General features: G+C 68.4%; 99 protein-coding genes, 2 tRNA genes and 2 riboswitches (1 of these 103 running past the window's edge). Of the genes, 55 read left to right on the top strand and 46 right to left on the bottom strand.

Annotation, left to right across the window (positions count from 1 at the left end; genetic code table 11):
* Positions 1-89 precede the first annotated feature (89 nt).
* Positions 90-1,337: a lipoprotein-releasing ABC transporter permease subunit gene (locus HL658_RS06625; RefSeq protein ID WP_180281123.1), complete on the top strand. Its 1,248-nt coding sequence runs from the start codon at positions 90-92 to the stop codon at positions 1,335-1,337.
* Between the two features lie 37 nt (positions 1,338-1,374).
* Positions 1,375-2,046, top strand: coding sequence for an ABC transporter ATP-binding protein (locus HL658_RS06620; protein WP_180281122.1), 672 nt, complete (start codon positions 1,375-1,377; stop codon positions 2,044-2,046).
* Positions 2,047-2,056: 10 nt separating this feature from the next.
* On the opposite strand, the gene HL658_RS06615 is transcribed toward HL658_RS06620, so the two are convergent.
* Entirely contained in the window at positions 2,057-5,275 is a 3,219-nt protein-coding gene (locus tag HL658_RS06615; RefSeq protein ID WP_180281121.1) for a clostripain-related cysteine peptidase, read from the bottom strand.
* Between the two features lie 187 nt (positions 5,276-5,462).
* On the opposite strand from HL658_RS06615, the gene HL658_RS06610 reads away from it, so the two are divergent.
* Positions 5,463-6,326 carry a dienelactone hydrolase family protein gene (locus HL658_RS06610; protein WP_180281120.1) on the top strand — a complete coding sequence of 288 codons (864 nt, stop codon included), beginning with the start codon at positions 5,463-5,465 and terminating at the stop codon, positions 6,324-6,326.
* Here HL658_RS06610 and HL658_RS06605 read toward each other — a convergent pair.
* Both HL658_RS06605 and HL658_RS06600 read right to left on the bottom strand, forming a co-directional pair.
* On the bottom strand, positions 6,304-7,197 hold the full coding sequence (locus HL658_RS06605) for an EamA family transporter (RefSeq protein ID WP_180281119.1): 894 nt from the start codon (positions 7,195-7,197) through the stop codon (positions 6,304-6,306). The genes HL658_RS06610 and HL658_RS06605 overlap by 23 nt on opposite strands.
* A 56-nt stretch (positions 7,198-7,253) precedes the next feature.
* Positions 7,254-7,811 carry a hypothetical protein gene (locus HL658_RS06600; RefSeq protein WP_180281118.1) on the bottom strand — a complete coding sequence of 186 codons (558 nt, stop codon included), beginning with the start codon at positions 7,809-7,811 and terminating at the stop codon, positions 7,254-7,256.
* 211 nt (positions 7,812-8,022) lie between these two features.
* Here HL658_RS06600 and dnaE point away from each other — a divergent pair, with 211 nt between their 5' ends.
* A complete protein-coding gene (gene dnaE, locus HL658_RS06595) occupies positions 8,023-11,502 on the top strand; it encodes a DNA polymerase III subunit alpha (protein ID WP_180281117.1) in 3,480 nt (1,159 codons plus the stop codon).
* 20 nt (positions 11,503-11,522) lie between these two features.
* On the opposite strand, the gene HL658_RS06590 is transcribed toward dnaE, so the two are convergent.
* Both HL658_RS06590 and HL658_RS06585 read right to left on the bottom strand, forming a co-directional pair.
* Positions 11,523-12,035, bottom strand: a complete 513-nt coding sequence (locus tag HL658_RS06590) for a response regulator (protein WP_343055026.1) — start codon at positions 12,033-12,035, stop codon at positions 11,523-11,525.
* Between the two features lie 153 nt (positions 12,036-12,188).
* Complete coding sequence (locus tag HL658_RS06585; RefSeq protein WP_180281116.1) at positions 12,189-12,896, bottom strand: hypothetical protein; 708 nt, start codon at positions 12,894-12,896, stop codon at positions 12,189-12,191.
* A 217-nt stretch (positions 12,897-13,113) separates the two neighbouring features.
* On the opposite strand from HL658_RS06585, the gene HL658_RS06580 reads away from it, so the two are divergent.
* Positions 13,114-14,610, top strand: coding sequence for a hypothetical protein (locus HL658_RS06580; RefSeq protein WP_180281115.1), 1,497 nt, complete (start codon positions 13,114-13,116; stop codon positions 14,608-14,610).
* A 54-nt stretch (positions 14,611-14,664) separates the two neighbouring features.
* Here the strand turns inward: HL658_RS06580 and HL658_RS06575 are convergent, their stop codons facing one another.
* Positions 14,665-15,444 (bottom strand): alpha/beta fold hydrolase, encoded by a 780-nt coding sequence (locus HL658_RS06575; protein ID WP_180281114.1) that lies wholly within the window; start codon positions 15,442-15,444, stop codon positions 14,665-14,667.
* A gap of 179 nt (positions 15,445-15,623) precedes the next feature.
* Between HL658_RS06575 and murJ the strand changes: the two genes are divergently transcribed.
* Entirely contained in the window at positions 15,624-17,219 is a 1,596-nt protein-coding gene (gene murJ, locus HL658_RS06570; protein ID WP_180281113.1) for a murein biosynthesis integral membrane protein MurJ, read from the top strand.
* Here murJ and HL658_RS06565 read toward each other — a convergent pair.
* Genes HL658_RS06565 through HL658_RS06555 form a run of 3 tightly spaced genes read right to left on the bottom strand, consistent with a single transcriptional unit; the run spans position 17,197 to position 19,312 of the window.
* Complete coding sequence (locus HL658_RS06565; protein WP_180281112.1) at positions 17,197-17,490, bottom strand: chorismate mutase; 294 nt, start codon at positions 17,488-17,490, stop codon at positions 17,197-17,199. The genes murJ and HL658_RS06565 overlap by 23 nt on opposite strands.
* Positions 17,491-17,531: 41 nt before the next feature.
* Positions 17,532-18,251: a protein tyrosine phosphatase family protein gene (locus tag HL658_RS06560; protein ID WP_246337351.1), complete on the bottom strand. Its 720-nt coding sequence runs from the start codon at positions 18,249-18,251 to the stop codon at positions 17,532-17,534.
* Between the two features lie 53 nt (positions 18,252-18,304).
* Positions 18,305-19,312 (bottom strand): hypothetical protein, encoded by a 1,008-nt coding sequence (locus HL658_RS06555; protein ID WP_180281111.1) that lies wholly within the window; start codon positions 19,310-19,312, stop codon positions 18,305-18,307.
* 179 nt (positions 19,313-19,491) lie between these two features.
* On the opposite strand from HL658_RS06555, the gene HL658_RS06550 reads away from it, so the two are divergent.
* Both HL658_RS06550 and HL658_RS06545 read left to right on the top strand, forming a co-directional pair.
* Positions 19,492-20,196 carry a type 1 glutamine amidotransferase gene (locus HL658_RS06550; protein WP_180281110.1) on the top strand — a complete coding sequence of 235 codons (705 nt, stop codon included), beginning with the start codon at positions 19,492-19,494 and terminating at the stop codon, positions 20,194-20,196.
* Between the two features lie 174 nt (positions 20,197-20,370).
* Positions 20,371-21,654, top strand: a complete 1,284-nt coding sequence (locus tag HL658_RS06545) for a DUF1835 domain-containing protein (RefSeq protein ID WP_180281109.1) — start codon at positions 20,371-20,373, stop codon at positions 21,652-21,654.
* A 6-nt stretch (positions 21,655-21,660) separates the two neighbouring features.
* Here the strand turns inward: HL658_RS06545 and HL658_RS06540 are convergent, their stop codons facing one another.
* From HL658_RS06540 to HL658_RS06505, 8 genes are all read right to left on the bottom strand, one after another.
* Positions 21,661-23,289, bottom strand: coding sequence for an NTP transferase domain-containing protein (locus HL658_RS06540; protein ID WP_180281108.1), 1,629 nt, complete (start codon positions 23,287-23,289; stop codon positions 21,661-21,663).
* A 4-nt stretch (positions 23,290-23,293) separates the two neighbouring features.
* Complete coding sequence (locus HL658_RS06535; protein WP_180281107.1) at positions 23,294-23,992, bottom strand: XdhC family protein; 699 nt, start codon at positions 23,990-23,992, stop codon at positions 23,294-23,296.
* Entirely contained in the window at positions 23,989-24,309 is a 321-nt protein-coding gene (locus tag HL658_RS06530) for an XdhC family protein (protein ID WP_180281106.1), read from the bottom strand. The genes HL658_RS06535 and HL658_RS06530 overlap by 4 nt, the downstream gene beginning before the upstream one ends.
* Positions 24,306-25,532, bottom strand: a complete 1,227-nt coding sequence (locus tag HL658_RS06525; RefSeq protein WP_180281105.1) for a vWA domain-containing protein — start codon at positions 25,530-25,532, stop codon at positions 24,306-24,308. The genes HL658_RS06530 and HL658_RS06525 overlap by 4 nt, the downstream gene beginning before the upstream one ends.
* Positions 25,529-26,452, bottom strand: coding sequence for an AAA family ATPase (locus HL658_RS06520; protein WP_180281104.1), 924 nt, complete (start codon positions 26,450-26,452; stop codon positions 25,529-25,531). The genes HL658_RS06525 and HL658_RS06520 overlap by 4 nt, the downstream gene beginning before the upstream one ends.
* A gap of 54 nt (positions 26,453-26,506) precedes the next feature.
* Positions 26,507-26,842, bottom strand: coding sequence for a DUF5615 family PIN-like protein (locus HL658_RS06515; RefSeq protein WP_180281103.1), 336 nt, complete (start codon positions 26,840-26,842; stop codon positions 26,507-26,509).
* Entirely contained in the window at positions 26,839-27,066 is a 228-nt protein-coding gene (locus HL658_RS06510) for a DUF433 domain-containing protein (RefSeq protein ID WP_180281102.1), read from the bottom strand. Before HL658_RS06510 ends, HL658_RS06515 begins: the two co-directional genes overlap by 4 nt.
* A gap of 76 nt (positions 27,067-27,142) precedes the next feature.
* Positions 27,143-28,330 carry an MFS transporter gene (locus HL658_RS06505; protein ID WP_180281101.1) on the bottom strand — a complete coding sequence of 396 codons (1,188 nt, stop codon included), beginning with the start codon at positions 28,328-28,330 and terminating at the stop codon, positions 27,143-27,145.
* 50 nt (positions 28,331-28,380) lie between these two features.
* Here HL658_RS06505 and HL658_RS06500 point away from each other — a divergent pair, with 50 nt between their 5' ends.
* On the top strand, positions 28,381-29,199 hold the full coding sequence (locus tag HL658_RS06500) for an AraC family transcriptional regulator (RefSeq protein ID WP_180281100.1): 819 nt from the start codon (positions 28,381-28,383) through the stop codon (positions 29,197-29,199).
* A gap of 6 nt (positions 29,200-29,205) precedes the next feature.
* Here the strand turns inward: HL658_RS06500 and HL658_RS06495 are convergent, their stop codons facing one another.
* The 4 genes from HL658_RS06495 to HL658_RS06480 form a co-directional block, all read right to left on the bottom strand.
* Complete coding sequence (locus HL658_RS06495) at positions 29,206-29,463, bottom strand: hypothetical protein (RefSeq protein ID WP_180281099.1); 258 nt, start codon at positions 29,461-29,463, stop codon at positions 29,206-29,208.
* Positions 29,464-29,597: 134 nt separating this feature from the next.
* Positions 29,598-30,392 (bottom strand): FAD binding domain-containing protein, encoded by a 795-nt coding sequence (locus HL658_RS06490; protein ID WP_180281098.1) that lies wholly within the window; start codon positions 30,390-30,392, stop codon positions 29,598-29,600.
* Between the two features lie 14 nt (positions 30,393-30,406).
* On the bottom strand, positions 30,407-32,797 hold the full coding sequence (locus HL658_RS06485; RefSeq protein WP_180281097.1) for a xanthine dehydrogenase family protein molybdopterin-binding subunit: 2,391 nt from the start codon (positions 32,795-32,797) through the stop codon (positions 30,407-30,409).
* Between the two features lie 34 nt (positions 32,798-32,831).
* Positions 32,832-33,332 carry a (2Fe-2S)-binding protein gene (locus HL658_RS06480; protein WP_180281096.1) on the bottom strand — a complete coding sequence of 167 codons (501 nt, stop codon included), beginning with the start codon at positions 33,330-33,332 and terminating at the stop codon, positions 32,832-32,834.
* 353 nt (positions 33,333-33,685) lie between these two features.
* Between HL658_RS06480 and HL658_RS06475 the strand changes: the two genes are divergently transcribed.
* The 4 genes from HL658_RS06475 to HL658_RS06460 all read left to right on the top strand — a co-directional run bounded on the left by HL658_RS06475 (position 33,686) and on the right by HL658_RS06460 (position 38,708).
* Positions 33,686-34,615, top strand: a complete 930-nt coding sequence (locus HL658_RS06475; protein WP_180281304.1) for a TAXI family TRAP transporter solute-binding subunit — start codon at positions 33,686-33,688, stop codon at positions 34,613-34,615.
* Positions 34,616-34,712: 97 nt separating this feature from the next.
* Positions 34,713-36,800 carry a TRAP transporter permease gene (locus HL658_RS06470; RefSeq protein ID WP_180281095.1) on the top strand — a complete coding sequence of 696 codons (2,088 nt, stop codon included), beginning with the start codon at positions 34,713-34,715 and terminating at the stop codon, positions 36,798-36,800.
* On the top strand, positions 36,797-37,174 hold the full coding sequence (locus HL658_RS06465; protein ID WP_180281094.1) for a DUF1850 domain-containing protein: 378 nt from the start codon (positions 36,797-36,799) through the stop codon (positions 37,172-37,174). Before HL658_RS06470 ends, HL658_RS06465 begins: the two co-directional genes overlap by 4 nt.
* A 70-nt stretch (positions 37,175-37,244) precedes the next feature.
* Complete coding sequence (locus HL658_RS06460) at positions 37,245-38,708, top strand: sodium:proton antiporter (RefSeq protein ID WP_180281093.1); 1,464 nt, start codon at positions 37,245-37,247, stop codon at positions 38,706-38,708.
* 50 nt (positions 38,709-38,758) lie between these two features.
* Here HL658_RS06460 and HL658_RS06455 read toward each other — a convergent pair whose 3' ends face one another.
* Positions 38,759-39,484 (bottom strand): hypothetical protein, encoded by a 726-nt coding sequence (locus HL658_RS06455; RefSeq protein WP_180281092.1) that lies wholly within the window; start codon positions 39,482-39,484, stop codon positions 38,759-38,761.
* Positions 39,485-39,599: 115 nt separating this feature from the next.
* Positions 39,600-41,903 carry an LPS-assembly protein LptD gene (locus tag HL658_RS06450; RefSeq protein WP_180281091.1) on the bottom strand — a complete coding sequence of 768 codons (2,304 nt, stop codon included), beginning with the start codon at positions 41,901-41,903 and terminating at the stop codon, positions 39,600-39,602.
* Positions 41,904-42,271: 368 nt separating this feature from the next.
* On the opposite strand from HL658_RS06450, the gene HL658_RS06445 reads away from it, so the two are divergent.
* On the top strand, positions 42,272-43,303 hold the full coding sequence (locus HL658_RS06445) for an aspartate-semialdehyde dehydrogenase (RefSeq protein ID WP_180281090.1): 1,032 nt from the start codon (positions 42,272-42,274) through the stop codon (positions 43,301-43,303).
* Positions 43,304-43,416: 113 nt separating this feature from the next.
* Here HL658_RS06445 and HL658_RS06440 read toward each other — a convergent pair whose 3' ends face one another.
* Positions 43,417-44,037 carry a hypothetical protein gene (locus HL658_RS06440; RefSeq protein ID WP_180281089.1) on the bottom strand — a complete coding sequence of 207 codons (621 nt, stop codon included), beginning with the start codon at positions 44,035-44,037 and terminating at the stop codon, positions 43,417-43,419.
* 781 nt (positions 44,038-44,818) lie between these two features.
* On the opposite strand from HL658_RS06440, the gene HL658_RS06435 reads away from it, so the two are divergent.
* The 3 genes from HL658_RS06435 to HL658_RS06425 all read left to right on the top strand — a co-directional run bounded on the left by HL658_RS06435 (position 44,819) and on the right by HL658_RS06425 (position 48,545).
* A complete protein-coding gene (locus HL658_RS06435; RefSeq protein WP_180281088.1) occupies positions 44,819-46,426 on the top strand; it encodes a peptide chain release factor 3 in 1,608 nt (535 codons plus the stop codon).
* A 174-nt stretch (positions 46,427-46,600) separates the two neighbouring features.
* A complete protein-coding gene (locus HL658_RS06430) occupies positions 46,601-48,175 on the top strand; it encodes a sensor histidine kinase (RefSeq protein ID WP_180281087.1) in 1,575 nt (524 codons plus the stop codon).
* The gene (locus HL658_RS06425) at positions 48,168-48,545 is read left to right on the top strand and encodes a response regulator transcription factor (protein WP_180281086.1); all 378 of its coding nucleotides are present in this window, start codon (positions 48,168-48,170) and stop codon (positions 48,543-48,545) included. The genes HL658_RS06430 and HL658_RS06425 overlap by 8 nt, the downstream gene beginning before the upstream one ends.
* Before the next feature lie 16 nt (positions 48,546-48,561).
* On the opposite strand, the gene HL658_RS06420 is transcribed toward HL658_RS06425, so the two are convergent.
* The 3 genes from HL658_RS06420 to HL658_RS06410 form a co-directional block, all read right to left on the bottom strand.
* A complete protein-coding gene (locus HL658_RS06420; protein ID WP_246337349.1) occupies positions 48,562-49,449 on the bottom strand; it encodes a transglutaminase family protein in 888 nt (295 codons plus the stop codon).
* Between the two features lie 28 nt (positions 49,450-49,477).
* A complete protein-coding gene (locus tag HL658_RS06415; protein ID WP_343055025.1) occupies positions 49,478-52,054 on the bottom strand; it encodes a circularly permuted type 2 ATP-grasp protein in 2,577 nt (858 codons plus the stop codon).
* 276 nt (positions 52,055-52,330) lie between these two features.
* Positions 52,331-55,669, bottom strand: coding sequence for a transglutaminase family protein (locus HL658_RS06410; RefSeq protein WP_180281084.1), 3,339 nt, complete (start codon positions 55,667-55,669; stop codon positions 52,331-52,333).
* A 203-nt stretch (positions 55,670-55,872) separates the two neighbouring features.
* On the opposite strand from HL658_RS06410, the gene HL658_RS06405 reads away from it, so the two are divergent.
* Both HL658_RS06405 and HL658_RS06400 read left to right on the top strand, forming a co-directional pair.
* Complete coding sequence (locus tag HL658_RS06405; RefSeq protein WP_246337348.1) at positions 55,873-56,835, top strand: hypothetical protein; 963 nt, start codon at positions 55,873-55,875, stop codon at positions 56,833-56,835.
* A 129-nt stretch (positions 56,836-56,964) separates the two neighbouring features.
* Positions 56,965-57,354, top strand: a complete 390-nt coding sequence (locus HL658_RS06400) for a response regulator (protein ID WP_180281083.1) — start codon at positions 56,965-56,967, stop codon at positions 57,352-57,354.
* Between the two features lie 27 nt (positions 57,355-57,381).
* On the opposite strand, the gene HL658_RS06395 is transcribed toward HL658_RS06400, so the two are convergent.
* Entirely contained in the window at positions 57,382-57,918 is a 537-nt protein-coding gene (locus tag HL658_RS06395) for a peroxiredoxin-like family protein (RefSeq protein ID WP_180281082.1), read from the bottom strand.
* A 112-nt stretch (positions 57,919-58,030) separates the two neighbouring features.
* On the opposite strand from HL658_RS06395, the gene HL658_RS06390 reads away from it, so the two are divergent.
* Entirely contained in the window at positions 58,031-58,918 is an 888-nt protein-coding gene (locus HL658_RS06390; protein WP_180281081.1) for a helix-turn-helix transcriptional regulator, read from the top strand.
* Here the strand turns inward: HL658_RS06390 and HL658_RS06385 are convergent.
* Together HL658_RS06385 and HL658_RS06380 are read right to left on the bottom strand one after the other, a co-directional pair.
* Positions 58,915-60,450, bottom strand: a complete 1,536-nt coding sequence (locus HL658_RS06385; protein WP_180281080.1) for an ATP-binding protein — start codon at positions 60,448-60,450, stop codon at positions 58,915-58,917. The two genes, HL658_RS06390 and HL658_RS06385, sit on opposite strands and share 4 nt — an antisense overlap.
* Before the next feature lie 85 nt (positions 60,451-60,535).
* Complete coding sequence (locus HL658_RS06380; RefSeq protein ID WP_180281079.1) at positions 60,536-61,453, bottom strand: aldose 1-epimerase; 918 nt, start codon at positions 61,451-61,453, stop codon at positions 60,536-60,538.
* A gap of 193 nt (positions 61,454-61,646) precedes the next feature.
* Between HL658_RS06380 and HL658_RS06375 the strand changes: the two genes are divergently transcribed.
* Positions 61,647-64,349 (top strand): serine/threonine-protein kinase, encoded by a 2,703-nt coding sequence (locus HL658_RS06375; protein WP_246337347.1) that lies wholly within the window; start codon positions 61,647-61,649, stop codon positions 64,347-64,349.
* Between the two features lie 60 nt (positions 64,350-64,409).
* Here the strand turns inward: HL658_RS06375 and HL658_RS06370 are convergent, their stop codons facing one another.
* On the bottom strand, positions 64,410-64,958 hold the full coding sequence (locus tag HL658_RS06370) for a peptidylprolyl isomerase (RefSeq protein ID WP_180281078.1): 549 nt from the start codon (positions 64,956-64,958) through the stop codon (positions 64,410-64,412).
* A gap of 202 nt (positions 64,959-65,160) precedes the next feature.
* Between HL658_RS06370 and HL658_RS06365 the strand changes: the two genes are divergently transcribed.
* The 8 genes from HL658_RS06365 (at position 65,161) to HL658_RS06330 (ending at position 73,623) form a co-directional block, all read left to right on the top strand.
* On the top strand, positions 65,161-67,125 hold the full coding sequence (locus tag HL658_RS06365; protein WP_246337346.1) for an intermembrane phospholipid transport YdbH family protein: 1,965 nt from the start codon (positions 65,161-65,163) through the stop codon (positions 67,123-67,125).
* Positions 67,122-67,340 (top strand): YnbE family lipoprotein, encoded by a 219-nt coding sequence (locus tag HL658_RS06360; protein WP_180281077.1) that lies wholly within the window; start codon positions 67,122-67,124, stop codon positions 67,338-67,340. Before HL658_RS06365 ends, HL658_RS06360 begins: the two co-directional genes overlap by 4 nt.
* A complete protein-coding gene (locus HL658_RS06355; RefSeq protein ID WP_180281076.1) occupies positions 67,337-67,678 on the top strand; it encodes a YdbL family probable chaperone protein in 342 nt (113 codons plus the stop codon). Before HL658_RS06360 ends, HL658_RS06355 begins: the two co-directional genes overlap by 4 nt.
* 3 nt (positions 67,679-67,681) lie before the next feature.
* The gene (locus tag HL658_RS06350) at positions 67,682-69,724 is read left to right on the top strand and encodes an O-linked N-acetylglucosamine transferase, SPINDLY family protein (RefSeq protein ID WP_343055024.1); all 2,043 of its coding nucleotides are present in this window, start codon (positions 67,682-67,684) and stop codon (positions 69,722-69,724) included.
* A 44-nt stretch (positions 69,725-69,768) separates the two neighbouring features.
* A complete protein-coding gene (locus tag HL658_RS06345; protein WP_180281075.1) occupies positions 69,769-70,233 on the top strand; it encodes a DUF192 domain-containing protein in 465 nt (154 codons plus the stop codon).
* A gap of 99 nt (positions 70,234-70,332) precedes the next feature.
* Positions 70,333-71,691, top strand: a complete 1,359-nt coding sequence (locus tag HL658_RS06340) for an efflux RND transporter periplasmic adaptor subunit (protein WP_180281074.1) — start codon at positions 70,333-70,335, stop codon at positions 71,689-71,691.
* Positions 71,681-72,394, top strand: coding sequence for an ABC transporter ATP-binding protein (locus tag HL658_RS06335; RefSeq protein WP_281378691.1), 714 nt, complete (start codon positions 71,681-71,683; stop codon positions 72,392-72,394). Before HL658_RS06340 ends, HL658_RS06335 begins: the two co-directional genes overlap by 11 nt.
* Positions 72,391-73,623, top strand: a complete 1,233-nt coding sequence (locus tag HL658_RS06330) for an ABC transporter permease (RefSeq protein ID WP_180281073.1) — start codon at positions 72,391-72,393, stop codon at positions 73,621-73,623. The genes HL658_RS06335 and HL658_RS06330 overlap by 4 nt, the downstream gene beginning before the upstream one ends.
* Positions 73,624-73,634: 11 nt before the next feature.
* On the opposite strand, the gene HL658_RS06325 is transcribed toward HL658_RS06330, so the two are convergent.
* Positions 73,635-74,303, bottom strand: a complete 669-nt coding sequence (locus HL658_RS06325) for an O-methyltransferase (protein ID WP_180281072.1) — start codon at positions 74,301-74,303, stop codon at positions 73,635-73,637.
* 127 nt (positions 74,304-74,430) lie between these two features.
* On the opposite strand from HL658_RS06325, the gene HL658_RS06320 reads away from it, so the two are divergent.
* The 3 genes from HL658_RS06320 (at position 74,431) to HL658_RS06310 (ending at position 74,968) form a co-directional block, all read left to right on the top strand.
* Positions 74,431-74,508: transfer RNA gene (locus HL658_RS06320), tRNA-Pro, on the top strand.
* A gap of 48 nt (positions 74,509-74,556) precedes the next feature.
* Positions 74,557-74,853, top strand: a complete 297-nt coding sequence (locus HL658_RS06315) for an ETC complex I subunit (protein WP_180281071.1) — start codon at positions 74,557-74,559, stop codon at positions 74,851-74,853.
* Positions 74,854-74,891: 38 nt separating this feature from the next.
* Positions 74,892-74,968: transfer RNA gene (locus HL658_RS06310), tRNA-Arg, on the top strand.
* A 23-nt stretch (positions 74,969-74,991) separates the two neighbouring features.
* Here the strand turns inward: HL658_RS06310 and HL658_RS06305 are convergent.
* On the bottom strand, positions 74,992-76,974 hold the full coding sequence (locus tag HL658_RS06305) for a hypothetical protein (RefSeq protein ID WP_180281070.1): 1,983 nt from the start codon (positions 76,972-76,974) through the stop codon (positions 74,992-74,994).
* Between the two features lie 212 nt (positions 76,975-77,186).
* Here HL658_RS06305 and HL658_RS06300 point away from each other — a divergent pair, with 212 nt between their 5' ends.
* Positions 77,187-77,816: a YjbE family putative metal transport protein gene (locus HL658_RS06300; protein ID WP_211109667.1), complete on the top strand. Its 630-nt coding sequence runs from the start codon at positions 77,187-77,189 to the stop codon at positions 77,814-77,816.
* A 327-nt stretch (positions 77,817-78,143) separates the two neighbouring features.
* Here HL658_RS06300 and HL658_RS06295 read toward each other — a convergent pair whose 3' ends face one another.
* Positions 78,144-78,356, bottom strand: a complete 213-nt coding sequence (locus HL658_RS06295; RefSeq protein ID WP_180281069.1) for a hypothetical protein — start codon at positions 78,354-78,356, stop codon at positions 78,144-78,146.
* A gap of 152 nt (positions 78,357-78,508) precedes the next feature.
* Here HL658_RS06295 and HL658_RS06290 point away from each other — a divergent pair, with 152 nt between their 5' ends.
* Entirely contained in the window at positions 78,509-78,745 is a 237-nt protein-coding gene (locus HL658_RS06290; RefSeq protein ID WP_246337345.1) for a hypothetical protein, read from the top strand.
* Between the two features lie 313 nt (positions 78,746-79,058).
* On the opposite strand, the gene hisI is transcribed toward HL658_RS06290, so the two are convergent.
* Together hisI and metC are read right to left on the bottom strand one after the other, a co-directional pair.
* Positions 79,059-79,499: a phosphoribosyl-AMP cyclohydrolase gene (gene hisI / locus HL658_RS06285; protein ID WP_180281296.1), complete on the bottom strand. Its 441-nt coding sequence runs from the start codon at positions 79,497-79,499 to the stop codon at positions 79,059-79,061.
* Positions 79,500-79,501: 2 nt separating this feature from the next.
* On the bottom strand, positions 79,502-80,677 hold the full coding sequence (metC, locus tag HL658_RS06280) for a cystathionine beta-lyase (protein WP_180281067.1): 1,176 nt from the start codon (positions 80,675-80,677) through the stop codon (positions 79,502-79,504).
* Positions 80,678-80,917: 240 nt separating this feature from the next.
* Here metC and HL658_RS06275 point away from each other — a divergent pair, with 240 nt between their 5' ends.
* The 6 genes from HL658_RS06275 to HL658_RS06250 all read left to right on the top strand — a co-directional run bounded on the left by HL658_RS06275 (position 80,918) and on the right by HL658_RS06250 (position 86,947).
* Complete coding sequence (locus HL658_RS06275) at positions 80,918-81,940, top strand: amino acid ABC transporter substrate-binding protein (RefSeq protein WP_180281066.1); 1,023 nt, start codon at positions 80,918-80,920, stop codon at positions 81,938-81,940.
* Between the two features lie 112 nt (positions 81,941-82,052).
* The gene (locus HL658_RS06270; RefSeq protein WP_343055023.1) at positions 82,053-83,249 is read left to right on the top strand and encodes an amino acid ABC transporter permease; all 1,197 of its coding nucleotides are present in this window, start codon (positions 82,053-82,055) and stop codon (positions 83,247-83,249) included.
* Between the two features lie 3 nt (positions 83,250-83,252).
* Positions 83,253-84,362: an amino acid ABC transporter permease gene (locus HL658_RS06265; protein WP_180281065.1), complete on the top strand. Its 1,110-nt coding sequence runs from the start codon at positions 83,253-83,255 to the stop codon at positions 84,360-84,362.
* 26 nt (positions 84,363-84,388) lie between these two features.
* Positions 84,389-85,168: an amino acid ABC transporter ATP-binding protein gene (locus tag HL658_RS06260; protein WP_180281064.1), complete on the top strand. Its 780-nt coding sequence runs from the start codon at positions 84,389-84,391 to the stop codon at positions 85,166-85,168.
* Between the two features lie 127 nt (positions 85,169-85,295).
* A complete protein-coding gene (hisC, locus tag HL658_RS06255) occupies positions 85,296-86,384 on the top strand; it encodes a histidinol-phosphate transaminase (RefSeq protein ID WP_180281063.1) in 1,089 nt (362 codons plus the stop codon).
* A gap of 116 nt (positions 86,385-86,500) precedes the next feature.
* The gene (locus HL658_RS06250; protein WP_246337344.1) at positions 86,501-86,947 is read left to right on the top strand and encodes a septal ring lytic transglycosylase RlpA family protein; all 447 of its coding nucleotides are present in this window, start codon (positions 86,501-86,503) and stop codon (positions 86,945-86,947) included.
* Between the two features lie 30 nt (positions 86,948-86,977).
* On the opposite strand, the gene HL658_RS06245 is transcribed toward HL658_RS06250, so the two are convergent.
* From HL658_RS06245 to HL658_RS06230, 4 genes are all read right to left on the bottom strand, one after another.
* Positions 86,978-88,498 (bottom strand): ATP-binding cassette domain-containing protein, encoded by a 1,521-nt coding sequence (locus HL658_RS06245; protein ID WP_180281061.1) that lies wholly within the window; start codon positions 88,496-88,498, stop codon positions 86,978-86,980.
* A complete protein-coding gene (locus HL658_RS06240; protein ID WP_180281060.1) occupies positions 88,498-89,634 on the bottom strand; it encodes a hypothetical protein in 1,137 nt (378 codons plus the stop codon). The genes HL658_RS06245 and HL658_RS06240 overlap by 1 nt, the downstream gene beginning before the upstream one ends.
* Positions 89,635-89,693: 59 nt before the next feature.
* Positions 89,694-89,996 carry a flagellar motor switch protein FliN gene (gene fliN, locus HL658_RS06235; protein ID WP_180281059.1) on the bottom strand — a complete coding sequence of 101 codons (303 nt, stop codon included), beginning with the start codon at positions 89,994-89,996 and terminating at the stop codon, positions 89,694-89,696.
* Between the two features lie 144 nt (positions 89,997-90,140).
* A complete protein-coding gene (locus HL658_RS06230) occupies positions 90,141-90,479 on the bottom strand; it encodes a PepSY domain-containing protein (protein WP_211109666.1) in 339 nt (112 codons plus the stop codon).
* A 74-nt stretch (positions 90,480-90,553) separates the two neighbouring features.
* Between HL658_RS06230 and HL658_RS06225 the strand changes: the two genes are divergently transcribed.
* Both HL658_RS06225 and HL658_RS06220 read left to right on the top strand, forming a co-directional pair.
* The gene (locus tag HL658_RS06225) at positions 90,554-90,910 is read left to right on the top strand and encodes a PepSY domain-containing protein (RefSeq protein ID WP_180281058.1); all 357 of its coding nucleotides are present in this window, start codon (positions 90,554-90,556) and stop codon (positions 90,908-90,910) included.
* Complete coding sequence (locus tag HL658_RS06220) at positions 90,907-91,572, top strand: response regulator transcription factor (protein ID WP_180281057.1); 666 nt, start codon at positions 90,907-90,909, stop codon at positions 91,570-91,572. The genes HL658_RS06225 and HL658_RS06220 overlap by 4 nt, the downstream gene beginning before the upstream one ends.
* 100 nt (positions 91,573-91,672) lie before the next feature.
* Here the strand turns inward: HL658_RS06220 and HL658_RS06215 are convergent, their stop codons facing one another.
* The 3 genes from HL658_RS06215 to HL658_RS06205 are packed head-to-tail and all read right to left on the bottom strand — an operon-like array spanning position 91,673 to position 95,897.
* Complete coding sequence (locus HL658_RS06215) at positions 91,673-93,997, bottom strand: FIST N-terminal domain-containing protein (RefSeq protein WP_180281056.1); 2,325 nt, start codon at positions 93,995-93,997, stop codon at positions 91,673-91,675.
* A 50-nt stretch (positions 93,998-94,047) separates the two neighbouring features.
* On the bottom strand, positions 94,048-95,490 hold the full coding sequence (locus HL658_RS06210) for a nucleotidyl cyclase domain-containing protein (RefSeq protein ID WP_180281055.1): 1,443 nt from the start codon (positions 95,488-95,490) through the stop codon (positions 94,048-94,050).
* Positions 95,491-95,501: 11 nt separating this feature from the next.
* Positions 95,502-95,897: a response regulator gene (locus HL658_RS06205; protein WP_180281054.1), complete on the bottom strand. Its 396-nt coding sequence runs from the start codon at positions 95,895-95,897 to the stop codon at positions 95,502-95,504.
* A 196-nt stretch (positions 95,898-96,093) separates the two neighbouring features.
* Here HL658_RS06205 and HL658_RS06200 point away from each other — a divergent pair, with 196 nt between their 5' ends.
* On the top strand, positions 96,094-97,488 hold the full coding sequence (locus tag HL658_RS06200; protein ID WP_180281293.1) for a sensor histidine kinase: 1,395 nt from the start codon (positions 96,094-96,096) through the stop codon (positions 97,486-97,488).
* A 24-nt stretch (positions 97,489-97,512) separates the two neighbouring features.
* On the opposite strand, the gene HL658_RS06195 is transcribed toward HL658_RS06200, so the two are convergent.
* Complete coding sequence (locus HL658_RS06195) at positions 97,513-98,319, bottom strand: alpha/beta hydrolase (RefSeq protein ID WP_180281053.1); 807 nt, start codon at positions 98,317-98,319, stop codon at positions 97,513-97,515.
* Positions 98,320-98,602: 283 nt separating this feature from the next.
* Here HL658_RS06195 and HL658_RS06190 point away from each other — a divergent pair, with 283 nt between their 5' ends.
* The 10 genes from HL658_RS06190 (at position 98,603) to HL658_RS06145 (ending at position 110,732) form a co-directional block, all read left to right on the top strand.
* Positions 98,603-100,957, top strand: a complete 2,355-nt coding sequence (locus tag HL658_RS06190; RefSeq protein ID WP_246337372.1) for a sensor histidine kinase — start codon at positions 98,603-98,605, stop codon at positions 100,955-100,957.
* 47 nt (positions 100,958-101,004) lie between these two features.
* Entirely contained in the window at positions 101,005-101,421 is a 417-nt protein-coding gene (locus HL658_RS06185) for a putative toxin-antitoxin system toxin component, PIN family (protein ID WP_180281051.1), read from the top strand.
* The gene (locus HL658_RS06180; protein ID WP_180281050.1) at positions 101,418-101,663 is read left to right on the top strand and encodes a toxin-antitoxin system HicB family antitoxin; all 246 of its coding nucleotides are present in this window, start codon (positions 101,418-101,420) and stop codon (positions 101,661-101,663) included. The genes HL658_RS06185 and HL658_RS06180 overlap by 4 nt, the downstream gene beginning before the upstream one ends.
* A 133-nt stretch (positions 101,664-101,796) precedes the next feature.
* Positions 101,797-102,894 (top strand): hypothetical protein, encoded by a 1,098-nt coding sequence (locus HL658_RS06175; protein ID WP_180281049.1) that lies wholly within the window; start codon positions 101,797-101,799, stop codon positions 102,892-102,894.
* A 226-nt stretch (positions 102,895-103,120) separates the two neighbouring features.
* Positions 103,121-103,316: riboswitch (cobalamin riboswitch) on the top strand.
* A 663-nt stretch (positions 103,317-103,979) separates the two neighbouring features.
* Positions 103,980-105,023: a cyclase family protein gene (locus tag HL658_RS06170; RefSeq protein ID WP_180281048.1), complete on the top strand. Its 1,044-nt coding sequence runs from the start codon at positions 103,980-103,982 to the stop codon at positions 105,021-105,023.
* Positions 105,024-105,108: 85 nt separating this feature from the next.
* Positions 105,109-105,300: riboswitch (cobalamin riboswitch) on the top strand.
* Between the two features lie 159 nt (positions 105,301-105,459).
* On the top strand, positions 105,460-107,337 hold the full coding sequence (locus HL658_RS06165; protein WP_180281047.1) for a TonB-dependent receptor plug domain-containing protein: 1,878 nt from the start codon (positions 105,460-105,462) through the stop codon (positions 107,335-107,337).
* Between the two features lie 10 nt (positions 107,338-107,347).
* A complete protein-coding gene (locus HL658_RS06160) occupies positions 107,348-108,121 on the top strand; it encodes an ABC transporter ATP-binding protein (protein ID WP_180281046.1) in 774 nt (257 codons plus the stop codon).
* Positions 108,118-108,633 carry a bifunctional adenosylcobinamide kinase/adenosylcobinamide-phosphate guanylyltransferase gene (gene cobU / locus HL658_RS06155; protein ID WP_180281045.1) on the top strand — a complete coding sequence of 172 codons (516 nt, stop codon included), beginning with the start codon at positions 108,118-108,120 and terminating at the stop codon, positions 108,631-108,633. Before HL658_RS06160 ends, cobU begins: the two co-directional genes overlap by 4 nt.
* A 12-nt stretch (positions 108,634-108,645) precedes the next feature.
* Complete coding sequence (gene cobO / locus HL658_RS06150) at positions 108,646-109,257, top strand: cob(I)yrinic acid a,c-diamide adenosyltransferase (protein ID WP_180281044.1); 612 nt, start codon at positions 108,646-108,648, stop codon at positions 109,255-109,257.
* Positions 109,257-110,732: a cobyric acid synthase gene (locus tag HL658_RS06145; protein WP_180281043.1), complete on the top strand. Its 1,476-nt coding sequence runs from the start codon at positions 109,257-109,259 to the stop codon at positions 110,730-110,732. The genes cobO and HL658_RS06145 overlap by 1 nt, the downstream gene beginning before the upstream one ends.
* 124 nt (positions 110,733-110,856) lie before the next feature.
* Here HL658_RS06145 and HL658_RS06140 read toward each other — a convergent pair whose 3' ends face one another.
* Together HL658_RS06140 and cbiB are read right to left on the bottom strand one after the other, a co-directional pair.
* The gene (locus HL658_RS06140) at positions 110,857-111,945 is read right to left on the bottom strand and encodes a hypothetical protein (protein WP_180281042.1); all 1,089 of its coding nucleotides are present in this window, start codon (positions 111,943-111,945) and stop codon (positions 110,857-110,859) included.
* A gap of 94 nt (positions 111,946-112,039) precedes the next feature.
* Positions 112,040-113,002, bottom strand: a complete 963-nt coding sequence (gene cbiB / locus HL658_RS06135) for an adenosylcobinamide-phosphate synthase CbiB (RefSeq protein WP_343055022.1) — start codon at positions 113,000-113,002, stop codon at positions 112,040-112,042.
* 28 nt (positions 113,003-113,030) lie between these two features.
* Between cbiB and cobD the strand changes: the two genes are divergently transcribed.
* Together cobD and HL658_RS06125 are read left to right on the top strand one after the other, a co-directional pair.
* Positions 113,031-114,074: a threonine-phosphate decarboxylase CobD gene (gene cobD / locus HL658_RS06130; RefSeq protein WP_211109665.1), complete on the top strand. Its 1,044-nt coding sequence runs from the start codon at positions 113,031-113,033 to the stop codon at positions 114,072-114,074.
* A gap of 168 nt (positions 114,075-114,242) precedes the next feature.
* On the top strand, positions 114,243-114,500 hold the start of the coding sequence (locus tag HL658_RS06125; RefSeq protein WP_246337343.1) for a sensor domain-containing diguanylate cyclase. It continues 1,308 nt past the right edge of the window; only the first 258 of its 1,566 coding nucleotides appear in the window; it begins with the start codon at positions 114,243-114,245; its stop codon lies off the right edge, out of view.

The raw sequence follows: 114,500 nt of genomic DNA, 5'->3' as shown, positions 1-114,500 counted from the left end.
TCGTTGAACGGGGCGCCACGCGCCCCATCTTCCGCCACGGTGGGCCGAATGGTCCACCGTCCTTTTGCGCGCACGATGCCGGGCATCCCATGATCTTCTCCGCGTTCGAACGCATGGTCGCGATGCGCTATCTCCGGGCGCGGCGGCAGGAAGGGTTCATTTCGGTCATCGCCGGATTCTCGCTGCTCGGCATCGCGCTGGGGGTGGCGACGCTGATCATCGTCATGGCGGTCATGAACGGCTTCCGGGCGGAGCTGCTGGGCCGGGTGCTGGGGCTGAACGGGCATTTGAACGTCTACGCCGCGCGCGGCGGGCCGCTGAACGGTTTCGACGGGCTCGCCGAGGCGCTGCGCCGGGTGCCCGGCGTGGTCGGGGTGACGCCGACGGTGGAGGGGCAGGCGCTGGTCAGCGTGCGCGGCACCGCGTCGGGCGCCCTGGTGCGCGGGGTGCGGCCGGAGGATTTCCGGCAGCGGCCGACCCTGTCCACCAACATCCTGCGCGGCTCGGTCGAGGCCTTCGGCGAGGATCGCGTCGCCATCGGCATCCGCATGGCGCAGCGGCTGGGGCTGTCGGTGGGCGACCAGCTCACCCTCATAGCACCCCAGGGCAATGTCAGCGCCTTCGGCACCGTGCCGCGCATGCGCGCCTACACCATCGCCGCGGTGTTCGACGTGGGCATGTTCGAGTACGACAACAGCTTCGTCTTCATGCCGCTGGAGCAGGCCCAGCTCTTCTTCCGGGTGCCGGAGGCCGTGACCTCGCTGGAGGTGTTCGTCAGCGACCCCACCCGCATCGCCGCGGCCCGCGACCGCATCGCGGCCGAGGTGGCGGGCGTCGGCCGCGTGGTCGACTGGCAGCAGTCGAACGCCAGCTTCTTCACCGCCTTGCAGGTCGAGCGGAACGTGATGTTCCTGATCCTGTCGCTGATCATCATGGTCGCGGCCTTCAACATCATCTCCAGCATGATCATGCTGGTGAAGGACAAGGGCCGAGACATCGCCATCCTGCGCACCATGGGCGCCACCCGCGGCATGATCATGCGGGTGTTCTTCCTGGCCGGCTCCACCGTCGGCGTGGTGGGGACTCTGGCCGGGCTGGTGCTGGGGGTGCTGTTCTGCGAGAACATCGAAGGCATCCGGCAGCTCATCCAGGGGCTGACCGGCACCAACCTGTTCAACGCCGAGATCTATTTCCTGTCGCAACTGCCGGCCAAGGTGGATTGGGGCGAGGTGGTGCAGGTGGTGGCGATGGCGCTGGCCCTGTCGGTCGGCGCGACGCTCTACCCGTCCTGGCGGGCTGCCCGGCTCGACCCGGTCGAAGCGCTGCGCTACGAGTGATGCCGCAGCGGGTGATGGCATGGACGGGAATGGACCGATGTTGGAGCTGAACGGGATCGTGCGCGTCTTCGAGCAGGCGGGCACGCGGCTGGAGATCCTGAGGGGTGCGGCGATGGCGGTGCGGCCAGGCGAGCTGGTCGGGCTGGTCGGGCCCTCGGGGGCTGGCAAATCCACGCTGCTGCACATCGCGGGTCTGCTGGAGCGACCGGGTGGCGGCTCGGTGCGGATCGGCGGTGTCGAGGCGTCGGGGCTCGACGACGGCAAGCGGACCGAGCTGCGCCGCCGCGCCATCGGCTTCGTCTACCAGTTCCACCATCTGTTGCCGGAATTCTCGGCGCTGGAGAACATCGTGCTGCCGCAGATGGTGGCTGGCGTGGCAAAGCCCAAAGCGGCGGAGCGGGCGCGCTCGCTGCTCGCCGCGGTGGGGTTGGAGAAGCGCGCCGACCACCGGCCGGCCCGCCTGTCGGGCGGCGAGCAGCAGCGCGTCGCCATCGCCCGCGCGCTCGCCAACCAGCCGGGGCTGCTGATCGCCGACGAGCCGACGGGCAACCTGGACCCGCACACGGCCGACGATGTCTTCGCGATGCTGACCGACCTCGTCCGCCGCTCGCGCGTGGCGGCGTTGATCGCCACCCACAACCACGAGCTGGCGGGCCGGATGGACCGGGTGCTGGAGCTGCGCGACGGGCTGCTGCACCCGCGGGGGTGAGACCGCCGCGTCAGGCGGAAGCCAGCATCCCGCCCGTCTGGCCCAGCAGATCGAAGCCGGTGTAGCGGTTCCCGCTGGCGGTGATGCCGCGGGCGCGTTCCTGCGCGTCCAGCTCCGCGACAAGCTCGGCACCGGCACCGCTACGCCCGTAGGTGCGCATCGCCGTCAGGAAATCATCCCAGTTCACCGACGACAGGAAGGACAGGTTGCCCTCCGAGTAGCCGGAATACAGGCTGCTGCTCGCCGACGGCAGATAGATGCTGAGGCCGGAGGAGCCGCTGATGCTGACCTGCTGGATCACCGAGTTGCTGACGGCCGACTGCACCGCGCTGGCGGCGCTGCGGATCGACGCGGTGGACGCGTTGCTTGCCACCGACCCCATGAAGCCGCCCAGGTCGCGGTAGGCGTCGACACCGCCATAGCTGCGCGCCGCCGTGCGCGCCCTGGTGATCGCGGTCCAGTCGGCGGAGGTGGCACTGCCGGTGACCGTCGACACGAAGTTGTTCAGGCTGGTGGTCAGCGCGTCGTAGGCGCTGACCCGCGTGGCCGCCAGGGTGGAGCTGCTGTCGTTGTAGAAGGCATCGTAGGCGCTGACCGCGGCGGCGCCGAGCTGGGTGGCGGTCGCCGAGGGGTTGGCGGCCAGCCGGTTGAGCCACCCCGTGTAGTCCCAGCCGTCGCCGGGTTCGTTCTCGGAGGAGGCGACCAGCACCTCCGTCATGTTGCGGACGTCGATCGCCTGCTCCGCCATGCCCTGCTGGCAGGTGTCGAAGCCCAGCATCGACACCCGCCCGATGTTGGAGTTGGCGATGGCGCGTGTGGTCTCGGAGATGGTCAGGTTCGAGTTGTTGGTGTCGTCCCAGCTCGTGCCGGTCAGGCCACCGCCGTGGTTCCAGATCACCAGCGCGTAGTTTGTCGCCTGGTAGGTGCCGGACGCCCAGTTGATGAAGCTGGTCAGCGTCTCCCCCGCGCCCATGTCGGCCTCGCCGATCGAGGTCAGGGTGCTGCCGATCAGGCCGGTGTTGGTGTCGCTGGTGATCCGCCCGCGCCGGGTGTCGGTCCAGTTGCCGTTGGAGGTGGCGTAGCCGCCGATGCGGTCCATCTGCACCACGACGTTGACGTTGGACGGCAGGCCGGCCGCCTCCATCTCGTTGATGTCCTCGATGCCGAAGGATTCCAGGTTGTTGTCCGCATCTACATAGACCATCACCGTCCAGGTCGACATGGAGGAAGCCGACGGCGTGGTGACGGTGAAGTCGGCGGAGGTGGATGCCCCCGCCGGATCGCGCGCCGTCAGGCGGACGGCCACGTCGGCGGTGCCCGACGGCGCGGTGCCGCTGAAGGTGCGCGTGCCGGCGTTGAAGCTGAGCCAGGAGGGCAGGGCCGATCCGTTGGTCTGGGTGGCGCTGTAAGTGAGCCCCTGGTTCTCCGGATCGACGAAGAGGGTGGACGGCACCTGGTAGGTGAAGGCGGCCCCCTCCGTGGCCGACTGTGTGCTGACGCTGCCGGTGAGGCGCGGCGCCTCGTTGACCGCCGTCGAGCCCGCCGCCTGCAGGGTCAGCGTGTAGTTGGTGCTTCCGGAGAACTGGTTGACCAGCACGTAGTAGGTGCCGGCAGCCAGGTTGTTGTAGCGGATGTTGTCGTCCAAATAGGACCAGTTCAGGCTCGACGCGATCTGCACGCCCGAACTGTTGTACAGGCGCAGGTCGGCGTCGGCCGACATACCGGTCAGGGTCGCCTGGAAGGTCGAGGTGGCCGTTGTGGTGACGCGGTAGTAGTCGAGTCGATCCGACGTGCCGACGAAATCCTGCACGGAAATGGCCGTGCCGCCGAGCGTGCCCAGGTTGCTGGCCGCCGTGAAGCTGTTGCCGCCAAGATCGGCCGAGCTTGCCCCCGTGACCGCGGTCGCGGAGAGATCGAGGCTGTAGCTGGTGCTGCCGGCGTAGGGGTAGACGCGGACGTAATAGGTTCCGGCATCCAGCCCGTTGTAATAGATCGCTTCCGCGTGGTTGCCGGCATAGGTGCTCGAGGCCAGCGCCAACCCGCTCGAATCGAGGAGTTGAACGTCGGCGTCCGCCGACAGGCCGCTCAGGCCCAGACGGAAGTTGGTCGTGCCGCCGGTGGTGAACTGGTAGTAATCGTTGGTGTCGCTGCCACCGATCGCGTCCTGGATCGTCGGGAGCGCGCCATTGAGCGTGCCGAGTTGGCGGGCCGTCGCCAGCGTGTCGCCGGCACTGTCGCTGCCGGTGCTGGCAGACACGGTGGTGTTCAACGCCAACCGGTAGCCGGTACCGCCGGACGTCGGCGCCTGCACCCGCACGTAATAGCTCCCGGCCGTCAGCGAGTAGGCGTTGATCGTCTCGTTCAGCGTGCCGGCGTTGGAGGAACTGCCCAGCACAGTCCCGGTCGAACTGAGGAGCTGGACGTCGGCGTTGGCGCTCAGCCGCTGCAGCGTCAGGTTCAGGTTGCTGGTCGCCGTGAGTGTGAAGCTGTAATAATCGTCGGTGTCGGTCGCCCCGACATAATCGTTGTAGGCGAGCGATGCTTCGTCCGCCACGCCGATCAGCCGAGCCGCCGCCGTCGAGTTTCCGGCATAGTCGGTCCCGGAGGTCGGCCGGTTCTCCGACGCGCCATGCTGGATGTAGTGGAGCACCGCCTGTGTCGTGTTCCCGGTGAAGGCCTGCTCCACGTCGGTGTTCATGGTCAGGTAGGCGGTGACGTCGAACCCGGTCGTCGGCCGACCCTCCAACCGGCCATGGGCGATGTAGTGCAGGTAGCCGAGGGTCGTGTTGGTTCCGAAGGCGCTGATCAGGTCACGGTTGGACGCGATGTATTGCAGGGCGTTGAAGCTGGCCGTCCGCCCCTCCAAACGCCCATTGGTGATGTAGTGGGCGTAGGCGGCGGTCTCGTTGGCACCGAAAGCGGACGCCAGATCGCCGTAACTGGCGAGGTACTGCAGCGCGTCGAAGCCCGACGCGCTCCGCCCCTCGAGCCGGCCGGCGGTCAGGTAATGGAGCAGGCCCGCCGTGCTGTTGGTGCCGAACGCCGCCGCGAGGTCGCCATAGGACGCGATGTAGCGCAGCGGATCGAAGCTGGTGAGGCTGCGACCCTCGGCCCGGCCGTGGTGGATCCAATGGGCGTAGGCCGCCTCCACATCGACTCCGAAGGCGTTCACGAGGTCGGGGTTGCTGGCGAGATAGCGCAACGCATCGAAATCGGCGGGCACGGCCATGGCGTTCAACCGCTTGCAGGAGGGCGTTACCCCGATCGTTCGAGGTATGAGGCGACCCTATCAGTGCAACCTTTCATACGCCAGCGCCCTGGTGTCGCGGCCGGCCGGCGTCATAGACCGAAGCGCAGAGTTGGAGCCGCGCGGACCGCGCGCGATCTCTCTGGCAAACACCGGGAAGGACAGGGACATGGACCAGCGGATCATCGACCTCTACGACGAATACACCCACGCCCCGCTGGAACGCCGCGTGTTCCTGGAACGCCTCACGGCCATGCTCGGCGGTGCGGCGCTGGTACCGGCCGTGTTGGGTGCTCTGGAACCGAACCCGGCCGCCGCCGCGGCGGTGGCCGCCGACGACTCGCGGCTCGACGCGCGCTGGGAGGAGTATCAGGGCGGCACCGGTCCGGTGCGGGGCTATCTCGTCCGGCCAAAGCAGAGCGAGGCGGTGCTGCCCGGCGTGATCGTGATCCACGAGAACCGCGGGCTGAACCCGCACATCCAGGACGTCGCCCGGCGGCTGGCATTGGAAGGCTTCGTGGTGCTGGCGCCCGACCTGCTGTCGCCGCTGGGCGGCACGCCGGAGGATGCCGACCGTGCCCGCAGCATGATCGGCCAGCTCGAAAGCAGCAAAGTGGTGCTGGATCTGGTGGGTGCCATGTCCTTCCTGATGGCCCGCGACCGGACCAATGGCAAGGTGGGTGCCGTGGGCTTCTGCTGGGGCGGCGGCATGGTCAACCAGCTCGCCGTGAAGTCGCCCGACCTCGGCGCCGGCGTCGTCTATTACGGCCGCTCGCCGGACCCGGCCATGGCCGGCATCATCAAGGCGCCGCTGCTGCTGCATTACGCCGGGCTCGACCAGGGCATCAACCAGGGCGTTCCAGCCTACGAGGAGGCGCTGAAGACAGCCGGCGTCCGCTACGAGAAGCACATGTACGAGGGCGTGAACCACGCCTTCAACAACGACACCTCGGCCGAGCGCTACAACGAACCGGCGGCGCGGCTGGCCTGGGACCGGACGGTGAAATTCCTCAAGGCGTCGCTCGGCGGGTGAGGAGGCGCGGCGGGCGCAGCACGGTCACCGCCAGCCCCAGCATGATCAGCGCCGCACCCGCCATCTTGGTCGCCGACACCGTCTCCCCCAGCAGCAGCGCCCCCGAGCTCATCCCGAACACCGGCACCAGCAGGGTGAAGGGCGCCACGAGGCTGGCCGGGTGGTGCCGCAGCAGGAAGCCCCAGGCGGCGAAGCCGAACAACGTCGCCAGCACGGCGATGTAGGCGAGACAGCCGAGGCCCAGCCAGGACAGTCCCGCCAGCGCGTCGCCCACCCGCTGCGGCCCCTCCACCGTCAGCGACAGGGCCAGCAGCGGCAGCGGCGGCACGAGGCTGACCCACAGCATCAGCCGCAGCAGGTCCGGTGCCGCCGCCCGCTTCATCATGATGTTGGACACGCCCCACGCCGCGGCGGCGGCGATCACCAGCGCCAGAGCGGCCAGCGAGCCGGTGCCGGCACCGGTCAGGTCGGTCCCGATCACCGCGATCCCGCCGAAGGCCAGCGCCATGCCGGAAAGCTGCCGCGGTCCCGGCCGGTCGCCCATCGCGACAGCGGCGAACAGCACGGTGAAGAAGGCCTGCGCCTGGAGCAGCAGGGACGACAGCCCGGCCGGCATCCCCATGTCCATGCCGACGAAGAGCAGCGAGAATTTCACCACCCCCAGCATCATCCCGATTCCCAGCACATAGCGCCACGCCACCGGTGGCCCGCCCGCGAAACCAAGCACCAGCAGCGGAGTCGCCGCCAGCGCGAAGCGCAGGCAGGAGAACAGGATCGGCGGGAAATCCCGCAGCCCCACCTTGATGACGACGAAGTTGAAGCCCCAGACGGCGGCGACCAGCAGGGCGAGGGCGATGTGACGGATCGGCATGGGCCGACCCTAGAGAGGGCAACCCACCGCGCACAAGCGCGGTTGGCGCATGGCCGTCACGGCAACACGTGCATCCGCCGGCACTCGTCGGTCGCGTTGATGGTCCAGGAGGAGCCGTCGAGATCCACCGACCCGATCAGGCCGAGCCGCTGGGATTCGAAGGTGACGGTGCGGGCGCGGCCGAAATGGTCGAGGATGCCGTCATACTGGATGGTGGGGAAGGTGACCTCCAGCGACCCGTCGGGCAGCGCGCGCGCGTCGAAGGTGCGCCGTTCGCGATCGCGCCCGTCGTCGAAGCGGACGGCCAACCGCTCGCTGGCGCCGGGCGGCGGCGTGGTGGGCAGCCCGGAGAGGCGGAAGGAGGAGTTGGGGTCGCCCGCGATGAAGGTGACGGCGAGCCCCGCGGGCACCGCGCGCTGCCCCACGCAGTGGGCGCGGTTGGACCCGCTGGCCGGAACGATGGTGACCACCCAGCCGCGGCGGTCGCGGAACGGCTTCGGCTCCGCCGCCGGCCGGGCCGCGGTGGCGTCGGGCAGCGGCGGCGGCATCGGCTGGCAGGCGGCCAGCGCGGTCAGCAGCAGCACGGCCCCGGCGGCATGGCGGAGCGGTCGCATGGGCATCTCCCGAACGGTCCCTGTTCCGGCCGGCCCCGTCGCGCTTGTTCCCCTCGCGTCTGGCACCGGCTGCCCCAGCGGGATACCATGAATCGCCGCCGGGGCGAACCATTCGCATAGCCTTGAATCGCGGTGCCGGTTGCGGCATGACGACATCCCCCGCGTCGGCGCCGCCATGCCGGTGCCCACGGAGCGCCCGGAAGGGAACAGCATGCCCAACGCCGATTTCATCCACCTGCGCGTCCATTCCGCCTATTCGCTCTCCGAAGGGGCGATCAAGCTGAAGGAGCTGGTGAAGCTGTGCGTCAAGCAGCGCATGCCGGCGGTGGCTGTGACCGACACCGGCAACCTGTTCGGCGCGCTGGAATTCGCGCTGGCGGCCATGGATGTGGGGGTGCAGCCGGTCATCGGTACGGTGCTGGGCATCACCCGCGTGGTTCCCGCCGACGCCAAGCCCGGCCTGCCCGGCAAGCCGCCGGCACCGGACCAGCTCGTGCTGCTCTGCCAGAACGAGACCGGTTACCGGAACCTGATGGCGCTGGTCTCCAAGGCTTTCCTGGAGTCGGACCCTATGGCCGGCCCGCAGGTGACGATGGACGCGCTGGAGGGCCGCAGCGACGGGCTGATCGCCCTGACCGGCGGCCCCGGCGGTTCCGTCGGTCGGCTGCTGGGCGAGGGGCAGAAGGATCTGGCGGTGGAGACGCTGGGCACGCTGAAGCGCCTGTTCCCCGGTCGTCTGTACGTGGAGTTGCAGCGGCACAGCGGCGCCTTCGCGGCGATCGAGGACGCCATCGAGCCCGCGCTGATCGACCTCGCCTACGCCCACGATCTGCCGCTGGTCGCCACCAACGACTGCTACTTCGCCGACGAGGGCATGTACGCCGCTCACGACGCGCTGCTCTGCATTGCCGAGGGCGCCTATCTCAGCCAGGACGAGCGGCGGCGGCTGACGCCGGACCACCGCTTCAAGTCGGCGGAGGAGATGCGGCTGCTGTTCGCCGACCTGCCGGAGGCGGTGGACAACACCGTCGTCATCGCCCGGCGCTGCTCCTTCCTGCTCAAGCCCATCAAGCCGATCCTGCCCGCCTTCCCGACCGAGGCCGGCCGCAGCGAGGCCGAGGAGCTGCGCGCCCAGGCGCGGGACGGGCTGGCCTACCGGCTGGAGAAGAGCGTCTTCACCCCGGCCATGACCGATGCCGAGAAGGACGAGGCGCGCAAGACCTACGGCGAGCGGCTGGAGTTCGAGCTGGACGTCATCGAGCGGATGAAGTTCCCCGGCTACTTCCTGATCGTGTCGGACTTCATCAAGTGGGCCAAGCAGCAGGGCATTCCGGTGGGGCCGGGGCGCGGCTCGGGTGCCGGCTCCGTGGTGGCGTGGTCGCTGCTGATCACCGACCTGGACCCGCTGCGCTTCGGTCTGCTGTTCGAGCGCTTCCTGAACCCCGAGCGTGTGTCGATGCCCGACTTCGACATCGATTTCTGCCAGGACCGCCGCGAAGAGGTGATCCGCTACGTCCAGGACAAGTACGGCTACGACCGCGTCGCCCAGATCATCACCTTCGGAAAGCTCCAGGCGCGCGCGGTGCTGCGCGACGTCGGCCGCGTGCTGCAGATGCCCTACGGGCAGGTCGACAAGATCTGCAAGATGGTGCCGAACAACCCGGCCAACCCCGTCACGCTCCAGCAGGCCATCGACAGCGAGCCGATGCTCCAGGCCGCGCGGGACGGCGACGAGACGGTCAAGCGGCTGATCGACGTCGCGTTGAAGCTGGAGGGCCTGTACCGCCACGCCTCGACCCACGCGGCGGGCGTGGTGATCGGCGACCGGCCGTTGGACCAACTCGTGCCGCTCTACCGCGATCCGCGCTCGGACATGCCGGTCACGCAGTTCAACATGAAGTATGTGGAGCAGGCCGGGCTGGTGAAGTTCGACTTTCTCGGTCTGAAGACCCTGACCGTGCTGCAGACCGCGGTCAACCTGATCCCGGACCCTCCGGACTTGACCAACCTGCCGCTGGAGGACGAACGCAGCTACGCGATCCTGGGACGGGCCGAGTCGACCGGGGTGTTCCAGCTCGAAAGTTCGGGCATGCGCGACGTGCTGAAGCGCCTGAAGCCCAACCGGCTGGAGGACATCATCGCGCTGGTCTCGCTCTACCGACCCGGCCCGATGGACAACATCCCCAAATACATCAAGGTCAAGAACGGCGAGGAAAAGCCGGACTACATGCACGACAGCCTGGAGCCGATCCTGAAGGAGACCTTCGGGATCATGATCTACCAGGAGCAGGTGATGCAGATCGCGCAGGTGCTGTCCGGCTATTCGTTGGGCGGCGCGGACCTGCTGCGTCGCGCGATGGGCAAGAAGATCAAGGAGGAGATGGACGCCCAGCGGAAGATCTTCGTGGACGGGGCCACCGGCCGCGGGGTCGATGGTGACCAGGCCAGCCTGATTTTCGATCAGGTGATGAAGTTCGCCGGCTACGGCTTCAACAAGAGCCACGCCGCCGCCTACGCGCTGGTCGCCTTCCAGACCGCCTATCTGAAGGCCAACCATCCCGTGGAGTTCATGGCGGCGTCGATGACGCTCGACCTCGGCAACACGGACAAGCTGAACGTCTTCCGGCAGGAGCTGACCCGCCTGAAAATCCGGCTGCTGACGCCGGACATCAACCGCTCCGAGTCCATCTTCGCGGTCGAGGCCGTCGGCGACGGGGAGAAGGCGATCCGCTACGCGCTGGCCGCAGTCAAGGGCGTGGGCCTTGCCGCGATGAAGACGCTGGTCGAGGAGCGGCGGAAGAACGGCCCCTTCCGCAGTCTGTTCGACTTCGCCCGCCGCATGGACCTGAAGACCATCAACAAGCGGCAGTTGGAGAATCTGGCCTGCGCCGGTGCCTTCGACGGCATCAACCCCAACCGGGCGCAGGTGCACGCGGCGCTGGAGACGCTGATCCGCTACGCCCAGGCGGCGGCGGCCGAGCGCGACAGCGGCATGGGCAACCTGTTCGGCGGATCGGGCGAAGGGCTGAAGGAGCCCAAGCTGCCGCAGATCGCCGACTGGGAGCCGCTGGTCAAGCTGAAGCACGAGTTCGGGGCCATCGGCTTCTACCTGTCCGCCCACCCGCTGGACGCCTTCTCCGGCCCGCTGTCGCGCATGAAGGTGCTGCGCTCGGCCGAGCTTCAGACGGCCATGGCGCGCGGCGGCTCCACCCGCTACCGCATGGCCGGCATCGTCATCAACCGGCAGGAGCGCACGGCCAAGTCCGGGAACCGCTTCGCTTTCGTGGCGCTGTCCGACGCGTCCGGCGTCTATGAGGTGACCTGCTTCGCGGAGACGCTGGCCTCCTCCCGCGAGCTGCTGGAGGCGGGGCGGGCGGTGCTGCTGAGCGTCGACGCCCAGTTGAACGGCGAGGAGGTGCGGCTGACCTGCAACGAGGTGAAGCCGCTGGACGAGGCCGTCGCCTCGGTGTCGGAGGGGCTGCGGGTGGTGGTGCGCGACGCCGCGCCGCTGCCACACCTGAAGGCCATGCTCGACCGCTTCGGCCGCGGCAAGGGACGCATCCATCTTCTGGTGGAGATGGACGCGCTGCGGGAGGCTGAAATCCAGCTTCCCGGCGGCTACAGCTTCACGGCCCAGAGCCGCGCCGCGTTGAAAAGCGTGTCGGGGGTGATCGAGGTGGCGGAGCTGTAAAGCGGACGCGGCGCCGCGGTTCAGGCGCCCGCCGGAACCGCGGCGGGCAGCCGCAGGCGGCGGGACGCGAGGTCCAAGGCAACCTTGAGCTGCGCGCTCGAAAAAGGCTTGTGGACGACACCCAGCGGGTAGCTGGCGGTCAGACGGGCGAGCGTGGCGTGGTCGGCGCAGCCGGACAGGAACAGCGAGCGGATGCCGAGGTCGGCCCTCAAGCGCCGCGCGGCCTCCACCCCGTCCACCGGGCCGGCGAGCTGCACGTCCATCAGCGCGATGTCGGGCCTGTGCGCATCGGCGATGCGCAGCGCCTCGGCCTCGCTGCGCGCCACGCCGCAAACCTCGTGCCCCAGATCCTCCACCGTCTCCTTGATGGCAAGGGCGACGATCACCTCATCCTCGACCACAAGGAGACGCAGGCGCCGCGGCGTGCGCGGCTGCATCGCCGCACCGCAGCGTGGTGGTACCGGGTCGATCGTGAAGACACGTCGCGCCGCCGACCGGCCGATCGTATGGGTAGGCTCTCCTTCCTGGGACACGACCACCTCCTCGCCGCCGCTCATTCGGTGACCCGACATTTACTATTGGGTAACTAATACCCCCAACGATCGGAGACAAGGTGGATTTGACCGGAATTTGTTCGATTCCCCCTCAGCGGTACCGAGTCGACACAGGTGGCCCCCCCAAAGGGGTCAGCGCCGCGCCGGGCGGAGCCAGTCGACGAAACCCGGCGGCGCCTCGCGCCGCGGTTCGGCCGGGCGGCGCGGTGCTGTTCCCGATGGCAACATCCAGCCTCCGGCGGGCGGCTGCGGTGCCGGATCCGGGGCTGGCGGCGTCGGCGGTGACGGTGCCTCGGCCCGCAACGGCAGCGGCACCGGTCCTGGCGCGACAGGCTCCGTCCGGAGAGGGAGCGGCATCGGCCTTGGTGCCGGTTCCGGCCGCAGCGTCAGCGGCGGCGGTGCGGCCGGTCGGGGCGGCGGGTTCGGCGGCGTGGGACTTGGCTCCGGCTCCGGCTCCGGAGCGGCCGCGCGGGGGGAGGTGACCAGGGAAGGCCGCAGCGGCGCGTAGGCCGCCGCCCAGGACGGGCGTGCCTCGTCCGGCCGCGGGCCGCTCTCCAGCCGCAGGGCTCGGGCCTGGTCGCGGATGGTGATGAGCTGGGCGACCGCGAATTGCAGCAGCGGGGCCATGGCGGCGGAATCCGCCAGCTCCTCCGGAGTGAGTGCTGCGAAGCGCGAGCGGACCTGCTCCACCGAATCCTCGATGCGACCGCGCAGGTCGCCGGTTTCGGCCAGCACCCGCTCCAAATCCTCGCGCAGTGCCGAAATCTCGCAGGCCTGCCGCAGCTCGTGAAATCCGATGCCTTCCGCCGGAGGGCGCTGCGGCCGGAAATCCTGGGGCATCTTCGGCAACCTCGGTCCTTCAATCCCTAAGACGCGGCGGGTTCGTTGTCGATCACAGCTTTGTTGTCGATCACAGGTTTAACGGTGTTTAGCGGGGGTGGAATCCGTTTGCACCCCGCTGTCGCTTGTACTATTTTTCGCGGGCCGGGGGAATCGAATCCTTCGGTGGTGCGGGGCGCCTCATCATCTTTCACCATCAATTCTCCGAGTTATCACGGTGTCGATTGATCGCACGGAACTCGAGCGGCTCCTGGCCGATCGCCCCGCGGGCAATCGCAGCGCGATGCAGGCGGTGCGCGACAGCTACGCCGACATTGGCCTGATGCGGGAGCGGGGGCTGTCCTGGGCCGACATTTCGGACGTGCTCGCACGACTCGGGGTGACCACGCGCGACAGCCAGCCGATCGCCGCGGTCACCCTGCGCTCCGCCTTCTTCCTCGTCGGGAACGAGATGCGGGGCGGGGCCGAACCGCCGCCCGGCACGGCCGAGGCGTCCCCGGAGATCGTCGAGGCGGTGCGCCGCGCGGCTCTGGAAGCCGTGGCGGGCCGCAAGGCGGGAGACACGGGCGCACCGGTGGCGGCACCGGGGGCACCGGGACCCGAGACTGTGGTCGAAGCGCCGGAACCGGAACTGCTGCCGGAAGCATCGGAACCCGACGTGGCACCGGCGGACCCGGCACCGGTGGACCCGGATCCGGTCGAAACGCCGGAACCGGCCCTTGGTCGGTCGGCTGTGACGGTCGAGGAACCACCGCCGCAACCGGCACCCCCCCACGCCGCTGTCCCGCCCGCGGCCGTCCAGCCGGCCCCCGCGGCACCGGCGATGACCGCCCAGCGCCCCGCTCCGTCACCATCGCCCTCAAGCCCTGAAGCAACGAACCGACCTTGGAAAGGCGATCGCATGTTGGGAACCATCTTCGTCCTCAATGACCGCGGCGGTGTCGGCAAGACTCTGCTGTCCCACCACCTGATCGCCACCGCCATGCTGGAAGGGCTGCCCCTGCGGGTGGTCGAATACGAAGTCAACGAGCGCCTTGCCCGCCTGTTCGGCCCGGAGATGGTCGAGCACCGCAAGATCTCGCAGGACTTCATGAACCTGATGGGTTCCGGCGACGGCTTCTATGAATTCTGGGATACCATCGGCCCGGAGCTTCAGCGTGGCGGCCGGCTGTTCGATTTCGGCGGCAACATCAGCCAGTGGTTCTTCAACTGGGCCGAGGTGTCGGGCTTCGACTATTATGTGGGTGCCGGCGAGCGGCTGACCTTCATGGTGCCGATCACCGTCGATCTCGCCTCGCTGCAGACCGGCATGGCGACGCTGGAGCGCATCGCCACCATCGCGCCGAAGGCCAAGCGGGTGCTGGTGGAGAACGGCGTGTCCGGCCCCTTCAGCCAGCTCGACGACAGCGAGTACGGCCGCCGCAAGGCCGAGATGCAGGAGCGCGAGGGGCTGCACGTCATCTCCATGCCGCCCTGCACGGCGCCGGCCTGGGCCCGCCTGACCGGCCACCGCATCGATCAGGTCGCGGCGATGACCCGCGAGGATCTGGTGAAGCTGGGCATGACCCCGCCGGTGGCGTCGCGCTCGCTGATCGTCATCCACGAGTGGCTGCGCACCATGCGCCAGACGCTTGCCCCGTACCTGACCGACGCCTTCCGTCAGACGCCGGGGACGGTCGGCGGCAAGCCCGGGGCCAAGCTGGGCGCGGATTGACGCAAGCGTGACGTTGGGTCCCGGTTGCGCCGAGGACCCAACATCACCCGCGTCTCACACGAAGGCTTCCACCAGTTCCGCGAAGCGGTCGGGTTTTTCCGCGTGCACCCAATGGCCGGCGCCGGGGATGCGCTCGACGCGGGCGGTGGGGAAGTGGCGGTCGATGCTGCCCATATGTTCCGGCGCGGTGTAGTTCGACTCCGCCCCGCCGATGAACAGGGCCGGCCCCTCGTAGCGGCGGTCGCCGAGGTCGGGGAAGCCGATCAGGTCCGGCATGTTGGCCTCAATGGCGTCGAGGTTGATGCGCCAGCGGAAGGCACCGTTCTCCAGCACCAGATTCTGCAGCAGGAAGGAGCGCAGCGGCGCCTCCGGCACCGCGTCGGCGAGCTGCGCCTCGATGTCGGAGCGGCGGTTGCTGACGGTCAGGTCGGCGCGCTTCATCGCCTGCACGAAGGGCTGGAAGGTGTGGGTGTAGGCGACGGGGGCGATGTCCACCACCACCAGCCGCTCCACCCGCTCGGGGTGGTTGAGGGCCAGGGTCATGGCGGCCTTGCCACCCATGCTGTGCCCGACCACCACGGCGCGGCGGAAGCCGCGGTCGTCGAGGAAGCGCAGCACGTCGTCGGCCATCTCCGGGTAGCTCATGGTCGGCGCCCAGGGGGAGGAGCCGTGGTTGCGCAGGTCCAGCGCGTAGACCCTTTGCCGCTCGCCGAACCGGCGGGCGAGGGTGGCCCAGTTGCGGGCCGAACCGAACAGGCCGTGGATCACCAGCAGCGGCGTCCCGCCGAGCGCCTCGCCGGCTTCGAGGTAGGTGAGGGGAAGGGGCTGTGCCATGTCCGGGGGCTCCCGCTTGCGTTGGGCGGCGATGCTAGCAGAGGCGGCGGGATGCCGCGCCCGCGAAATCACACGGCCTGGATCGTGGCGGCGGCGGGGCCGCTCGCTGTAGGATGCCGGCCGCCCGACCCTTGAGCCCCGACCCTAGAGCCCCGACCCTTGAGCCGAGACCGCCACCGTTGATCCGCAACATCCTGTCCGTCGGCGGGCTGACGCTCGTCAGCCGCGCGCTGGGCTTCCTGCGCGACATCCTGACCGCGGCGCTGCTGGGGGCGGGGCCGGTGGCCGACGCCTTCTTCGTCGCCTTCCGCCTGCCCAACCATTTCCGCGCCCTGTTCGCGGAGGGGGCCTTCAACGCCGCCTTCGTGCCGCTCTTCTCCGGCACGCTGGTGCAGGAGGGGCACGCGGCGGCCAAGCGATTCGCCGAGGATGTGATGGCGCTGCTGGTGGTGGCGCAGGGGGTGCTGCTGGTGGCGGTCATGGCGGCGATGCCGGGTTTCATCACCGTCTTCGCCCCCGGCTTCTCCGACGAGCCGGAGAAGTTCGAGCTGGCGGTGCTGTTCACCCGGATCACCTTCCCCTACCTGCTCCTCATCTCGCTGGTGTCGCTGTATGGCGGGGTGCTGAACAGCCTGGGGCGGTTCGGGGCGGCGGCGGCGGCCCCGGTGCTGCTGAACCTCTGCCTGATCGCGTCGCTGCTCGCCGCGGCACCGTTGGCCCCGACGGTGGGGCACGCGCTGAGCTGGGGCGTGTTCGCGGCCGGTGTGGCGCAGTTCCTGTTTCTGGCCGGGGCGGTGCGGCGCGCCGGCATGGGGCTGCGGCTGCGGCTGCCGCGGATGACGGCGGGGGTGCGGCGCTTCCTGACCGTGCTCGGGCCGGCGGCGCTGGGGGCGGGGCTCACCCAGATCAATCTGTTCGCCGACACCATCATCGCCTCGATGCTGCCAACGGGTGCGGTGTCCTACCTCTACTACGCCGACCGTCTCAACCAGTTGCCGCTGGGCGTGATCGGCATCGCCATCGGCACCGTGCTGCTGCCGGAGATGGCCCGGCGCATCAAGAGCGGCGACGAGCGCGGCGCGGTGGAGAGCCAGAACCGCGCGGTGGAACTGTCGCTGACCCTGACCCTGCCGGCGGCGGCGGCCTTCCTGGTTGCCGGGCTGCCCATCCTGTCGGTTCTGTTCCAGCATGGGCGATTCGGTGCGGAGGATGCGGCGGCGGCGGCGGCGACCTTGCAGGCCTACGCGCTCGGCCTGCCGGCCTTCGTGGTGATCCGCAGCCTGGTGACCGGTTTCCACGCGCGCCACGACACCGCCACCCCGGTGCGGGTGGCATTGGCGGCCACGGTGGTCAATGTGGCTGTCAAGCTGGCCTTGATGGGGCCGCTGGCGCAGGTGGGGCTTGCCGTCGGCACCTCGCTGTCGGCCTGGGTCAACGCCGGACTGCTGGCGTGGCTGCTGCACCGGCGCGGGCTGTTCACCGCCGACGCGCGGCTGCGGCGCAACCTGCCGCGCATGGCGCTGGCGGCGGCCGGCATGGCGGCGGCGCTGTGGGCGCTGCGGTCGCCGCTGTCGCCGTGGCTGCACGGTGGGGCGCTGTGGGAACGGGTCGGCGCGCTGGCGCTGCTGTGCGTGGCGGGTCTGGTGGTCTATGGCGCGCTGGCCTTTGGGCTTGGGCTGGTGCGGCGCAGTGACCTGGGCCGGCTGCTGCGCCGTGACCGGGGGACGAAGCCGCCGGTCAGCCCGCCTCCGGTCAGCCCGCCGCCTTCGCCATGAAGACCTTGTGCTCCATCGCGATGAAGGCGTCGATCATGGCGCGGTAGGTCGCCTCCGCCACCGCGGGGTCGAGTCCGTGCTGCTCGGCCAGCGCGCGGGCGTTCGCAACGACCTGTTCGATGCGCGGCTGGTCCACCACGTCCGTCACCTTGGGCTTCAGCCGTCCGGCTTCCGCCACATAGGTGCCGCGCTCGGCCATCAGGCGGAGGATCTCGCGGTCGAGCCGGTCGATGTTGGCGCGGACCTCGTCCATGGACTGGCAGAGCGGCATGGGGCGTCTCCTCGGATGGCCGTCTCGGTTGCCCCGCAGCCCTACTCGCGCTCCAGCACCCGGTCAACCACCGCGTTCGCCCATTCCCGCGAGCGGAAGCTGCTGGCGGTTTCCTCGGGATCGTAGACCTGATCGACCCAGTCGTAGAAGGCGATGGGACGCCGTTCGCTGTAGCGGCCGTACAGCTCGAAAAAATGATCGAGGATGCCGGTCTTCGCCTGCTTGAAATGGCCGTAGCGCCAGTGGAGCTGGCGCATCGCCTCGTCCAGCGGCTTCTTCTCGTGCACCAGCAGATAGAGGGCGGCCATGAAGCCGGCGCGGTCGGCGCCCGATTTGCAGTGCATCAGCGCCGGATACTCGATGCTCTCGAACATCGCGCGCGCCCGGTGCAGTGTCTCCTTCTTGGGAGCCGCGCGGGAGTTGACCGGGAAGTCCACCAACGTCAGGCCGTAGGCCCGGCAGGCCTCCGCCTCCAGCGTGTAGGAAGCGCAATCGCGCGAGCCGCGCAGGTTGATGATGGTCTTCACCCCGGCCGCCGCCGCCCGCCTTATGTGCGAGGGGGAGGGCTGGCTGGAGCGGAACATGCCCGGCCCGACCTGATAATGGTTGGCGTACATCAGCCGGAACACGGCGTGGTCGATGAACACGCTCTCGAAATGGCCGAGCGTGCGTTGCCATGGGGTCGCCATGGCCCCGCGGCTCCGCTTGATGCGGTCGGACAGCTCGGCGGCGTAGCGCCGCAACAGCCATTTCTTGGCCAAGGATCACCTCGATTGCGCGGGAGACCGCGAACATAGGCAGCCGCGCCGCCGCGTCAAGCCGGCCTGCGCTCCTGCAACCGGTCGAACACGCCGTAATCGACGGCGATCATCAGCGCGATCTCCATGTACATCTTGATCATGTTGGTTGCGTAGAAGCCGGGGCAGCCGGTGTAGTAATGCTCCCCCTCCTTGGCCGTCGGCTTGATGAAGTCGGGGTTGAGGCGGATCACACCGCCGTCCTCGGTGTCGTCGTAGAGGAAGGCGGTCTGGGTGAAGGGCAGGACGTGGATGGCCTGATGGTCCTCCGCCTCGATTCCCGTCGCTTCCATGTACTGCACCAGCATGCCGAGGCTGCCCATGGACAGCGGCACCACATGCTTGAGGCTGCGGCGGATCAGCTCGGTGTACTCGGCCGCCGTTTTGCCGGGGGCCAGCATCACCGACGCCTCCAGCAAGTTCCAGCAGACGTGGAGTGCGGTGTGGCTGCCGGTCTTCGTGATCGACAGCAGATTGTAGCCGCTTGGGACGTAGAGATCGGAGGTGGACAGGCGCTGGTCCAGCGCGAAGCTGGCGGCGGCCATCGGGGTGATCTCCCCCTCCGCCCGGCAGCGCTCCTCCTCCGCCATCACCTTCACCGCCCAGGCGCGGATGAGCGCGTCGAGCAGCGTGCAGGAGCAGTCGCGCAGGAAGGAGCACAGCGTCTCCGGCGCCACCGCGGCCAGCGCCTCGCGGTCGTTGGGGTCGAGCCCGTGCGGCGATTCGGGCGGGGTCAGCATCGCAAGCCCGCCGTCCGGCGTCAGCGGCAGGCCGTTCAGGACGTGGGTCCGAAGATCCTCGTACAGCACCGTCAGGGTGGTGTTGACCACCACCTTGTCGTAATCCTCCGGTCGGGTTCCGTGGTGGACCGGGCATTGGCCGGCGAGCTGCCCGAACTCCTCCCCAAGCAGATAGCCGGGGTCGGCCGCGATGCGGTGCATGACCTGGGTGACGTTGACTCGCGTCAGCCCGGCCTCCTCGTGCGCGGCGTTGTAGGCAAGGGCGAAATCGTTGGATCGGGTCATCGGCCGGCTGTCCGCAAGGGTTACCGCGGAAACATTACGAGCCTTCGCACCCGCGGGGCAATCGCCCATCATGTGACAAGGCGCGCCAAGTGATGAGCGTCCATGCGCCGGGCGGGGGTTGCCGCGCGCGGCCGGGCGGGCTTAGCTGGCGCTTTCCGCACCGCGAACGGTGTTCCGCCATGCGCATTCTGGTCATCGAAAGCAGCCACACCGCCCCTGTCGGCATGATCGGCACGGCGCTGGAGGCGCTGGGCGCCACCCTCGTCACCGTCCGCACCGAGCGCGGCGAAGCCTTGCCGGAGGGTCCCGCCGGCTACGACGGGCTGGTGGTGCTGGGCGGGCCGCAGGACGCCTGGGACGACGCGCAGGGGCCTCATTTTCCGCAGTCCATGCGGCTGATCCGGTCCTTCGCGGAGGATCGGCCGGTGATGGGGCTCTGCCTGGGCGGGCAGCTTGCGGCGCGCGCCTTCGGGGCGGATGTGCGGCGCAACCTGGCGGGGCCGGAGCTGGGATTCCACCCGCTGCGGCTCGAGCCTGGCGCCGCCGACGACCCGCTGCTGCACGACTCCGGCCCGGTGCGCCACGTCGCGCAGTGGCATTTCGACCATTTCGATCTGCCGGCCGGTGGCGTGCGCCTCGCCAGCAACGACCACACGCCGGTCCAGGCCTTCCGCATGGGGCGGTTCCTCTATGGTTTCCAGTTCCACCCGGAGGCGGACGCCGCGATCCTGCGCGACTGGCAGGCGGAGATGGCCGCCGGCCGGCGGGCAGCGGCGGCGCCATCCGCCGCGGCGATCGAAGCGCAGATCGCCGCCCACATGCCGACGGCGGAAACCTTTGCGGCCACGCTGGCGCGGCGCTGGCTGGATCTCGCCGCGGGTTGACGACGGCCTGTTGACGGCGGGTGCCGGGCGGGTCAGACTTCGCGGCGTCGGGTCTGGTCGGACCCGCCCGTCCGCGGAAAGGGCTGCGCCCGCGACCGGCAAGCCAGGGCATCACCCGTCTGCTTCCCTTTTCAGTCTGTCGGCGGACACGGACCTGTATGGAAAGGGAATCCGATGACCGACCCGACCGCGGGGCGCCCGCGCGTCCCGTTCCGCCTTGACCTCGACCAGCAGAAGACCCGCGCCAAGGAGCTGCTGAAGGCCCTGCGTGCCGGCGATCCTGCCGCAGCGGCGCGCCTGGGCGACCACCACCCGAAGAGACCGGCTCCAGCGGCGGCCGTGCTGGCCGACGCGCAACTGGTGATCGCCCGCGAGCTGGGCGTGCCGAGCTGGCCCCGCCTGCGCGCCCATGTCGATGCCATGCGGGCGGCGCGCGCGGCGATCGGCGGCCCCGCCCCGGACGCGGAGACACCGACCCTGCACATCCGCTGCGGCAGCGACATCCACGACGAGCTGCGGGACGGCGGCTTCACCGGCGACTTCCTGGAGGTGTCGGACCCCATCTGCATGGGGCCGGTGCCGGAGCAGGGCGACCTGATCGCCACCCGCGCCCGCTTCCTGGCCGACTCGTTCGGCGCCACCGCGGGTCAGGACATGGCGGCGATGACGGCCCGGCTGACCGGCGAACGGGACGGGCTTGCCAATGCGGCGGGGCGCTACCGTCGCGTCGTGCTGTGGATGGAGCACGACAGCTACGACCAATTGATTCTCGCCCGCTGTCTGGCGGCCTTCGCAGAAGGGCGTGTTCCGGCGGTTTTGGAGCTGGTGTCGGCCGACCATTTCCCCGGATCGGAGCGCTTCATCGGGCTGGGCCAGCTCCCGCCCGAGGCGCTGCGCCTTCTGTGGGGCCGGCGGCGCCGGCTGGGTGCCGGGGAGCTGGCCGGCGGGCGGGCGGTATGGGCGGCGCTGCGCCGTGACGACCCGCGCGGGCTGGCGGACCTCGCGGCCACCGGCGTTCCCGGCCTACCGCACATGGCGGGGGCGCTGGGGCGCCATCTGGCCGAGCTGCCGGGTGTCGCCGATGGCCTGTCGCTGACCGAGCGGCTGACCCTCGCCCTCCTGATGGACGGGGAGGAGCGGGCCGGGCGTCTGTACGCCAGGCTGATGCGCGAACGCGAGCCGCTGCCCTGGCTTGGCGACCTGATGTATTGGACCATCCTCGAAGCGCTCGGCGGTGGGCGGGAGCCGCTGTACCGCATCGCCGAGCAAGCGCCGGAGAGTGAGCCGTCGTGGCGACACCGACTCGCCATCACCGACGCCGGCCGGGCCGTGCTGGCCGGTCGTCTGGACCGCATGGCGCTCGATCCGCCGGAACGCTGGGTCGGTGGCGTGCGCATCGCACCCGGCGGGCCGGTGTGGCGCTGGGACGGGGAGGCGGGGCGGCCGGTGCTGCGCTGATCGTGGTCACGGGGTGTCCAGCGCGCGGCGCAGCGCGGCGATGGCGTCGGGCGTGTCGATGTCGGTCAGCACGCCGTCGTCTTCGACAGCCACCTCGCACACCCGCTCGGCGTTGGCGCCGATCAGGTGACGGGCGCCGGTGTCGCCGGCGACGCGGGCCATGTCGGCGAACAGCGAGCGGTCCCACAGCACCGGATTGCCGCGCTTGCCGCCGGCCACCGGCACGACGATGGCGCGGCCCTCCACCGGGTTGTAGGCGGCGATCAGCCGGTCGATGACCACCGGCGCCACCAGCGGCATGTCGCCCAGGCAGACCAGCGCGCCGTCGGCGCTGCCGGGCACCGCGGCCAGCCCGGCGCGCAGCGAGGTGCTCAGCCCCTCGGCGAAGTCGGGGTTGTGGACGAAGGTCACGTCCAGCCCTTGCAGCGCACTGCGCACCTCGTCCGGCTCGTTGCCCGTGATCACGATCACGGGACCGGCCTGCGAGGCGAGCACGGCCTGAACCGTGCGCCGCAGCAGCGGCACACCTTGCACGTCCGCCACCAGCTTGTTGGAGCCCATGCGGCTGGAGCGGCCGGCGGCCAGCACCAGCGCCGCGACGCGGGGCGCGCGCGGCGCCTCCGGCCCCGGCCGGGTCGCGTCCAGACGGGGCAGGGGACGCGACGGGATCTCCGCCAGAAGCCCGCCGACGCCCATCCGCATGATGTCGCGCCGGGTCACCGGCACACCGGCGGCGACGCGCTGGATCACCCAGTCGAAGCCGTTCAGCTTCGGCGACCGTGCGCAGCCGGGGAGCCCGAGCACCGGCCGGTCGTCGCGGCGTCCCAGCAGGATCAGGTTGCCGGGGTCCACCGGCATGCCGAAATGCTCGACCGTACCGCCCGCCCGCTCGATCCCGGCGGGCAGCACGTCGCGCCGGTCGGTGATGGCGGAGGCACCGGCGACCAGAAGCAGGTCGGGCTTGCCGGCGGCGTCGATGGCGGCGGCCAGTTCCCCCTCCTCGTGCGCGCAGCGCGTCTCCTGCGACAGGGTGCCGCCCAGCGCGGTCAGCCGGTCGCGGGTGACGCCCACGGTCTTGTCGAGCACGCCGGGCTTGGTGCCGGGCAGCACGGTCTGGATCAGCGCAGCCGTGAAGGGGCGGTAGGGGGCGACGCGCAGGACCGGGGCCATGGCCGCCGCCACCGCCTCCGCCGCCTCCACCGCGTCGTGGGGGGCGGCAAAGGGGATGATCTTCACGGTGGCGACCATGCTGCCCCGCTCGACCGGGGCGAAGGCGGGCAGGGTGGCGACGGTCACCGATTCGTGCAGCAGGTTGATGCGGTCGATGGCGTCGGCATCGACGACCGCCAGCCCGGCCGCCGCCGCGAACAGGTTGACCCGCCCGGTGAAGGCGGCGCCGATGGTGAGGCCGGACCCGGAAAGTGCCTGTGCGACGCGCGCGGCGGCGGCATCCTCGTGGATGTCGTCGTGGTCGAGCCGGGCGACGGTCGCCGTCTCCACCCCCGCCGCGGTGAGTGCCGCCACATCCACCGCGCTCAGCACCCGCCCCTTCTTGAGGACGGACGAACCGGCGCGCAGGGAGTGGGCGAGAATGGCGCCGGTGCAATCGGCGACGGGCCGCGTGCCGAAGCGCATCGCCTCAATCCCGATCCCGTCGGCGCACCGCGGTGATCTGGGCCATGATGGACACGGCGATCTCGGCCGGGGAGACGGCGCCGATCGACAGGCCGACAGGGCCGTGGATGTTGGCGATCTCGCGGTCGCTCAGCCCCTGCTCGCGCAGGCGATCGACGCGCTTGGCGTGGGTGCGGCTGCTGCCCAGCGCGCCGACGTAGAAGGCTGGGGAGCGGAGTGCCACCAGCAGCGCCGGGTCGTCCAGCTTGGGGTCGTGGGTCAGGGTCACCACCGCGCTGCGCGAGTCGGGCTTCAGCGCGTTCAGCGCGTCGTCCGGCCATTCGCCGTTCACCGCGATGCCGGGAAAGCGCTCGTCGGTGGCGAAGGCGCGGCGCGGGTCGATGACGGTGACGGCGTAGCCGGTCAGCGCCGCCATCGGCGCCAGCGCCTGGGCGATGTGAACCGCGCCGACGATGAACAGCCGCAGCGGCGGGTTGTGGACATGGACGAAGAAGCGGTCGTCCCCCTCCTCCACGATGCCGCTGCGGTCGGCCTGGATGCGCGCGCGCACCAGCCGCAGCAGCGTCTCATCCATCCCGAAGGCGCCCTCCACCGTCTCCGGCGTGACGAGGGACTGCATGCCGGTGCCAAGGTCGGTCACCAGGGCGGCCGGCACGGCGCCGGCCTTGGCCGCCATCAGGCGGTCGAACAGGGCTCGCTTCACTCCACCGCCTCCACATAGACCTGGACCTTGCCGCCGCAGGCCAGCCCGACCTCCCACGCCATCTCGTCGGTGACGCCGAAGGAGAGCATGCGCGGCTCGCCGTCCTGGAGGGTCTTCTGCGCCTCCATCACCACCGCCCCCTCGATGCAGCCGCCGGAGACCGAGCCGGCCATGGCGCCGGCCGCGTCGACCGCCATCTGGCTGCCGACCGGGCGCGGGGAGGAGCCCCAGGTGCTGACGACCGTCGCCAGCGCCACCTTGCGCCCCTCGGCCATCCAGGCCGCCGCGGTGGACAGGATGTCGTCGCTCGTGTTCATGCCGCCTCTCTCAGCCACCGTCGCATCCCCTCCGCACGGCGGCGGGAGGGACGGTCGAGCGCCCGGGCAAGGTCGCCCAGGCTGTTCAGGTTGTGCACCGGGCGGAAGTCGTCCACATGCGGCAACAGCGCCCGTATCCCCGATGATTTCGGTGCGAAGCCGTCCCAGCGCAATAGGGGGTTCAGCCAGACCAGACGGCGGCAGCTCTTGTGCAGCCGTTCCGCCTCCATCGCCAGCCCCTCGCCGGCGTCGCGGTCGAGCCCGTCGGTGATCAGCAGCATCACGGCCCCCTGGCCCAGCACACGCCGCGCCCACACCCGGTTGAATTCGTGCAGCGCTGTGCCGATGCGGGTGCCGCCCGACCAGTCCTGGACGGCGGCGGCTACCGAATCCAACGCCTCGTCCACGTCGCGCTGGCGCAGATGGCGGGTGATGTTGGTCAGCCGCGTGCCGAAGACAAAGCTGTGCACCCGGTCGCGGTCGTTGGTCACCGCGTGCATGAAGTGCAGCAGCATCCGCGAATAGCGCGTCATCGAGCCGGAGATGTCGCAGAGCAGAACCAGTGGCGGCGGCCGGGTCCGCACCCGGCGCCGCGCGAGGTCGGCGAGATCGCCGGTCCTCATCATCCGTCGCAGGGTGGCGCGCGGGTCGATGCGCGGCCCCTGCTGGTCCGGCCGATGGCGCCGCGTGGTCACCTCGGCCACCGGCAGCGCCATGCGGGCGATGAGGCGCCGTGCCTCGGCCAGCTCCTCCGTGGACATCGTCTCGAAGTCCTTGCCCTGGAGCTGCTCGCGCTCGGAGACGGTGAGGGCGGCGTCCAGCTCGACGCGCAGTTCCTCCTTCTCCTCCGGCGGCGGTGGCTCGGGCGCGTCCTTGTCCCGCAGCGCCTCGGCGACGCGGCGGCTCATGTCCTTCTGGTCGGGGCGCAGCTCCTCACGCACCGTGGGCAGCATCATGCCCATCATGCGCTTCAACAGATCCGGGTTGCGCCAGAACAGGTGGAAGGCCTGGTCGAACACCTCCGTCTGGTCGTGGCGGTTCACGAAGACGGCGTGCAGCGCCCAGTAGAAGTCGCGCCGGCTGTCCAGCCCCAGCGCCTCCACCGCCTCCACCGCCTGGAGCACGCGGCCGGGACCGACCGGCAGTCCGGCGGCCCGCAACACGCGGGCGAAATGCATGAGGTTGAGGACGAGCCGGCCGCCGCCGGGTTCAGGGGGGGTCATCGGTTTGGCGTCGCGGCCAGTTCGAGCTTCACCTGGGTGAGGATGCGCGACGCCTCGCTGCCCTGGATGCGGGCGATGTCGTCCTGATACTTCAGCAGCGTGCCCAGCGTGTCGTTGATGGTGCGCGGGTCGAGTTCGAGCTGGTTCAGCTCCACCAGCGCCTGCGCCCAGTCCAGCGTCTCCGCCACGCCCGGGGCCTTGTAGAGATCCATGGCGCGCAGCTTCTGCACGAAGCCCACCACCTGGGCGGCCAGCCGCGCCTCCGCCCCCGGCGCCTTCACCGCCAGGATGGCGCGCTCGCGCTCGGCGTTGGGGTAGTCGACCCAGTGGTAGAAGCAGCGGCGCTTCAGCGCGTCGTGGATCTCGCGGGTGCGGTTGGAGGTCAGGATGACGATGGGCGGCTCCGGCGCCTTCACCGTGCCGTATTCGGGGATCGTCACCTGGAAATCGGAGAGGATTTCCAGCAGATAGGCCTCGAACGGCTCGTCGGTGCGGTCGAGCTCGTCGATCAGCAGCACGGGCGCGCCGTTCACGTCCGGCTCCATGGCCTGGAGCAGCGGGCGGCGGATCAGGAAGCGGTCGGAGAACAGGTCGGTCGCCAGCGCGTCGCGGTCGCGGGCGCCGGACGCCTCGGCCAGCCGGATCTCCATCATCTGCCGGGCGTAGTTCCATTCGTAGACCGCCGCCGCGGCGTCCAGCCCCTCGTAGCATTGCAGCCGCAACAGCCGCCGGCCGAGCGTGGCGGAGAGCACCTTGGCGATCTCGGTCTTGCCGACGCCGGCCTCGCCCTCCAGGAACAGCGGGCGCTTGAGCTTCAGCGCCAGATACAGCGCCGTCGCCAGCGACCGCTCGGCGACATAGTCGCCGGCCGCCAGCAGGGCCACGGTGTCATCGACGGAGGCGGGGAGGGGATGGGGCATGACCGGACTTCGGGTTTGCGGGTGGTAAGGGGTGCATTCTGCCGCAATCCGCCGTCATCCGTCGCGCACTTCGACGATGGATTCTCCGGCGTCGACGAACGCCACGATCTGCGGAAGAAGCGGCAGGAAGCCTCTCAACAGATGACGCCGGGAGACATTGCCGATCCTCACCCAAACGACGGGAGGCGCAGGAGGTCGGCTGATCCGGCGCGTGACGAAATCCTCATCCTTGCCGACGATGACGGCGCCAAGTCGGATGGCGTCGCTCCAGATCACCGAATCGTCGGCCGATTGAAGCCCAAGGTCGGACACATGAGCCGCGTTGTGCCCGTGCTTGGCAATGGCGCGGCCGAGCGCCGGGGGCAACTGTGCATCGACCAGGAACTTCACGACACCGCGCGCAGAACGGGATGGTCCGTTTCCGCCGCGGCGAAGGCAAGACAGGCTCGGATGTCGTCCGACTCAAGGTCCGGAAAATCCGCCAGGATGTCCTCCTCCGTCTCACCCGCCGCCAGCAAGCCCAGAACATCCTGCACCCGGATCCGCATGCTCCTGATGCAGGGCCGCCCGCCGCACTGGTTTGGATTGAACGTGATCCGGGAGAGAAGGTCCATCGAACTGCCACCGGGTGGTCGTTGCCGACTAACCTTCCTAAGATTGGGCCGCGGCGCAAGTTTGTCGATGACCGCCTCACTCCGCCGGCTGCGCCGCCGCCTCCGGCACGCGCTCCTCGGTCGGCAGGATGGCGGCGGCGACGAGCATCAGGAGGCAGAGGACGGCCAGCGCCTGGAGCATCAGGGCGAAGCCGCCGGCCCCGTGCAGCCAGGCCACCAGCGCCACCGACGCACCCGCCCCGGTGAAGCCGATGAAGTAGCGCAGGGCGAAGGCGCGGGAACGCCATTCGTCGGCGGTGAAGCGGCCGATCATCGCGTCGTTGACGGTGACCATGCCGAACATCGCGACCACGATGCCCACCGCCGCCAGGATCAGCCCGGCCCCGTGGAGCACGGAGGCGAGCAGAAGCGTGGGCGTGTAGAGCAGCGCCATGGGCAGGAACAGCGACCGCAGGGAGTGGCGGTCGAGGAAGCTGCCGATGGTCACCTGCGTCGCCGCCCCGCAGACATAGACCGCGGCGGTGATCAGGCCGAGCAGGGCGGGATCGGTGGCAAGGCCGGAAAGACGCTCCGCGAACAGCTTGGGCAGCGAGACGGTCACCGCGTTGAAGGTGGTTGAGGAGGCGACGATGGCAAGCGCCAGCGCCAGGATGACCTTCGGCATGGCGCTCGCCGGCACCCGGGCGGTGGCCTTGGCGGTCTTGTGGCCCTGCCGCACCTCGTGTTTGACGGCGCCAACAAAGGCAATGCCAATGGCGATGGTGACCACACCCGGCAGGATGAAGGCGGCGCGCCAGCCGAGATACTGACTGAAGCCGCCGGTCAGCAGCGCCGACAGCGCCACGCCGAAATTGCCCCACACGCCGTTGCGCCCGACCTCGTGCCCCACCCGCTCGGCGTAGGAGACCAGCATGGCGGTGCCCACCGGGTGGTAGATGGCGGCGAACAGGCCGATGAAGAACAGCGCCACGCCAAGTTGCAGCGGTGTCTGCACGAAGCCGGCGCCGACGAGGCTGGCGCCGATGCCCAGGAAGAACACCGCCATCATGTGGCGCCGGCTCCAGCGGTCGCCCAGCCAGCCCATGACGAGCGCCCCCGCGCCGAAGGCGATGAAGCCAGGCGTGGCGTAGGGCAGCAGCTCGCCATAGCCCATGCCGAAGGCCGGCCCCATCAGCACCACCGCGGCAGCGAAGACCAGCATGGCGTAATGGTCGATGAAGTGGCCGATGTTGACGTAGGTGATCACGGTGGCGGGGCGGTTCATCACCGGCTGTCCTCTTGCGGATTGATGAGGCTACTGTAGACTGGCCTGCCATGGATGTGACGCCAAACCACATCGACAAAACGCCAGTCGGGCCGCCGTCGGAATGCCACGAGACGCGCGGCGCCTTCGCCACGCTGGCCCGCAGCTACCCGCGCGGTGCCAGCCTCGGCCTGCACGCTCACCAGGAGGCCCAGCTTCTGTTTGCCGCCCGCGGCGTCATGCAGGCGACGACGACGCGCGGGCGCTGGCTCGTTCCGCCGCACCGGGCCGTTTGGCTGCCCAGCCAGCGCCCGCACGCGGTGGACATGCTGAGCGACATCGAGATGCGCTCGCTCTATGTCGACCCGGCGCACGTCGCCGCGCACCCGAAGGCGGGCCGCCTGGGGAACGAGTTCGTGGTCCGCGTCGCGCCGCTGTTGCGGGAACTGATCCTCGGCTGCTTCGCAGACCGGCGCCACCCCGAGCGGGGGGTGGCGCTGGGTCGGCTGATCCTGTTCGAGCTGACGGAGGCGGAGGACCCGGCCACCTTCATCCCGATGCCGCAGGACCCGCGGGCGCGGCGCGTGGCGGAGCTGGTTCTGGCGGAGCCGGACGGGATCCGCGACCTGGAGGATCTGGCCGCGGTCGCCGGCACCTCCGCCCGCACCGTCACCCGGCTGTTTTCCCAGGAGACGTCGCTGTCCTTCCGCACCTGGCGCCAGCGCGCCCGCATCATGGCGGCGATCGAGGCTCTGTGCGGGAGCAGCCCGCCGCCGGTGAAGGACCTTGCCCACCGGCTGGGATTCTCCAGCACGGCGGCCTTCGATTACGCGTTCAAACAGGTGACGGGCACGACGCCGACGGCGTTCGTGGGGAAGGGGGGCGGTTAGAGACGTTTATTCCGCGGCCGGAGGAATCGCGGCGATGCGGGTGGGGATCAGGGCTACGAGGACCTTGCCCTGTTCGTCGAGGCGGGTGTTGATGACGCGCGATTCCACGTCGATCTTGGCGTCGAGGCGGGCGAAACCATCATCGACATGCTTCCGCAGTCCAGTGACTTGCTCCCGCAATTCGGAAAGCTCCTCCTTGGTCGCCAGCTTCGGCAGATAGTCCACGATCTGTCGCAGGAGGGTCTTGATCTCGTCGTCGGCCATGGTTCGCACCCCACAGTGTCGGTTGCAGGATAGCGTTATCACTCGCCCGCATGCAATTTCTCGAACCGGACATGCGACCATTCGATGCAACGGGTGGGTGGCGCCTGCGCATCACCCACCCGCATCCTAGGGCATCACCCCGCCGCCGTCACCGCCCGCTTCGCCATCACGCCCACCAGATGGGCGCGATACTCGGCGCTGGCGTGCAGGTCGGCGTTCAGGCCATCGGCGTCCACGGTCAGGCCGTCCAGCGCAGCGGCGCTGAAATTGCCGGCCAGCGCCGCCTCGAAGGAGGGCAGGCGGAAGACCGAGGGGCCGGCGCCGGTCACGGCGACCCGCACCTCGCTGCCGAACACGGCCACGAACACGCCGACGACGGCGTAGCGGCTGGCCGGGTTGCGGAACTTGGCGTAGGCGGCCTTGTCCGGCTTCGGGAAGTGGACGGAGACGATCACCTCCCCCGGCTCGAGCGCCGTTTCGAACATGCCGGTGAAGAAGTCGTCGCCGGCGATGTCCCGGCGATCGGTCTTCACGGTCGCCTTCAGCCCGACCACCGCCGACGGGTAGTCGGCGGCCGGGTCGGAGTTGGCGATCGAGCCGCCCAGCGTGCCCATGTTGCGCACCTGACGGTCGCCGATGCCCTCCGCCAGCGAGGCCAGCGCCGGGATGACGCGGGCCACGGTGGCGGAATGGGCGACCTCCGCGTGCCGGGTGAAGGCGCCGATGGTGAGCCCCCCGGCCGCTTCCGTGATGCCCTTCAACTCGGGCACGGCGGAGAGGTCGATGAGCGCGCTGGGCTGGGCGAGGCGCTGCTTGAGCGTCGGCAGCAGCGTCTGGCCGCCGCCGAGCAGCTTGCCGTCCTCCTCCGCGCCGATGGCGGTCACGGCGTCGGCGAGCGATTTCGGGCGTTGGAACGCGAACGCGTACATCGCGGGTGTCCTCCTTACTCGGCCGCCATGGCGGGGGTGGCCTGCCGGACGATCTGCCAGATCTTCTGCGGCGTGGCCGGCATGTCGATGTGGGTGACGCCGTACTCGGCCAGCGCGTCCACCACGGCGTTGATGACCGCGGCCGAGGCGCCGATGGTCCCGGCCTCGCCGCAGCCCTTCACCCCCAGCGGGTTGTGGGTGCAGGGCTGGTCCTCGTGGTACTGCACGGTGAAGGACGGCACGTCGTCCGCCCGCGGCATGCAGTAATCCATGTAGGAGCCGGTGACGAGCTGGCCGGTCTCGTCATCATAGACGCAGTTCTCCAGCAGCGCCTGCCCGATGCCCTGGACGATGCCGCCGTGCACCTGGCCCTCGACGATGAGCGGGTTGATGACGCGGCCGAAATCGTCCACGGCGGTGAAGGCCACCACCTCGGTCACCCCGGTCTCCGGATCGATCTCCACCTCGCAGACGTGGCAGCCGTTGGGGTAGGTGAAGTTCTTCGGGTCGTAGAAGGCCTGCTCGTCCAGCCCCGGCTCCAGCTCCTCCAGCGGGTAGTTGTGCGGGACGTAGGCGGCCAGCGCGATCTCGCCGATGGTGACGGCCTTGTCGGTGCCGGCGACGGAGAATTTGCCGTCCTTGACCTCGATGTCGGCCTCGGCGGCCTCCATCAGGTGGGCGGCGATCTTCTTGGCCTTGCGCTCGACCTTGTCCATCGCCTTGACCAGCGCCGAACCACCGACCGCCAGCGAGCGTGAGCCGTAGGTGCCCATGCCGAACGGCACCTTGTTGGTGTCGCCGTGCACGATCTCGATGTTCTCGATGGGCAGGCCGAAGCGGTCGGCGACGAGCTGGGCGAAGGTCGTCTCGTGGCCCTGGCCGTGGCTGTGCGAGCCGGTGAAAACGGTCACGCTGCCGGTCGGGTGGAAGCGCACCTCGGCCGACTCGTAGAGGCCCGCGCGGGCACCGAGCGCCCCGGCGATGTTGCTGGGGGCGATGCCGCAGGCCTCGATGTAGGTGGCGAAGCCGATGCCGCGCAGCTTGCCGCGCGCCTTCGCATCCGTCTTGCGCTGCGCCAGACCGGCGTAGTCCACCACCGGCAGAGCCATCTCCAGGTTCTTGGCGAAATCGCCGGTGTCGTACTGGAGCGCCACCGGCGTCTGGTACGGCATGGCCTCCTTCGGCACGAAGTTGCGGCGGCGCAGCTCGGCCTTGTCGATGCCCAGCTCGATGGCGGCCTTGTCGACGATGCGCTCGATCAGGAAGCAGGCTTCCGGACGGCCGGCACCGCGGTAGGCGTCCACCGGCGTGGTGTGGGTGAAGGCGGCCTTCACCTCCGCGTAGATCGCCGGGGTCTTGTACTGGCCGGCGAGCAGCGTGGCGTAGAGGTAGGTCGGGATCGAGCTGGCGAAGGTCGACAGGTAGGCGCCCATGTTGGCGACGGTGTGGACGCGCAGCGCCAGGAAGTTGCCGTCCTTGTCCAGCGCCAGCTCGGCGCGGGACACGTGGTCGCGCCCGTGCGCGTCGGTCAGGAAGCTCTCCGACCGCTCCGCCGTCCACTTGATCGGCCGTCCGACCTTCTTGGCCGCCCAGGTGACGATGGCCTCCTCGGCGTAGTGGAAGATCTTGGAGCCGAAGCCGCCGCCGACATCCGGGGCCACCACCCGCAGCTTGTGCTCGGGGATGCCCAGCACGAAGGCGCCCATCAGCAGGCGGATGACGTGCGGGTTCTGGGAGGTGGTGTAGAGCGTGTGCTCGCCGGTCGCCCGGTCGTACTCGCCGATGGCCGCGCGCGGCTCCATGGCGTTGGGCACGAGGCGGTTGTTGACGAGGTCGAGCGTGGTGACATGGGCCGCCTGCGCGAAGGCCGCGTCGGTCGCCGCCTTGTCGCCCAGGTGCCAGTCGTAGCAGAGGTTGCCCGGCACGTCGTCGTGCACCAGGGCGGCGCCCGGCTCCAGCGCCTTCACCGCGGAGGCGACGGCCGGCCGCTCCTCGTAGTCGATCACGAGAGCTTCGGCGGCGTCCTTGGCCTGCTCGCGCGTCTCGGCGATGACCACCGCCACGGTGTCGCCGACGTGGCGGGCCCGGTCGCGGGCCAGCGGGAAATGCGGCGGCTCCTTCATGGGGGAGCCGTCCTTGTTGTGGATCAGCCAGCCGCAGGGCAGGCCGTTCACATTGTCCGCCGCCATGTCGGCGCCGGTGTAGATCGCGACCACGCCGGGCATGGCCAGCGCCGCGGCGGTGTCGATGCCGCGGATGGCGGCGTGCGCGTGCGGCGAGCGCACCATGCACGCGAAGGTCTGGCCGGGGCGGTTGATGTCGTCGGTGTAGGTGCCGCTCCCCGTCAGGAAGCGCTTGTCCTCGCGGCGCCGTACGCTGGCGCCGATGCCACTGGGGTTCGCCATGTGCGTTGTCCTCCCGTGAACCCGTCCGTCCCCGTCACTCGGCGGCGATCTTGGCGTCGCTGCCCGAGCGCATCGCCTCGGCGCCCGTCAGCACCGCCTTGACGATGTTGTGGTAGCCGGTGCAGCGGCAGATGTTGCCCTCCAGCCCCTCGCGGACGTCCTTCTCGCTGGGCGTGGGATTCTCGCGGACCAGATCCACCGCGCTCATCACCATGCCCGGCGTACAGAAGCCGCATTGCAGGCCGTGATGCTCGCGGAAGGCCGCCTGCATCGGGTGCAGCGTGCCGTCGGCCGCCGCCAGCCCCTCGATCGTCGTCACCGACGCGCCGTCCACCTGGACCGCCAGCGTCGTGCAGGACTTCACCGAGCGCCCGTCCACATGCACGACGCAGGCGCCGCACTGGCTGGTGTCGCAGCCGACATGGGTTCCGGTGAGGCCCAGGGTCTCGCGCAGGAAATGGACGAGCAGCGTTCGCTCCTCCACCTCCCGCGTGACCGTCTTTCCATTGACGGTCAACGTAACGGTGTTCGCCATCGGTGTCGCCTCCCTTGCCGTCCTCGGTCCGGCGCCGCGCACGGGGCTTCTCGCGTCGCACGCCAGGTGCCGGGCCCGGCGACAAGGATAGAGGGATGATGGGCGGAAAGGTCAAGGCGCTGATCGTCCGAAACACGACGGAGCGACAAGATGCTCAACCGAAAGGCAGAACGAACGCCGCGTCGGACGGGGCGGGCGGGGAGGGAGCCTCCGATCCGGTGCGCTGGATCATCGGAATTCCCGTGAAAATGGGTGCAGGCTGGCATCATCAGTCGACACGCGGTAGAGTGCCGCCTTCATTGCCGGCGGATAGGCCGAGAACGGACAATAAGGGAGGTGTTGCGGTGAAGAAGATGCTGGCCGTCTGTGGCGTGTGTGTGCTTGCGGCCCTTCCGGCGCGCGCGGAGCAGTTCGTGACGGTGCTGACCGGCGGCACCAGCGGCGTGTATTACCCGCTGGGCGTGGCGCTGAGCAACCTGTACGGCAAGGTCATCGCCGATTCGAAGGTGACGGTGCAGGCCACCAAGGCGTCGGTGGAGAATCTGAACCTGCTGCAGGCCGGTCGCGGAGAAATCGCCTTCACGCTCGGCGACTCGCTGAGCCAGGCCTGGAAGGGCGACGAGGAGGCCGGCTTCAAGGCGAAGCTGACCAAGCTGCGCACCATCGGTGCCATCTATCCCAACTACATCCAGATCGTCGCCACCAAGGACAGCGGCATCAAGACGCTGGCCGATCTGAAGGGCAAGCGCGTGTCGGTCGGCGCGCCGAAGTCGGGCACCGAGCTGAACGCCCGCGCCATCTTCGGCGCGGCCGGCATGAAGTACGGCGATTTCGCCAAGACCGAATATCTGCCCTTCGGCGAGTCGGTCGATCTGATGAAGAACCGGCAGCTCGACGCGACGCTGATCTCCGCCGGCCTCGGCGTGGCCGCCATCCGTGATCTGTCCACCACCCAGGACATCACCATCGTGTCGGTGCCGGAGGAGACGGTGAAGAAGGTGGGCGACGAGACCTTCGTGTCCGAAACCATCCCGGCCGGCACTTACAAGGGGCAGGACGAGGCGGTGAGGACGGCCGCCGTCCGCAACTATCTCGTCACCCATTCCGGCGTGTCGGACGATATCGCCTACGCCATGACCAAGGCGACCTATGAGAACCTGGAAGCGCTGACAGCAGCGCACGCCGCAGCCAAGGGCATCAAGTTCGACGCTTCGGTCACCAAGTCGCCGGTGCCGCTGCACCCCGGCGCCGAGAAGTACTTCAAGGAAAAAGGCATGAACTGAGCGGCCGGCACCGACCGCTCGCGATGGCATGACCCGATCCCTCCCCCGCCACGCCGCGGGGGAGGGATTTTCATTGGCCCCCTGTGGAACGCCCGACATGTCGACGCTCGCCCAATCGCCGGAGGAGGCGGAGGTCCGCGCCGCCCTCGACCGGGAGAATCCCGGCACGCTCGTGTCCTTCCAGGGCACGTCCGGACGGATCGTCTTCGCCATCGCCATCGCCTTTTCCGTCTTCCAGATTTGGACGGCGGCCTTCAACCCGCTGTCGAGCCTTGTGGTCCGCTCGATCCACGTCGGGTTCCTGTTGCTGCTCACCTTCGTGCTGTTCGGGTTCCGGCCGGGCACACGCCGGTCGGTGCCGTGGCACGCCTGGGCGCTCGGTGGTCTGGCCTTCCTGCTCGGCCTCTATCATTGGTGGTTCGAGGCCGACCTGATCCAAAGGGCGGGCGACCCCAGCGGTCTGGATCTTGTGGTCGGGGCGATCGGCATCCTGTTGGTGTTCGAGGCGGCGCGGCGCCTGATGGGCCCGGCGCTTCCCATCATCTGCGGCGTGTTCATTCCCTACGCCTATTTCGGCCGGCATCTGCCCTTCGGGCTGGCGCACCGCGGCTTCGATTACGATCAGATCATCGACACGCTGTATTTCTCGACCGAGGGCATCTTCGGAACGCCGATCTTCGTGTCGTCCACCTTCATCTTCCTGTTCATCCTGTTCGGCGCCTTCCTGGAAAAGGCGGGGATGATCAAGCTGTTCAACGACGTGTCGTTGGGCCTGGTCGGCCACGCCAAGGGCGGGCCGGCCAAGGTGGCGGTGATCTCGTCGGGATTCATGGGCACCATCAACGGGTCGGGCGTGGCGAACGTGCTGACCACCGGGCAGTTCACCATCCCGCTGATGACCCGCTTCGGCTACCGTCCGGCCTTCGCCGGGGCGGTGGAGGCGACGGCCAGCATGGGCGGCCAGCTGATGCCGCCGGTCATGGGCGCGGCCGCCTTCATCATGGCCGAGACCATCGGCGTCCCCTTCACCGACATCGCCACGGCGGCGCTGATCCCCGCCGTGCTCTATTTCGGCAGCGCCTTCTGGATGGTGCATCTGGAGGCCGGGAAGCGGAACCTGATCGGTTTGCCGCGCGAGGAATGCCCCAGCGTGATGCGCGCCCTGATGGAGGGCTGGTACCTGATCCTGCCGCTGGCGGCGCTGGTCTATCTGCTGTTCTCGGGCTTCACGCCGCTGTTCGCGGGGGTGATCGGGCTGGCCGCGACGGCGGTGCTGATCCTGGGCGGGACGATCGCCGGCGCGCTGGGGCCGATGGTGCTGCGGGTGGTCTTCTGGATCGCCGTGGGGCTGGCCGCCGCCGGGCTGTGGCGGCTGGGCTTCCGGACGGAGGAGATGTCCTTCCTGCTGGTGGCGCTTCTGGTCGTCCCCTGCTTGCTGGTGAAGGGCGGGGTGGAGACGCTGCGCATCTGCCTGGACAGTCTGGCGGAGGGGGCGAAGAACGCGCTTGGCGTGGGCGTGGCATGCGCGCTGGTGGGCGTGCTGATCGGCATCCTGTCGCTGACGGGGCTTGCCTCCAGCATCGCCAACGCCATCGTTGCGCTGTCCGGCGGCAACCTGTTGCTGGCCCTGATCCTGACCATGATCGCCAGCATCATCCTCGGCACCGGCCTGCCGACCACGGCCAACTACATCATCACCAGCTCGATCGCGGCACCCGCCCTGCTGCAGATGGGCGTGCCGCTGCTGGTCAGCCACATGTTCGTCTTCTACTTCGGCATCATGGCCGACCTGACGCCCCCGGTGGCCCTGGCGGCGCTGGCGGCGTCGTCGATCGCGCGCGCCGGGCACATGCAGATCGGGTTCATCGCCACGCGCATCGCCATGGCCGGCTATGTGGTGCCGTTCATGGCGGTGTACGACCCGGCGCTGATGCTGCAGGGCGACGGCGGGGTTGTCGCCGTCGCCTACATCTTCACGAAGGCGTGCCTGGGCATCATGCTGTGGGGGGCCGCGACCATCGGCTTCTTCCTGACGCCGCTCAACCTCATCGAGCGGGCGTTCGCGACCACCGGCGCCTTCCTGTTCGTGCTGGCGCTGCCGGTGACGGACGAGGCCGGATTCGCGATCACCGCCGCCTTCATGGCCTGGCAGTACTGGCGTCAGCGGCGCGGGCACCGGGCGTGAGCGCGCTGTGCGTGGCGACGCTCGCCGGCGCGGTGCTGGCGAGCATCCCCGGAACCGACATCACCCTGTCCTGGACCCACTCTGTGGAGAAGACCGAATGGCGGGAGGCCTGGCGCATCGAGGGGCAGCGCCTGGTGGCGGTGGAGGCTCGCATCCGCAGCACCGGGGCGGGCATGGAGCCGCCGGCCGACGCCCGTCTGGTCGATGGCTGGTGGGTGTGGCGTCCGGACCTGCCGCCGTTGGAACGGATCGTGCTGGCCGCCTCGTCCTTCACCGCCGACCACAGCCTGTGCGTCGGCGGGGACTGCCGGCCGCTGCACGGCTGGACCGGTCCCACGGCGGACCGGCCCATCGTTCTGGAGCCCTGCCGGTGAGCCATTCCGGCTTGGCTTGCGCTGGTCGCCGACGCATACTGCCGCTCCTGCCGATGATTGACGTCATACAATGATCCATAGACTCCCCCGCACCGTCCGCGGCGTGCCGTCCGCGGTCGCCACCCTGATCGCCACGATGGCGCTGAGCATGGCCAGCCCGGCCCTGGCCGCCGAGGCCGGGCATGGCGCCCCGCATCTCGACGGGCTCCAGCTCGGAGTCCTGTGGGTTATCCCCTTCGCCGGGGTCCTGCTGTCGATCGCGCTGTTTCCGCTCTTCGCGCCGAATGTCTGGCACCATCATTTCGGCAAGATCGCGGCCCTGTGGGCGCTCGCCTTCATCGTGCCCTTCGCCATCCGCTTCGGGTGGGAGCTGGCATTGTACGAGCTGCTGCACACCGCGCTGCTCGAATACATCCCCTTCGTGGTGCTGCTGACCGCGCTGTTCACGGTGGCCGGCGGCGTGCGACTCGCCGGATCGCTGGTGGGTACTCCGCTGGCGAACACGGTGGGTCTGGCGCTGGGCGCCGCGCTGGCGAGCTTCATGGGCACCACGGGCGCCTCCATGCTGCTGATCCGCCCGCTGCTCCGCGCCAACGAGAACCGCAAGGACAAGGTCCACACCGTCGTCTTCTTCATCTTCCTGGTGTCGAACGTCGGTGGCTCCCTGACGCCGCTCGGCGATCCACCGCTGTTCATCGGCTTCCTGAAGGGCGTGTCCTTCTTCTGGCCGACGGTGCACCTGTTCGCGCCCATGCTGCTGGTGACGGTGGCGCTGCTGGCGATCTATTTCGTGCTCGACACCGTGCTGCACACCCGCGACCCGGGCAAGCACGCGCTGGTCGAGGGCGTCCACGAGAAGGAGCCGATCCGCGTCGAGGGTACGGTCAACTTCCTGCTGCTCGGCGGAGTCGTGCTGGCCGTGCTGGTGGGCGCGTGGCAGAGCGGCGTGTCCTTCTCCGTCTATCATGTGCCGGTGAAGCTGGAGAGCATCCTCAGCATGGCGCTGCTGATCGGGATCACATTCCTGTCGCTGCGCCTGACCGACGACAAGAGCCGCAAGCTGAACGGCTTCTCCTGGGGGCCGATGGCCGAGGTGGCGAAGCTGTTCGCCGCCATCTTCCTGACCATCATTCCGGCGCTCGCCATCCTGCGGGCGGGGGAGGCGGGGGCGCTGGGTGCCATCATCGCCTCCGTCAACCCCAACGGCGTGCCGTCGCCGGCCATGTATTTCTGGGCGACGGGGGCGCTGTCGAGCTTCCTCGACAACGCGCCGACCTATCTCATCTTCTTCAACACGGCGGGCGGCGACCCGGCGGTGCTGATGAACGAGCTGTCGCTGACGCTGGGGGCCATCTCCGCCGGCGCGGTCTTCATGGGCGCCAACACCTACATCGGCAACGCGCCGAACTTCATGGTGAAGGCGATCGCCGAGGAGCGCGGCGTGAAGATGCCGAGCTTCTTCGGCTATATGGCCTGGTCCTGCGGCATCCTGGTGCCGCTGTTCGTGATCGTGACCTTCATGTTCTACGTCTGACGCGCGGGTGGCCGGTGCCCGAAGGGACCGGCCACCCCAACCCTTGCCAGTCAGGGGAACGGGCAGCGGTCGGAGGTCACATCGACGAAGGAGCGTGAGCCGGCCGCGAAGGTGAAGCGGTACTCGTTGTTGTCGATCACCACCGACTTGTGCAGCGGCAGGGGACCGGTCACGACGTTTTCCTTGCCGCCGATCGCGATGATCCTGATGGTCACGGGCTGACCCGGATCGAACCAGCTCTCCGGGTTGCCCTGGCCATCGCGGGCCGACACACCTTCGCCGGTCACGGTGATGGTGCCGTTGGCGAAGCCGACTCCGCGCACGCCGGACTTCATCAGTGGCGTGGCGATGACGAACCGCTTGTTCTCCGGCTGCTGGCAGTTGCGCTGCGCCTGTGCGTTCTGGATCACGAAGCCCAGACGGTTCGCGTCCATTCCCCCCTTCAGCCGGTCGGTCACGAGCTGGAGCAGCCGCGCGCGGTCGCCGGTCGGCACGTCGCGCTGCAGCCGCGCCTCCGCCTCCGCCAGCTTCGCCTCCGCCGTCCGGGCGGCGTGCTGCATCTGGCTGGCCAGCAGCTCCAACTCGGTCCTCTGGCGCGACAAGGTGTTGACCTCATCGCGCAGGGAGGCGTCGCGTCCCTTCAACTGCTCGATGCCCATCTGGTACGAGAACAGGGCCACAGCCAGGACGAAGGCGACAACGACGCCCACCTTGAGGATCTGTGTCCACATCCGGCGCCGGTATCGGCGTTCGTAGTCGTATCGTCCAAGGGCCATGCGGTGTCGTCGGCGGTGCGGTCGGCGGGCACGGCGCAGCGGCGCCGCGGGTGGCCCCAATGGCTAGCGGCTACGACGCCGTGATGCAACCCCGCACAGCGGCGCGGTCGTCGGTTTACGGTGTGGTCGTCTGATCGGTGCGCCCGCCGAAGAGCCCGCCCGACAGCGTCGGCGACTTGAACTCGCCGATGTTCTTGAACACCAGCCGGAAATATACCGTCGTCCCGGAGCCGCTTTCGCCGGGCGTGTCGGTGAAATCGCGGCGCAGCACGGTGTCGAAGGTGAAGCACTCGTCCTGATAGGTCAGGACGCCGAGGCTGACGCGGGGGCCCGGATCGGGGGTGTAGGCCTGCACATGGGCGGCCGACGCCGACCAGAACTGGCCGAGCCGCAGCGACGCGCCGAAGGTCGCCTGCTCGATTTCCGACTGGGAGCGGGTGTAGGGATCGCTGAACTGGTCGAGGTAGGTGTAGTTCGTGAAGACTCGCAGGCCACCATAGCCGGTCGATGCGGTCAGAGCGTGCCGGCGCGGCTCCAGCGTGCTCTGATCCAGGCGGAAGGAGTAGTTCGCGTCGAACCAGGAGCCCGGAACCAGCTCCACCCGACCCACATAGTCCGACTGTTTGTTCTCCAGGCCCGAGCCGTAGGCGTAGTCTGTGCTTTCGGTGATCCGGTAGCTCTGGCCGAGGAACACGCTGGCGCGTGGGCCGGAGTTGAACCAGGTGGCGGCGTGGACGCCGTAGGTCGCGCGCATCCCGCCTTCCAGCCGGTCGATGCCGGTGTAACGGCTGGGCATGAACAGGTTGGTCTCGTCGAACTCCACGTCCAGGCTGTCCTCGTTCGGGACTTCCAGGTTGTTGGACACCTGGGGTGCCACGCGGAACTGGCCGATCGGCTCGATGAGCTGGGACGACGACTCGCCGTAGCGGACGAAGGGGTAGCGGACGGTGATGTCGGCCGAGGGGAAGAAGCGGAAGCGGTTGTTCGCTTCCCGCGTCGATCCCGCGATGTCCGGCCGGTCGTAGTCGTTGGTCTGGTAGCCGGCCATCAGCACGCTGGTGTTCAGCGTGGTGATGAAACCGAGGTCGGACACCATCTCGCGGCGCCAGCCGGGGGCGACCGAGAACCGGCGCGAACTGGGGCCGTCGGGCCGGAGGATGGACAGCACACCGGCGTCGATCGACCAGCGCCCGCCGAACACGCCGCCCGGCTCGCCGTAGGCGCTGTACACGCCTTCCGGCAGGACCAGCGGCTCCTGCGTGGTGTTGTTGTAGCGCAGGTCCTGGAAGCTGTAGGCGGTGACCGCCGCGTAGTTGCGGCCGCGGAACCCCTCGACGAAGGCCTTGCTTGTCAGGATGTCCTTGTCGCGGTAGTCGAAGTAGCGCCTCAGATAGGTGTACTCGCTCGCCCGCTGTCCCTCGAAACCCCAGCGCCAGGTGTCGTCGATCTCGAACAGGCCTTTGCCGGCGATGTGGCCGCGCCAGTCCTTGCGCTTGAAGTCGCCGGCCGCGTCGGTCAGGTCGCCACGGGTGATGCTGCCGCTGAGTATCAGATTGCCTTTTTCGAATCGGCGCCGGTACTCGCCGCCCAGCAGCAGACTCTCGCTCCCGAACTTGGTCACTTCGATGGTGGCGTCCTGTTCAGGGGCGATGTCGATGTAGGTGTAGGTGCGCAGGAACATGCCCAGGTCGGACGTTCGGCCGTAGACGGGGGCCAGCATGCCTGTGCGACGTTCCACCGTCGGGTCGGGATGCGACAGGTAGGGGGTGTAGGCGACGGGAAGGCCGAACAGCTCCAGCACCGCGTCGCGGTAGCGGACCTCCTTCGCCTCGTTGTCGTGCACCACGCGCACGGCGCGGATCTGCCACAGCGGCGCCCGGCTCGGGTCATCCTTGCACAGATCGCAGGGGCTGTAGACCGCGCGGTTCACGCGGGTCATCCGGCCGCCGCGCCGCTCGCCCTCCGTACCCGCCATGCGACTGTTGTCGGTCATCAGCATGCGGAGGTTGGTGACGAACGCCTCGGCCATGTCGTCGGTCAGCTCGGCGTAATCGGCGAACAGGATTTCGCCCGTCGGCTCGACCAGCCGGATGTTGCCGGACGCTGTGACGACCTTGGTCTTCTGGTTGTAGGTGATGGTGTCCGCCCGCACCGTGCGGGGGCCCTGCGAGAGCTCGACGTTGCCGGTCGCCGTGACGATCCCGGTCTCCTCGTCGAAGGTCACGCTGTCCGCGACCAGCAGCACCGGTTCCTGGTTCTGCGTGTTCGCCGCCGGGGCCTGCGCCGACGCGTGCCGCACCAGCACGGCCGAGCACACCACGGCCAGCCCGAGCAGGCCGGACAGCAGGACCGGTTTCAGGATTTTCCGGGCTTGGCGATCCGCGCGGCGGCGGACCTGGCGGGAGGCGGGCGCGGTCATACGTCAGCAATGCGGAAAGCACGCAGCCAAGTCAACGGTCTCTGGACAATCCCCGGAAACCGTTGCCATTCCGCACTAGGGGCACAGCCGCGCCACGACCCGGCGGGACCGGAAGTCGCACAAAGGCCCCTTTACAAGCCCCGGCACTTGGCGTATCGAACCGCCCATGAACCCGTCGATCGCCACCATCACCACGACCACCACCAAAAAGACTCGCTTCGGCGGGCCTTCCCGGTGTGACGTGCGCTGAAGCGGCGACGACAACCCCACGAGGAAGGCCCCGCCGGAGACGGACGGGGCCTTCGCCATATCTGGGCTCCGCTTCCGCACCGTGCAGCGCCCCGGAACAGCAGGACGGAGCAACAGTCATGAGCAATGCCAACAATCCCGCCCCCCGCCGCGTTGCCGTTGTCGGCGCCACCGGCGCCGTCGGCCGCGAGATGGTCGAGGTCCTCCATCGCCGCAGCTTCCCGGTGAGCGAGCTGCGTCTTCTGGCGTCGGGCCGCAGCGCCGGCAAGGTGATGGAGACGCCCTACGGAGCCATCGCGCTGCAGGAATTCTCGGTCGACCGGGTGAAGGACTGCGACGTCGTCCTGCTCGCCGTGTCCGGCGACTTCGCCAAGGCGCACGCGCCGGCCATCGCCGCCGCCGGGCCGCTGGTGATCGACAACTCCTCCGCCTTCCGCTACGACGCCGACATCCCGCTGATCGTGCCGGAGATCAACGCCGCCGCCTTCGACGTCTCCAATGGGGGTGGGGGCCGCCTGATCGCCAACCCCAACTGCACCACCGCCATCGCCGTGGTGGCGCTCGGTCCGCTGCACCGCGCCTTCGGGCTGAAGCGGGTGATCGTCTCGACCTACCAGGCGACCAGCGGTGCCGGGGCCGAGGGCATGGCGGAGCTGGAGGAGCAGACCCGCAACCGGCTGGAGGGTCGGCCGGTCACCAACAGCGTCTTCCATCACCCCATCCCCTTCAACCTGATCCCCCACATCGACGCCTTCCAGGAGAACGGCTACACGAAGGAGGAGATGAAGGTCACCTGGGAGACGCGGAAGATCCTGGGCCTGCCCGACCTGCCGGTGAGCTGCACGGCCGTGCGCATCCCCACCTACCGGGCGCACTCCGAGGCGATCACCATCGAGACCATCGAACCGGTGACGGCGGAGGCGGCGCGCCGCGTGCTGGCTGACGCGGCCGGCGTCAAGCTGGTGGACGACACCGCCAACGCCGTCTACCCCATGCCGCTGACCGCCACCGGGCAGTTCGACGTGGAGGTCGGGCGCGTGCGCAACAACCCGGTGTTCGGCGACCACGGGCTGGACCTGTTCGTGTGCGGTGACCAGCTCCTGAAGGGCGCAGCGCTGAACGCCGTGCAGATCGCCGAACTGGATCTTTAGGTTTGACCGCCCAGCGATCCTAGCACCTCGGTACTAGGATCGCTGGGCCGAATGGACGACGAGTGTTCTGTCAGCATCCATAAGATTTCCGTCATTGTGGCTGAGCCGCTTTCCTATTCTCCCGGTCCAAAAAAGAACAATAGCACGAAGATCGCCAAAGCGCCGGCCGCTGTAACTGCGAGTCTCTGTCCAAGCTTCATTTCAACCTTCAGAACTCCGATGATTGTTGACCCAAAACTGGCGAGCCCTATCGAGAGAACGGATATAATTATCCTATTCTGAAGACTTGACTGATTATCAAAATAAAATCCAAGGAAAATAGCAATAGCGACAAATATGCACCCCACAATAACTGCCCAACGCTCGGCGGTTTGCGTCATGTTGTTGTCTCTCTGGTGTATTGGGATAGAAAATACATGTCGATTGGCGTCCTGGGACAACAGCACCCCTTCCGTGTAATCCTTGTATGACACCGATATTCCGACTTTGCAGGCCTGACTGCTGATCTGGCAGGTGATGGGTTCAATCCCCGTGACGACTTCCGAGAACGGCTCGCCATCCAGAGAGAAGAGGACCTTCGCCCCGCCAACTGGCAGATCGTCAAGATCACGCACGTCAACGCGGATTACGCGATCACTTAGCATCAGCAACACACCTGAATTGTCAACGGTCCTTGAGTGCAGGTCACACAGCCCTGCGCCGACTGGCCAGTTGAAATGCAACGCGCTGTGCATCGGATTTTTGTATGTGGAGCCTTGTGAAACGTCGATGCAATGAACTCGGAATTTGTCAAAGCCATCATAATAAGTTTATCGTCAGATCCGACTCCTTGAAGCTCAAATTCAACCCGATCATTTCCTGAGATAAGAAAGACGGTCAGGTCAAATATCCCTTCTCCTTTTATAGTAAAAGTTGTAGTGAGCATGCTCCCGGGATTTCCGAATGTTATATTTGAAAAAAATGCGGTCGACTCCAACGACGCACGTATCGGCAAGCTGACGCCTGAAGCACTTCCGTAATGAACTTCAAAAGCCATGTTCGTTTCTCCCCATTCTAAATTTTAATAGTCACCGCATCTTGCGATCGATGTCAATGGGCACTTTATGTTGCAGAACCGGTATGGAAATGGGCAAAGATCTTCACAATTCATGTTATCTGATGTAATCATAATGATTATGACCAAGGGAATTCAGTCATTCTGATTTATCCAGCGATACATTTAAATCATTTAAATAAATGAATTATAATAATTTCTAAAAAGATTTATTTTTTCTCCGATGAAAATCCTTTCTTTCATCCTATGCATGAGACGTGGCCAAAAAGAGAGTATTTTTTAGCCGAGCAGCCGCATGGAACGTGCCGAGTGTACTGCAATCTGTGCTGTTGATGTCTTGTGGCTAGGATGGGCGCCGCCGTCCGTTTTTCCCCTTCAAGCCGCTGGATGCGCCTGCTACATAAGGTCCTTCCGCGCGCTCCACTTCCCACGCGCGCGCTTTGAGAGGAACTGGTACGCGCATGTCCGAGTTGCTGGATGCCGTCTCCCGGCGACGGACCTTCGCCATCATCGCGCACCCCGACGCCGGCAAGACCACGTTGACGGAAAAGCTGCTGCTGTTCGGCGGCGCCATCCAGATGGCGGGTGCCGTGAAGGCGCGTGGCGAGCAGCGGCGCGCGCGTTCCGACTGGATGAAGGTGGAGCGGGAGCGCGGTATTTCCGTCACCGCCTCGGTCATGACCTTCGACTACGACGGCCGCACCTTCAACCTGCTGGACACGCCGGGCCACGAGGACTTCTCGGAGGACACCTACCGCACGCTGACGGCGGTCGACAGCGCGGTGATGGTGATCGACGGCGCCAAGGGCATCGAGACGCAGACCCGCAAACTGTTCGAGGTCTGCCGCCTGCGCGACGTGCCGATCACCACCTTCGTCAACAAGATGGACCGCGAGGCACGCGACCCCTTCGATCTCGTGTCGGAGATCGAGGACCAGCTCCAGATCCACGTGACTCCGGCGAGCTGGCCCATCGGCATGGGGCGCGACTTCCTCGGCTGCTACGATCTGATCCGCGACCAGCTCATCTTGATGGACCGCACGCAGGGCGACGTGGCGAGCGAGGGCATCGCCTGCCACGGGCTCGACGATCCGAAGCTGGACGAGCTTCTGCCCGACCACGCGGTGGCGAAGCTGCGCGAGGATGTGGAGATGGCGCGCGGCCTGATGCCGGAGTTCGACCTGGAGGAATTCCGGGCCGGGCGGTTGACGCCCATCTACTTCGGGTCCGCCATCAACAATTTCGGTGTCCAGGAGCTGCTGCTCGGCTTGGCCGAGAACGCCCCGCCGCCGCGCCCGCAGCCGGCCGAGCCGCGCATCGTGGAGCCGGAGGAGGGCAAGGTCACCGGCTTCGTGTTCAAGGTGCAGGCCAACATGGACCCCAACCACCGCGACCGAATCGCCTTCGTGCGGCTGGTGTCGGGCCGGTTCCGCCGCGGGGCCAAGCTGAAGCACATCCGCTCCGGCAAGACGCTGGCGGTCAACAACGCCGTGCTGTTTCTGGCCCGCGACCGCGAGCTGGCCGAGGAGGCATGGCCCGGCGACATCATCGGCATCCCCAACCACGGCTCCCTGCGAATCGGTGACACGCTGACCGAGGGGGAGGAGATCCGCTTCACCGGCGTGCCCAGCTTCGCGCCCGAGCTGCTGCAGCGTGTGCGGCTGGACGATCCCATGCGCGTCAAGCACCTGCGCAAGGCGCTGGAGCATTTCGCGGAGGAAGGGGCGAGCCAGGTCTTCAAGCCGCTGTCCGGTGCCGACTGGGTGGTCGGCGTGGTCGGCCAGCTCCAGTTCGAGGTGCTGGCCGCGCGGATCGAGGCGGAATACGGCATCTCCGCCCGATTCGAGGGCGCCGGCGTCGACGCCGCCCGCTGGATCGAGACGGACGACGATGTCCAGCTCAAGAAGTTCCTGGACCTCAACCGCTCGGCCCTGGCGGAGGACCACGACGGCGCGCTCGTGTTCCTGGCGCGCAACGCCTGGCACCTGAACCGGACACAAGAAGACTTTCCTGCGTTGCGATTCTTGAAGACGCGCGAACAGAATCGCAAGGTCCAGACCGCCGCCTGAGCAAGTATCCAACCCGACATCCAAGAGTATTCCACAGTTCGCCCGTCAATCGCGCCTGCGGGTCGGCCGCTGGTCGGGATTGACGGACGCCGCCGGATACTTGATTGTGGTCGCACACGCACGCGTGTGCGGCATGGTCCGGACGGGTCCGGCAATCGGGGCGGGTGGGACGACATGCTCGGTGGCTTTGCGGCGCTCTTCGACCGGAGCGCCTTCATCCCTCATGGCATCTGTCTGGCGTGGCAGCCGGAGCTGCTGGCACTCCACGTCTCCTCCGACGCGCTGATCGGGCTGTCCTATTATTCGATTCCCCTGGCGCTGGTCTATTTCGTCCACCGGCGGCGGGACGTGGCGTTCTCCTGGGTGTTCTGGCTGTTCGCCGCCTTCATCCTGGCCTGCGGCACCACCCATTTCGCCAGCATCTGGACGCTGTGGACCCCCGATTACGGGCTGGAGGCGCTGATCAAGGTCGCCACGGCGCTGGTCTCGATGCTCACCGCGGTGGCGTTGTGGGTCCTGATGCCCAAGGCACTGGCGCTGCCGAGCCCGCGGCAGCTCGCCGAGGCCAATGTGGCGCTCCAGCACGAGATCACCGTGCGTCGCCAGGCGGAGGAACGTTATTCCGGCTTCTTCAACAATCTGGCGGAGGCGCTGTTCATCGTGACCGTGCGGCCGGATGGCCAGTTCGCCTTCGACGCGGTCAACCCGGCCCATGCCCGGTCGACCGGACTGGACCCGGCGTCGCTCTGCGGGCGGACGGTGGCGGAAGCGCTGCCGGCGGCGACCGCTGCGACAGCCACGCGCCAATTCGCCGCCTGCATCGAGCAGGGCCGGCCGGTCGATTTCGAGGACGCGATGGAGCTGCCGGTGGGCCAGCGCATCTGGCACGTCGTGCTGGTGCCGGTGTTCGACGGCGGCGGGCGGGTCGTGCAGATTCTCGGCAGCGCGCGCGACATCACCGAGCGCCGTCGCCTCCAGGAGGAGCTGATCCAGACCTCCAAGCTGGCGACGCTCGGCACGCTGGCGGCCGGCATGGCGCACGAGATGAGCCAGCCGCTCAACGTCATCCGCATGTGGGCGGAGAATTCGCTGTCGCGCCTGCGCCGGAACGAGCTGGACCCCGAACGGTTGACCAAGGTGCTGACCATCGTCGCCGATCAGACCGAGCGGATGGGCCGGATCATCGACCACATCCGCAGCTTCAGCCGGCGCGACAGCGCCGGCGGCGCGCTGTTCGACCCGGCGGAAGGGGTGGCCTTCGCGGTCGAGATGGTGCGCCACCAGTACCAGCTCGAGGACATCACGGTCGAGGTGACCGGTGACGGCGACGGTTGCGCCGTGAACGGCCACCGGCTCCAGTTCGAGCAGGTGATCGTCAACCTGCTCGCCAACGCCCGCGACGCCATCAAGGAGCGGCGGGCCGGCGGGGTGCCGGCCGCGGGGCTGATCCGAATCGCGGTGGAGGCGGATCCCGCCGGTCGCAACATCCGCATCGCCGTCACCGACAACGGCGGCGGCATACCCGCCCATGTGCTGCCGCGGATCTTCGACCCCTTCTTCACCACCAAGGAGGTCGGCGCGGGCACCGGGCTGGGGTTGTCCATCGGCTACGGCATCATCACCGCCATGCAGGGACGGATCGAGGCGGAGACGGTGGAGCACGGCGACGGCCTGCGTGGCACCCGCATCCTCATCACCCTGCCGGCGACCCAGCCGTCGTCGGAGGAGGGAGGGCGGTCGCATGGCTGAGGCGCGGCACGTTCTGGTGGTGGAGGACGAGGCGCTGGCCGCGCTGGCGATCGAGGATTATCTGATCGATTGCGGCTTCCGTGTCAGCGTCGCCGGCGATGGGATTGCCGCGCTGGAGCGTTTCGACCGTGACCCCGCGGACCTCGTGGTCACCGACCTGCGCATGCCGCGGATGGACGGCCGCAGCCTGATCCGCGAATTGCGCCGCCGCCGCCCCACGCTGCCCATCGTGGTGATGACCGGCTTCGTCGCCTTCCTCCCCGGCGAGGACGACCTGACCGGAGCCGACTGGATGCCGCTTGAGGTGCTGCGCAAGCCGGTCAGCCCGACGGAGATGCTGGCGGCGATGGAGCGGGTGGCGCGCGGGTGACACGTCTCCCGTGCGTTCAGTCGTCCAGAGGCTCCACATCGACCTCCACCGACAGGCCATGGCCGGCGCCGCCGTGGATGACGCCGCGGACCGGGCTGACGTCGTCGTAGTCGCGGCCCCAGGCCACGGTGATGAAGTCCTCGTCGGTCACGCGGCCGTTGGTCGGACAGAGGTCGAGCCACTGGTCGCTGCCGCACCAGACCGAGCCCCAGGCGTGGCTCATGTCCGCACCGATCAGCCGGGGCCGTCCCGGCGGCGGCAGCGTGCGCAGGTAGCCGGAGACGTAGCGCGCCGGCAGCCCGAGGGAACGCAGGGCACCCACGATCACGTGGGCGAAGTCCTGGCAGACGCCGCGGCGGTTCGCCAGCACCTGGCGCAACGGGGTCGCCACCGTGGTGGCGTGCGGGTCGAAGGTGAAGTCCCGGTGGATCCGCCGCATGAGGTCGATGGCGCCCAGCGCCACCGGCAATTCCGGCGTGAAGGACGGGGCGGCGTAGGCGGCCAGCTCCGGACCGGTCGGCACCAGCGTACTGTCGAAGGCGTATTGCAGGATCTCGCCGCCGTCGTTCGGCACCGGCATGCCGGTGCGCACAACATCGCGCAGCCGCTCCCACGCCGGGGTGGACTCGGCGTCGATGGGCGGTGACGGGAACACCTCCATCTCGCTCTCGGTGGTGATGACGAGATGGCGGTGCGGCTCCTGCACGGCCAGATAGGTGATGGGGTTGCCGAAATAGTCGAGCTGGTCGGCCCGCACCACATTGCCACCGGGCTCGACGGTCAACAGGTTGCGGCGGCAGCGCTGGAGCGGGTGCTCCCGCGCCGTCAGATGCACGATGTGGTGGGAGGCGGGGACGTCCTCGCCATAGTCGTAACGGGTCGTGTGGCGGCAGCGGTAGCGCATGGGGACTCCGGCCGGAAGGGCCGCCTCGTCACGCCGGTCGGGCGAAGGCATGGCTGAAATAGGCGTGGGCCAACAGGTTCGACACCTCCGGCAGCGACGACGCGAGCTGGTCGATCACCGTGGCGAGGGTGGCGGCGTGGCCCACCGTCTCCACCCGCAGCGACGACATCGCGGCGTGGATGATGCGCAACGCCGCATCGGTCGGGTCGTCGTGGCCGGGGCTGGCGGAGCGGGGCAGGGCGCGCAGGTGGCGCTCCATCGCCTGGAGTTGGAAGGCAAGTGCCCGCGGGTTGCTGTCGTCCACCAGCAGCAGCTCCAGCACCGGGGCGAGCTGCAGCGCCGCCAGATGACGCTCCCGGTAGGTCATGAAGCTTTCGCCCAGCTCCAGCAGCACCTCCAGCGCCGCGGTCTGTTCGATCTCCGCCATCCGCTCGGTCTCGGCGATGCGCACGCCGCGCATCACGGAGACGATGTGGATGGCGCGCTCCGCGCGGCGGCCGAAGTCGAGGAAGCGCCAGCCATGGCTGCGCGTCATGCTTTCCTGCTCCAGCCCGGCCATGGCGGCGAGGCTGGTCATCACGTCATCCAGCCGCAGCAGCATGCTGGCCGCGTCCACCCGGCCGCGCGGCTGCACGCTCTGCCGCTCCACCGAGGAGATGACGCGCCAGAGGTCGAGCGACAGCCGGTCGCGCACGGAGTAGGCGGTGCGGTGCAGCCGGATGACGTTGGAGCGCAGGCTGTTCGGGTGCTCGGCGTCGAAGACGGAGGTCTGGAGCGCCGTGCGCAACGCGCGGCCGGACCCGATTCCACCCATCTTGGCAAGGTCCCACGGGATCATGCCGATCCACGCCATCAGCCGCAGCAGCGGGCGCAGTTCGTCGCTGGCACCGGGCATGTTGCCGTCGGTCAGACGTGTGTAGGCGCCGCGCAGCAGCCGCACCGCCCCTTCCGACCGCTCGGCGTAGCGGCCGAGCCAGAACAGCCCGTCGGCGACACGGCTCGGCAGGTCGGTGGCGGCGGAGCGGAACTCCGCCGCCCGCAGCTCTCCGAAGCTGGTCGTGCGCACGGCGGGCGTGCTGCTCTCGATGCGGCGGGCGGCAAGCACCCAGGTGTCCTTGCTGCCGCCGCCCCGCTGCATGGAGACGACGAGCTTGCCCGGCTCGGTCGACACCCGGGTCAGACCGCCCGGCATCACCGCGTAGCGCCCGTCGGCGGTGGCGCAGAGGAAGACGCGCAGCACCAGCGGCCGCGGCTGCAGCCGCCCGCCCTGCCAGACCGGCGCGGTGGACAGCGACAGCCGCTCCTGCCCCACCCGGTCCCACGGCCGGCGGCGGATCTTCTCGACCAGTTCGCGGCGCTCCGCGGTGGAGAGATCGGCGCCGAAGATCGGCTCGAAGGAGCGGGACGGGAAGGCCGGCTTGATCACCAGCCCGTCCAGATGGTCGAGCACATAGCTCCGCTCCGAATCAGCCCCGCACCACCAGCTCGCCACGCAGGGCAGCCGCAATTCCTCCCCCAGCAGGTGGCGGCAGAGGGTGGGCAGGAAGGACTTGAAGGACATCGACTCCATCAGCCCGCTGCCGAGGGCGTTGGCCACCACCACCGTGCCCGCCCGCACCGCCTGCACCAGCCCCGGCACGCCCAGCGTGCTTTCGGCGCGCAGTTGCAGCGGGTCGCAGAAATCGTCGTCGACCCGGCGCAGGATGACGTCCACCGGCTCCAGCCCCGACAGGGTCTTCAGGAAGACCTGCCGGTCGCGCACGGTGAGATCGGCCCCCTCCACCAGCGTGATGCCGAGATGACGCGCGAGGTAGACGTGCTCGAAATACGTCTCGTTGTAGGGGCCGGGCGTCAGCAGGACGATGCGCGGGTTCTCGCGGCGCGGGGCCAGCGCCCGCAGCGTGTCCTTGAAGGCGTTGAAGAAGGGGGCGAGCCGCTCGACGTGGCAATGGCGGAAGCTGTCCGGCAGCACCTTCGCCATCACCGCGCGGTTTTCCAGCGCGTAGCCGCTGCCGCTCGGTGCCTGCGTGCGGTCGGACAGCACCCACCAGCGCCCGTCGGGCGCACGGGCCAGATCAACCGCGTAGAAATGCAGGAACATGTCGCCGGGCACACGAACCCCGTGCACCTCCCGGCGGAAGCCGGGGTCGGCGCAGATCACCGCGGGCGGCAGCCGGCCGTCGCGGATCAGGGTCTGCGGTCCGTAGAGGTCGGCGAGCACCGCGTTGAGCAGCATCGCGCGCTGCACCAGCCCTGATTCGATGGCGCGCCATTCGTGCGACGGGATCAGCAGCGGGATCATGTCGAGCGGCCAGGGCCGCTCCATCCCCTGCGGGTCGCCGTAGATGTTGTAGGTGACGCCGTTCTGGTGGAGCAGGCGGCGCGCCTCCTCCCACCGTTCGGCCATGATCTCCGGGTCGAGCGGACCCAGCGTGCCCATGAAGGTCTGCCAATGCGGCCGCAACCGGCCCTGACCGGTCACCATCTCATCATAGATGGGGCCCAGCCCGTAACCGATCGCGTCGGCTTCGCCGAACAGCGAACCCTGAATCAGCTTGGACGAGGCGTCCGCGTGATCCGGTGTTGGGGTGTCGAGGCTGGACACGTCCTGATATCAGTGGCAAAGGCGTTGCATCGGCACCCACCGGGTGCGGTGAGCCACGAGTGTGAACGGCCACCAGCCTGTATGCAAGGTTATAGCAACAGGCCGATTGCGCCTTCGGTATGGGATATGTCGTTCCGATCCCATACCTTGTAACGATGCAACACCGCCCGTGGATGATCCTGTTCCGCGGGTGCGACCATCGGCCACGAGCCGATCCTCACTCCGCCACCACCCCGACCCTCCCCCGCTGGGCCAGCGGGGGAGGGAGAACAATCCTCAACCCCCGCGCCGCAGATCCAGCGTCATCGGGAATTGCGGGTTGCGCTCCTCGACCGGGATGTCCATCGGGCCGGGGGTGTGGCCGAAGGGGAAGAAGCGGGCGAGGCGGCGGCCCTCCGCCTCGTTGGCGTTGACCGGGAAGGTCTCGAAGTTGCGCCCGCCGGGGTGCATGACGTGGTAGGTGCAGCCGCCGATCGACCGGCCCGCCCAGGTGTCGACGATGTCGAACACCAGCGGCGTGTGCACGGGGATGGTCGGATGCAGGCAGGAGGGCGGCTGCCAGGCGCGGTAGCGCACGCCGCCGACGAACTCCCCCTCGACGTCGGTGGGGATCAGCGGCACACGCCGGCCCTTGCAGGTGATGACGTAGCGCCCTTCGGTCAGGCCGGTGACGCGGACCTGCACCCGCTCCACCGAGCTGTCGACATAGCGCACGGTGCCGCCGCCGCCCGGTTCCTCGCCCAGCACGTTCCACGGCTCCAGCGCCATGCGCAGTTCCAGCGTGATGCCGCGCTGGCTGACATGGCCGTAGACCGGAAAGCGGAAGTTGTAGTGCGGGGCGAACCACTGGTCCTCGAAGGGGTAGCCGTGCGCCCTCAGGTCGTCGAGCACGTCGATCATGTCATGATGGACGAAGTAGGGCAGCATGAAGCGGTCGTGCAGCTCCGTTCCCCAGCGCTGCAGCCGGCCGCGGTAGGGCTCCTTCCAGAAGCGTGCGACCAGCGCCCGCATCAGCAGCTGCTGGGTCAGGCTCATCTGCGCGTGCGGCGGCATCTCGAAGGCGCGGAACTCCAGCAGCCCCAGCCGGCCGCTGGACTGGTCCGGCGAGTAGAGCTTGTCGATGCAGAACTCGGCGCGGTGGGTGTTGCCGGTGATGTCGACCAGCAGGTTGCGCAGGACACGGTCGACCAGCCACGGCCAGGCGGTGCCGTTGGCCGCCGCCTCGTCCAGCTTCGCGAAGGCGATCTCCAGCTCGTACAGCCCGTCGTCGCGCGCCTCATCGACGCGCGGCGCCTGGCTGGTCGGGCCGATGAACATGCCGGCGAAGTAGTAGGACAGGGCCGGGTGGTTCTGCCAGTAGGTGAGCATGCTGCGCAGCAGGTCCGGCCGGCGCAGGAAGGGGCTGTCGGTCGGCGTCGCCGCCCCCAGCACGACATGGTTGCCGCCGCCGGTGCCGCAGTGGCGGCCGTCCAGCATGAACTTCTCGGTGCCGAGGCGGCACTGGCGCGCCTCCTCGTACAGATCCTCGGTGTTGCGGACCAGTTCGTCCCAGTTCTTGGCCGGGTGGATGTTGACCTCGATCACGCCGGGGTCGGGGGTGACGGCGAGCTGGTTGAGGCGCGGGTCGTTCGGCGGCTTGTAGCCTTCGATCAGCACGGGCATGTCCAGCTCGACCGCCGTCGCCTCGATGGCGCTGATCATCTCCACGAAGTCTTCCAGCGTGTTCATCGGCGGCAGGAAGAGGTAGAGCTTGCCGTTGCGCGCCTCGCAGGTCAGGGCGGTGCGCACGATCCACCACGCCGACTTGCCGTGCTCCGGCATCTCGGCCCGCACCTCGGCCATGGCGCGCTGGTGCAGCATGTCCCGCGGGGCCGGCTTGATGCCGTCGTGGGCGCGCTGCTGGCGCAACGGCACTTGGTTGGGCGGCAGCGGCTGGCGCTCCTCGAACGGATCGACCTCCCACTGGTAGGGGTAGTCGGCCGCCGCCGTCCAGGGCAGGGAGCCCAGCGGCAGCCGGAAGCCGACCGGGCTGTCGCCGGGGATCAGCAGCAGCTTCTCCTGGCGCAGCGGCCACGGGCTGGACAGCCACACCGGACCCTTCTGCGTCACCTGCCGGTTGATCGGCAGGGCGAAGCCGACCGGGGTCTTCAGCCCGCGGGTGAAGACGCGCGACAGACGCTCGCGCTCCTCCTTGTCCTCCAGCTTGCTGTCGAAAGGATCGACGTTGATGGGGAGCTCGGCCTCCTTGCGCAGGTAGTGCCAGGGGTCCTCGTAGGCGGCCAGCACCAGCGAGCCGTCGATGCCCAGCCGCGTCGCCAGCGACACCAGGAAGGTGCCGGCGTCGGTCGCGGTGAAGCCGTAATCCTTGTCGTCGCGGCCCAGCAGGTCGCTGTTGGCCCACAGCGCCTCACCGTCCTTGCGCCAGTAGGCGGTCATCGCCCAGCGCGGCAGCGACTCGCCCGGGTACCATTTGCCCTGGCCGTAATGCAGCAGGCCGCCCGGGGCGAACCGTCGCATCAGCCGGTGGATCAGGTCGGAGGACAGGCGCCGCTTGGTGGGACCGACCGCGGCCGTGTTCCATTCCGCCCCGTCCATGTCGTCGATGGACACGAAGGTCGGCTCACCGCCCATGGTCAGACGGACATCACCCGCCGTCAAATCTTCGTCGATCCGATGACCCAGCGCCTCGATCGACGACCATTGCGCGAGGGTGTAGGGCTTGGTGACGCGCGGCGCCTCGTAGATGCGGGTCACCGACATCGCGTGCCCGAACTCCACCTCGCACTCGTCCACCAGACCGGAGATCGGGGCGGCGGAGGTGGCGTCGGGCGTGCAGGCCAGCGGGATGTGCCCCTCGCCGGCCAGCAGGCCGGAGGTCGGGTCGAGGCCCACCCAGCCGGCACCGGGCAGGAACACCTCGGTCCAGGCGTGCAGGTCGGTGAAGTCGGCCTCCGGCCCCGACGGGCCGTCCAGCGCCTTCTGGTCGGCGGTGAGCTGGATCAGATAGCCGGAGACGAAACGCGCCGCGAGACCGCGATGGCGGAAGAGCTGCACCAGCAGCCACGCCGAGTCGCGGCAGGAGCCGGTGCGGTTGGCCAGCGTCTCCTCGCAGGTCTGGATGCCCGGTTCCAGCCGGATCACATAGCCGATGTCCTGCTGGAGCCGCTGGTTGACAGCGACCAGAAAGTCGATGGTCGGCAACGGCTCGGTCGGCACCCCTTCCAGATAGGCCCGCAGCAGCGGCCCCGGCTCCTCCACCTCCAGATAGGGACGCAGCTCGCGGATCAGCCAGGGCTCGTACTCGAACGGTGCCTTGGTCGCCTTCTCCTCCAGAAAGAAGTCGAAGGGGTTGATCGAGGCGATCTCGGCGACGAGGTCGACCTCCACCGTGAACTCGCTGGTCTTCTCCGGAAAAACGAATCGCGCCTGATAGTTCGACTGCGGGTCCTGCTGCCAGTTGAGGAAGTGCTGGCGCGGCGTCACCTTCAGGGAGTAGCTCAGGATCGGTGTGCGGCAGTGCGGCGCCGGACGCAGCCGGACGATCTGCGGCCCCAGCGACACCAGCCGGTCGTAGTGGTAAGTGGTCTTGTGATTCAACGCCACATGGATCGCCATCGCCTCACCCGCATCCCTTCCTGTTGCGCCGCAACATTCCCCAAACATGCACGTTAACACCGTCCATCGCGCCTGTCAGTCCGCTCGCGACGCCCCGGTCGCGGCGGCGGCGTCACCGGCATGTTGCAATGCCGCATCGTCCCGCGCTGGACCATGGCCATCGGAGTCCGGTACTGTTCCGCCGTGCCGGGCAGGGTCTGACGATGGCGGCCGACCGCCGGCACAGGGTTGCTCGACGGCCTATGGTTCTCTTGTCCTCCGCTCAGCAGGGTTCGGGCGCACGCGCCGGCGGGGCGGGCGACGACGGCCCGCGCGGGGTGGTCACCGGAAAGTACTTCAACTTCAACCCGCTGCCGCCGTCGGCCGACGTGCTGGGCAATGCGCTGGTCGTTCCCGACCTGCCGACCCACAAGTTGCCGCGGGAGAAGTTCGGCAACCGCATGCGGCGTTGGCTGGCACGCTTCAACATCGGCGCCCAATCGGCGCAGACCCGGATGCGGTGGAAGGTGCAGGACACGGTGGCGTCGGTCCTGGCGTCGGTCTCGCCGTCGGTGACGCTGTCGGCGGAGCAGCGCGCCAAACTGAAGCGGAACGGGCAGGCGGTGACGATGATCATCGTGCGCCACCCCTATCATTTGCGGCATGTGCTGGACATGATCCCGCAGCTTCCCGACGCGCTGGGGCCGGAGCGGCGTTTCCTCGAACTGCTGATGAGCCGGATCATCAAGAAATACGCGGAGCAGATGTCCCTTATCAAAGGCTCCGCCTTCTCCTTCGAGAATGAGGCGAGGGAGTATCTTTTCGCCGGTTTTCGCATGGAGATGCAGATCAAGAAAATAACCAGTCCCGACGAACGATTCGGAGCACTGCAAGCGATCTATAATAATTATTTCCATGGGAAAAATTACTATTATTATGCTTTGTTGAGGCGGGAGAAATTGGCGCCGGAGAACAAGTTGTTCATGCTGTACTCGCGTGCCAGCTACTTCAACGCCCGCATCGACTGGAACGGCGAGCTGTTGGACAAGCCGGCACCGCGGGCGCTGCCGACACGCGGCACGGTGATGTTCCTGCTCCAGCGTGACAAGTCCGTGCTGGCGCGCTACCGCACGGACCAGGAGTTCCAGAAGCAGGTCAAGACCTGCGTCGAGGCCTTCCCGGAATAGACGTTTCGGCTAATCCACTCGTCGTACATCGCCGCGTCGGGTTGCGCGCGCGGCGTGGGTGGACTAGTGAACGAACTCTTGTCACGCCGTCTCCGCCGCGGCAAAGGCCGAAGTGACGGGAGAGTCGTTTTGGTATCGCAGATTGGGGGCCCCGACGGGGTCCCGCATGTCCTGGTTGTCGATGATGAATTCCTTGTCGCGATTCTGTTCGAGGATGCGCTGAGGGAGCGGGGATTCCGCGTCACCGTCTGCCACAGCGGGGTCGATGCCCTGGCGGTGCAGGACACCGATCCCGCCGCCGCCGTGGTCACCGACCTGCGCATGCCCGGCATGAACGGCATGGAACTTCTGAGCCGCCTGCGTGAGCGATGGCCGGATATGCCGGTGCTGGTGGTCAGCGGCTGGCTGGGCGAAAGCGGCAACGCCCATCAGGAGAACGCCAGGACCGGCTATCTGGCGAAGCCCGTCAGCCCGCGCGCGGTGGCGGAGCGGCTCACCGCGATGCTGGATGCCCGCTGACGGCGCGCTCCACCACGCAGCCGGCCCTCACGCCAACTCGCCGACCTCGCCGCGCGCGGGATAATTGTTCGCGATCGCGAAGTCGATCGCCTTCAGCAACTCCGAGAAGTGCGGCCGGGCGAAGGGCATGGTCTGGACCGATCCGTAGTAGAGGGTGCCGTCGGGCCGCACCAGGAAGACGCCCGGCTCGGAGAACAGGGCGGGCTCCTCGATGCCGATCGAGGTCTTGCCGCGGCTGGCGGAAACATAGAGTCCCCACTGCCGCGCGACCGGAAGCGGCAGTCCGTAACCGAACCGCAGCGACGTCGCCGTGATCTTCTCCGCCATCGCCGCGGTACGGTCCCGGTCGTCGGAGCTGACGGCGATCGTGGTCACGCCGCGGGCGGCGAACTCGCCGACGAGCCGTTCCAACTCTCCAAGATGGAGCGCGCAGATCGGGCAGTGAAGCCCGCGGTAGAAGGCCACCAACGCAAACCGTTCCGGCTGCTCGGCGGAGAGATCGAAGCGGCCGTTCGTGAGCGTCTTGACGCTCAGGGCGGGAACCGGCTGGCGTGGCATGAGCATGGTCGGTGTTCCTTGTGGTCGTGAGGGTGGGCCGTGCCTCGGCCTCGACATCCATCGCAGAATGCCGTACTCAGAGATGCAATTCGTCCGCCATTGATTGCTGAACGTACGAATGCCGTCCTCTCATCGACCGGGTGACGAGCCACGGATCGACCGCCCACGGATCGACCGGCTCTCCACCCTTCTGGAGCGGTTCCGCGTCAAGGCGCGGGTCGTCGCCGCCGGGTCCGTCCTGTTGCCGATGGAGCCGGTGATTCCCGACCATGGCGGGCAACTGCACATCCTGCGGACCGGCCGGACCAGGGTGGTGGGGCCGCGCGGCGATGTCTTTTCCCTGTCCAGCCCCGGATTGTTGTTCTTTTCCCGCGCACTACCCCATCGGCTTGAAGCGGATTCCGAAGACGCCGTGGCCGACCTGCTGTCCGCCGACATAGACCTGACCGTGGAGCGGAGCCCGCTCGGCCTTGCTCTTCCGTCCGTGATCGTGCTTCCCCTGGAGGGCGAAAGCTTCAGCGGCCTCGTCACCCTTCTGCTGGAGGAGGCGTTCCAGCCGCGCTGCGGGCGCCAGACCATCCTGGACCGCCTGTGCGAGGTGCTGGTGGTCAAGCTGCTGCGCCATCTGATCGAGACCGGCGCGACACAGGCCGGGCTGCTGGCGGGCTTGGCGCATCCCGGCCTCGCCCGCCCCCTGACCGCGATGCACGGGACGCCGAACGCTGCCTGGAGCCTGGAACGGCTTGCCGACGAGGCGGGGATGTCGCGCACCGTGTTCGCCAACACCTTCCGCACCGTGGTGGGGCTGACCCCCGGCGAGTATTTGACCCAGTGGCGGCTGACGCTGGCGCGCGAGCTGATCACGGAGGGCAAGCCGTTGAAGCTGGTGGCACGGGAGGTGGGCTACGAAAGCGCCTCCGCGCTCTCGCGGGCGATCTCCCGTCGATTCGGCGCGCCGGCCCGGTCGCTCAAGGAGCGACCGGCGCGCGGCAGGGACGGGGCCTAGACCGACCCGTCCCCGAGCGCCGCCCGCACCCGGTCGGCCAGATCGACGCGGCGGAAGGGCTTGACCAGGAGGTTGGCGGGAAGGCCCTCATCCTCCTCCGTCACGAAATCGTCGGCGTAGGCGGTGGTCATCAGCACCGCCAGATCCGGCCGGCGCTCCTTGGCCCGGCGGATCAGGGTGAGTCCGTTCATGCCGCCGGGCATGGCAAGGTCGGTGAACAGCAGCCGCACGGCCGGCGTCCGATCCAGCACGTCCAGCGCCTCCTCGCCGCTCGCCGCCAGCACAACGCGGTAGCCGAGCGCGGAGAGGTGCAGTTCCACCAGCGTGCGGATGTCCTCGCTGTCATCGACCGCAAGGACGAGCGGCGCCTCTTCCTGGGCCTCCTCGGGCCGGGTGGAGGCGGCGGCCGGCAGCAGCAGGCGCACGACGGTCCCCTTGCCGGGTTCGCTCTCGATGTCCAGCCGCCCGTGCGACTGCTGGACGAAGCCGTGCACCATGGCGAGACCGAGCCCGGTGCCCTGGCCGGGGGGCTTGGTGGTGAAGAAGGGCTCGGTGGCGTGCTGCAGCACATCCGACGGCATGCCGCCGCCGTCGTCCGCCACGGAGACGGCGACGAAATCGCGCCGCTCCACCGCCGCCGCACCGGGCGATTCGCCCCAGGATCCCGTCGCGACCACGACCCGTCCGCCGTCCGGCATGGCGTCGCGCGCGTTCATCAGGACGTTCAGGAGCGCCATCTCCAGATAGACCGGATCGACCAGACAGGTGGCCGCGCGCGGATCGAGCCGGAATTCCAGCAGGGCGCGCGTCCCCAGCGTGCGGACGAGGATGTCGCGGCATTCCATCAGAAGCGCGTTGAGGTCGACCGGCCGCGGCTCCAGCCGTTGCTTGCGGGCAAAGGTCAGGAGCTGCTGGGTGAGGCGGGCACCCTGGCGGACGGCGAGGCTGGCGTTTTCCAGCGCGCGCCGGCCGCGGGCGTTGTCCTTCATCTCCTCCATCGCGGTTTCCAGATTGCCGGCAACGATTTGCAGCAGATTGTTGAAGTCATGCGCGAGCCCGGCGGTGAGCTGGCCGACGGCTTCCATCTTCTGCGCCTGGCGCAGGGCCCGGTCCTCGATCCGGCGCGGCGTGATGTCGAAGACCGACGCGAAGAAGTAGCGCAGAGACCCCTCGCGCCCGAAGATCGGGCCGATGAACAGCGCGTTCCAGAAGGGTGTGCCGTCGCGCTTGTGGTTCAGGATCTCCACCGACACCGGCCGGTGCGCCCGCACCGCGTCGCGGATGGTGCGCACCGTGGCGGGGTCGGTCTTGGGTCCCTGCATGAAGCGGCAGTTGCGCCCGTACACCTCCTCCGCCCGGTAGCCGGTCAGGTCGAAGTAGGCCTGGTTGGCGAAGATCATCGGGTTGTCGGGCAGGGCCGGGTCGGTCAGCACCATGGGGACGCGGTTCATCTCCACCGCGGTGATGAAGACATCGTCCTCGACCGCTGCCGTCGCCTGCCGGCCGTCCCGATTCCCCTCGTCCCCCGTCACATCCGGACTCCCGCTCCCATCCCCGTCATCGTGGATGAGCAACAGGCGGCGACGGTACTCATCTTACTTTCTATGACACCCGCCATCACGCGAGCGGCCGGACGGACAGCCGGACACTCCCTGCCAGCCGTTCGCCCGGGGCGAGCACGGTGAAGCCGGAGTCGGGGACATCCCTCCGGTTCACGGCGTCGGTCATGTGCGACACCGGCTCCACGCACATGAAATCGCCGCCGGGCGGGGCGTAGACGATCAGATGCCGGAACAGCGGATCGGCACGCATCGTCAGCGCCAGCCCGCGGTCGGGCCAGGATACGACGGCGGTGCCGTCCCAGCCGGGAAAGCCATTGTCGATCACCACCCCGTCCATGGTGGCCCCGGTGGAGAAGTCCCACTCCGGCGGGACCGGCGCCCGGCGTTCCGGCAGGATGGTCGGCCCGTTCAGCCAGACCGAGCCCGCGCGCGCGGTGAGCCGCGTCCCCGGCGGCTTGGGGAAATAGGGATGCACGCCGAGCCCGGCCGGCATCGGCGCGTCGCTGTCGTTCGTCATCTCCATCCCGACGCTCAGCCCCTCCGGATCGAGGGCGAGCGTCTGCACCGCCGTGTAGCGCCAGGGCCAGCTGTCGGCCGGGTGGGAATAGACCAGCCGCGCCGACCGTCCGTCCGCCGCGTCCAGCCGCCAGGGCGCCGCCCAGCCGTGGCCGTGGATGGCGTGCGGCGCGTGCGGGGGCGGGCAGGGAAGCCGCACCGGCCGCCCGTCGAAGGTGAAACGCCCCTGCGCGATGCGGTTGGAGAAGGGCACCAGCGGAAAGCTGGCGAACTGGTCGGCGGTCCCGCCGCCAAACGAGCCTTCGGGGAGCGCCCGGTCGGGCGTCGGGCGCAGGAGATCCACCGGTCCCGCGGCGGTGTCGAGGACCAGCCGGGCGATGGAACCGCCGACGCGCGGGCACAGCGCGCAGGTGAGCGGGCCGGCGGTCAGGTTCAGGATGTCCGGATGGTTCTGCATCGTCGGCGATCGTCTCCGGTCGTCCGGTCTCGGGCAAGCCGCCCATATCGCATGTTGCACCCGCGTACGAAACCGTTTTCGATGATTCTTTCGGACGGGTGTATACCTGAAATTTACGGTCGCGCCGCGACGATGGTCGTCTCGCGGCGCCGGCCGGCGGTGCACCGGCGCGCGCGATGTGGAGACGGGAGCCTTGCAGAAAAAGCCGTCCACCGCCACCGCCCCGGCCATCGCGGCCGTGCTCGACGAGGCGGAATTGTGTCACGACCTGGCCGACTACCACGCCGGACCGGCGCGGGTGGTCATCGGCATGGCGCTCCGCACCTGGCTCGAACCGCTGTGCGTCACACCGTTCGAGCTGATCCACAACGCCAAGTTCATGAAGTCCCTGCTGGAGCAGGGAACGGTGCTGGACACCGCCCTGACCCGCGTCGCCACCATCCAGGCGCGCTTTCCGGGGCAGGACCAGAAGACACGCCGCGCCACCCTGCAGGACGCGCTGAACCGTACCACCACCCGCGCGCGGGAAGCGCAGCTGGCCTTCGCGTCGCTGCCGCGGCTGCAAGGCACGGTGGACGCGGTGCTCGCGGCGGCTCCCGGAAAGTGCCCGACCGGCGACGCGCGCTACGACCTGCGCGTCGCCATCGCCACGGAACTGGCGGAGCTGCGGGTCTGGCCGGCCAAGCTGGAGCACACCATCGAGCTGCTGCGCGCCGACCGGGACGAGCGGCTGATCGCCGTCGGCGACGAGGTGCTGGCCGACCTTCTCGGCTTCGGCCCGGTCCTGCAGGAGCTGTTCGGCAACGCCGCCCAGGCGCCGGGCGCGGTGCTGGCCCAGCTCTGCACGCAATTCCTGTGCGACACGGCCACCGCCACCGCCGGCGGGCCGAACCGGCTGTCGTCGCTGAACGCGCTCTGCCGCAAGGGGCTGCTGCCACAGACGCGGGCGGCGGTGCTCGACCGCACGCGGCGCGCCCTGCGCGCGCCACACCCGCTGGTCCGCGGCACGCCGATGGAGGAGGCCGAGTCGCTGAAGACCCTGGCCGGGCTGCTGCTGCGGCCCGAGTGCGTCGTCGGCGGCGAGGGCATGGCGGAGGCGTTGACGATCCGGTATTCGCGCCGGCTCGAGCAGGGCGGTGCCAGCGCCTTCCGCCGGTCGATCGTCGGGCTGGCCGAATCGCTGAACGACCTGTTCACTCGCCTGCACTATCTGGCCGCTGTTTCGCGGACGCAGGCGGCCGAGCGCCACATGCAGGAGATCGTTGACACCGCCAACGGCGCCCTGGCGAACGAGATGCTGGTCGAGGGGACGCTGCTCGGCACCGCCGAAGTCGGGCGCCTGCGCAACCTCATCGATGGGGCCGCGGCCGCCATCCGTGCCAGCGCGCTGCCGCCGGAGTCCTCCATGAAGCTCGCCGGGCGGCTGGCGACGCTGTTCGACGGGTTGGCGCGGCAGGGGCGCCTGCTCGCCCGCCTGCGGCAAGCTGAACCGTTGCACCGGCGCCGCGCCCTGCGGCTGGCGGAACTCGCCTGCTCCGGCCTGCTGACCGAGCAGGGCGGGCTGCCGCCGGTGCGGCAATACATCATGGAGACGGTGCGGCAGCCCGGCTTCCAGGCCGAGCTCGCGCAGGAGGCCGGCAACGAGTTCGTGCAGATGGAGATCCGCCGGCTGTCCGAGCTGCTGGGCCAGCTCCACCAGATGGGCGGCGGATCGGGGGGCGGTGCGGCCATTCCGGTTCCGACCGTGCCGGCAGCGCGCAAGCCGGCGGGCGGTGCCACCGTCCCCACAGCCACGACCGTCGCCGCACCGCTGGCCATGCCGCGCGTCCCGCCACCGTCCGCCCCGCCGAGACTGCCGATACCGGCGGGCGGTACCCGCATAGCCTCGACCATGATGATCGCGGCGCCACCGGTGGCGCCGCGCCGCGGCGGGGGCGAGGACCGCTGCCCGAACTGCTTCGCGGACAAGGGCGGCGCCACCACCTGCGCATCCTGCGGCTGGCCGGGCCAGAGCGACAGCCGGTCCGGCATTCATCTGCCGCCCGGTGCCCTGCTGCACGATCGTTTCCGCATCGGGCGGCTGATCGGGCAGGGCGGATTCGGCGCCACCTATCTGGGCTGGGACGACCGGCTGCATGTGAAGGTGGCGGTCAAGGAATTCTACCCGTCCAACCTCATCTCGCGCCTGCCCGGCGGCACGCGGGTGGCCGCCTTCTCCGACGTGCACGAGGAGGCGTTCCGTCTCGGGCTGGAGAAATTCATGGACGAGGCGCGCATGCTGGCCCGCCTCAGGACCATCAAGGAGATCGTGGTCGTCCAGGACTTCTTCGAGGAGAACGGCACCGCCTACATCATCATGGAATTGCTGCAGGGAAAGACGCTGAAGCGCTTCATCGCCGACAACGGCGGCGCGGTCGATGGACGCCGCGCGCTGGGGCTGCTGGCGCCGATCATGAAGGCCTTGCAGGCGGTGCACGAGGCCGGGCTGATCCACCGCGACGTCAGCCCCGACAACATCTTCATCACCGAGTCGGGGGAACGCAAGCTGCTGGATTTCGGCGCCGCCCGACAGGCCGCCGGGCAGGGTGCCCAGCTCACCGTCATCCTGAAGCCCGGCTACGCCCCGCCGGAGCAGTATTCGCAGGACGCCAAGCAGGGGCCGTGGACCGACGTCTACGCCATGTGCGCGACGATCTACTGCGCGGTGACCGGCAAGGCGCCGCCCGACGCGACGTCGCGTTTCCTCAGCGACACCATTCCACGGCCTGCCAATCTGGGGGCCAAGGTGCCGCCGGCGTTCGAGAAGGTGCTGATGTCCGGCCTCGCCATGCGCCAGCACGACCGGCCGCAATCCATGCTGGACCTGCTGCGCGCCTTCTCCGCCGCGATCAGCTGACACCGCGCCCGGCCGGATGTGGCCGGGTCCGGGCGCGGGATTGCCGGCGACGGCGGCGCCTTACTTGGCGTCGGCGGCGACCTGCATCTTGATGATCTTGTCGGGGTTCGACACCGAACCGTTGCGGTTGGAGTCGCCCTTCTTGATCATGTCGACGAATTCCATGCCCTCGACGACCTTGCCCCACACGGTGTACTTGCCGTCCAGGTAGTTCGCCGGCGCGAAGACGATGAAGAACTGGCTGTCGGCGCTGTTCGGGTCGTTGGTGCGGGCCATCGACAGGGTGCCGCGGACATGCGGCTCGCGCGAGAACTCGGCCTTCAGCTTCTTGCCGGAGCCGCCGGTGCCGGTGCCGGTCGGGTCGCCGGTCTGCGCCATGAAGCCGTCGATGACGCGGTGGAAGACGACGCCGTTGTAGAAGCCTTCGCGCGCCAGCTCCTTGATGCGGGCGACGTGGCCGGGGGCGAGGTCGGGGCGCAGCTCGATCACCACGCGGCCGTCCTTCAGGTCGAGATAGAGGGTGTTTTCCGGATCCAAGGCCTTTGCCTCCCCATGCCAGATGAACGCGGCGACCAAGGCCGCCAGCAGGATGCGTGACACACGCAACATGAAGTCTTCTCCGATGTCCCGATGTCCAGGCCGGGACCATAGGGGAAACGCCGGTCGGACGCAAAGGCGGGCGGCGGCGGGATGGTGCCCGTTGTCGCAACCCCGCCCCAATCGCGGACTATACTGTGCCGGCGGCGTGTTCATCGCCGGGAAGGGCTGGGCAGGGCAGGGACGAGGGGGACGGGTGCGCGCAAGGCGGTGGTTGATCGGCGGGGTCCTGGTGCTGGCCGGAGCGGCGGGGGGAGCGGTGCTCGCGCGCGAGCGCATCGCCGGCGCCGTGGCGACACAGGCGTTGCGCGCCGCTGGTTTTCCGGAGGCCGCGGTCGTCGTGCGACGGCTGGACCTCGACGGGGTGGACGCGTCGCTCGGTCTCGGTCTCGGGCCCGCGGGCAAGGCGGAGTCCGTGGTGCTGGGCTGGTCCGCGTCCGGGCTGATGGCTGGGCGGCTGGACCTGGTGGCGCTCCGCGGTGTCGACCTGCGGCTTCGGCTGAGCGACGGTGGCGCGCTCGGGATTCCGGGGTTGCCGTCGGCGACGGGCGGCGATACCGCAACGACCGGCGGAACGACCGGTCTTCCCGCCATTCCCGTGGACGAGCTGACGGTCGAGGATGCGGCGGTTCATGTGGACACCGGCGCCGGCAGCCTGTCGCAGCCCTTCCGGCTGACCGGCACCGGCAACGGCCCCGGCTTCGACGCGCGTCTGGAACTGCCGGCGGCCGAGCAGGATCTTGCGGCCCTGGCCCCGCTGATCGGGCCGGCGGCGGGGCGCCTGTCTCTGGCCGGCGCGGTCGCGCTGCGAATGGACGGCTTCGCGGTGCGGGCAGTGCCGGACGGGTGCCTGACCCTGCGGGCGACGGGGCTGGCGGTGGCGGGGCAGGGCATCGCCCTGCCCGACGGGCTGTGCCTGCGCGCGGCGGCGGGCGGGCCGTTGGCCATCTGGACGCCGGGGAGCGCCGAGTCCATTGCGCTCCGCGCGCTGGCCGATGTGCCGCGGCTGGCGGTTCCCGCCGCGGCGGTCGAGGCGACGGACGTGGCGCTGACGCTCACGGGGAGCGATCAGCGCATCGATCTGGCCGCGTCGGCGACGGTGCGGCACACGGCGCGGCCGGCGGCCGTGGCGCCACTGGGGGTGACGGCCAAGGCCGCATGGCTGGCCGGACAGCCGGTGGCCTTTTCCGCCACCGGCACCGGGCCGCTGCGGGTGACGGCGGAGGGGACCCACGACACGGCGACGGGCAAGGGCCACGCGGACCTGCGCCTGCCGAAACTGGCCTTCGCTGCGGACGGCGGCACACTCGAGAAGGCCTTTCCGGTGCTGACCGGCACCGTCGCCGCGACCGCGGGCGGCGTGGCGGCCAAGGGACGCATCGACTGGGGGGAGGGGGCGCCGACCTCCTCCGCCGAGGTGCTGCTGGACGGGGTCGCGGCCTCGGTCGGGCCGGTGTCGGTGGTCGGGGTCAACGGCACGGTGCGGCTGTCCAGTCTGCTGCCGCCGGTCGCCCCCGCCGGGCAGACGCTGGCGGTGTCGCTGCTGGACGTCGGCATCCCGCTGACCGACGGCACGCTGCGTTTCGGCTATGGCCGCGACGGGCGGGTCGCCGTGGAGCGGGCGGAGTGGCGCTGGGCCGGCGGCGTGCTGCGCGCCAAGCCCTTCGCCCTGTCACCGCAGGCGCCCAAGGGGCTGGTGGAGCTGGAGGCCGAGGGCATCGACTTCGCCCAGCTCCTGGCCCTGGCGGCGGTGGACGGGCTGGACGCGACCGGCCGGCTGCGCGGGCAGCTTCCGGTGCGCATCGACGGCGGCAGTGTGCGCATCGACAACGGGGTGCTGGAGTCCTCGGCCCCCGGCGCCGTGCGCTACGACCCGGCCGAGCCTCCCTCCTTCCTGGCGGGCGAGCCGGGCAGCGCCACCGACCTGCTGCGCGGGGCGCTGACCGATTTCCGTTACCAGGAGCTTCGCCTGACGGTGAACGGCACCGCGGGCGGGGAACTGGTGGTCGGGCTGTCGCTGCAGGGCGCCAACCCCGATTTCTACGATGGTCATCCGGTCAAGCTTAATCTAAACCTGTCGGGCGCGCTCGACCGGATTCTGCGCCAGAGCATCGATGCGTACCGCATCCCCGAGGCGGTTCGCGACCGCATGACGGAGTTCGGACTGAAACCCCCATGACCATACGATTCCCCCTTGTGACGGCGCTGATGCTGCCCCTGTTCGCCGCCTGCGCGCCGACGGTGAAGCTGGAAGCGCCCGAAAAACCCATCGAGATCAACCTGAACATCCGCATCGAGCAGGAGGTGCGCGTGAAGCTGGAGCGCGATCTGGAGAAGGTGATCCAGGACGATCCGGCCCTGTTCGGCCTGCCAACCAAGGGAGCGGGGAAATGAACCGCCGCGAGTTCCTGACCGCCACCGCGGCGCTGCTGACCGTCGCGGCGCTTCCCACCCTGCCAGCGCTGGCGCAGGACGAGCTGGCCAACGCCAAGCAGGCCGGCCATGTGGGCGAGCGTCCGGACGGGCTGGTGGGCGCGGTGCCCGGCGCCCCCGCCTCGGCCGCCGCCCTGGCCGAGCGGGTGAACGCCGCCCGCCTCGCCCGCTATGGTGAGATGGCGAAGGCCAACGGCACCTCGCTCCAGGCGGTGCAGGCCATCGCCGGGAAGGAGCTGATCGGCCGCACCCCCGCCGGCCAGTATGTCTTTGCCAACGGGGCCTGGGTTCGGAAATAGGCCGTGAGCGAGGCCGCCGCCCACCGCGCCGCGATCGACGCCCACCGGCGGACGCTGGTCCGCGATCCGGAGAATGCGGCGGCGCTCGCCGGCCTGTTCCGGGCGCTTGACGCGCTCGGGTGCAAGGGCACGCCGGAGGAGGCGGTCGCCCGCTCCAACCGCGCGGAAGGGCTGCGGCGCGCCGGCCGGCTGGAGGAGGCGGAGGCCGAGCACCGGGCGGCGCTGCGCTGGCTGCCCCGCTTCGGCGGCATCCATTTCAACCTCGGTGTCCTGCTGCACGGCTGCGGCCGGCTGGCGGAGGCCGCGGCCTGCTACGTGGAGGCGGCGCGGTTGATGCCGTCCTTCGCCGCGGCCAACGCCAACGCCGGTGCGGTGCTGAAGGATCTCGGCCGGCTGGCGGAGGCGGAAAGGGCACTGCGCGCCGCCGTGCGCACCGACCCCGCCCTGCTGGCGGCGCGCCTCAACCTCGGCGCGGTGCTGCGCGACGGCGGGCGGCTGCGCGAGGCCACCGCCGCGTTCCGCACCGCCATCGCCCTTGCGCCGGGTGTCGCGGAGTCCCACGCCAATCTGGCTTTGGCGCTGAAGGAGTCCGGCGACGCCCCCGGCTCCATTCCTGCCTTCGAGCGGGCGCTGGTGCTCGGTCTTCCGGATGCGGGCGGTGTGCTGGCCCAGCTCGTCCAGCAGCGGCGCCATCTCGCCCGCTGGGACGGGCTGGCGGAGCGGTCGGCAGCACTCCGCGATCTGGTCCGGCGCGGCGCCAGCCAACAGGTGCAGCCCTGGATCTTCCTCAGCGAGGGGGCGGGGCCGGCGCAGGAGCGCGCCTGCGCCGAGCGCTACAGCGCGTGGCGGACGCGGAGCGCCTCGCGCGCGCCGGCCCTGCAGGAGGGACGGCGGACCCTGGCGGCGGACGGGCGACTGCGCGTCGGCTACCTGTCCGCCGATTACCATGAGCACGCGACGGCGGTGCTGATCGCGGAACTGATCGAGCGGCACGACCGCGGCCGGGTCCATGTGACGGGCATCTCCTACGGCCCGGACGACGGCGGCCCGATGCGGCGTCGGCTGGCCGCGGGGTTCGACCGCTTCATGGATGTGGCGGCCCTGTCGCACGCCGACGCCGCCCGGCGGATCGCGGCTGATGGCATCGACGTGCTGGTCGACCTGAAGGGCCACACCCAGGGCGCCAGACTGGAGATCATGGCCTTGCGGCCGGCTCCGGTGCAGGCGCAGTGGCTGGGCTATCCCGGCACGATGGGCGCGCCCTTCATCGACTACGTCATCGCCGATCCGGTGGTGGCGCCGTTCGACCAGCAGCCGCACTACTGCGAGCGCATCGTCCATCTGCCGCGGGTCTACCAGCCCAACGACCGCCGCCGCGCGATTGCCGACCGGCCGACGCGCGCCGACTGCGGCCTGCCGGCGGATGGGTTCGTCGCCGCGTGCTTCAACACCGCCTACAAGATCACGCCGGACCTGTTCGCTGTCTGGATGCGGCTTCTGCACGCGATTCCCGGCAGCGTCCTGTGGCTGCTGGAGAGCCATCCGGAGGCGGCGGCGAACCTGCGGCGGGAGGCCGCCGCGCGCGGTGTCGATCCGGCGCGCCTCGTCTTCGCTCCCAAGGCGCCCCTGCCGGAGCATCTCGGCCGCCACGGGCTCGCCGACCTGTTCCTCGACACCCTTCCCTACAACGCCCACACCACCGCCAGCGACGCGCTGTGGGCCGGCCTGCCGCTGCTGACCGTGCGGGGGGAGGGCTTTGCGGCGCGGGTGGCGGCCAGTCTGCTGGACGCCGCGGGGCTGCCGGAGCTTGTCTGCGGCTCCCTGGCCGAATACGAAGCCGCGGCGCTGCGGCTCGCCCGATCTCCCGACAAGGTGGCCGCGCTGAAGGCACGGCTGGCCGCCGGCCGTTCGTCGTCGGCCCTGTTCGACACCGACCGCTTCGCCCGCGCGCTGGAGAGGGCGTTCGAGACCATGTGGACGATCCACGCCTCGGGTCAGCCGCCGCGGGGCTTCGCCGTGCCCGACGAACTGGACTCGGCCCCCTGAACGGGGCAAGGTCGGCACCGTTCGTCGCAAGCGCAGGGGCGGTCATGATCGCGCGGGTGTTTCTGGTTCTCGTCCTCGGGTTCGCATCGTTCGCCGGACCGGCCGCGGCGCTGGAGAGCTTCGGCAAGTCGCAGCTCACCGTCGAGACCGCGGGTGGCGGCAAGTTCCGTTTCACCGTCGAAGTCGCGCAGACGCCCGCGCAGCAGGCGCAGGGGCTGATGTTCCGGGAGAAGATGGCGCCGGAGGCCGGCATGCTCTTCACCTACGATCAGCCGCAGTTCGCCACCTTCTGGATGAAGAACACGCTGATCCCGCTGGACATGCTGTTCATCGGCGCGGACGGCCGCATCGTCAACATCCATGAGCGCGCCACCCCCCATTCGCTCGACGGCATCCGTTCCGCCGGCCCGATCCTCGGCGTGCTGGAGATCAACGGCGGCTTGAGCGCGCGCCTGGGCATCCGCCCCGGCGACCGCGTGGTGCACCCGCTGTTCGGCACCGCAAAGTAAGTGGTGACAAGCGCACACCCCCCTTCCTTGGCCCGGGGTTCGCCCTAATTCTGCGCTATCATCGGTACGGATGAGGCGCGGAACGGAAACAGCTCCACCATGGCACGGCGATTGGCACTGACGGCACTGGCGGTCCTGCTGGGTGGGGCGGGGGCGTGGTTCTTTCTGGTGATGGCGCAGGCGGAGCCGCCGCCCCCCTACCGGCTGGCGCGGGTGGAGGAGGGGCCGCTGGTCAGCGCCATCTCCGCGACCGGAACCTTGAACGCGCTGGTGACGGTGGAGGTGGGCTCCCAGCTCTCCGGCCAGATCGCCGAGCTGCGGGCGGACTTCAACAGCCCGGTGACCAAGGGGCAGATCCTGGCGCGTCTGAACGGCGACCAGCTCGACGCCCGGCTGGGCCAGGGGCGGGCCGACCTGGATTCGGCGGAAGCCACGCTGACCATGCAGCGCGCCCTGCTGGACAAGGCGCGGGCCGACGTGGCGACCGCCCGCGCCACGGCGGCGGACGCGGTGGCGCAGGTGGCCCGCGCCCAACTCGCCGTCGTCGAAGCCGATCGTGACCTGACCCGGCGCGAGGCGCTGCGCGGCCGCGGTGTGGTGGCGACCGCCGACCTGGAGAAGGCGGATACGGCGGCCCGCTCCGCCCGCGCCCAGCTCGAATCCGCCCGCGCCCTGCGCCAGAAGGCCGACGCCGGTATCACCGCCGCCGAAGCCTCGCTCCAGGTGGCGGAGGCGCAGGTCAGCGTGGCCGCGTCGCAAGTGGAGCAGAAGCAGGCCGCGCTCCAGCTCGTGCAGGTCGACGTGAACCGCTCGACCATCCGGGCACCCATCGACGGGGTGGTGGTGGACCGCGCCGTCAGCATCGGCCAGACGGTGGCGGCCAGCCTGCAATCGCCCAAGCTCTTCACGATCGTGCAGGACCTCCGCCAGATGGAGGTGCTCGCCAACATCGACGAGGCGGACATCGGCCGGGTGCGCGACGGGTTGCCGGTCAGCTTCACCGTGAACGCCTACCCCGACGACAGCTTCACCGGCCGCGTCGCCCAGGTGCGGCTGGCGCCGAAGGAGGAGCAGAACGTCGTCAGCTACATCGTCGTGATCAGCGTGGAGAATCCGGAGATGCGGCTGCTGCCGGGGATGACCGCCAACCTGCGCATCGTGGTGGACGAGCGGCCGAGCGCGCTCAAGATCCCCAACGCCGCCCTGCGCTTCCGCCCGCCGGCGCCGGGAGGCACAGGCCCCGACCGCCGTACGTCCGACAAGCGCAACCCCGACGCCGGGCGCACGGTGTGGATCGCCGGCGCGCAGGGGGCCGCCGTGCCGGTGCCGGTGCGGCTCGGCATCGGTGACGGCAGCTTCACCGAAGTGGTCGGCGGCCTGAGCGCCGGGCAGGAGGTGATCGTCGGCGTCGCCGCCGACCGCGCCGACCAGCGCCAGGGGACGCGGCTTGGATTCTGACCCGCTGATCGCGGTGGAGCGGTTGACCCGCGTCTACGCCATGGGCCCGCATCGGGTGCGGGCGCTCGACGGTGTGTCGGCGGAGATCGGCCGGGGGGAGTTCGTGGCCGTCATGGGGCCGTCGGGCTCCGGCAAATCCACCTTCATGAACCTGCTGGGCTGCCTGGACCGGCCCGACGGCGGCCGTTACCGGCTGGACGGGGAGGAGGTGGGGGACCTCGACGCCGACGCGCTGGCCGCCGTGCGCAGCCGTCGGATCGGCTTCGTCTTCCAGTCCTTCAACCTGCTGCCGCGGCTGACGGCCCGCGCCAACGTGGAGCTGCCCATGGTCTACAACCGCGCGGTCCTGCGGGCCGAGCGCGCGTCGCGGGCCGAGGCGGCGCTGATCGCGGTGGGGCTGGAGGAACGGGCGCACCACCGGCCCTCGCAGCTCTCCGGCGGCCAGCAGCAGCGCGTCGCCATCGCCCGCGCGCTGGTCAACCGGCCGCCGCTGCTGCTGGCCGACGAGCCGACCGGCGCGCTGGACAGCCGCACCACGCTGGAGATCATGGCGCTGTTCCAGCGCCTCAACCGCACCGGCATCACCGTGGTGCTGGTGACCCACGAGCCGGAGGTGGCGGCCTTCGCCGGGCGGGTGCTGCTGTTCCGCGACGGCCACCTGAACGAGGACCGCCGGCAGGTGCCGCAGGAGGCCAGCCCGTGAGCCCGCTCGACGCGCTGCGCACCGCGCTCGGCTCGCTGCGCGGCAACCCCATGCGCACGGCCTTGACCATGCTGGGCATCGTCATCGGGGTGGCCGCGGTGATCGCCATGGTGGCGGTGGGCACCGGTGCCCGCGAGCAGGTGCTGCGCCAGATCGCCAGCCTCGGCGGCAACCTGATCCTGGTGGGGCAGGGCAGCGTGGTGCGCGGCGGCGTGCGGCTCGGCGCCGGCAGCGCCGCCACGCTGGTGGAGGAGGACGCGGCCGCCATCGCGCGGGAGGTGCCGGGTGCCGTGATCGCCACGCCACTGGTGCGCTGGTGGCTCCAGGTGGTGGCCGGCAACCAGAACTGGGGCACCACCCTGTTCGGCATCACGCCGGAGTTCCTGGAAGCGCGCGACTGGACCATCGCCGAGGGCCGCGCCATCACCAAGGAGGACGTGGCCCAGGCCAACAAGGTGGTGCTTCTGGGCCGCACGGTGGTGCGCAACCTGTTCGGCGGCGGCGACCCGGTGGGCCAGACGGTGCGTGTCTTCTCCACGCCGCTGACGGTGATCGGCGTGCTGGCGGAGAAGGGGCAGAACGCCAGCGGCAACGATCAGGACGATGTGGTCTATGTCCCGCTCTACACCGCCAAGCGCAACATCCCCGGCATGGCGAAGACCAACAGCCGCTTCGTCCACCAGATCACCGTGAAGATGGAGGACGGCGCCGACATGGTGGAGGCGCAGGAGCAGATCCGCGGTCTGCTGCGCCAACGCCACCGGCTGGCGGCGGGGCAGGAGAACGACTTCTGGATGCGCGACCTGAGCGAGGTGGGGGCCACCCGCGACGCCTCGGCCCGCGCGCTGTCCACCCTGCTGGCCGCGGTGGCGGCGGTGTCGCTGCTGGTGGGCGGCATCGGCATCATGAACATCATGCTGGTGTCGGTCACCGAGCGCACGCGGGAGATCGGGCTGCGGCTGGCGGTCGGAGCCCGGCGGCGCGACATCCTGGCCCAGTTCCTGATCGAGTCGACCGCCCTGTCGCTGCTCGGCGCCGCGGTCGGGGTGGCGCTCGGCATCGGCTCGGCCGCCGCCGTGTCGCATGTCGCCGGCTGGCCGACCCTGGTGCGGTGGGAGACGGTGGCGCTGGCGGTGGGGGTGAGCGGGCTGGTCGGCGTCTTCTTCGGCCTCTACCCCGCGCGGCGCGCCTCGCTGCTCAACCCCATCGAGGCGCTGCGGCACGAATAGCGGCCCGCCCGTCAGCCCCGCTTGCGGGCCAACGCCAGACCGTCGCCGATGGGCACGACCGACAGGCTGACGCGGGAGTCGGCGTGCAGCTTGGCGGCGAAGGCCCGCATGGCGGCGGTGCCGGCGTCGGTGACCGTGGGGTCGGCGACGTCGCCGCCGCGGAACATGTTGTCCACCAGCACCAGCCCGCCCGGCCGCAGCAGGGTCAGGCATCGCTCGTAATAGGCGTCGGTGCTGCTTTTGTCGGCGTCGATGAAGGCCATGTCGAAGCGCCCGGTTTCACCCTGGTCGATCAGCCGGTCGAGGGTGGCGAGCGCCGGGCCCAGCCGCAGGTCGATGCGGCCGGCGACACCCGCCTCCTCCCAATAGCGGCGGCCGATGGCGGTCCATTCCTCCGACACGTCGCAGGCCACCAGCCGCCCGCCCAGCGGCAGCGCGAGAGCACAGGCGAGTGCGGAGTACCCGGTGAAGGTGCCGATCTCCAGAATCCGGGTGGCCCCGGTCAGCTCGACCAGCAGGGCCATGAACTGCCCCTGTTCCGGCGCGATCTGCATGCCGGCGGCGTCGCCCAGTGCGGCGGTGGCGGCGCGCAGGCGGCTCTGCACAGGCTCCTCGCGCAGCGAATACTCGAGAAGCCAGGCGTGCAGCGGGTCGGTGAGCGGGATGGTGCGCGGCGACATGTCTCGTCCCTCGGGATTTCGGTGCGGGGCCCGGTCGGCCCCCATTGTACCGCCAACGCGCGACCGCCACGACCGGCTTGCACGTCTTGCCGTTCGCCCGGCGTTCGTGTATCTGACTGCGGGTCGGCGGGGCGTAGCGCAGTCTGGTCAGCGCGCCAGTTTTGGGTACTGGAGGCCCCCGGTTCGAATCCGGGCGCCCCGACCACCGACCGGCCAACCCTTGGGCAACAAGAAGAAGAGGAGCAGCGTCGCGATGAAGGTCCGGATCTTCCAGCCGAGCAAGACGGCCATGCAATCCGGGCGCGGCGGGCGCCACACCCACTGGATGCTCGAGGCCGAGATCGAGACCGCGCGGCGGCCGGAGCCGCTGATGGGCTGGACCAGCTCGGGCGACACGCTGAACCAGATCCGCCTGACCTTCGACAGCAAGGAGGAGGCGATGGCCTTCGCCGAGCGCAAGGGCTGGGAGTACACGGTGCAGGACGCCGCCATCCGCCGGGTCCGCCCGCGCAACTACGCCGACAATTTCCGCTACGACCGCGTCCGCTGACGCGTCCGGGCGTTGCCCGGCGAAAAGCATGCGCCCAAGGCCCCTTAGCTCAGTTGGATAGAGCAATCGCCTTCTAAGCGATAGGTCGCTGGTTCGAGCCCAGCAGGGGTCGCCACGCTCCCGATGGCCGCGCCGTCGTCACACCACGACGATGGCGCCGGCCACCAGCGTGCGGACGCCGGTCAACGTCGCCAGGGCCATGGATGCACCTGCATCGGCACCGTGGAGGTGGTAGGACAGCACCCCGGTCGCCGTATCGAAAACAAAGCGGTCGTCGCCATCCACCGGCGTGTCGAGCGCGAAGCGATCCGCTGCGAGGGCGCCCGGCGCCAGCCCGCCGAACCCCGCACCCGAGACCTCGATCCGGTCCTCCCCGAGCTGGAACCCGATGATCGTGTCGCCACCCTCGACGGGGGCGTCGTAGCGGAAGACATCGGGACCATCCCGTCCGGTCAGGACAGTGATGGCGGTGTCAGCCGCCAGAAAGTCGGCGGCGTACCAGGCCACCCCTTCGTACCGGTAACCCGAGGCCGAGCCCTCGGCAAGGGAGGTGGTGTAGAAATGATCGACCGCCTCGTCGGAGTAGTAGCGGTGAACCGCGGCGGCCCCCTCCTGCGGCGTGCCGTAGGCCTGGAACCCCACGCCCTCGTACCGGTAGCCCGAGCCGGAGGCGACCAGCGCGTCGCGCTCGGCGGTGCTGGTGGTGTAGAGGTGGTCGCCGGTCACCGGGTTGTACAGGCGCAGCACATCGACCAGCCCCGGCGTGCCGCTTTCGGCGGAAAAGGGCACGCCCTCCTCCTGGTAGCCGCCGGCCACGGCCTCCACCGCCTCGGCCGAGCTGGTCGTGTAGAAATGATCCTGGGTGCCGGGGTTGTAGAGCCGGAAGACCACCGGCAGCCCGGCGTCCTGATCGTAGGCGGCGAGGCTCTGCACCGCGTAATTCACTGTTCCCAACGAATCCAGGCTCACCGAGACGGGGAAGCTCTGCGCCGCGGCGGGCGCGGTGTAGGTCACGCCGGCCGTCGGCGTGCGGCCGGGACCGCCGGGCGTGTAGAGGTCGTTGTAGCCGGCTGTGGCGCTGGTGGGGATTTCGACCTGGAACAGCCGGGCGACCGCCGCGGCGTCGCCTTTCAGCACGATGTCCACGTAGTTGTCGTGATCCTCGACGTAATAGGCCGACTCGTTCGCGATCGCGGTGAGCGGCTGCCCGAGCTCGGCGAGCCCCACCACCTGCAATGTGCCGACGCCCAGGTCGTAGGTGACGCCGGTGCGGTCGATGGTGACCGTGGCGCCAGCGGCGTCGGTCGCCTTCAGGCGGAAGTAGCGGGCGAACTCGCTGGGAAGGATGCCGCTGACCCCGTCCGGCGAGAAGCCGCCGTTGGTGAACAGCCGCAGCCGGTACTGCGCGTCGGCACCATAGAGCGTCATCCCGTCGTTCGCGCCGGCGCTGCCGAGCGCCTCGGGGGCGAAGTCGCCCACCGCGGACATGCGCGTCAGCCGGGCGCCGACGATGGCGGGTCCTGTGACGAAGGGGTTCCGGCTCTGCGCCGTCATCCCGACCAGGCTGACCGGCCCGTCCGGGCCGACCGCCATCAGCGGCGTGCCGTCATCGGCGATTCGCACCGACACCGGGTAGACGGCGCCCGGCTGGCCCGGCAGCAGGCGGTTTCCGAACTCCCCGAACAGCACGACGACATGGCGTTCGTTGTGGTCGAAGTTGGGGTTGAGGGCCGCCACCTGCGGCGTCACCTCCTCGCCCGAGTTGAGGATGATCCGGAAATCGGTGGGCAGGACGGTGCTGGGCAGCAGCGGCCAGCTGAATTCGATGGGCAAGGCGTCCGCGAACAGGGTCGGTGCCCCGAAGCCGCCGGCCACGATGCCGGCCGGCGAGCCGCCGGAGGTGAGGTTGCGCAGCGGCGGGTCCGGATCGAGCGCGGCGTAATCGAGGTTGACGCCGGCGCCGGCCTGGATCGCGAGCGCCAGATCGTCGGCCGACGTCAGTCCGGGAATGCCCATGATCCCCTCGAAACCCCAGTCGGCGGCCACGATTCGCGGCGCGCTGTCCCACAGATCGGCGTTGATCAGCACGTCGCGGTGGAGCTGGGTGTAGGCGGTCGACATGGCGGCTCCGGGATCTGGGCGGTCAATCGGGGCTGGCAGCGGATAGTACTCCGATACCGTATGCGTGAAAACCTTTCCGGGTTGCTGCGCGGACGGAATGCGGAACCTTGACGCCCGGCGGAGCTCCGTTCTTTCTCTGCACGCCGCATCGCACCACAGCGGGGGCTGTTGGTGACGGGTGTGATGCGGCGTGGAGAGACAAGGAAAAGCTGATGGATATGACGGATCTCTGGCCGCAGCTGGTGGCCTTCGGTCAGGTTGTGGCGATCGACCTCGTGCTGGCGGGAGACAATGCCATCGTCGTCGGAATGGCGGCGGCGGGCGTGCCGCGGGAAAAGCGGGCGACGGTGATCTTCTGGGGTATCGGCTCGGCGATCCTCCTGCGCATCATTTTCGCGCTGCTCACCACCCAGCTCCTCGCCCTCATCGGGCTGACGCTGGCCGGTGGCGTGCTGCTGCTGTGGGTGTGCTGGAAGATGTTCCGCGAGCTTCAGGCCGGCGGCTCCGACGAGGTGACCCCGGACGAGGCGCTGGACGTGCCCGCACAGAACACCAAGAGCATGGGAACGGCCATCGGGCAGATCGTGATGGCGGACCTGTCCATGTCGCTGGACAATGTGCTGGCCGTGGCCGGCGCCGCCAAGGACCATCCGACGGTGCTGGTGCTTGGGCTGCTGCTGTCGGTCGCGCTGATGGGCGCCGCCGCCAACGCCATCGCCCACCTGCTGCACCGCCACCGCTGGATCGGCTGGGTCGGGCTGGCGATCATCACCTATGTGGCGCTCGACATGATCTGGCGGGGCGGACACGAAGTGATCGAGCACACCGCCATGTTCCTGTGACGCCGGTTCCTATCGACCTGGACGGTCCCCACAGCCGGCGCGACGGGAACCGCCGGCTGATTCGCGCGGCGGGACGCTGCACAAAACCGTCACGTATCCGTAATCATCGGCGGCGCGAAGTTATCCCCGTCGGCGGGGCCACGCGTGGAGCCCCCGATTGCGGGGTGCACGCTGCACCGCGACCGGGCAATCATTAGAGAAAGCTGAGCATTGACAACGCGCTCACCGCAGCCTGCATTTTAAGCAGCCGCACACATGCCGGGCCGCTCCTCCGTGAATCCCCGCGGGTCCACAGAGTTATCCACGGAAACTGGGATAAGCTTGCGGTCAATGGCCGGTTGGCGGCGAACGTTCGCGGCGGCCGTCGTCACCGGCATCGGGCGTGAGCGCATCGGCCACGCCGGCCCAAAATCGTTCGGCCGGCGGATCGCCGTCGCGCGCGGCGGCGTTCGCGTTCGCAATGGCTTGGGCGGCCGCGGCGTTGCCGTAACGACCGACGAGCAGGCCGGCAACGGCCCAAAGTGTATGGCGACCCGACACAGGTTCCTCCCTCTGCTTCAGGAACACCCATATGATAGCGGACTGGCCCGGACCCGCCGTCCCGCCGGAGCGGAACCGCGGAGCGGCGCCGTCGTTCAGGAATAATGGTATCCCCGCCACTCTCAACGTATCATGGAGTCTGTGACTTGGGTATGATCGTCAAGATCGTGCTGGCGTGTTTCGTGGTCGGTTATGCCATCTCCGTGTTCGACATCGATCCGGCGCGCATCCTGACCGACACCTGGCATACGGTGGTGGAGATCGCACAGCTCGCCGGCGGCGTGATGGAATGGGCGCTTCCCTACATACTGATCGGAGCGGTCGTCGTCCTCCCGATCGCCGCGGTGGCGGCGCTGTTGCGATGGACCCGCGGGCGTGGTCGCCCGTGATTCCCTCTCACCCCGTGAGAACAGAAAAAAAAGCCGGAGGTTCCTTTTGGGAACCTCCGGTGGAAGTCAATACAGGGAGGGTTAGAGACGAGAAGAGGTATAGCCCCGCTGCCGCCGCTTTCCTTTGATCCATGTCAAATCCCATGCATTTCCTGACGCAATCTGACTAACGTGCACGTCAAGGCATGGCCTTGCCGCGCGCACAAAAAAAGACCGGAGGTTCCTGGCGGAACCTCCGGCTAAGGCGATTACAGGGAGGGTTAGAGACAAGCGGATGTGTACCGGAAAGCCGGGCTTCGCTCTTTGACATAGATCAATCGGCTTGTGTATCCGACCCGCCCTGCGCACTTTTGACGTGTACGTGTCCATACAATGCGTCGGGGCTCGCTTCCGGATCCGCAATGGTTTCAAGCGTTCCGTTGCGCACGGCGCGGAAGAAGCAGGAACGCCGCCCGGTGTGGCAGGCCACGCCATGCTGCTCGACCTTCATCAGGATCGTGTCGCCGTCGCAGTCGATCAGCAGCTCCACCAGCCGCTGCACCTGCCCGGACGTCTCCCCCTTGCGCCACAGCCCGCGGCGGGAGCGCGACCAGTAGCAGACGCGGCCGGTGGTCAGCGTCTCGACCACCGCGTCGCGGTTCATCCAGGCCATCATCAGGATCTCGCCCGTGCCGTCGGCCTGGGCGATGGCGGGCACCAGGCCGTCTTCGTTGAAGCGGATTTCGCCGAGGATGGGGGCGAGTTCGGATTCCATCGTCACAGCGCGGCCCTCATGCGGTCGAATCCGCGCTCCAGGTCGCGGATCAGGTCGTCGGGGTCCTCCAGCCCGGCGTGCAGCCGGATCAGGGGTCCGGACTCGTCCCAGCGCGTGGCGGTGCGGGCGTGGCCGGGCTTGGTCGGCAGGATCAGGCTTTCGAAGCCGCCCCAGGAATACCCCATGCCGAACAGCTCCATATGATCGAGCATGGCGGTGAGCGCCGGCTTCGGCACCGGGTGGAGCAGGGCGGCGAACAGGCCGGAGGCGCCCAGGAAGTCGCGTTTCCACAGCGCGTGGCCGGGATCACCGGGACGGCCGGGGTGCAGGACCCGCGCCACTTCGGGCCGCGCCGCGAGCCAGTCGGCCAGAATCAGCGCCGATTCCTGATGGCGCTTCAGGCGGACGGACAGCGTGCGCATGCCGCGCAGGGCGAGGTAGAGGTCGTCCGGGCCGGCACAGGCGCCCAGGATGTTGGCCGTGCGCTTGACCGGCACGAAGCACTCCTCGGTGCACACGGCAACGCCCATCATGGCGTCGGCGTGGCCCACCAGGTACTTCGTGGCGGCGTGGATCGACACGTCGACGCCATGGTCGAAGGGCCGGAAGAACAGCGGAGTCGCCCAGGTGTTGTCCATCAGCACCGTGGCTCCGGCGGCCTTCGCCACCGCCGCGATGGCCGGCACATCCTGCACCTCGAAGGTGAGGGAGCCCGGCGACTCCAGATACACCACCGTCGTGTTGGGGCGCAGCAGCCGCGCGATGCCGCCGCCGATCAGCGGGTCGTAGAACTCCGTCTCCACACCGTAGGCACCGAGCACGTCGGTGCAGAAGCGGCGCGTCGGGCCGTAGACGCTGTCGGTCACCAGCACATGGTCCCCGGCCTTGGTGAAGGCGGTCAGCACCGTGGTGATGGCGGACAGGCCGGAGCCCATGGACACCGCCCGGTGTCCGCCCTCCAGAGCCGCCACCGAGTCCTCGAAGGCGAAGGAGGTCGGGGTGCCTGCGCGGCCGTAGCGCACGCCGTCATAGGGGCGCTTGTCCGCATCCTCCAGCGCCTGCACCGTCGGGAACAGCACGGTGGAGCAGTGGTAGACCGGCGGATTCACGATTCCATGGTTGGCGTGGGGATTGCGGCCGGCGTGGACGAGCGTGGTGTCCGGTTTGGCGTTCTTCATGGCTGTCTGCGGTCTCTTGGAAAGCAACGATCTTGCTCACGCCGCCGGGTGGCTGTCAAACCGATGCGCAGCCGACGGTGCGTGCGGGCGATTGTCACGGGAAATACACTCAGGATTCGACAAGCGGTACGCCGATGGTGCAGTGTTTTTGTCACGATCACGTCAGACCTGCGCAAAACGCAGGGGTCTGGACGCTGGCGTGAAACGACCAAAAGACACTAGAGACAGGGACGAGCAACGATGAAATCGGGAATCCTTGCCGCGGCGGCCGTAGCGCTCTCCATCGGTGCCGCCGGCACCGCGCACGCTGGTCAGACGCTGGACGCGATCAAGCAGAAGGGCTTCATCCAGTGCGGCGTGAACACCGGTCTCGCCGGTTTCAGCAACCCGGACAGCTCCGGCAACTGGACCGGCCTTGATGTGGACGTGTGCCGCGCCGTCGCGGTCGCGCTGTTCAACGACCCTGCGAAGGTGAAGTTCACGCCTCTGTCGGCCCAGCAGCGTTTCCCGGCGATCCAGTCGGGCGAGGTGGACATCCTCTCCCGCAACACCACCTGGACGCTGACGCGCGACACCTCGGTTGGCCTGAACTTCGCCCCGGTCACCTACTATGACGGCCAGGGCTTCATGGTCTCCAAGAAGCTGGGCGTGAAGAGCGCCAAGGAGCTGAACGGCGCCACCGTCTGCGTGCAGTCCGGCACCACGACGGAGCTCAACCTCGCGGATTACTTCCGCGCCACCAACATGCAGTACAACCCGGTGGTGATCGAGTCGGTGGACGAGGTGAACGCCGCCTTCTTCGCCGGCCGTTGCGACGTGCTGACCACCGACGCCTCCGGCCTTGCCGGCACCCGCGCCGCGGTGGCCCCCAACCCGGCGGATTACGTGATCCTGCCGGAGATCATCTCCAAGGAGCCGCTGGCCCCGGCGGTGCGCCATGGCGACGACCAGTGGTACGACCTCGTCACCTGGACGGTGTACGCGATGATCGACGCGGAGGAGAACGGCATCACCTCCAAGAACATCGATGAGTTCATGAACAGCAAGAACCCGAGCATCCAGCGCCTGCTCGGCGTTTCCCCCGGCATGGGCAAGTCGCTGGGTGTCGACGAGAAGTGGGCCTACAACGTCATCAAGAAGGTCGGCAACTACGGCGAGGTGTTCGACCGCAACGTCGGCCCCAACACCGCTCTCAAGCTGGAACGCGGCCTGAACGCCCTGTGGACCAAGGGCGGCCTGCAGTACGCGATGCCGCTGCGCTGACGCGCGGCACCGGCCAGTCGTTTCCGCCGGGCCCCCACGGCCCGGCGGTTCCGGCCCGGAACTTGCAGGACCCCTTCCAGGGTCGTCCGGGACAGGAGAGGGGATACAGACCGTGACCAGCGAGAGCGGGGGCGCCGGACGTGGCGCCCACAGCGGATTCACGCTTTCAATCAACGACCCGACGGTGCGCGCGGTCGTCTTCCAGGTTCTGATCATCGGCGCGGTCGTGCTTCTCGGTTGGTGGCTCGTCCACAACACGCTCGACAATCTGGCGCGCCGGTCCATCGCCACCGGCTTCGGCTTCCTGGAGCGGGAGGCCTCCTTCGGCATCGGCGAATCGATGATCGATTACCACCCGCGGGACAGCTATGGCCGCGCCTTTCTGGTGGGCGTGCTGAACACCTTGAAGGTGTCGGTGATCGGCATCATCGTGGCGACCGTGATCGGCACGCTCGTCGGCATCGCCCGGTTGTCGTCCAACTGGCTGCTGGCCAAGCTGGCGTCCCTCTATGTGGAGGTCGTGCGCAACGTGCCGCCGCTGCTCCAGCTCTTCGTCTGGTACGCGGTGATCACCGAGAGCATGCCGTCGGTGCGTGAGGCCTTCAACCCGCTGCCGGGTGTGTTCCTGTCGCAGCGCGGGATCAAGATTCCGGTACCGGAATCCGACCCCGTCTGGAACTGGATGATCGTGGCGCTGCTGGTCGGTGTGGCCGCGGCGATCGCCATGACGCGCTGGGCCCGAGCGCGGCAGGCGCGCACCGGCCAGCCCTTCCCGGTGGGGCTGGCGTCGCTCGGCCTGATCTTCGGCATGCCGTTGCTGACCTGGCTGGTCGGCGGGGCGCCGACGGCCATGGACGTGCCGCGGGTGCAGGGTTTCAATTTCGTCGGCGGCGCCACCATGTCGCCGGAATTCTTCGCGATCCTGTTCGGCCTGTCCATCTACACCGCCGGCTTCATTGCCGAGGTGGTGCGCAGCGGCATCGTCGCGGTCAACTGGGGCCAGACGGAGGCCGCCCGCTCGCTGGGTCTGAGCAGCGGCAACACGCTGCGGCTGGTGGTTCTGCCCCAGGCGCTGCGCGTGATCGTGCCGCCGCTGACCAGCCAGTACCTGAACCTGACCAAGAACAGCTCGCTGGCGCTCGCCATCGGCTACCCGGACCTCGTCTCGATCGCCAACACGACGATCAACCAGACCGGACAGTCGATCGAGGGCGTGGCGATGATCATGGGCACCTACCTGACCATCAGCCTCGGCATCTCGCTGTTCATGAACTGGTACAACAAGCGCATCGCGCTGGTGGAGCGGTAGGCCATGACGGAGAACGTGCAACACGCCGGTTCGCTCCCCGATGAACGTCCGCCGATCACCGTGGTCGGCCCGATCGCCTGGGTGCGCAACAACCTGTTCAACACCTGGTACAACGCGCTCCTCACCATCTCCATCATCTGGCTCCTCTACAAGATCATCCCCGGCCTGTTGTCCTGGCTGGTGATCAACGCGCACGGATTTTCGGCACCCGTGCAGGAATGCCGGGCCGATTACAGCGGCGCCTGCTGGTCCTTCGTCAGCGAGAAGTTGCGCTTCATCCTGTTCGGCACCTTTCCCTACGACGAGCAGTGGCGCCCGCTGCTGACCATCATGATCTTCATCGGTCTGCTGGCGGCGAGCTGCGACAAGCGCTTTTGGAAGCCGTGGTTCCTCGCCGTCTGGGCGGGCGGGCTGGCGCTGGTCAGCGCGCTGATGTGGGGCGGGGTGCTGGGGCTCACCTACGTCGAGAACTCGCTGTGGGGCGGCTTGCCGCTGACCATCATCCTGTCGGTCGTCGGGCTGGCCGTCGCCTTCCCGATGTCGATCCTGCTGGCGCTCGGCCGGCGGTCGAACCTGCCGGGCATCAAGGCGGTCAGCGTCGCCTACATCGAGCTGATCCGTGGCGTGCCGCTGATCAGCCTGCTGTTCATGGCGTCGGTCATGCTCCCGTTGTTCCTGCCCAACGGTGTCACCATCGACAAGCTGGTGCGCGCGCAGGTGGCCTTCATCCTGTTCGCCGCCGCCTATATGGCCGAGGCCATCCGCGGCGGTCTCCAGGCCATCCCGAAGGGACAGTACGAGGCGGCGGACGGGCTGGGTCTCGGCTATTGGCTGAAGATGCGCAAGATCATCCTGCCGCAGGCCCTCGCCATCGCCATCCCGCCGCTGGTCAACACCTTCATCAGCTTCTTCAAGGACACCTCGCTCGTCATCATCATCGGGCTGTACGACCTGCTGGGCACCGCCAAGGCGGCGCTGACCGACCCGACCTGGCGCGGCTTCTACAAGGAGGCCTATCTGTTCATCGGCCTGATCTATTGGGTCTTCTGCTTCTTCATGTCCAAATACAGCCAATGGCTGGAGAAGGACCTCAACCGCGCCCGCCGGCGCTGACGCAAGACCGGGTAGGAGAGACACCCATGGCCACCACGACCAGCGCCGCGGCGCAGCGCCAGACCGGCACCGACGCCATCATCCAGTGCGTCGGCGTGCACAAATGGTACGGCGAGTTCCATGTGCTGAAGGACATCAACCTGTCGGTCCGCAAGGGCGAGCGAATCGTCGTCTGCGGGCCCTCGGGGTCCGGCAAGTCCACGTTGATCCGCTGCATCAACCGGCTGGAGGAGCACCAGCGCGGCCAGATCATCGTCGATGGGATCGAGCTGACCAACAACCTGAAGAACATCGAGCTGGTGCGCCGTGAGGTCGGCATGGTGTTCCAGCACTTCAACCTGTTCCCGCACCTGACGGTGCTGGAGAACTGCACGCTGGCCCCGATCTGGGTGCGGCGTCAGCCCAAGGCGGAGGCGGAGGCCACCGCCATGAAGTATCTGGAGCGGGTGCAGATCGCCAGTCAGGCGAACAAGTTCCCCGGCCAGCTCTCCGGCGGTCAGCAGCAGCGTGTGGCGATCGCCCGTTCGTTGTGCATGAGCCCAAAGATCATGCTTTTCGACGAGCCGACTTCGGCCCTTGATCCCGAGATGGTCAAGGAGGTGCTGGACGTCATGATCGGTCTGGCGGAGACCGGCATGACCATGTTGTGCGTCACCCACGAGATGGGCTTCGCCAAGTCCGTCGCCGACCGGGTGATCTTCATGGACCGCGGCGAGATCGTCGAGCAGAACACGCCCGACGAGTTCTTCACCAACCCGCGCTCCGAACGCACCCGGCTGTTCCTGAGCCAAATTCTCAGCCATTGATGAGGATGTGCCTGTCCTTCGGGCGGCGCGGCATTCCGCCGCGCCTCTCGGAACACTGGCGATCCGGCGCCGGTTTGGGGTTGAATGGGGCAGCGTTCATGCCGCTTCAACGCTCCGGAGGACACCCATGGAACTGCTGAACCCGCGCCCCGGCGTTGGCCAGATCAAGGTGTACCGCCCCATCCGCCCGCCGGAGGAGGATCGCGCCTGGATCGACCTGTCGCTGACCGTCAACCCGCTGGGGCCGAGCCCGGCAGCGCTGGCCGCCTACCGCAAGGTGGCGACGCAGATCCACCGCTACCCGTCCGCCGACCATGAACGGCTGCGCCGCGCCATCGCCCGCCGCTACGAGCTGGACGCGGAGCGGGTGGTCTGTGCCGGCGGGTCGGACGAGATGATCCACCTCGTCTGCCAGGCCTACGCCGGGCCGGGGGACGAGGTGCTGACCCACGAGCACGGTTACCGCGGCTTCCTCAAGGCGGTACGCGCGAGCGGCGCCACCCCGGTGGTCGCCATGGAGCGCGACATGGTGGTGGACGTGGACGCCATGATCGACCGCGCCGGAGAACGGACCAAGCTCTGCTTCCTCGCCAACCCGAACAACCCGACGGGGACCTACATCACCGCGGAAGCGGTGCAACGTCTGCGCGCCGGGCTGCCCAAGCACACGCTGCTGGTGCTGGATTCCGCCTACGCCGAGTATTGCCGCCGGAACAACTACTCCGAGGGGACGGAGCTGGTGGAGTCCTGCGACAACGTGATGATGGTCCGCACCTTCTCGAAGATCCACGGGCTGGCGGGGTTGCGGGTCGGCTGGGCCTACGGGCCGGGAAGCGTGGTCGGTGCGCTCAACCACGTGCGCGGGCCCTTCAACGTGTCCCTGCCGGCGCAGGAGGCGGCGATCGCCGCACTCGCCGACACCGGCCATGAGGAGGCGACCTTCGCGCACACCGCCCACTGGCTGCCCTGGCTGTCGCACGAGCTGGAAGCCATCGGCGTGAGGGTCTATCCCAGCGTCTGCAACTTCATTCTGGCGCGCATCCCGCCCGATCCGTCGCTGGGCGTGCCGCAGGTGACGGAGCATCTGGCACGCCGCGGCATCCTGGTGAAGAGCGTCACCGATTACGCCCTCACCGACTGTCTGCGCATCACCATCGGATCGGAGGAGGAGAACCGGGCGGTGGTCGCCGCCCTCCGCGAGATACTGGAGGAGTGACGCGCGGAAGGTGGCATACCACCACCAACCCGCAACGGGCTGCCTGGAACATTGCCGTTCACGCGTGCGTTCGTCGTGTCAACCGTGCCGTTGGGCACACCACGATGGAGACAAGCATGCCGGGCCGAATGACCACGCCCGTCCGTTCGATCGTCGCCGGCCTTTCGTTGGCGCTTATGTTGATAACTCCCGCCTTTGCCGACGATGAACCCGCGTTCGAGCAGACGGGGCGCGCATCCTGGTACGGGCCCGGCTTCCACGGCAAGAAGACCGCCAGCGGTGAGCGTTTCGACCAGAACGACCTGACCGCGGCGCACCGCACCCTGCCGCTGGGCAGCGAGGTGACGGTGAAGAATCCGGAGAACGGCCGCGAAGTCGAGGTCCAGATCAACGACCGCGGCCCCTACGTGAAGGGGCGGGTCATCGACCTGTCGAGCAAGGCCGCCGACCATCTCGGCATCAAGGACGACGGCACCGCGAAGGTGAAGATCGAGGCGACCGAGGAACAGCTCGCCGCCGCTAAGAAGGACGACGAGCAGACCGCGGAGAACAGCGAGCGCTGACGCGGAAGGGCGGCCGCAGCCGCCCCACCGTCAGAACTGGAAGATTCCCACGATGGCGTGGACGAACAGGGTGATCGACACGCCGGCGATGATGCTCTCGGCGATGGCGTAGTTGATCGCCACGACCGAGTCCTTCTTGCGCAGCCCGATGACGATGGCGGCCAGTCCGGCGACGACCGAGCTGGTCACCGTCTTCACCAGCACCCACACCAGATCCATGGTCACATGCGGGCCGCCGTTGAGGAAGACGCGGAAGAAATTCTCGCGGAACAGCTCCGACGACTGTCCGGGAAACAGCAGGTGCCAGGTTTGCAGCGACGTCCAGGCGGCTGTCGACATGCTGACCGCCATCAGCACCACCGACGCGAACACCATGTTCAGCAGGACCGAGCCGATCAGATAGGCCATGGCAGGGATGCGCAGGTTCGCCATGGCGCGGAACTGGCTGGACAGCACGCGGTTGCCGAGGTCGGCGGCGATGATCGCGTTGTTGCGCGCCACCACCAGGATGCCGGTGATCAGCGGCACGGCGACCGTCACCTGGATGAGGCCAAGCCCGACCAGCGTCTCGTCGTGCAGCAGCGACTTCAGGTAGCCGCCGAAGGAGTGATAGTTGAAGCCGAACCAGATCTCCACGAAGCCCACGATCATGCCGCCGATCGCCACATACATCAGCATCAGCGGCGAGGCGCAGAGCACCCAGAAATACTCCAGGAAATAGCGGCTGAACCAGTGGCCTCGGCTGGCCGAGGGCAGGCGGCCTTCCCAGGGGGCGGCGGACGGCTCGGCTGTCGCGGGCCCGTCCGACACGCGCGATGCCGACGGGTCGAGGGCCAGAAGCTCCCGCTCGATCGCGTCCAGCGACGGCTCGACCGCGCGCAGGCAGCGGTTGCGGGTGTCCAGCAGCAGGACGCGATCCGCTTCCGGCAGCAGATCCTCCACATGGTGGGCGACGATGACGGCGGGCTTGCCCATGCGCTTGCAGATGTCGCGCACCATGCCCGCCAGCGCCCGCGAGGAGCGGATGTCGAGGCCGGAGTTCGGCTCGTCGAAGAACAGGATGGGACGGTTGGCGAGCAGGGTGCGCGCGATCGCCACCCGCTGCTGCTGGCCGCCGGAGCAGGAACTGACCGGCTTGTCCGCCGCCACGTCCGGCAGCAGGGACGTCGCCAGCGTGCGCAGCTCGCCGTCGGTTGCGGGCGCATGATCGGCGGCGATGCGCAGGTTTTCGCCAGCCGTCAGGTCGTCGAACAGCGCGTTGTCCTGGAACACCAGACCGCCGACGTCGCTGCGCTCACGCGACAGGTCGAGATGGCGGCCGCCGCAATCCAGCGTGCCGGTCACCCGCCAGCCGCCGGCCTTGGCGTCGGGCAGGCCGGACAGCAGGTTGATGATGGTCGATTTGCCCGACCCCGACGGCCCCACCAGCAGCACGATCTCGCCGGCTCCGATGTCGAAGGAGGCGTTCTCCACCAGCGTGGTGCCGCCCGGCGCCACGATGGTCAGGCCGCGGAGCGACAGGATGGGCTTTTCAAGCACGGCGGTGGTCATCAGCGGGCCTCCCGCACGAGGGTGACGGGAGCAAGCGGGTCGATGACGGCGACGCGGTCGCGGTCCTTGGCGGTCATGTGGATCACGACATGGCTGCTGATGCCCCGTGCCTGCATCTTGAAGATGTCGGCGGCGAGCGAGTTGAGGTCGGCGTGTTCGTCCAGCCGCGCCAGCGTGCGCGGCACCGCCCGCGCCAGCGTCAGCGCCGGGTCGCCCAGCGGCTCCAGGTAAGCGGACAGGCGTCCGTCCTGCATCATGCGGCCGATGGTGTCGGCCAGCCGCGGGTCGTTGCGCAGGTTGTGCAGGAATTCACCGCCCAACCGCTCGGCCAGCAGGCGCATCTGGTGGGTGCCGGCCAGGATCGCCAGCATGCCGGCCATGCCGTCGCGCACCCGCCGGTCGGCGATGGCGCCGCTGACCGCGTTCTCCAGCGGCTTCAGGTCGAGCCGGAAGTCGGAGAACACGTCGATGATGTTCACGGCGTTGGTCCGCACCGCCTGCCACAGGGCGGGCTGCAACCGCTCCACCAGCGCCGGCCGCAGGTCGTCCGCCGCCACCTGCCGCAGCATCGGGTCGGCCACCTGGAGCAGATCGGCGAAGGCCGCCTGAACCGGAGGCGACGCCCACGCGGCGGTGGCCGCCGTCCGGATGGTGTCCTCGATGACCGGCTTGTATTCCGTGTCGAACACCGGCGAGTTCACCGCGCCATCGATGGCCGCGCCGAGCGCCCGGATGAAGCCGCGCGCGGTGTTGCGCAGCTCCTCCCGCTCCGCCTCGGTCGCCAGCACCCACAGCGAGCGGACGCTGGCCGGCATCAGCACCGCTTCCGGCACGGCGGCGGATTCGCGGCGGCCGTCGTAACGGGAGAGCTGGAGGCGCCCCTCGCCGTCCACATAGGCCTGCCCGCTGCGCACGGCGCGGCCGTCGGGCTGCACGTCGTAGACCGGCAGCTTGACGCCGGGCTTCATCCCGACCACCGGCTGCGGCGTGCTGTAGACCGCGGTGACGTCCGGCAGCCCGGCCATGAAGGGAAAGACGGAGGCGGCGGCGGCACCGGCCCCCACGAGCAGCAGGGCCGAGGCCCAGGTGGCGGCCCGGCGGCTGCCGGCGAGCCGGCGCAAACGGTCGGCGATCACGAAGGCTCCATCATGGTCGGACAGGCATGGGGCGGGTGGGATCGGGGCGGGACTCGGCGTCAGCGCTTCCACTCGCGGTTGGATTTGATGAAGTCGGACAGGGTCACGCCGATCTTGTCGTCGACGATGACCACCTCTCCACGCGCCACCAGCACCCCCTCCACATACACGTCGGTAGGGTCCTTCAGATGGCGGTCCAACTCCACCACGGCGCCGCGGCCGAGTTTCAGCAGATCGCGGACACGGAGCTGGGCGGTGCCGATGACCACCTTGATCTCGACCGGCGCATCGCCGATGGCGAAGGAGCCGGTGCCGTCCATTCCGGACGAGGCCGAACCCAGCAGGTCGTCGATGTCGGTCATCCCAATTCCCCGGCCAGTTCCCCGGATCGCGCGGTCGCGCAGGCGCTACCCCGAAGGTCTATACCTTTAACCATGATTGGGCAATGCCGACGCGCGGCGCCCCTTGCTTGTCGCAAGCGGTGCCGCGCTCCGGACCGGAAGGGCTCAGTCGCGTTCCTGCTTCAGGATGGCGCCGGTGCGGTCGTCGATGTCCAGTTCCATGCGCACGCCGTCGGCGCCGCGCGCCTTCACCTCGTACTTGCCGCGCTCGTGCTCGATCTTGGTGATGTCACGCCAGCCCTCCCGGGTCAGCCGGTCCATCACCTCCTGGATGGTCAGCACGGGCGCGGTCGCGGCGGCGGGCCCCTGCGGGGCGGGTGCCGACTGCTGGGCCAGGGCGGCGCTCCCGGCGGCCAGGGTGCCGGCGATCAGCAGGGCGGCGGCGATGGTCTTGCGGTTCATGGTGATGTCCTTTTCCGTTGTCGTCGTCGATGGCAGGATCATGGGGGAGCGCCCCTGAACCGCACCTGAACGGTGCGTTCAGCCTGCGTTCATCGGGTTTGGCGCCATATGGGACCATGACGAGGAACCGAAACCGCCCCTTCCTGGCCGTGGCCACCGGCGTGGCCCTGACGCTGGCTGGCCCTGCGGGATCCGTCCGGGCCGACGACCATGACCGCGCGCGCGCCGGCGTGCAGAGTGGCGAGCTGCTGCCGCTGCGCGCCGTGCTGGACCGGGTGGAGCGTGACTTCGTGGGCCGCGTGCTCGACGTGGAGCTGGAGGAGGAGGACGGCGCCGCCGTGTACGAGATCGAAATCCTGGCGTCCGGCGGCCGCAAGATCGAGCTGGTCTACGACGCCCGCAGCGGCCGGCTGCTCAAGGCCAAGGGCCGCGACCTGGAGTCCGCGCGGCGCAAACCGGGAGCGCCGCCATGAGGGTCCTCGTGGTCGAGGATCAGATGGCGCTGCGCCGGCAGGTCGCGGCTGCGCTGGCCGCGGAGGGCTACGCGGTCGACGAGGCGGCCGACGGCACGGACGGCGAGTTCCGGGGCGCGACCGAGCCCTACGACGCGGTGGTGCTCGACCTCGGGCTGCCCGGCCGCGACGGGCTGTCGGTGCTGCGCGCGTGGCGGGCCGGCGGGCGCGCCATGCCGGTGCTGATCCTGTCCGCCCGCGGCGTCTGGCACGAGCGGGTGGAGGGCATCGACGCCGGGGCCGACGACTATCTGGTGAAGCCCTTCCGGATGGAGGAGCTGCTGGCCCGCGTGCGGGCGCTGATCCGGCGCAGCGCCGGCCACGCCGCGGCGGAGCTGACCTGCGGCACCGTCACGCTGGACACCCGCAGCGGCCGGGTGACGGCGAACGGCGCGCCGGTGACGCTGACCGCGCACGAGTACCGGGTGCTGGCCTACCTGATGATGCACCGCAACCGGGTGGTGTCGCGCAGCGAGCTGACCGAGCATGTCTACGCCCAGGATTTCGACCGCGACAGCAACACCATCGAGGTGTTCGTGGCGCGGCTGCGCAAGAAGCTGGGGACGGAGGTCATCCGCACCGTGCGCGGGCTGGGTTACACGGTCGGGAGTGAGGCTGCGTAAGCCGGAACCGCCGCTGCTGGAGGACACCGACACGGCCGCCGGACGTGTGGCCGTATGTCTGCGGAAGCAGTGCCTCTCGAAAGTCCGTCTGAATCAGGGTTCAAACCGCGGGCAGCAGGATGCGGACGGTGGTTCCCTGTCCGACGGTGCTTTCGGCAGACACATGACCACCCCAGTCGGCGACGAGACCATGGACCATGGCAAGTCCCAGCCCGGTGCCCTGGCCGACCGGTTTGGTCGTGAAGAACGGGTCGAAGGCACGCTCCAGTGTCTGGGCGTCCATGCCGCAACCGGTGTCGCGGACGGACAGCATCGCGTACCATCCTTCGGCATACTCCGGTCCCCCCGCTGCACCTTCCGCCAACCACACCTTGTCAAGGGCGATCTCCACCAGACCCTGGGTGTCCGCGATGGCGTCGATGGCGTTGCTGACGAGGTTGATCAACACCTGGACGACGCCGGTCTCGTCGGCGTGGACAAGCACATCGTCGACGCGGACGTGCCAGTCGATGGACACCCGACGTCCCCCGATGATATTCACCATGTCGGCGGCGTTACGAACCGCCGCGGCCAGTGGCAACGTGTGTGGCGTTCTCCAGTCGGCGCGGCTGAAGGTCAGCACCTGCTTGGTGAGGCGTTGAGCCCGCTGCGCCGCGGTGATCACGCAGGCAAGGTTCCGGTGCGCCGTGCTGCCCTCGGGCAGGTCATCCATGGCCAGTTCGGTGAGCCCGATGATGGGTTGCAGCATGTTGTTGATCTCATGGGCAAGCCCGCCGGCCAGGCAGCCCAGCGATTCGAGCTTGCGCTCATGTTGGCGCTGGGCTTCGTGTTCCATGCGCCGTTCCGCGGCCACCCGGCGCGCCTCGGCGATGCGCAGTTCCTCTTCCCGGGTGCCCAACGCTTCGGCCACGCTCTCCCGCTCGGTGGTGATCCGCTGGACCGCCGCGAGCAGGTCGATCACCGTCGTGGTCAGGACCCCCATGCCGTCCGCGGCCCCCCGCTCGGCGCAGGTCGTGATCTGAGCAACCGCGCCGGACAGGGTGGCCGTGGCGTCCGCCTGGGTCATCAGCGTCTGGATGAGACGCTGCCTGATTCGGTTCAGCATGCCCAACCGATTGTGGCGTGCCTTGCTGAAGGAGCTCTGATACCGGGCGTAATGCACGGGGAAGCGGTTGGTGTACTCGTCGTGGAAGCCGCCGGGCATGTCCGCGTCGAAGAAGAAGAGTGCGGTCAGCGTCTGATTGATGTGGATGCCCAGCAACTCGCCGAAGGTCGAAAAGCCGGCCAGGGGGATGCCTCCGAACCCGGTCAGGTCGGGCAGATACGGCGTGTTGTTGATCCGACGCAGAATGCAGTCGTTCAGAATGCCGCCGATCGGCTTTGGCTTCCCCTTCAAAAAGGCGGCGAAGTCGGCCTCGGTTTGTCCAACGAAGTCGGTCGCCTTGACCAGGAACAACTCGTCCCCCGGATGAACGTCGCAAAAGAAACTCACGGCACCGTCCTTCGGATCGATGCCCGAGACGGAGCGCACAAACAGCTCGCCATCCAGATCGATGGCGAAGGTGTAGGATCTCAACTTGTCACCCAGGTCCTTCGGGCGGCACTCCAGCGCTGTGCACAGCGCGTCGACGAAGCCAACCACCTCGAAGCTGTCGGGGTTGATGACCCGGGTTGCCCGGCGGCGGACCGGATCACCGTCGAGGACGGTGAAGGACACGCCCGTTTTTTCGAAGTTCTGGGTCTTGAAGACGCCATACCGCTTGCCGGGGGCGAGCTTGATGAAGGCGATGACGGCATGGTTTTCGCGCACCTGTTGTCCATCGAAGATCCAGGTGTGACGGAAGTCGAATGTTCCGCCCGCCGACCCGCCGACAAACAGGATCGGGAAGCTCCCGGTCGCGTACACCGCCTCCATGAAGCAGCTTTCGCTTGCCGACAGGCCATCGATGAACGCGAGGGCGAGGGTATCGCGGCAATCGAGGGGGAAGGGCGGCCTGACCGTTGCGAGGTCCTGGGCAATGGCGTCCACACGCTGCTCGTCACTCAGCGTGATGGCACCGGACCGGATGTCCTCGCTGTGCAGCGGGACGACGTGCACGCTGACGTTCCGGAGCAGCTCACGGCTGAAGGATTCGAGCACGATGTTGTCCCAGGCGCCCTCCGACGGACCATAGAGCCCGCCCGGGTGACCGGAGCACAACTCCCCGGCGGTGGACATCAACACCAGACGCTGATCCGGGTCCAGGATCCCACGTATCGCGGCCGCCACGTCCGGAAAGTCCAGGTGGGGTGAAACGAACCCGACGACGAGAGCCGGCGGAACGCCGTCGAACGCGAGTTCCGCCAGCCGGCTGCGGCTGATGTCTCGGGAGGCGATCGCGAGCGTCCGGATCGCGGCGACGGGCTGCCGATCGGCCGAGGGCATGGCGGGTCTCCCCTTCGTTGGCGGTCTCGTTCTCGTCTGGCGCCGGACCATCAGCCCGGTCGTTTGGAACCGCGCAGGAACAGATCCTGCCAGCCAAAGTGCAGCATGTGCTGCGGCACCTCCTCGGTACGGCCAACGCGGTCGCCGGCAATGAAGGTGAAGCCGGCGGCCCGGGCTGCGATGGCCAGACTCGTGGACGTGATTCCGGCGACGCAGGATTGCAGGCCGGCCCGCTCGGCCGCGGCGACAAAGCTGTTCAGCTCCTCCATCGTGCGCGCCTCGGCACCACGGTCGGCGTTGACCAGCGTGCTGACGCCCGTGAGCCCGGTGCCGACGAGAAGCGTGAAGTTCGGCTGCCTCACGTCGACCCGCAGGAAGGTCCGGCGACCGAACGGCCGCAGTTCATTGACCAGTTCCGTCATGCGGCCGTTCGGCACCCCGTCCGGAAAACGGAGGAATTCGAAGGAGAGGAACTGTCGCAGATAGGTGGGCACCGACTGGCACAGGCCGATGTATTCCTGACGCGATCGCCGCGCCGCCAGCGTCTCGAAACACACCGGCACCGAGACCATGAGCCGGAATTTGTTGCAAAACAGCTCGTCCAGGGTCTCCACCGTGTTGGTCAGGAAATCCATGTCCGCTGCAGCCAGGCGTTGCGGATCGGAGATCGACGCCAGGGCGGCGACGCCTTCCACCGACGTGCCGTCCGGGAAGAGCCGCACGGGCGTGCACATGTAGGTCGAGATCACTTGCCGCCTGACATCCCAGACCGGCCGGAACATGGTGTCGATGCGCTCGAACGCCTGGGACGCGAGCTGCAGTTTGCGCGGTTCCGCCGGAGTGGTGGCGGAGACTCCCGCCCCGTCGCGCGCCGCCTCGGGTAGTGGGGCAGCCGATTCCGACGGTACCTGGCGCTCGCGTTCAAGCTCACGAAGAAGATCGGCCGCCGATACCTCCTCATAGAGGAGCCGGCCATCCACCACCCCCACGGCCGTCGAGATGGTGACCTCGCTCAATTCCGGCTCACCGAGGAACAGACGGTGGAGCTCCTCGGCAACCTTGGCGCAGACCAGGGTCGCCGCTTGTCTGTTGAGGGCCGCGAAGACGATGATGTACTCGCCGTCCCCGTTGCGGAACTGCACATCCCGGGGACCGATGGCCTGGTTGATGAGACGATCCGCCGCAGCGTGGACGCGGTCGCGCAGCCGCGGCCAGGAGTCACCGAGGCGCTTCCGCAGGTTCGCAAAATTGATCAAGTGGATGCGCCCGGCCGACAGGAGCTGCGGGTGGGTCAGCAGCTCCTTGAGGCGGCGTTCGAGCGACAGCGTGCTCTCCGCGTCCCGGGGAAGCGCGGTGTCCACCAGCTCCCGGTGGGACTCGACCGGCGCCCGTCGGGACTCCGCCGGGGACGACGATGAATCGTCATCGGCAAACCAGCCGCGGAGCTTTTCTGAGAGCGATGCTTTGGGCATTCGGTCTTCGTCCTTGAGCATGGATCGGTCGATCAACCGGCCTGAGAGGCCCCCGTCGAGACGCGCGGCAGACAGTGGGAGATGGCGTCGAGCAGTTGGATCCGCGTGAACGGCTTTTCCAGAATGTGGTCGGCGCCCATTTGCTCGGCGACATTCAGCAGTTCCAGCGCATGACTCCGGCCGCCACCGGAGATGGCGATGATCTTCACCCGCGACGAGATTCTGCGAATGTTCATGATCGTGCTGATCCCATCGGAGCGCGGCATGATCAGGTCGCACACCACAAGCTCCACCGGGCGGGTGGCGAACAAACGCAACCCCTCTTCTCCATCCGACGCTTCGAGTATGTCAAACCCCTGGCGTTCGAGCATTTGGCGCAATGCCAATCGCACCATGCTTTCATCGTCGATGATGAGCGCAGATGGCATTGTTCGCCTCCTATAAGTTTTATATCTATTTTCGTGTCTTTATCCACGATAGGCCGGCGATGTTGCTGATTTGTTAACAGTAGAAATATAATGAAGTAGGCGCAATCATAAGTAATTTTCAGTCGTATACGCGCACGTCTGTTGCTCCGAGTTGCGCTCGCTGCCTGTTTCGGGCACCTGGAGTGGGAAGGTGCCGATGGTCGGGGTGGACGAGGCGAAGGGGCGTGAGGTGGAAGGTGGGCACGTGAAGGCGCGGGCGTCGCTCGGCGCGCGGCTGCTGGTCGGTGCCGCGGTGTGGATCACGCTGGCGCTGGCGCTGGCTGGCAACGTGCTGGACGGGCTGTTCCACCGCCATGTCGAGGCGGAGCAGGCGCGCCGCATGGGCGACCATCTCGACGACCTCGTCGCCGCCCTGACCGTGGTGGACGGCCGCCCGGTGCTGACGCGGGAGCCGACCTACCCGCTGTTCCACCGGCCCTATTCCGGACTCTACTGGCAGGTGGTCCCGCCGCAGGGCGCGCCGCTGCGCTCGCGCTCCCTGTGGGACGCGGCGCTCGACCTGCCGCCGGCGCCAGCGGACGGGGAGGTGCACGCGGCGGCGCTGCCCGGCCCCGACGGGCAGCGGCTGAGCGTGTGGGAGCGCAGCGTCGCGCTGGCCGATCTGGCCGCCCCCGTGCGCATCGCGGTGGCGGTGGACGATGCCGATGTCGGCGCCGCCAAAGCGGCCTTCGGCCGCACCCTCACCCTGTCGCTGGTGGTGCTCGGCGCCGGGCTGCTGGCGGCGGCGGCGGCGCAGGTGGTGCTGGGGCTGCGGCCCCTGCGCGGCATGCGCCGCGATCTCGCCGCCGTGCGGACGGGGCGGGCGGAGCGGCTGGGCGGTCGCTACCCGGCGGAGGTGCAGCCGCTGGCCGATGACCTGAACACGGTGCTGGACGGCAAGGCGGTGCTGCTGGAGCGCGCCCGCACCCAGGCCGGCAATCTGGCGCACGCGCTGAAGACCCCGCTGTCGGTGCTGGCGAACGAGGCCGACGCGCTGGCCGCCCGCGATCCCGAGCGCGCCGACCGGCTGGCCCGCGAGGTGGCGCGCATGCGGCGGCAGGTGGAAATCCATCTGGCGCGCGCCCGCGCCGCCGCCACCGCCGGCTCATTGGGCGAGGCGACGGCGGTGCGTCCGGTGGCCGACGCGCTGGCCCGCACGCTGGGCCGGCTGCACGCCGGGCGCGGCGTCGTCCTCGCCGTGGATGGAGCGCCCGCGCTGTTCCGCGGCGAGGTGCAGGACCTTCAGGAGATGCTGGGCAACGTCATGGACAACGCCTGCAAATGGGCGGCGTCCCGCGTGGCCGTCACCGTCATGGCACCTGCCGGCGCGCGTTTCGCCGTGCATGTGGACGACGACGGCCCCGGCCTGCCGCCCGACCGCCGCGACGACGTGCTCGGCCGCGGCGTGCGGCTCGACGAGCGGGTGGACGGCAGCGGCCTCGGCCTTGCCATCGTGCAGGAGCTGGCCGGCCTGTACGGCGGCGGCGTGGCGCTGGCGGAGTCGCCCATGGGCGGGCTGCGCGTGACGCTGACGCTGCCGGCGGGTGGCTGACGGCTGGAGGTCGATGGCCCGCCGTTACGCTGCGCGGGCGGCGAGCGTCGCGGACAACCAGCCGTCGATGGTCTTCGCCACATCCTCCCACCCCGGCTCCAGCATCATGGCGTGCGCCATGCCGGGGAACAGGGTGGCGGTGGTGCTGAGGGCGCGGGCGGTCATGCGCACCTGCTCCGGCGGGATCAGCAGGTCCTCCTCGGCACCCAGCACCAGGATCGGGATCGACGGCGGTGGCAGGGGCGGGAAGGGCGACCAGGCCAGCATCTCCATCAGCACGCGGCGCGATTCGGATTGCAGCAGCGGCACGAACCGTTCCATCTCCGCCGGGTCCATGCGGTCGGAGAACAGGGCCGGGCGGATCTCCTCCAGATCCACATGCTCCTTGCCCAGCGTCAGCAACACCGACATCTGCGCCAGCACGCGCGGGTGCCGGGCGGCGAGGCCCAGGGTGGACTGCCACAAACCCTGCGGCGGGGCCGAGGCCATCAGCACCGCGGCCGGAGCCGCGCGCCGCAGCAGCACGCGCTGCACCACCATGCCGCCCATGGAATGGCCGATCAGCACCGGCGGACGGTCCAGCCCGTCCATGGTGCGCAGCACATCGTCCACATAGTCGGCGAGGCTGTGCCAGGCGAGACAGTCGTGACCGTCGCTGCCACCGTGGCCGCGCAGCGAGACGGCGTGCGCCTCCCACCCGCGGGCGGCGAACCACGGCAGGACATGCATGTCCCAGATGGCGGCCCCACAATAGGCGCCGTGGACGAACAGCAGCGGGATCGGGCGGGCCGGTCCGGCCGGCCGGCGGGTGATGATTTCGAGAGAGGTCATGGGCGGGCGCCATCCCCGGATGCAGGGTCGTTTTGTCGGAAAGAATGTTGCGATGCCGCGGCTTGTCAACCGCCGCGAAGCATCGGCCGGATGATGCAAAAGTTCGGAACTTCCGCTACCTTGCGGACGCGGGGCGCGCGGGGTGCCGCGCGTCCGGGGGCGGGAGGCGGCGCAAGCGCGATGGTGACCGACGGTACGGCGTCGCGACCGGTCCCTGCAACCGCCCCTGTCCTTTGACGGCGCGCCCGGCATGAGCGCGGGTGAAAGCTCCGGTTTGATCGCGATGCCCCGCGGCGGCATCGCCGCGCGGCTCTGGCTGTGGGCGCGCTCGATCCGCTCCATCCCCGTGGGGCGGCGCATCTTCCTGATGGTGGCGCTGAACGGGTTGGTGATGGCGGTGTTCGGCGGCCTGATCATCGGCGGCGCCGGGATCGTCCAGACCCAGTGGGAGGAGGTGCGCAGGGCGCGCGCGCTCGACCGGCTGTTCGTCGGCATCGACAGCGACATCGGCCGGCTGCAGAACCTCGTCCACCGCTACCTGCACACCCCCACCGAGCCGCTGCTGGTGGAGATCGACGGGCGGCAGAAGGCGCTGCTCGACAAGCTGGCGGCGAGCGGCGCGCCAGACCCGGAGATCGCCGGCGACGTGTCCAGGCTGACCGCCGCGTCCAACCGCTTCTTCGGCAGCTTCGACGCGCTGCGCGACATCAAGACCCGGCTGCGCCGCACCTACGACATGGCGATCCTGAACGCCGGTGCGGAGATGCCGGTGCTCTACACCACGCTGGAGGCTGCGGCGCGGGAGCGCAATCCGGCGATGCTCGGCCATCTCGGCAAGGCGCGCGAGGCCTTCGCCGACGCTCTGCTGGCCGCCACCGCCTTCTACCTGTCGGCGGACGAGGCCTCCGCCGACCGGGCGGAGCGCAACCTGGACACCATCGTCGCCTCCATCCCGCGCATGCGCGCCATGGCCCACGACTCCGTCCTGGACGGCGCGCTCGACGCCATCGCCCGCCGGGTGGAGCTGCTGCGCCAGGCCATGTCGGTGATGCGCCACAGCATCGAGCGGCAGAACCGGCTGGTCATCGACGAGGTGGACGGCGGCCAGCGGGCCATGGCCTCGATCATCGACCGGCTGCTGTCCCACGTGCGCCAGCGCGAGACGGAGGCGGAGCGCCGGTTCGACAACGCCATCTGGCGGGTCGGCGTGCTGCTGGGCGTGACGGGACTGCTGTTCCTGACCGCCAGCGCCGCGGTGTCCTGGCTGATCGGGCAGAGCATCCGCCGGCCGCTGCGCAGCCTGATGGAGGCGATGCGGGCGATCGCCGGCGGCGACTACAGCCGCCCCATCCACGGCACCGCGGTGACCGACGAGATCGGCGCCATGGCCCGCTCGCTGGAGGTGTTCAAGGACAACGCCATCGCCAAGCAGGCGATGGAGCGCGAGCGCGAGGTGCAGGAGCGGCGCTGGCGCACGATGCTGGAGACCAGCCCCGTCGGCATCTCCATCATCTCCGCCCACGACCACAGGCGGCTCTACTCCAACCCGCGCTTCAACGCGATGTTCGGGCTGGTGGGGTCGAACGCCGTGCTGGGGGTGCCCATCGCCGACACCTTCGCCGATCCCGCCGACGCCCGCCGGCTGCTCGACGCGCTGCGCACCGACGGTCCGGTGAGCGGCATGGAAGTGCTGCGCCGGCGCGCCGACGGCACCACCTGGTGGTGCCTGCTGGACGTGCGGCCGATGGAGTTCGACGGCGGCCCGGCGCACATCGTCTGGCACTACGACATCACCTTCCGCCGCAACGCTCAGGAGGAGCTGCGCGCCGCCAAGGAGCGCGCCGAGCGCGCGCTGGTCGAGCTGCGCGAGATGCAGGAGAGCCTGATCCAGTCGGAGAAGATGGCCGCGCTGGGCAGCCTCGTCGCCGGCGTGGCGCACGAGATCAACACCCCCGTCGGCATCACCGTGACCGCCGCCAGCCATCTGGCCGACGAGACCGCCTCGCTCCGCGCCTGCCTGGAGAGCGGCAACATCCGCCGCAGCGAGCTGAACCGCTATGTGGCGGTGGCGGAGGAGGCGTCGCAGCGCCTGCTCGCCAACGCCCACCGGGCGGCGGAGCTGATCCAGAGCTTCAAGCAGGTGGCCGTGGACCAGACCCGCGACGACCGCCGCGTGTTCGACCTCGGCCAGTACATCAACGAGATCCTGGTCAGCCTCGGCCCCCGCCTGCGCCCGGTCGGCCACACGGTGCGGGTGGACTGCCCCGAGGAGCTGGAGGTCGACGGCTACCCCGGCCCGGTCGCCCAGGTGATGACCAACCTCGTCATGAACTCCCTGGTCCACGCCTTCGAACCCGGCCGCCGCGGCGCCATCACCATCACCGTCGGCCAGGGCCCCGACGACGAGGTGGTCCTGACCTACGCCGACGACGGCAAGGGCATCCCCCCCGACATCCTGCCCCGCATCTTCGACCCCTTCTTCACGACGAACCGGACAGGCGGCGGCACCGGGCTGGGGCTGAACATCGTCTACAACATCGTCCAGCAGAAGCTGCGCGGGCGAATCGGCGTGGAAAGCGTGCCGGGGCAGGGGGCGCGGTTCACGGTGCGGTTTCCGAGGCGGATGGGGGAGGGGTGACCCTGTTCTTGCCCCGTGCCACGAACATCACATAAGGTGGCACAATGATGAGGATCGTCCTCGACACCGATGTGATGTTCGCGGCCTTCCACAGCGGGGGCGGGGCGTCACGCCAACTTCTGCTGGAGTTGCTGGACGGCAAGGCCCATCTGCTGCTTTCGACCACGTTATTGGTGGAGTACGAAGCGGTGCTGACCCGGCCGGGCAATCTTGCGAAGTTCGGGATCGGTGAGGCGGACGTGCTTGCGGTGCTGGACGACCTCGCCGCCATCGGCACGCTCGTGGTGATCCACAACCGGTGGCGCACGGCGACCGCCGATCCCGATGATGTGCTGGTAGCCGCGATCAACGGCAGCGCGGACGTGATCGCCAGTTTCAACCTTGCCGACATGCGCGTCGGCGCCGCATCCTTCGGCATCGCCGTCGAGCGCCCGAGAGACGTGTTGAGGAGACTGCGCCAATGAGCACCTTCCCCTTGCGCCTCCCCGACGACCTGGAGAAGCAGGCCGCCGCCCAAGCGGAAGCCGCCGGCGTCAGCCTGAACCAGTACATCACCACCGCCCTCGCCGCCCGCGTCGGCGCGCAGGCGGAGGCCGAGCGGTACTTCGCTGCCCGCGGGGCGCGGGCCGTTCGCGGGCGGGCTAAGGAGATCCTGGCGCGGTCGGGGGTGGGGATTGCGCCGCGAGAGGATGATGAGCGTGCCTAAGGTGCCAATCAGAGGCGGTTTGGAGTCGGGGTTGATCAGTTGCTTCAGTACGCCACATAAGGATTTTGGTAGCCGCTCTTGGTCAAGGGTAGACATTGCACAGCTTTCTTGAGCATCCGAAGCGAGGCTAAAAATGGCTGAAAAACTCGGTTTTGTTAAGAAACAAAAAGAAGTCACCAAAACTTCAAGCCCATTTATCCCTTTTGAATTCGACCCCTTGGTTTCAGAAATTGATGGAGCGCACCTTTTTTATTCGAAGATTGCGGATGGAGTCCAAGTTAACTGGCCTCTTGCTGGATGCGATATAGTCCTTCCAGAAGGAGATTACTTTCCAAATCTTTCTAAGATTGAAGAGCGCAATAAAAATAACTTCAAGGCGCACGGATTTACCGGCTTCAGCATTGGTAATTATCACGAATTTTTTATTAATTCTGAACAGAGAAATTTTGTATGCTTTAAATCCGGAGAGCTAGAAATTACTTTTGGAACTGCTACTCCTATCGCTGCCATAGTATTTCAATCTCATTATAAAGAGAGATATTATGGAGAATGGAGTATGATTGAAAGCGTACGAATCGTTGGCGCTGACTTCGACGAGGCGGAGCAGGCGTTTATAAATTCTTGTATATATTTTGAGGAACATTTCAGATACGTTCCTGAGTTGCTAGCGATCAATGAGGCGGAAATCGGCAGTTTGGACGAGTGCGCTGACGGCTCTGATTGCGAGATAATTAAAGTACCGCCAATTGTATCAAATATAGAACCGCTGCGATTTTTCTATAGTGGCTTGGTTCAGTATGATGATATGTCAGCATGCATATATTTTTATAGAGTAATTGAATACTATTCTTTCTTTGAAAACGCTAATCAAATAAAAGGAATGAGAAATGACCACAATATCAGTGACGCAGATTTTTCGAAGCGAATAGTTGATCTTTTGTCAAAAGATGAAAAAGCGACAATATTTAAGACAATCAATAAAATAGTAGATAAAGACATTTTGGACGAAGCTTGTTCCCATGGCGTTATCAAATCGCCCCAAGAGAACTTGCTCAACGAAGCCATATACGCTCTAAGAAATTCTATTGTTCATGGTAAATTTAGTTATGGATATACGTTGCGGTCAGGTTCAGCGATCGAGATCGACGCGTTTATTCTATCTTGTAGAAAAATTCTGAAGACTTTGGCGAAGAGGGCATTGGAGAGATTCGGATCAAAAAAAATAATATAATCATTCTCCGAGAAATAATCGGAATTTTTTAAAAATGATTATTTTTGCAACTAATTCTAAATAAAAATTAATTATAAATAAAATTGCTAGCTCTAGCAATTCTAAATATTAATTCTAGTATATTTACTGTAGCAGGCGCAGTGTAAGTAGATAATCTATCCCATGACAAATCCGACTCAAGTGGTTTACAGAAATAGAACTATCCCTTACCCCGCCATCCTGCGCTACCATCCTCCCCAAGCGTGGCTCGCGAGTGGATGAAGTGGGAACGCGGTACAGACTTCGGCCCCAAGTCATGAGCCGTAGTTGCCCGCGCAACTATAATTGCGGAGCGCTCCGCCAACACGCCGCTGAGAGACTGAGACGGTGGCAGAGCGCGGTGAGGCGCGAGCCGGGAGACCTGCCGCATTGCGCGTCGCGCCACCGCCGGGCGGGGTGTCCAGGTGGGACGGGTCTCCGTTGTGCGGTGACGTCACCATGGGTGGTCTGCCGTGCTGAGGACCCGATGCGGGGGCGCATCGTTGCGCCACCCTTGGGACCGCAACGCCGTCGACAGATACCACCCTTCCGGCCGACAAGGTCCGGACGATGGAGAGGTCCTGACTGATGCGGACGACGGCAAGGGCATCCCCCTATATCCCGCCACGCATCCTCGCCCCCGTCTTCACCACCGAACGCTCCGACCATCGTTCAACGTCAATTTTTTGGACAGCGACTGTTACGAATCAGTACACACCAACTCGTTGATTCCACGCATATCACCCGACCACCGACGCCGCGCCGTCCCGAATCAAGAACACGCACCCAACGCCCCCAACCGCCAACTCATTGAAAACCCAGCACCCCGATCCCTGGCCCGCCGCTTGCTTGGCGGCGGCCGAAATGTTGGTAATGCAAATGGTTCGGGGGGTTTGCGTTTGGCGCCGTGGCAGGATGCCGGCGGATTTGCGGGGTGCCGGGTCGAGGCGCCTTTCCCTCCACCTGCGGCCGCATTTTGCGGAGTGCCCTTCCGGACGGCGCGGGCCGGCCGGGGTCATCCGCGGCACTGGCAAGAACACGTTCCAAGAACCGATGGGAAGGTAGGCATGGAAACGCTCCGAACGATGATCCTGGCGACGGGTCTCCTGTTCCTTGTGGGGGAGGCTGCCGCTCAGGACGCGGGCATGAAGGCGTGGGTCAAGGGCAAGGGCTGGGGCTGGGTGTGGGGGCCGCAGGACGAGGTCGGGAACCTGAACGAGATGACCGACGCGTCCCGCCTGGCGGCGCTGCGGCTGGTCAGCCAGGGGAAGGCGTATGATCTCGGCCTTCCCTACGACCGCAACTCGTTCCGGTGGCCGGGGCACAGCCCCGCCGAAATCATCAGCTTCCGGTCGCCGCACGGCGTCAAGACCCAGAAGGATCTGCCCTTCACGACTCCCGAGGGCGGCAACGGCGGTGGCACGGCGTGGCACAGCAACGCCATCTTCATGAACGACAACGTGGCCACCCAGATCGACGGGCTGGGCCACATCACCCATGGTCCCGACAACCACTTCTACAACGGCTTCAAGGCCGACGAGTGGGGCGGTGACTTCGGGCTGCGGAAGACCGACGTGACGACCATCCCGCCGATCATCGCGCGTGGCGTGATGATCGACGTCGCGACGTACAAGAATGTCGAGGCCTTGCCCGGCGGTTACGAGATCACCGTCGCCGACCTCGAGGGCGCGCTCCGTGCCCAGAACGTCGATGTCACGCCGGGCAGCGTGGTCCTGGTGCGCACCGGCACCGCCCGTTATTGGGGCGAGAACGGCAGCGACCACGCCAAGCTCGCCGCGCATGACACGGCGGGAATCGGCTTGGCGGCGGCCAAATGGCTGGTCGAGCAGAAGGGGGCGCTGATCCTCGGATCGGACACCTCGAGCCTGGAGTACGGGCCGGCGAAGCCCGAGGATTCCCAGGCCTATGGCGGCAGCTTCGTTCCGGTCCACGTCTATCTGCTGGTGGAGCAGGGCGTGCACGTCATGGAATTCAACAACCTGGAGGGTCTGGCGGCCGACCGCGTGTACGAGTTCGCGTATTTCCTGACCACCAACGCGATCCGCGGCACCGTCGCCGGAACGGCGCTGCGGCCCGTGGCCATGCGCTGACCGCTTGTGCTGGAAGCGGGGGATATCGGCAGCGGTCGGACACGCAATCGGACGACACGCACCCTTGCCCCCGCCCCCATCCTGCGCTAACACCCTCCCCGACGGTTCCGCGAGAGCGGATGAAAAGGGAACGCGGTGCGGGCTTCGGCCCCATGCCGTGGCTGTCCCCGCAACTGTAGGCGCTGAGCGCTCCGCCATTACGCCACTGGGAAACTGGGAAGGCGGCGGGGCGCGGTGAGGCGCGAGCCAGGAGACCTGCCGTCGAGCGCGTCACGCGACCGCCGGGCGGGGTGTCCAGGTGGGACGGGGTTCCGTTGTGCGGTGACGCCACCATGGGTGGTGTGCGGTGCCATGCGGAGTTCGAGGATCGGATGCGCGGGCGCATCGTGGCGCCACCCCTGGGACCGCAACGCCGTCGTCAGGGACCACCCGTCCGATGCCACACACGCACCACCGTCACCGACTCCGTTCCCTCCTCCACGCCGGGGCCGCGCTCGCGGCGCTGGCGCCCGCGATCGCAGCCGCCCCAGCCGCCTTGGCCCAGGTGCTCGAAGCGCCGGAGGTGGTCGTCAGCGCAACCCGCATCGAAACGCCGCCGGAGAAGGTCGGCAGCTCCGTCACCGTCATCGACGGCCGCGACATCGAGCGGCGCGGCAAGAGCCAGCTTCTCGACGCGCTGCAGTCCGTGCCGGGCGTCACCATCACGCGCAACGGCGGGGTGGGGGCGACCTCGCAGATCCGGGTGCGCGGCGCCGATCCGGGGCAGACGCAGGTGCTGATCGACGGGGTGCAGGTCAACGACCCCTCCAGCAACGACAATTCCTTCAACTTCGACGCGCTGCTGGCCACCGGCATCGACCGCATCGAGGTGCTGCGCGGGCCGCAGAGCGCGCTCTACGGCAACGACGCCATGGGCGGCGTGGTGGACATCGTGACCAGCCGCGGGCGCGGGCCGCTGTCCGTGACCGGGCTGGCGGAGGCCGGCAGCCACCACAGCTACCGCGCCGCGGCCGGCGTCTCCGGCGGGACGGAGCGGGCGGGCTACGCGCTGAACGGGGCGTATCTGCGCACCGACGGCATCTCCCGCGTCGCCGACACCACGGAGGACGACGGCGCCAAGCAGCGGGCGCTGACCGGCAAGGCGGGCGTGGACCTGACCGAATTCTGGACGGTCGATGTGGCCGGCGGCATCTTCGACCTGCGCAGCGAGTATGATGGGTTCGGCTTCGACGCGCCCTATTTCGGCAAGCATGTCCTGCGCTACGGCAAGATGGACAACACCGTGAGCCTGTTCGGCGGGCGGATGGAGAACATCCTGTCGGTCTCCGTCGTGGACACCAGCCGCTCCTACGACGAGCCGGACGGCTTCATCCCGCGCAGCAACTACGACGGCACCCGCAGCACGCTGGAGTACCGCGCCAACATCCATGTGGACGAGGACGACACCCTCACCCTCGGCGCCCAGCGCAAGCTGGAGACGGCGCGCATCGTCAGCGACTATGGCGGCGGGGCCGTCGTGGATCTCGACCGTACCGTCGGCACCAACTCCTTCTACGGGCAGTACCTGTTCGGCTACGACGACCGGCTGTTCCTGACCTTCGGCGCGCGGCACGACGACAACGAGGATTTCGGCACGGAGAACACCGTCCGCGTCACCGCCGCCTATCTCCTGAAGGAGAGCGGGACGACGCTGCGCGGCAGCGTCGGCACCGGCGCCAAGGCGCCGACCCTCTACCAGCTCTACGCCCCCTACTACGGCAACGCGAACCTGCGCACCGAGCAGAGCGTCGGCGCCGACTTCGGCGTGGAGCAGGCCTTCTGGGGCAAGCGGGTGACGGCCGGCGTCACCGGCTTCTGGAACCGGTTCGAGGACCTGATCGCCTTCGACGACACTTACGTCAACATCGCCCGGGCCCGCACACTGGGCGTGGAGGTGGCCGTCGCCTACCGCCCCATCGACGCGCTGCGGCTGACCGGCACCTACACCTACCTCTATTCGGAGGATCTGGACACCGGCCGCGTGCTGCCGCGCCGCCCGCGCCATGCCGCCGCGCTCGGCGCCGACTGGCAGGCGACGGAGCGGTTGAACGTCGGCGGCGACCTGCGCTTCGTCGGGCCGCAGCTCGACAGCAACTTCTCCGACCGCGACAACGCCGCCTACACGGTGCTCGACGCCAACGTCTCCTACGCGCTGACCGACGGGGTGGCGGTGTTCGGGCGTATCGAGAACCTGTTCAACGCCGACTATCAGGAAACCTTGCAATACGACGCGCCCGGCCGTTCCTTCTTCGCGGGTGTCAGGGCGACATTCTGAGGCGAGGCTAATGACGCGCATCGAGGCCGACGGGTTGCGGGTCCGGCTGGGCGGGGCGGAGGTGCTGACCGGCGTCTCCGTCGCCGCCGCGGGCGGAGAGGTCGTCGGCCTCATCGGTCCCAACGGCAGCGGCAAGACCACCCTGCTCGGCGCGCTGGCCGGGCTGACGGTGCCGGAGGCCGGGCATGTCCGCGTGGATGGCGCGGCCATCGCGGCGCTGACCCCGACCGAACGGGCGCGGCGCATCGGCTATCTGGAGCAGAACCCGGTGGCGCACTGGCCGTTGGCGGTGGAGCGCGTGGCGATGCTCGGCCGTACCCCGCACCGTGCCGCCTTCCAGGGCGAGACCGACGGTGACCGGCGCATCGTGGCGCGGGCGCTGGAACGCTGCGGGGTGGCCGGCTTCGCCACGCGCGCGGTCAACACCCTGTCCGGCGGCGAACGGGCGCGGGTGATGCTGGCCCGCGCGCTGGCCGGGGAGCCGCGGATCCTGCTGGCCGACGAGCCGGTGGCGGGGCTCGACCCCTACCACCAGCTCCAGGTCATGGAGCTTCTGCGGGATCTGTCGCGGGAGGGGATGGCGGTCGTGGTGGTGCTGCACGACCTGTCGCTCGCCGTCCGCTTCTGCGACCGGCTCTGCCTGCTGGAGCATGGCCGCGTCGCGGCGTCGGGCGAGCCCTCCGCGGTGCTTGACGGCGGCACCGCGGAACGCGTCTTCGCCGTGGATCTGCGCCGCGGCGACGGCTGGGCGATCCCGTGGCAACGAAGGGGGGCGGCACCATGAGCCATCGCGTCACGCTGGTGCTGGGCGGTGCCCGCTCCGGCAAGAGCCGCCACGCGGAGGGGCTGGTGCGGGCGCTGCCGCAGCCCTGGATCTACGTCGCCACCGCCGAGCCGGGCGACGGCGAGATGGCGGACCGCATCCACCGCCACCAGCTCGACCGCGGCCCCGGCTGGACCACGGTGGAGGAGCCGCTGGACCTGCCCGGAGCGCTGCGCGTCCACGCGGGCGAGGGGCGGGCGGTGCTGGTGGACTGCCTGACCCTCTGGCTCTCCAACCTGATGTTCGCGGAGCGCGACATCGACGCGGCGACGGCCGAGCTTCTGGCGGCACTTGCCGACGCGGCCGGCACGGTGGTGCTGGTCTCCAACGAGGTGGGGCAGGGCATCGTGCCCGACAACGCGCTGGCCCGCGCCTTCCGCGACCATGCCGGCCGCATGCATCAGCGGGTTGCCGCGGCGGCCGACCGTGTGCTGTTCGTGGTGGCCGGCCTGCCGATGACACTCAAGGGATAAAAGGGACGGGACATGACCGACGACAGCGAGATCAACCAGCGCCACGCCGAGAAGATGCGCCGCCGCAAGGAGATGCAGGACCGGCTGGTGGCCTCCAAGACCATCGAGAAGGGGCTTCTCATGGTCCACACCGGCAACGGCAAGGGCAAATCCACCGCCGCCTTCGGCCTGATCCTGCGCGCCGCCGGGCATGGCATGCGGGTCGGGCTGATCCAGTTCGTCAAGGGCAACTGGAGCACCGGGGAGCAGTTCGCGCTCGACCGCTTCGAGGATCTGGTCGACCATTTCGTGATGGGCGAGGGCTTCACCTGGGACACCCAGGACCGCGAGCGCGACATCGCCGCGGCCCGTGCCGCCTGGGCCAAGGCGCAGGAGCTGATGGCCGATCCCCGCTACCGCCTGATCGTGCTGGACGAGCTGAACATCGTGCTGCGCATGGGCTATCTGCCCGTCGAGGAGGTGCTGGCCGGGCTGACCGCCCGCCGGCCTGACCTGCACGTTCTGGTCACCGGCCGCGGCGCCAAGCCGGAGCTGGTGGAGGCCGCCGACCTGGTGACCGAGATGAAGGGCGTCAAGCACCCCTTCGAGGCCGGGGTGAAGGCCCAGGCGGGGATCGAGTTCTGATGGCGGCCCGCGCGCTGATGCTCCAGGGCACCGGGTCGGACGTCGGCAAATCGCTGCTGGTGGCCGGGCTTTGCCGGGCCTTTCTGAGGCGCGGGCTGACGGTGCGGCCCTTCAAGCCGCAGAACATGTCCAACAACGCCGCCGTCACGCCGGACGGCGGCGAGATCGGCCGAGCGCAGGCGCTCCAGGCGCGGGCCTGCGGCGTGGCGCCGTCGGTCCACATGAACCCGGTGCTGCTGAAACCGCAGAGCGACGTCGGCGCGCAGGTGGTGGTGCAGGGACGCGTGCTCGGCACCGCGCAGGCCGGCGACTACCAGTCGCGCAAGGGCCGGCTGCTGGGCGCCGTGCTCGACAGCTTCGCCCGCCTGCGGGAGGACTGCGACCTCGTGGTGGTCGAAGGCGCCGGCAGCCCGGCGGAGGTGAACCTGCGCGCCGGGGACATCGCCAACATGGGCTTCGCCACCGCGGCCGGGGTGCCGGTGGTGCTGGTCGGCGACATCGACCGCGGCGGCGTCATCGCGTCGCTGGTCGGCACCCACGCGCTGCTGGAGCCGGAGGACCGGGCGCTGGTGCGCGGCTTCCTGATCAACAAGTTCCGCGGCGACGTGCGGCTGTTCGACGGCGGCCTGCGGGTGATCGGAGAGCGCACGGGCTGGCGCGGCTTCGGGGTGGTGCCCTGGCTGCGCGAGGCGGCGATGCTGCCGGCGGAGGACGCGGTGGCGCTCGACACCTGGCGGACGCGGGCCGGCGGCCCGATCCGCATCGCTGTGCCGATGCTGTCGCGCATCGCCAACTTCGACGATTTCGACCCGCTGGCGCTGGAACCGGAGGTGTCCCTGAGCATGGTGCCGCCGGGCAAACCTCTGCCGGGCGACGCCGACCTGATCGTGCTGCCGGGCAGCAAGGCGACCATCGCCGATCTGGCCTTCCTGCGCGCTCAGGGCTGGGACATCGACCTGCGCGCCCACTGGCGCCGCGGCGGGCGGGTGCTCGGCATTTGTGGCGGCTACCAGATGCTGGGCCGCCGAATCGCCGACCCCGACGGCATCGAGGGGCCGCCGGGCGAGGCCGAGGGGCTGGGGCTGCTCGCCGTCGATACGGTGATGAGCGGGCCGAAGGTGCTGACCGAGGCCGCCGGGCGCGAGCGCACCACCGGCGAGACGGTGCGCGGCTACGAGATGCACATGGGCCGCACCGACGGCCCCGACCGCGCCCGCCCCCTGCTGGATTTGGGGCTGGATCTGGCGGAGGGCACGGACGGTGCGGTGTCCGCCGACGGGCGGGTCGCCGGCTGCTACCTGCATGGACTGTTCGCGGCGGACGGCTTCCGCGGGGCCTTCCTGCGCGCGCTCGGCGGCACGGGCGGGGGGCTCGCCTACGACGGGACGGTGGAGCGGACGCTGGACACTCTGGCGGAGCGGCTGGAGGCGTGCGTGGATGTGGCGGGGTTGCTGGAGGCAGTGGCCGGTGACTAGTTTCCACTCTAAAACCACTTGACGTTCCTAAGCATACTTCTTAAGAAAATCAAAATTCTATGCACAAAAAATTACTGTACGTTGTGCGCAGTTTGAAAATTGGGCTATTACTCTATTATCTCTATCATCTGCAAGCCGGATCTTTTCCCCAAATCATCTCGGTCACTTGAAGAATTCCAGTGACACGGGTGCTGGTTCCTCCCGGCCCAACCGATGCATTTGCAGTTGCACATACCTTTGTGCGGTCTGGAGCAACGTACGTTATATGCACACCAGCCGTGGGCTGGCCATCTTTGGGAATTACTACCGGAGCTGCGAGATAACTTTGGTGAGCAGTATTTCCCGTCGGCATATAACTTATACAAACTTCATTTGTGGGGGTTCCGCTACAGTTATTGCCACCGATAGCACCACAATTAGCGGTAACTATTCGGCTACGTACGACCGGATTGTACTTTTCAGGACATGGCACGCGATCATCCCAGAATATCCACAAAAAAAATACAAGGAAAGAAAGTATTGAAGCCCCAACTCTCAATGCTGGATTCTTAAAAATATGAGTAACTGGGTCTGCAATAGGAGGATCAGGATTCGAAATAGGAGTATGTGGAATTTTATCGCCTTCACCCCCAAAATCGCCGATAATATCATCAGAAGTAATAACAAACCCCCTCTTCGAATATTTCTTTATTATATGCGATGTTAGATGTCGACGTATATTTTTCTCGAATTCGTTTGGCCCATTATATGCCCACCAAAGCCCCTCTGCGGGATATGTCTTCTTGAACCGCATGACTTTACCCCACTGCTCCACTTCTTCATAGCTTTTAGGGGAGTAGGGCTTACTATTGAAATACATCATAATATTTGGCGAACCATTTTTCTTCCATGCATTATAAGCAGTTAGAAATTCGTGTTCTGTACCTGATTCCTTTCCCAAAACAGGTGTCCCGAACCTCGTCCAGAATATTCCGATAAGTAGATCGCACTGACCGATTTGAAGCGCTTCATCGACTGCACCTTGTGGCCCCATGGGGTGCATTATTGGATACGCAAACCTCTCCCAAGTATGCAGCTGAATAGTTATATTGTGGCTCCGACAAATCCCAGCATTCAACTCGTCAACAACTTCAGAGAGTTTTTTTCTTTCGCGGTCCACGTCACCAGGGGACGCCACAACGAGATTCAGAACCCTAGTATAATTAGAATTCATGATATGCATCCTATTATGTTATAATCTATCAATTATTGCACATCTTAAGGCGAAGTGGAATGGCGAATCATCCGATTAGCTCTTGAGCCAATAGTCACAGCACAATTCCCAGCACCACCGCCCCACCGATCAGCGCCGCGCAGGTGCGGCGGTAGAGCAGCAGGGCGCGGTCGATGTCGTGGACGGTGGCGGCGGTGCGACCGGGGCCGAGCCAGACATCCGCGATCCGGACACCACCATAGGTCCGCGGGCCGCCGAGCCGCAGATTCAGGGCGCCGGCCATCGCCGCCTCCGGCCAACCGGCGTTGGGAGAGCGGTGGCGGGCGGCGTCCTTCCAGGCGGACCGCAGCGCATCCTCTGGCGAGGCGCCGGGTGTCAGCGCCGCACCGGCGGCGATCAGCAGGGTGGACAGGCGGGAGCCCGGCAGGTTGACAAGGTCGTCCAGCCGCGCCGCCGCCCAGCCGAACGCCTCGTGCCGCGGGGTGCGGTGGCCGATCATGCTGTCGGCGGTGTTGATGGCCTTGTAGAGCGCGATCCCCGGCAGCCCGCCGACGAACAGCCAGAAGGCCGGGGCCACCACCCCGTCGGAGAAATTCTCGGCGAGGCTCTCGATCGCCGCCCGGCTGACCCCATGCTCGTCCAACGTCTGCGGGTTGCGGCCGACGATGCGCGACACCGCCTCCCGGCCGGCGTCGAGGCCGCCGGTGGCCAGCGCGTGCGCTACGTCGTGCACATGGTCGTGCAGGCTGCGCTGGGCCAGCAGGGTGGAGGCCAACAGCCCCTCAACCAGCCAGCCGAAGGGCAGGGCACGCGCCGCGCCCGCCAGCGCCGACGCCGCCAGCCACACGACGGCGAGCAGGATCAGGAGCGCCACCACCCCCATGGCCCGCCGCCGGCCGGGGCTGTCGTGGTCGTGGTTGAGCGCGGCGTCCAGCCGTGCGATGACCGCGCCCATCCACACCACCGGATGGCGGATGCGCGCGTACAATGCATTCGGGTAACCGGCAGCGGCCTCGATGACCAGTGCTGCGGCGAGAACGGACAGGTCGAGGCTCACGGGAGTGGGTCCGGAAAGGAAGGTATCGATGGACGCAAACATGCAGCATCCGCCGGACGGCACCAAGCCCGCCGTGGGGCCGATCCTGCACGGCGGCGATCTGGAGGCGGCGCGGGCGGCGTTCCCGGACGCGCCGGAGCCGTGGGTCGACCTGTCCACCGGGATCAACCCCTGGCCCTACCCACTGCCGCCGCTGGAGCCGGAGCTGTGGACCCGGCTGCCGGCACCGGGTGCGGAGCGGCGGCTGCGGGAAGCCGCGGCGGCGGCCTACGGCGCGCCGGGAGCCGAGCATCTGGCCGCGGCGGCCGGGTCGCAGGCGCTGATCCAGCTGTTGCCCCTGCTGCGCCCGCGCGGACGGGTGGTCGTGCTGGGGCCCACCTACGCGGAGCACGCGCGCTGCTGGGCACTGGCCGGGCACGCCGTGGAGACGGTGCCGGAGCTGTCCCGCACCGATGCCGACGTGGTCGTGGCCGTCAACCCCAACAACCCGGACGGGCGCGTCCTGACGCGCGACATTCTCCTGGACCTCGCGGAACGGCAGCACGCCCGCGGCGGCTGGCTGGTGGTGGACGAGGCGTTCGTGGACACGCTGCCGGAGGCGAGCCTGTGCGGCGACGTCCGGCCGGGGCTGGTCGTGCTGCGGTCCTTCGGCAAATTCTTCGGGCTGGCCGGGCTGCGGCTGGGGCTGGCGGTGGCCGAACCGGGGCTGGCCGGCCATATGCGCGCCGCGATCGGGCCGTGGGCGGTGGCAGGTCCGGCGCTGGCGGTGGCGACGGCGGCGCTGCGCGATTCGGGGTGGATCGCCGACACACGCGTTCGTGTGGCGGACGCGTCGCGGCGGCTGGACGGAATTCTGACGGCCGGCGGGCTGCGGGTGGTCGGCGGCACCCACCTGTTCCGGCTTGCCGATGGTGGCGGCGGAACGCAGGAGCTCTACGCAACATTGGCGCGTGGCGGCGTGCTCGTCCGCCGGTTCGAGTGGAATCCCAAATGGTTGCGGTTCGGTTTGCTGCGCCGCACAAGAGAAGAGGTCCGCCTGCACGCGCTCCTGAGCGATGCAACCAATCTATGACCATCGATGCGCGACAAGATGGCACACGAACACCCGCTGTTGACTTTCGTACGATCCGCTCAAACGCTCTGATTGCGACGCAAGAAAATGATATGCTAAACGGGCGGTATGTTTGACTCGAACGCCAATGGAGCGGTCCAGGTGGGGGAGGTGGTGGGAACACCCGTCATGTGGCGGCTGTATGATGGACTGCCATCCGGCGTCTGCGTGGCGGACGGCGACGGCACGATCCTGTACGCCAACCCGCATCTGCACCGCATTCTCGGGTACGAACCGGGGACGCTGGTCGGGCTCTCGGCGAGCGAGTTCGACTGCGACGAGCTGGCGGCGATGGCATTGCCGGGTGTGCAGTCGCGCGAATGCCGCTACCGCCGGCGTGACGGCGCCTGGATGTGGGTGGTCGAGGCGGTGACGGAGACCGACGGC

The organism is Azospirillum oleiclasticum (assembly GCF_013423485.1).
Lineage (GTDB): Bacteria > Pseudomonadota > Alphaproteobacteria > Azospirillales > Azospirillaceae > Azospirillum > Azospirillum oleiclasticum.
Note: the sequence above shows the minus strand (reverse complement) of the source record. Positions and strands in the feature narration are given on the sequence as shown.

Excerpts from the sequence above, each read along its gene's own strand:
- HL658_RS06625 (WP_180281123.1), top strand. The coding sequence starts at position 90 with ATGATCTTCTCCGCGTTCGAACGCATGGTCGCGATGCGCTATCTCCGG.
- HL658_RS06620 (WP_180281122.1), top strand. The coding sequence starts at position 1,375 with ATGTTGGAGCTGAACGGGATCGTGCGCGTCTTCGAGCAGGCGGGCACG.
- HL658_RS06615 (WP_180281121.1), bottom strand. The coding sequence starts at position 5,275 with ATGGCCGTGCCCGCCGATTTCGATGCGTTGCGCTATCTCGCCAGCAAC.
- HL658_RS06610 (WP_180281120.1), top strand. The coding sequence starts at position 5,463 with ATGGACCAGCGGATCATCGACCTCTACGACGAATACACCCACGCCCCG.
- HL658_RS06605 (WP_180281119.1), bottom strand. The coding sequence starts at position 7,197 with ATGCCGATCCGTCACATCGCCCTCGCCCTGCTGGTCGCCGCCGTCTGG.
- HL658_RS06600 (WP_180281118.1), bottom strand. The coding sequence starts at position 7,811 with ATGCGACCGCTCCGCCATGCCGCCGGGGCCGTGCTGCTGCTGACCGCG.
- dnaE (WP_180281117.1), top strand. The coding sequence starts at position 8,023 with ATGCCCAACGCCGATTTCATCCACCTGCGCGTCCATTCCGCCTATTCG.
- HL658_RS06585 (WP_180281116.1), bottom strand. The coding sequence starts at position 12,896 with ATGCCCCAGGATTTCCGGCCGCAGCGCCCTCCGGCGGAAGGCATCGGA.
- HL658_RS06575 (WP_180281114.1), bottom strand. The coding sequence starts at position 15,444 with ATGGCACAGCCCCTTCCCCTCACCTACCTCGAAGCCGGCGAGGCGCTC.
- HL658_RS06565 (WP_180281112.1), bottom strand. The coding sequence starts at position 17,490 with ATGCCGCTCTGCCAGTCCATGGACGAGGTCCGCGCCAACATCGACCGG.
- HL658_RS06555 (WP_180281111.1), bottom strand. The coding sequence starts at position 19,312 with ATGACCCGATCCAACGATTTCGCCCTTGCCTACAACGCCGCGCACGAG.
- HL658_RS06550 (WP_180281110.1), top strand. The coding sequence starts at position 19,492 with ATGCGCATTCTGGTCATCGAAAGCAGCCACACCGCCCCTGTCGGCATG.
- HL658_RS06545 (WP_180281109.1), top strand. The coding sequence starts at position 20,371 with ATGACCGACCCGACCGCGGGGCGCCCGCGCGTCCCGTTCCGCCTTGAC.
- HL658_RS06540 (WP_180281108.1), bottom strand. The coding sequence starts at position 23,289 with ATGCGCTTCGGCACGCGGCCCGTCGCCGATTGCACCGGCGCCATTCTC.
- HL658_RS06530 (WP_180281106.1), bottom strand. The coding sequence starts at position 24,309 with ATGAACACGAGCGACGACATCCTGTCCACCGCGGCGGCCTGGATGGCC.
- HL658_RS06525 (WP_180281105.1), bottom strand. The coding sequence starts at position 25,532 with ATGACCCCCCCTGAACCCGGCGGCGGCCGGCTCGTCCTCAACCTCATG.
- HL658_RS06520 (WP_180281104.1), bottom strand. The coding sequence starts at position 26,452 with ATGCCCCATCCCCTCCCCGCCTCCGTCGATGACACCGTGGCCCTGCTG.
- HL658_RS06510 (WP_180281102.1), bottom strand. The coding sequence starts at position 27,066 with ATGGACCTTCTCTCCCGGATCACGTTCAATCCAAACCAGTGCGGCGGG.
- HL658_RS06505 (WP_180281101.1), bottom strand. The coding sequence starts at position 28,330 with ATGAACCGCCCCGCCACCGTGATCACCTACGTCAACATCGGCCACTTC.
- HL658_RS06500 (WP_180281100.1), top strand. The coding sequence starts at position 28,381 with ATGGATGTGACGCCAAACCACATCGACAAAACGCCAGTCGGGCCGCCG.
- HL658_RS06495 (WP_180281099.1), bottom strand. The coding sequence starts at position 29,463 with ATGGCCGACGACGAGATCAAGACCCTCCTGCGACAGATCGTGGACTAT.
- HL658_RS06490 (WP_180281098.1), bottom strand. The coding sequence starts at position 30,392 with ATGTACGCGTTCGCGTTCCAACGCCCGAAATCGCTCGCCGACGCCGTG.
- HL658_RS06485 (WP_180281097.1), bottom strand. The coding sequence starts at position 32,797 with ATGGCGAACCCCAGTGGCATCGGCGCCAGCGTACGGCGCCGCGAGGAC.
- HL658_RS06480 (WP_180281096.1), bottom strand. The coding sequence starts at position 33,332 with ATGGCGAACACCGTTACGTTGACCGTCAATGGAAAGACGGTCACGCGG.
- HL658_RS06475 (WP_180281304.1), top strand. The coding sequence starts at position 33,686 with ATGCTGGCCGTCTGTGGCGTGTGTGTGCTTGCGGCCCTTCCGGCGCGC.
- HL658_RS06470 (WP_180281095.1), top strand. The coding sequence starts at position 34,713 with ATGTCGACGCTCGCCCAATCGCCGGAGGAGGCGGAGGTCCGCGCCGCC.
- HL658_RS06460 (WP_180281093.1), top strand. The coding sequence starts at position 37,245 with ATGATCCATAGACTCCCCCGCACCGTCCGCGGCGTGCCGTCCGCGGTC.
- HL658_RS06455 (WP_180281092.1), bottom strand. The coding sequence starts at position 39,484 with ATGGCCCTTGGACGATACGACTACGAACGCCGATACCGGCGCCGGATG.
- HL658_RS06450 (WP_180281091.1), bottom strand. The coding sequence starts at position 41,903 with ATGACCGCGCCCGCCTCCCGCCAGGTCCGCCGCCGCGCGGATCGCCAA.
- HL658_RS06445 (WP_180281090.1), top strand. The coding sequence starts at position 42,272 with ATGAGCAATGCCAACAATCCCGCCCCCCGCCGCGTTGCCGTTGTCGGC.
- HL658_RS06440 (WP_180281089.1), bottom strand. The coding sequence starts at position 44,037 with ATGCACAGCGCGTTGCATTTCAACTGGCCAGTCGGCGCAGGGCTGTGT.
- HL658_RS06435 (WP_180281088.1), top strand. The coding sequence starts at position 44,819 with ATGTCCGAGTTGCTGGATGCCGTCTCCCGGCGACGGACCTTCGCCATC.
- HL658_RS06430 (WP_180281087.1), top strand. The coding sequence starts at position 46,601 with ATGCTCGGTGGCTTTGCGGCGCTCTTCGACCGGAGCGCCTTCATCCCT.
- HL658_RS06425 (WP_180281086.1), top strand. The coding sequence starts at position 48,168 with ATGGCTGAGGCGCGGCACGTTCTGGTGGTGGAGGACGAGGCGCTGGCC.
- HL658_RS06420 (WP_246337349.1), bottom strand. The coding sequence starts at position 49,449 with ATGCGCTACCGCTGCCGCCACACGACCCGTTACGACTATGGCGAGGAC.
- HL658_RS06410 (WP_180281084.1), bottom strand. The coding sequence starts at position 55,669 with ATGGCGATCCATGTGGCGTTGAATCACAAGACCACTTACCACTACGAC.
- HL658_RS06405 (WP_246337348.1), top strand. The coding sequence starts at position 55,873 with ATGGCGGCCGACCGCCGGCACAGGGTTGCTCGACGGCCTATGGTTCTC.
- HL658_RS06395 (WP_180281082.1), bottom strand. The coding sequence starts at position 57,918 with ATGCTCATGCCACGCCAGCCGGTTCCCGCCCTGAGCGTCAAGACGCTC.
- HL658_RS06390 (WP_180281081.1), top strand. The coding sequence starts at position 58,031 with ATGCCGTCCTCTCATCGACCGGGTGACGAGCCACGGATCGACCGCCCA.
- HL658_RS06380 (WP_180281079.1), bottom strand. The coding sequence starts at position 61,453 with ATGCAGAACCATCCGGACATCCTGAACCTGACCGCCGGCCCGCTCACC.
- HL658_RS06370 (WP_180281078.1), bottom strand. The coding sequence starts at position 64,958 with ATGTTGCGTGTGTCACGCATCCTGCTGGCGGCCTTGGTCGCCGCGTTC.
- HL658_RS06360 (WP_180281077.1), top strand. The coding sequence starts at position 67,122 with ATGACCATACGATTCCCCCTTGTGACGGCGCTGATGCTGCCCCTGTTC.
- HL658_RS06355 (WP_180281076.1), top strand. The coding sequence starts at position 67,337 with ATGAACCGCCGCGAGTTCCTGACCGCCACCGCGGCGCTGCTGACCGTC.
- HL658_RS06345 (WP_180281075.1), top strand. The coding sequence starts at position 69,769 with ATGATCGCGCGGGTGTTTCTGGTTCTCGTCCTCGGGTTCGCATCGTTC.
- HL658_RS06340 (WP_180281074.1), top strand. The coding sequence starts at position 70,333 with ATGGCACGGCGATTGGCACTGACGGCACTGGCGGTCCTGCTGGGTGGG.
- HL658_RS06325 (WP_180281072.1), bottom strand. The coding sequence starts at position 74,303 with ATGTCGCCGCGCACCATCCCGCTCACCGACCCGCTGCACGCCTGGCTT.
- HL658_RS06315 (WP_180281071.1), top strand. The coding sequence starts at position 74,557 with ATGAAGGTCCGGATCTTCCAGCCGAGCAAGACGGCCATGCAATCCGGG.
- HL658_RS06305 (WP_180281070.1), bottom strand. The coding sequence starts at position 76,974 with ATGTCGACCGCCTACACCCAGCTCCACCGCGACGTGCTGATCAACGCC.
- HL658_RS06300 (WP_211109667.1), top strand. The coding sequence starts at position 77,187 with ATGGATATGACGGATCTCTGGCCGCAGCTGGTGGCCTTCGGTCAGGTT.
- HL658_RS06290 (WP_246337345.1), top strand. The coding sequence starts at position 78,509 with ATGATCGTCAAGATCGTGCTGGCGTGTTTCGTGGTCGGTTATGCCATC.
- hisI (WP_180281296.1), bottom strand. The coding sequence starts at position 79,499 with ATGGAATCCGAACTCGCCCCCATCCTCGGCGAAATCCGCTTCAACGAA.
- metC (WP_180281067.1), bottom strand. The coding sequence starts at position 80,677 with ATGAAGAACGCCAAACCGGACACCACGCTCGTCCACGCCGGCCGCAAT.
- HL658_RS06275 (WP_180281066.1), top strand. The coding sequence starts at position 80,918 with ATGAAATCGGGAATCCTTGCCGCGGCGGCCGTAGCGCTCTCCATCGGT.
- HL658_RS06265 (WP_180281065.1), top strand. The coding sequence starts at position 83,253 with ATGACGGAGAACGTGCAACACGCCGGTTCGCTCCCCGATGAACGTCCG.
- HL658_RS06260 (WP_180281064.1), top strand. The coding sequence starts at position 84,389 with ATGGCCACCACGACCAGCGCCGCGGCGCAGCGCCAGACCGGCACCGAC.
- hisC (WP_180281063.1), top strand. The coding sequence starts at position 85,296 with ATGGAACTGCTGAACCCGCGCCCCGGCGTTGGCCAGATCAAGGTGTAC.
- HL658_RS06250 (WP_246337344.1), top strand. The coding sequence starts at position 86,501 with ATGCCGGGCCGAATGACCACGCCCGTCCGTTCGATCGTCGCCGGCCTT.
- HL658_RS06245 (WP_180281061.1), bottom strand. The coding sequence starts at position 88,498 with ATGACCACCGCCGTGCTTGAAAAGCCCATCCTGTCGCTCCGCGGCCTG.
- fliN (WP_180281059.1), bottom strand. The coding sequence starts at position 89,996 with ATGACCGACATCGACGACCTGCTGGGTTCGGCCTCGTCCGGAATGGAC.
- HL658_RS06230 (WP_211109666.1), bottom strand. The coding sequence starts at position 90,479 with ATGATCCTGCCATCGACGACGACAACGGAAAAGGACATCACCATGAAC.
- HL658_RS06225 (WP_180281058.1), top strand. The coding sequence starts at position 90,554 with ATGACGAGGAACCGAAACCGCCCCTTCCTGGCCGTGGCCACCGGCGTG.
- HL658_RS06220 (WP_180281057.1), top strand. The coding sequence starts at position 90,907 with ATGAGGGTCCTCGTGGTCGAGGATCAGATGGCGCTGCGCCGGCAGGTC.
- HL658_RS06215 (WP_180281056.1), bottom strand. The coding sequence starts at position 93,997 with ATGCCCTCGGCCGATCGGCAGCCCGTCGCCGCGATCCGGACGCTCGCG.
- HL658_RS06210 (WP_180281055.1), bottom strand. The coding sequence starts at position 95,490 with ATGCTCAAGGACGAAGACCGAATGCCCAAAGCATCGCTCTCAGAAAAG.
- HL658_RS06205 (WP_180281054.1), bottom strand. The coding sequence starts at position 95,897 with ATGCCATCTGCGCTCATCATCGACGATGAAAGCATGGTGCGATTGGCA.
- HL658_RS06200 (WP_180281293.1), top strand. The coding sequence starts at position 96,094 with ATGGTCGGGGTGGACGAGGCGAAGGGGCGTGAGGTGGAAGGTGGGCAC.
- HL658_RS06195 (WP_180281053.1), bottom strand. The coding sequence starts at position 98,319 with ATGACCTCTCTCGAAATCATCACCCGCCGGCCGGCCGGACCGGCCCGC.
- HL658_RS06190 (WP_246337372.1), top strand. The coding sequence starts at position 98,603 with ATGCCCCGCGGCGGCATCGCCGCGCGGCTCTGGCTGTGGGCGCGCTCG.
- HL658_RS06185 (WP_180281051.1), top strand. The coding sequence starts at position 101,005 with ATGAGGATCGTCCTCGACACCGATGTGATGTTCGCGGCCTTCCACAGC.
- HL658_RS06180 (WP_180281050.1), top strand. The coding sequence starts at position 101,418 with ATGAGCACCTTCCCCTTGCGCCTCCCCGACGACCTGGAGAAGCAGGCC.
- HL658_RS06175 (WP_180281049.1), top strand. The coding sequence starts at position 101,797 with ATGGCTGAAAAACTCGGTTTTGTTAAGAAACAAAAAGAAGTCACCAAA.
- HL658_RS06170 (WP_180281048.1), top strand. The coding sequence starts at position 103,980 with ATGGAAACGCTCCGAACGATGATCCTGGCGACGGGTCTCCTGTTCCTT.
- HL658_RS06165 (WP_180281047.1), top strand. The coding sequence starts at position 105,460 with ATGCCACACACGCACCACCGTCACCGACTCCGTTCCCTCCTCCACGCC.
- HL658_RS06160 (WP_180281046.1), top strand. The coding sequence starts at position 107,348 with ATGACGCGCATCGAGGCCGACGGGTTGCGGGTCCGGCTGGGCGGGGCG.
- cobU (WP_180281045.1), top strand. The coding sequence starts at position 108,118 with ATGAGCCATCGCGTCACGCTGGTGCTGGGCGGTGCCCGCTCCGGCAAG.
- cobO (WP_180281044.1), top strand. The coding sequence starts at position 108,646 with ATGACCGACGACAGCGAGATCAACCAGCGCCACGCCGAGAAGATGCGC.
- HL658_RS06145 (WP_180281043.1), top strand. The coding sequence starts at position 109,257 with ATGGCGGCCCGCGCGCTGATGCTCCAGGGCACCGGGTCGGACGTCGGC.
- HL658_RS06140 (WP_180281042.1), bottom strand. The coding sequence starts at position 111,945 with ATGAATTCTAATTATACTAGGGTTCTGAATCTCGTTGTGGCGTCCCCT.
- cobD (WP_211109665.1), top strand. The coding sequence starts at position 113,031 with ATGGACGCAAACATGCAGCATCCGCCGGACGGCACCAAGCCCGCCGTG.